The following is a 115,343-nucleotide window of genomic DNA, read 5'->3' as shown; positions in this document are numbered from 1 at the left end:
CGTTGCCGCTCGGCATGCCGGACGGGTTGCCGGACGGACAGGCCTGCTGCTGGCCGGAGTTGCCGCTGTTCGAGGTGGACGACGAGTCGTCCGAACCACCGCAGGCCGTGAGCAGCAGCGGCGAGAGAGCCAGCAGGGCCACGGCGGGGACGAGGCGCGCACGCTTCATGAGAAACAGCTCCAAGAACGATGAGGGAGTCCTGAGGCGGGCACTCAATCAACGGCTCTTAGGGCTTCCTTGGGGCTGCCCTGTCCACGGCCTGTCAACCAGGCAAAGCAGATGCCAACGCACCGCGCTGACCTGCGACTTCGTATCGATCCTCGACTTGACTGCTGGTACAGCCCCGTGACAGAAGCGTCATGAAAGCCGCACGCGCGCCAACTGACGTGACTGGGCGACCAGTCGGTCCGCGCTGTCCCAGACCTCGGCGTCCTCCTCCAGGAAGCCGCCGGCGAGGTTGCGTGTGGTGATGGAGACCCGCAGCGGGCCCGGGGCGGGGCGGCAGCGGACGTGGACGGTCAGTTCGACCGTCGGGACCCAGCCGCTGAGGCCGATCTCGAAGGCGGTCGGGGGCAGCGCGTCCACCGCGAGGAGCAGCGAGAAGGGGTCGTGGTCCCGGCCGTCGGCGAGCCCGAACCAGGCCCGCATCTCGCCCTTGCCCGACGGGGATCCGAGCGCCCAGCCCAGGGTCGACGGGTCGAGCTTCAGCATCAGCCGGTCGGCGATCGCGGAGCTGCCGGAGACCGGGGCAGGCCCGTCCTCGGGGCCGAAGCACTGGCCCATGGGCGGGATCGCGGGCGGCCGGGCCGTCGTACGGACGTCGTCCGGCAGGGAGCCGAGGTCGCCGTAGGAGGCGAGGACGCGGATGCGTTCGACCTCGCGGCCCTCGTCGTCGTACTGGAAGAGCGAGGCCTGACCGGTGGAGAGCGTACGGCCGGTGCGGACGACGTCCGTGCGGACGATCGCCGGGCCGGGCCGGGAGGCGGTGAGGTAGTGCGCGGAGATCGTGAAGGGGTCGCCGTGCGGCAGTGCGTCCGCGAGGGCGCGGCCCAGCACGGCCAGCAGATAGCCGCCGTTGACGGCATTGATGATCGTCCAGCCGGCGGAGAGGTCGATGTCGTAGACGCCGGGTTCGCGCGGGGCGAGCGCGGTGTCCCGGTCGAACTCGCTGTCGCCGATCGTGGCCCGCGTGGCCGGGGCGGAGGCTGCTTCTGGCATGGATGAACGGTACAACAGGTAACTACTAAGCGGTAGCTTTCCCCTGCCCGCCCGCAGTCCTCGGAGGGTGAGGCCCGCACAATTTCTCGGTAAGTGTCCGCACTCGTCCGTAAACCCGAGGCCGTTTCCACCCCTCTGTAGGGACATGAGCCTTACCGGGACCCCGTTCCTCTGCACCCTGATCGTGCTGTCCCTCGTCGCCCTCGCGCTGCCGCTCGCCCTGTGGTCGCGGATCCGCGGCCCCCGGGCCCTGCGCGCCCTCGCCCGGATGCTGATGCTGGTCTTCGCCCAGGGCACGGCCGTCGCGCTCGTCTTCGTGCTGGTCAACAACCAGAACATGCTGTACGACGACTGGGGCGACCTGCTCGGCACGGGCAACCACGTGCAGCAGGCGGCCGACCTCGGCCCGGACGGCACCGGCGGCATCGCGCTCAACGAGTTGCCCCCGGTCCGGCAGACGTTCTCACCCGCCCTCGGGCCGGGCATGAGCGCGGCCGGCGGCGTGCGGGTCACCCGGCTGACGGGCCAGGTCTCGGGCGTGCGCGCCGAGGTCTACGTCTGGCTGCCGCCGCAGTACCACGAGCCCGCCTACCGCCATCACAAGTTCCCGGTGGTGGAGCTGCTGCCGGGCTATCCCGGCTCGGCTCGGGCGTGGTTCAAGACCATGCGCGCGCACGAGCAGTTGCTGCCGCTGATGCGCAGCGGCCGGGTCGCGCCGTTCATCCTGGTGGCGCCGCGCACCACCCTGCTGCCCGGGGTGGACACCGGCTGCGCGAACATCCCGGGCAAGGTGAACGCCGACAGCTGGCTGAGCGTCGACGTGCCGCGGATGGTCATGGCCAACTTCCGTGCCCAGCCCGCACCCAGGGGCTGGGCGGTGGCCGGCTACTCGGCGGGCGGGCACTGCGCCACGAAGCTCGCCGTCGCCCACCCCGACCGCTACCGGGCCGCCGTCAGCCTGTCCGGCTACAACGACCCGATCGCCGAGCACGCCTCGCTCACCTCCAGGTCCCCGGAGCTGCGCGCGGAGAACGATCCGTATCTCCTGCTGCGCAAGGCCCGCACCCCACCCCCGGTCGCGCTCTACCTCTCCGGCCAGCCGCACGACGGGTACGAGGCGGCCATGGCCCTGAAGCAAGCCGCGAAGGCGCCGACCTCCGTGCAGGTGGTGTTCCTGCCGCGCAGTGCGGGCGGCCACACGATGGCGCTGTGGGAGCCGCAGGTGGTCCCGGCCTTCGAATGGCTCAGCCGGCTGGCGGGGACTACTCCTCCCGTACCGTCGACCGTCGGTTCCAGGCGCGCGGCGCTCGCCAGTGGAACCGCATCGCCAGTAGCCGCAGCACGAAGGCCGTGAGGGCCGCGAACCCGCTGGCGAGCGGGGTCAGAGCGTCGTAGCGGATGCACAGCACGACCATCGTGGCGCCGACCATCGCGGGGACGGCGTACAGGTCGCGGTCCCAGCGCAGCAGTGACGGCACCTCGTTGGCGAGGACGTCCCGGAGCACACCGCCGCCGACGGCGGTCGCCAGGCCCAGCGTCGCCGAGGCGGTCAGGTTGAGCCCGTACTCGTACGCCTTCGTCGTTCCCGAGACACAGAACAGGCCGAGGCCCGCCGCGTCGAAGACGTTCACGCCGACCTGGATGCGTTCCACATGCGGGTGCAGGAAGAAGACCAGGAGGGCGGCGAGCAGCGGAGTGAGGAAGTACCCCAGATCCGTGAAGGCCGCGGGCGGTACGGCGCCGATGACCAGGTCGCGGAAGAGCCCGCCGCCGAGCGCGGTGACCTCGGCGAGGACGGCGATGCCGAAGACGTCGAAGTTCTTGCGGACGGCCAGCAGCGCGCCGGAGATGGCGAAGACGAAGATGCCGATCAGGTCGAGCGTGTGCTGGACGGACGGGCTGAAGAGTTGCTGGAGCACCCGAACATTCTGACGCGTCGAGGGGCGTGGACCTTACAAACAAAGGTCCACGCCCCTCGAAGTGCTTCTTGCAGGAGCTACTTGTCCGACGGCTCCGAAGAGTCCGGCCGCTCCTGCGAGTCCGTCGGCTCCGGCGCCTCGGGGGCGTCCGCCGACTCGGTCGCGTCCGTCGACTCCGGCGCCTCCGGTGCCTTCGTGGGCTCGGCCGACACCGCCTTCGCCACCGCCGCGCTGGTCTCCGCCGACTCCGCGAGCACCTCGTCCGCCACCAGCGCCGCAGCCTCCTTGGCCGCGGAGAGCAGAACCGTGTCCTGCGGGGCCTGGTCCTCGAAGTTCTCCGGGTGGTGGCAGGCGACCTGCTGGCCGGGCTTCAGCTCGAGGAGCGGCGGCTCGGTGGTCGTGCAGATCTGCGTCGCCTTCCAGCACCGGGTGTGGAAGCGGCAGCCGCTCGGCGGGGAGATCGGCGAGGGCACGTCGCCCTTGAGCAGGATCCGCTCGCTCTTGGCGTTCTTGCGCCGCGGGTCCGGGATCGGCACCGCCGACATCAGCGCCTTGGTGTACGGGTGCATCGGCGCCCTGTACAGCGACTCGCGGTCGGCGAGCTCGACGATCTTGCCGAGGTACATCACCGCGATCCGGTCCGAGACGTGCCGGACGACCGACAGGTCGTGCGCGATGATCACGTACGTCAGGCCCAGCTCCTGCTGGAGGTCGTCGAGCAGGTTCACCACCTGCGCCTGGATCGACACGTCGAGCGCCGAGACCGGCTCGTCCGCGACGACCAGCTTCGGGTTCAGGGCCAGTGCACGGGCGATGCCGATGCGCTGACGCTGACCGCCGGAGAACTCGTGCGGATAGCGGTTGTAGTGCTCGGGGTTGAGACCGACCACCGACAGCAGCCGCTGCACTTCCTTCTTGATGCCGCCCTCGGGCTTGACGCCCTGGAGCCGGAAGGGGGCGCCGATGATCGTGCCGATGGTGTGGCGCGGGTTCAGCGAGGAGTACGGGTCCTGGAAGATCATCTGCACATCGCGGCGCATCGGGCGCATCCCGCTCACGCCGAGGTGCGTGATGTCCTTGCCCTCGAACTCGACCGTGCCGGCCGTCGGTTCGAGCAGCCGCGTGATCAGCCGGCCCATCGTCGACTTGCCGCAGCCCGACTCGCCGACCACACCGAGGGTTTCGCCGGACTTGACCTCGAAGTCGATGCCGTCGACCGCGCGCACCGCACCGACCTGCCGCTGGAGCAGGCCCTTGCGGATCGGGAAGTGCTTCTGAAGCCCGGTCACCTTCAGCAGGGTCTCGCCGTGGGCGGCGTCGCCCTTGGTGATCACCGTGCCTTGGCTCTGCGCAGGGATGCTCACTTTGTCCTCGCTCACAGCTTCGGCGCAATCTCTTCGGTCCAGATCCGCTCCCGCTGCTCCCTGGACATGTGGCAGGCGGCCCAGTGCTGGCTGCCGACCTCGGTCAGCTCGGGGCGGACCGTGCGGGTGAGGTCGTCCTTGGGGATGTCGGCGTACGGGCAGCGCGGGTTGAAGGCGCAGCCGGACGGGATGTTGATCAGCGACGGCGGGGAGCCCTTGACCGGGATCAGCCGCTCCTGCTGCTCACGGTCCAGACGCGGCATCGATCCGAGCAGACCCCAGGTGTAGGGGTGGCGGGGCTCGTAGAACACCTTCTCGGCCGGGCCGCGCTCCACACAACGGCCGCCGTACATCACCAGGATGTCGTCGGAGAGCTCGGCGACGACGCCCAGGTCGTGGGTGATGATGATGACCGCGGAGCCGAACTCCTTCTGCAGATCGCGGATCAGGTCGAGGATCTGCGCCTGGACGGTCACGTCGAGGGCGGTCGTCGGCTCGTCCGCGATGAGCAGCTCGGGGTTGTTGACCAGCGACATCGCGATCATCGCGCGCTGGCGCATACCGCCGGAGAACTCGTGCGCGTAGCTGTCGACCCGCTTGTCCGGCTGCGGGATGCCCACCCGGTCGAGCATCTCGATCGCGCGCCGCTTGGCGGTCTTCTTGTCGACGTTGTTGTGGATGCGGTACGCCTCCACGATCTGCTGGCCGATCGTGTAGTACGGGTGCAGCGCGGACAGCGGATCCTGGAAGATCATCGCCATCTCGCGGCCGCGCAGCCTGCGTACGTGGTCGGGGTCGGCGGACAGCAGCTCGGTGCCGTCCAGCCAGATCTCGCCGGAGATCTGCGCCTTGCGCTTGCCGTACTGGCCGGCGGTGTGCAGGCCCATGATGCCGAGCGAGGTCACCGACTTGCCGGAGCCCGACTCGCCCACGATGCCGAGGGTCTTGCCCTTCTCCAGCTGGAAGCTGAGCCCGTCGACGGACTTGACCAGGCCGTCGTCGGTCGGGAAGTGCACCTTCAGGTCGCGCACTTCGAGGAAGGCGGTCGGGGCGGGCGAGGCGCCGGTGGGCTCCCCTACTGCCGCGCCGGTCTTGCTCAGTTCGGTCATGCGAGCCTCACTCGGGGGTCGATCACGGCGTACAGGATGTCCACCACGAGGTTGGCGAAGAGCACCGCGAGAGAAGTGATCAGGGTGACACCCAGGATGACGGGCAGGTCCTGATTCCTGATGGCTGTGAGCACGGCCTGGCCCAAGCCGGGAAGGTTGAAGGTGGTCTCGGTCAGGATCGCGCCGCCGATGAGGGCGCCGAGGTCCATGCCGAGCATCGTGAGGATGGGCGTCATCGTCGAGCGCATGGCGTGCTTGCCGATGACGGTCTGCTCCTTGAGGCCCTTGGCGCGGGCCGTGCGGATGTAGTCCTCGCCGAGGATCTCCAGCATGGTCGCGCGGGTGATCCGGGCGTACATCGCCGCGTAGAGGAACGCGAGGGTGATCCACGGCAGGATCATGCCGCCCAGCCAGCCGCTGAAGCTGTCCTCCAGTGGCACATACGACGCGTCGATCCAGTTCAGCCCGTAGGCGAAGATCGCCAGGCTGAGCATGCCGGTGAAGTAGATGGGCAGGGAGACACCGCTGAGGGCGACGACCATCGCGCTGCGGTCCCACAGGGTGCCCCGCTTCAGCGCGGAGAGCACACCCGCCGCCACACCGAAGACCAGCCACAGCACGGCGGCGCCGAGCGCGAGACCCAGGGTCACCGGGAAGCGGTCGGTCAGCACCGGCCAGATGGCCTGCTCGCTGCGGAAGGAGTAGCCGAAGCACGGTGCGGCGCACTCGGTGACGTCGCCGCCGCCCGAGTAGGTGCGGCCGACGAAGATGCCCTTGAAGAACTCCCAGACCTGGGCGTAGACCGGGTCGCCGAGGCCCAGCTTCTGCCGCACCGCCTCGACAGAGGCCGGGTCGGCCTGCTTGCCCACGAAACTCGTGGCGATGTCGACGCCCGCCCACTTGGGGACGAGGAAGAAGATGCTGAAGACCACCAGGATGATGACCACGAGCATCACTACGGCGGCGAACAACCGCCTGATGAGGTAAGCGAGCACAGCTCTCGGCCCGCTGCGGACCGCGGGCCACCGGAGGTCGTCCGGTGGCCCGCGATCACGCTGCGCCGGCCTTCACCTGCCTTTCGTGCCGTTCGGCGGGTGTGCCGGGACTACTTCGGGGACTTCAGACCGAGGTTGACGAAGTCGTACATACCGCTGTAGCCGTCGGTGGTGTACACGTTCGCCAGGTTGCTGGAGCGCCAGTTGATGAACTTCTCGAAGACGAAGGGCAGGTAGTAACCGCCCTCCATCACCTTGTGGTTGATCTCCGTGGACAGCTCGGTCTTCTTCGCGTCGTCCAGCTCGCTGACGTAGTCGTCGAACAGGCCGTCGATCGACTTGTCCTTGATCAGCGCGAAGTTGTTGTTACCGCTCTCCAGGATGTACTTGCTGTCCCACAGCGGCATGCCGTAGCCCTGGACGGTCGGGAAGTCCGGGCCCCAGCCCATGATGATGATGCCGAAGCCCTTCTTCACCACGTTGGAGGGGCTGCCGATGATGCCGCTGGTCTGCGAACCGTCGTACTGCTCGATGTCGGCGGTGATGCCGATCTTCTTCAGCGACGCCTGCAGGGACTGGGCGGTGGCCACCTCGACCGGCTTGTTGTTACGGACGGCGATGGTGGTCTTGAAGCCGTTCGGCTGACCGCAGGCCTTCAGCGCTTCCTTGGCCTTGGCCTCGTTGCCGCTCTTGTTGGCGCCCGCCAGCTCGTACGGGTCGTACTTCTGGCCCTCGGAGCCCGGGACGGACGGCGGCAGCATGTTGGTGCCGATGTCGCCACCGGCGATCGGGCCACCACGCGCGGTCTGGAGCGACACGTGGTCGGCGCCGTAGATGACGGCCTTGCGGCACTCGATGTTGTCGAACGGCTTCACGCTCTGCGGGAAGACCGCGTAACGGATGTAACCGGAGACCGGGTTGTCCAGGTTGGCCTTGTTCTCCTTCAGGGCGGTGGTGCGGCCCTGCGGCGACATGCCGGTCTGGTTGATGTCGAGGTCCAGGTCACCGTTGAGCAGGCGCTGGTCCAGCTGGTTGGCGTCCGAGAAGAACTGGACGGTGATCTTGTCCGGGTACGCCTTGCGGACCGGGTCCGAGGCCTGCTTCCACTCGGTGTTGCGGACCAGGGTGAGGTCCTTGCCCGGGCTGTAGGACTCGAACTTGTACGGGCCGGAGGAGAACGGCTTCAGGCCGTACTTGGACTTGGTGTCCTTGTCCTGGCGGACCGGGGACGCCGAGATCAGGGCCAGCACTTCTTCGAAGTCCGAGTTGGCCTGCGGCAGCTTGAAGACGATCGTCTTGTCGTTGGGCGTCTCGATCGCCTTCAGGCCCAGCTTGTCCTTGGAGGTGTCCTTGTACGGACCCTTGTACGCGCCCTCGGGGTCGAGCATGTCCTTCAGGTAGACCGGACCGCCGGACAGCACATCCTGCGCCCAGACGCGCTCGATGCCGTACTTGATGTCCTTGGACGTGATCGCCTTGCCGTCTTCCCAGGTGATGCCGTCACGCAGGGTGTACGTGTAGGTCTTGCCGTCGTCGGAGACCTTGGCGAGCCCGGTGGCGAGGTCCGGGGTGAGCTCGGCGCCGGCCTTGCCGGGCTCCGCCTTGCCCGTGACGAGCTGGCGGCTGTAGTAGCGCGCGAAGTTCCACATGAAGCCGTAGTAACCGCGCGTGGTGTCCCACGAGTCGGCGTCCTGGGCGCCACCGAACTTCAGCGTGCCGCCCTTCTTGACCAGGTCGGCCTGGGCGACCTTGTTGTTGGCGGCGTCGAAGCCGGCCGCGCCGTTCTTCGAGCCCCCGTCATCGCTGTCGCCACCGCCGCACGCCGCCGTGGTCAGCAGCGCAGCGACCGCGGCGACAGCGGCAAATGCCTGCTTACGCCGCCCTGAGGTGCGTTTGGTAGTCACGATCTCGGATCCTCCGGTTTTGATGAGAGACCCCGTGTCAGTGCCACGGGACGCTTTAGGTACGGCAGTTCAGCGGGAGCCCTTCGGGTCCAGCGCGTCACGCACGCCGTCGCCGAAGAGGTTGAACGCGAGGACAGTGATGAAGATCGCCACACCGGGGACCACCATGTACATGGGGTCCGACTCGTAGTAGTCGATCGCGCTCGAAAGCATCTGCCCCCAGGAGGCCGTGGGCGGCTTGACGCCCACGCCCAGGAAGCTGAGTGCCGCCTCGGTGAGGATGTTGGTGGGGATCATCATCGTCGTGTACACGACGATCGGCGCGACGAGGTTGGGCAGCAGCTCCTTGAACAGGATGTACAGCCGCCCGGCGCCCAGGGAGCGGGCGGCCTCGACGTACTCGCGCTCACGCAACGAGAGCGTCTGGCCGCGCACCACGCGTCCGATGTACGGCCACCCGAAGAAGCCGATGACCAGGATCATCACGAACACGCGCACGCTGGACCCGGTCAGGCCCAGCATGTTGTTCGGCATGACGGAGACCAGCGCGATGATGAAGAGCAGCTGCGGGAAGGCCAGCAGACCGTCCATCACCCGGCTGATGGCGGAGTCGACCCAGCCGCCGAAGAAGCCGGCGAGGATGCCGAGGACGGTACCCAGGATCACGGCCACGACGGCCGACAGGAAGCCGACGAGCAGCGAGATCCGGGCGCCGTAGAGGATCCGGGCGAGGATGTCGCGGCCGTTGACCGGCTCGACGCCCAGCAGGTGGTCGCCGCTGATGCCGCCGAGCGATCCCGTGGGGGTGCCGAACAGCGGGTCGATCAGGTTCTCGTGGTATGCGTCCGGGTCCTGGCCGAGCAGGTCGGTGATGACCGGGGCGAGCAGGGCGATCAACACGAGGACGAGCACCACGACGCCGCCCGTCAGGGCGAGCTTGTCCCGCTTCAGGCGCTCCCAGGCGATCCGGCCCAGGGAGCGACCCTGTACGGCCTTCGCGTCGGTGCCTGCAACCGCCGCTTCCTCGGCCGCGCTGGGGGCCGCCTCGGCGGTCGGCTCGTGCAATGGTGCCGTCATCTGGCAGGGACCCCTCTCAACCGGCGGTAGCCGGCCCGCACTTGCCGCTGTGGCGGCGTGATCAGTCCGTCGTACTGGGGTTTCGAACACCCCTGGTGGGGGAGTCTTCAATGCTTTGGCGACGCGTTGCCAGACTTGGCGGTGAAAGGATGCGTAACCGTGATGCGGCGTCGGGGGTTCCGTTATCCGGACAGCGGGTAACGGGGGCCGGACGAGGACAAGTCGGGGCAACCGGAGCAGGTCAGGGCTTTCCACCTCGGTCTACGCGCGCAGAAGATGCTTCCCCACTGCAACGGAGGGTGCGCGCCGTGTCTCAGTATCCGCCGTGCGCCGGCGGGTATCCGTATCCGGCCACCGGGGCCTGGGCCGGGGCCGCGTGGGCCTCGCGGTCGTAGAAGGGGCGCGCCTGGGCCCGCATCCACATCGCGACCGGGTCGTACTCGTCGGACATGGCGACCGTCGACACCGGCAGTCCGTCCGGGACCGCACCGATCGACTGCTGCATCATCGCCCGCACGGAGTCCACGGCGGCCGGGCTGGTGTCGTACACATCGAGACCGACGGCGAGGTACGGCGCCCCGAGCGCCGGCTGCACCCAGGCGCGGCGCAGGGTGCGGACGGCCGGGGTGCGGTGGGCGTTCTGCGCGAGCAGGGCGTAGAACTGCGGGATCTCGATCCCCGGCTCCGACAGCCGAAGTGGCCCTGCGGGCTGGCGCTCCAGGCCGGTGGCGATGCGGCGCAGATCGAGCCAGGGGATGCCGACACCGCCGCCGGGGGCGTGCGGGTTCAGCCAGAGGCCGTACTGGTCGGGGTAGAGCGTGCGGGCTACGTCGACGCCGTCGACGACCTCGTAGGAGCGGTTCCAGCCGCTGGCCGAGAGCTCCTGGGCGGAGGTGACACAGGGGGCGTAGCCGTGGCCGTCGACCTCCATGTTTCCGTACTGCGCGTCCGGCGAGCCTGCCTGGCCGTGCCAGAGGAGCATCCAGACCTGGCCGGCGGACGGGGTCGCGAGGGCGCGCAGCAGTGCCTCGTAGGCGTCGTAGCGCCCGGGCGTCACCTGGCGCAGCATGTGCTCGACCTGGCCGGCCGCGATGCCGCTGGCGCTCACCTTGTACCGCCCCTTCACTGGAGGTTGCCCCGGATATGAAACCAGCTTAAGCGCCGCGCGGCTTGGTGCCGGGTGCCTACGCGCTCGGGGCCTGGTCGTCGTCGGCGAGTGCGGGTCCGCTGTGGCTTGTCGCGCCCACGCGGCGGAGCCGCATATCGGTACAGCCCCGCGCCCCTGGGTGCGTGCAGTCAGCGTTGGTAGAAGGGGCGGGCCCTGTTGCGCATCCACTCGGCCACCGGGTCTTGTGTTACGTCCAGAAGAACCAGGTTTACCGGCCACTTCACGGGAACCTTGGCCAGGGCACGGCCCAGTGCGTCCAGTGGGAGGGCCCTGATGTCGCCCTCCCACTGGGAGAGTTCGACGCCCACGAACATCACCGGGTCCGCCGTCTCGATCGCCGCCAGGCAGCGGCGGGCCGTCGTCACCACGCCGATCTGCTCGAACTCGGCCGAGGCCGCCGTGAGGAAGTCGACCGGGTCGTCCTGCCAGTCGGGTTCGTAGAGCTTGACCCGGCCGCCTGTCGTGGTGCCGTCCAGGGGGCTGCGGCCCACGCGGCAGAGTTCGGCGACCGCGGGCGGCGGGAGCGGTACGCCGACCATGCCGTCCGGGTTCACGGCGATGCCGACCTGCGGGGGCAGGCCGCGGGCGAACTCCACGGCCGGGGCGATCGTGTACGACATGTGGGAGCCGACGACCTGGCGGAACTGCTCCTCGGAGCTGAACACCGGGACGTAGGCCTGGCCGTCGAGATCCAGCGTGGGCAGGTCCAGCGGGACGCTGTTCGGGCCGCCGCCGTTCGGCAGCGGGACCCAGACGAAGCTGCGGCCGAGGACCTCGATGAGCCGGCCGACGGCCGAGGGGATGTTGAGGGAGGCGGAGAGCACCTCCTCCAACTCGTTGCCGGGCCAGCCCCCGTGCGGGTGGGGGTGTGCTTGTGCCGGGAAGTCCGGGAAGTTCCCTGGGAAGTCCATCTGCTCTTACCGCCTGCCGAGATCACTGCCGTGGCTCAAAGGCTAGCGGGTGCGGCACCGGCGTCAGCCCGTGAAGCCGATCCGGCGCAGAACGTCCGCCGCGTCGCGGTCGAGCAGCACCGCGGAGCCGCAGCCGTCGGGCAGGTCGCCGCGCTCGACGGAGCGCACCAGACGGGCGGCCGCCGAGCGGTGGCGCAGGAAGGCGTACCGCGAGACACCGCGGCCTCGCTCGCGCTGGCCCTCCAGTGCGGTGCCGGGCGCGACGTCGAGCAGGAGCAGGTGCAGCGTGCCGCCCCGGCGGCGGGCCTCGCGGGACAGCCAGCGGCGCACCCAGGACTGCGTACCGCAGTCGTGCACGACGACTCCGGTACCGGTGCGCAGGGCGCGGCGCAGTCCGGTGTAGTGCGCGAGCCGGACCAGGGGGCGGTAGAACCCGTACGGCAGGAAGCGGGACACGCGCGCGTCCCAGCGGTCGCGGGTGTCCTGGGAGTCGATCCGGACGGCCTTCACCGCGCGCTGCATCAGCGTGGACTTTCCGCTTCCGGGCAGGCCGGTGATCACGACGAGGTCCTTGGGACCGAAGAGCAGAGCGTGCGGGCTGCGGCCGGCGCGGTCGCGCAGATCCCGGACGACGGGCGCCCGGAGCGCGCCGCGGGCCTCCCTGGCCGGGGCCGTGTGCTGCTCGGGCAGCGCGAGGGCCGAGCTGGTGGCGTACGCCGTGATCCTGTTCACCGTGATCGTCCTCCCCATGGGGTCGGGAGTTCCCATCCCCGTCGAGTGTAAAGAGAAGGTAATACGCGGCGTCTCCCAATTCCGTCCGCTTCCCGCAACAAGCCTGCTACAGGCGGCTGTGCCCGCCTGTGGACCCTGGGCGGTCCCTGTGTGCGGTCGGGCCTGACAGGTACCCCTGCCACGGCGGACCGATGCGTGCAATGATGTGCGCGCCAACTGCATACCGGCCGCTTGAATCCGCGCGGGAGAGTCCCTGGCAACACTGCTGTCGGGGCGCCGAAGGAGCAAGTCCCTCCCTTGAATCTCTCAGGCCCCGTTACCGCGCGGGCGAGGCACATCTGAAAAGCGGGCCGCTGTCGCAGTGGCTCCACCCAAGGTGCAAGTCGTGACCATCAGTACGTGTGGTCGTGATGAACCTCTCAGGTTCCGATGACAGATGGGGAGGAACGACCTCGCCCGTCATGCCCTGGGAGCAGAACCGATGAGCAGTAGCCCCCTCCGTCTTACCGCGCTCGATGCCCTGCATCGCTCGCTCGGCGCGACGATGACCGACTTCGCCGGCTGGGACATGCCCCTGCGGTACGGCTCCGAGCGCGAGGAGCACCTCGCCGTGCGCACCCGGGCCGGGCTCTTCGACCTCTCGCACATGGGCGAGATCACGGTGACCGGCCCGCAGGCCGCCGCCCTGCTGGACCACGCGCTCGTCGGCAACATCGGCGGCGTCAGGACCGGCCGCGCCCGCTACACCATGATCTGCCGCGAGGACGGCGGCATCCTCGACGACCTGATCGTCTACCGGCTGGCCGAGACCGAGGCCGCTTCCTCCGAATACCTGGTCGTGGCGAACGCCGGCAACGCGCAGATCGTCCTGGACGCGCTGACCGAGCGCTCCGACGGGTACGACGCCGAAGTGCGCGACGACCGCGACGCCTACGCCCTCATCGCCGTCCAGGGTCCCGAGTCCCCCGGCATCCTCGCCTCACTCACCGACGCCGACCTCGACGGTCTGAAGTACTACGCCGGTCTGCCCGGCACCGTCGCCGGCGTCCCGGCCCTCATCGCCCGCACCGGCTACACCGGCGAGGACGGCTTCGAGCTGTTCGTACGGCCGGAGCACGCGGTCGAGCTGTGGCAGGCGCTGACCAAGGCGGGCGAGGGCGCGGGCCTGGTCCCGTGCGGCCTGTCCTGCCGGGACACCCTGCGCCTGGAGGCGGGCATGCCGCTGTACGGGCATGAGCTGTCGACCTCCCTGACGCCCTTCGACGCCGGGCTCGGCCGAGTGGTGAAGTTCGAGAAGGAGGGCGACTTCGTGGGGCGCGCGGCGCTTCAGGAGGCCGCCGAGCGCGCCGCGTCCGAGCCGCCGCGCGTCCTTGTCGGGCTCGTCGCCGAGGGCCGCCGCGTCCCGCGCGCCGGGTACGCCGTCGTCGCCGGCGGCGAGGTGATCGGCGAGGTCACCTCCGGCGCCCCCTCGCCCACGCTGGGCAAGCCGATCGCGATGGCGTACGTCGACGCGGCGCATGCGGCGCCGGGTACCGCCGGGGTCGCGGTGGACATCCGAGGCAGCCACGAGCCGTACGAGGTCGTGGCGCTGCCGTTCTACAAGCGCCAGAAGTAGACACTCCAGTTGTGACGCCGGGCACATTCGCCCTGTTCACACCCCTCTTCCGTAGTCCCCCATTCACCAGCACTCCCCCGCGTACAGGAGAATTCAGGCCATGAGCAATCCCCAGCAGCTGCGCTACAGCAAGGAGCACGAGTGGCTGTCGGCCGCCGAGGACGGCGTCGCGACGGTCGGCATCACGGAGCACGCGGCCAACGCGCTCGGCGATGTCGTCTTCGTGGACCTTCCGGCGGTCGGTGACACCGTGACCGCGGGTGAGACCTGCGGCGAGCTGGAGTCGACCAAGTCCGTCAGCGACCTGTACTCCCCGGTCAGCGGCGAGGTCACCGAGGCGAACGAGGACGTGGTGAACGACCCGTCGCTGGTGAACTCCGCGCCCTTCGAGGGCGGTTGGCTGTTCAAGGTACGAGTCGCGGAGGAGCCGTCCGACCTGCTCTCCGCCGACGAGTACACCGCCTTTTCCGCCGGCTGAGGAGTCGTAGAGCATGTCCGTCCTCAACACCCCCCTGCATGAGCTCGACCCGGATGTCGCCGCCGCCGTCGACGCCGAGCTGCACCGCCAGCAGTCCACGCTGGAGATGATCGCCTCGGAGAACTTCGCGCCGGTCGCGGTCATGGAGGCACAGGGCTCGGTCCTGACCAACAAGTACGCCGAGGGCTACCCGGGCCGCCGCTACTACGGCGGCTGCGAGCACGTCGACGTGGTCGAGCAGATCGCCATCGACCGCATCAAGGAGCTGTTCGGCGCCGAGCACGCCAACGTGCAGCCCCACTCGGGCGCGCAGGCCAACGCCGCCGCGATGTTCGCGCTGCTCAAGCCCGGTGACACGATCATGGGCCTGAACCTCGCGCACGGCGGGCACCTGACCCACGGCATGAAGATCAACTTCTCCGGCAAGCTGTACGACGTCGTCGCCTACCACGTGGACGACTCCGGACTCGTCGACATGGCCGAAGTCGAGCGGCTGGCCAAGGAGTCCAAGCCGAAGCTGATCGTGGCGGGCTGGTCGGCCTACCCGCGGCAGCTGGACTTCGCCGCGTTCCGCCGGATCGCGGACGAGGTCGGCGCGTACCTCATGGTCGACATGGCGCACTTCGCCGGTCTCGTCGCGGCCGGGCTGCACCCGAACCCCGTCCCGCACGCCCACGTCGTCACCACCACGACCCACAAGACGCTGGGCGGCCCCCGCGGCGGCGTGATCCTCTCCACCGCCGAGCTGGCGAAGAAGATCAACTCCGCGGTGTTCCCCGGTCAGCAGGGCGGCCCGCTGGAGCACGTGATCGCCGCCAAGGCGGTCTCCTTCAAGGTCGCCGCCTCGGAGGACTTCAAGGAGCGCCAGCGCCGTACCCTGGAGGGTGCCCGCATCCTCGCCGAGCGTCTGGTGCAGGACGACGTGAAGGCGGTGGGCGTGGACGTGCTCTCCGGCGGCACGGACGTGCATCTGGTCCTGGTCGACCTGCGCGACTCCGAGCTGGACGGCCAGCAGGCCGAGGACCGTCTGCACGAGGTCGGCATCACGGTCAACCGCAACGCCATCCCGAACGACCCGCGTCCGCCGATGGTGACCTCGGGTCTCCGTATCGGCACCCCCGCCCTCGCCACCCGCGGCTTCACCGCCGAGGACTTCGCCGAGGTCGCGGACGTCATCGCCGAGGTGCTCAAGCAGTCGTACGACGCCCAGGCGCTCAAGGCCAGGGTCACCGCACTCGCGGACAAGCACCCGCTGTACCCCGGCCTGAAAAAGTAAGCCCCCGGTGGGGCATCCGGCACCTGGCCTCGATCGCCGGGCACCGGATGCCCCACCACCCCCCGCTTTGAGGAGTCACCGTGGCCATCTCGGTCTTCGACCTGTTCTCGATCGGCATCGGCCCGTCCAGCTCCCACACCGTGGGCCCGATGCGCGCGGCCCGCATGTTCGCCCGCCGGCTGCGCGGCGAAGGCCTCCTGGACTCCACCGGGTCCGTACGCGCCGAGCTCTACGGCTCCCTGGGCGCGACCGGCCACGGCCACGGCACCCCCAAGGCGGTGCTGCTCGGCCTGGAAGGCGCGTCGCCGCGGACGGTGGACGTGGAGGGCGCCGACCAGCGGGTGGAGGACATCAAGTCGGCGGGCCGGCTCCGCCTGCTCGACGAGCGGGAGATCGCCTTCGACTTCGACAAGGACATGGTCCTGCACCGCCGCAAGGCACTGCCGTACCACGCGAACGGCATGACCCTCTGGGCACACGACTCCTCCGGCGCCGAACTCCTGTCGAAGACCTACTACTCCGTGGGCGGCGGCTTCGTCGTCGACGAGGACGCCGTGGGCGCCGACCGCATCAAACTCGACGACACGGTCCTCAAGTACCCTTTCCGCACGGGCGACGAGCTGCTGCGCCGGGCGAAGGAGACCGGCCTGTCGATCTCGTCCCTGATGCTGGAGAACGAACGGGCCTGGCGGACCGAGGAAGAGATCCGCGCGGGCCTGCTGGAGATCTGGCGGGTGATGCAGGCATGCGTGTCCCGGGGGATGTCACGGGAGGGCATCCTCCCCGGCGGCCTGAAGGTACGCCGCCGAGCCGCCGTCACCGCCCGCCAACTCCGCGCGGAGGGCGACCCCTTGGCGCACGCGATGGAGTGGATCACGCTCTACGCGATGGCGGTGAACGAGGAGAACGCCGCCGGCGGCCGCGTGGTCACCGCCCCGACGAACGGCGCGGCCGGCATCATCCCCGCGGTCCTGCACTACTACATCAACTTCGTGCCCGGCGCCGACGAGGACGGCGTGGTCCGCTTCCTGCTGGCCGCCGGCGCCATCGGCATGCTCTTCAAGGAGAACGCCTCCATCTCCGGCGCCGAGGTCGGCTGCCAGGGCGAGGTCGGCTCCGCCTGCTCGATGGCGGCGGGCGCACTGGCCGAGGTCCTCGGCGGCTCCCCCGAACAGGTCGAGAACGCCGCCGAGATCGGCATGGAACACAACCTCGGCCTCACCTGCGACCCGGTCGGCGGCCTCGTCCAGATCCCCTGCATCGAACGCAACGGCATGGCGGCGGTGAAGGCGGTGACCGCTGCCCGCATGGCCATGCGCGGTGACGGTTCCCACAAGGTGTCCCTCGACAAGGTCATCAAGACCATGAAGGACACGGGCGCGGACATGAGCGTGAAGTACAAGGAGACGGCGCGGGGCGGGCTGGCGGTGAACATCATCGAGTGCTGAGGGGACTCAGTGCTCCGTCACCTCCGCGCCGGCGGGCAGCGTGGCCACTCACTTCTCTCCCGCCCGGGTCCGGCGTCGCGGCCGGAGCCGTCCGCGCCCCCCGTCGCGATGGTCGCGGCGATCGCCTGCACCACTCGTGACGGCTCGACCGCGAAGCTTCTGCGGGGCCGATGGCGCCGGGCCCCGGACAACCAACTGGGAGCGGCCGTAGTGGAATGCGGCGATGCGCTCGCCGTGTTGGTTGTTGAGCCGGTGGATCAGGAGAACGCCCACAGCGACGATCGCCAGGAGTACCAGCACGGTCACGAAGGTGTCCATGGCCCTCACACTCCCTTTGCCGGATTCGGCGTCGGCAGAGCGACTGCCGGGATCCGTGGACGTGAGGTCCGACCGCGGGCCTCACGGCCGCTTTCGGCGCCCCAGAAAGCCTCCAGGGCCCGGTCGGTCGCCGCCACGGTGCGCAGACGCGCAGCTTCGTCCATCAACCGGCCCGTGGTCGACGTTCGCAGTGGGTCGCTCGCGGAGTACATCAGCCACGCGGCAGATGAGGGCCGGTTCTCGAGTGCCGGCGCGTACGAAACGGTCGCAGTCATGATGCGAACCCTGCTCCGGACCGGTCGCAACCGGCCCGGCGTCATCAATCGCCGAAAACGACACAAGCATGGAGGCCGGTGCGCGAAATACCCTCGGTACCACCAGCCTACTCCGCCGGCGGCCGCACGGACCGTGCCCGCAGTCGCGCTGACCCGGGACCCGTTTCCGGGGCGATCAGGACTGAACAGGCCCGGCGGACCGTTCCAGGGGCGCGATCCGTGCAACCGTGGGAGGTGGACGGCTCGACGCCGAGCACCCGGATACTGATCGGCTGCCGCGCTCGGCCTCTGTGACAGTGAGGAGCGCGCCATGGGCGCGAACACGGTCGAGGGTGCGTTGCCCGACACCCTTCAGAAGCTCACGGACCACCTGACGGCCTCCTACGCCAACCTGCTGCCGGCCGCGGTCGTGCGGGAGGTGGTGCAGGACTGCTACCAGTCGCTCAGCAACGCTCGTATCGCCAACTACGTGCCGATCCTCGTCGAGCACAACAGCCGCACCAAGCTACGCCAACTCGTCCGACGCCCCGATCCCACGGTCCCCCTGCGCGAGGAGTCCGACGGGCCACGGGGCAATTCCGCCACCACGGCTCTGAAGAGGCTTCGAAGCATGCTCGCCCGCTCGGCATAAGCCCCGCACCCGTTCCGCCGAGGCGGTCGGCGCACCCGTGATCAGCACGACTACGGGTTCCACTCCCCCAGCGTTCCGCGGTCGACCGGATGCCACAGCACCAACAGCTGGGGCCCTCTGGGTTTCGCCGCGACACGCATACGAGGCCGGCGCGTCGGCGGGCGGCGGCTCACGGCCGCCGCCCGGTCCGCCTCAGCTCTCGTCGGGCGTCAGGCGGGGACATTCCCGAAGTCGGCCGAGAAGCGCGCGAAAGCCCATGTGCGAAGTGCTCCCGTATGCCCAGGCTGCTCCGCCCGTCGCCGTCAACGGACAGGGCGCCGCCGGGCGCGCCGGGACACCCGCACGGCGACCACGGTCACATCGGCCACGAGAACCACGATGCCGATGATCAGCAGATAGCCCAGACCATCGGCCGTCGCGCCGATGATTCCCAGGACGACGGCAACGAGGATGAACAGCAGGAAGTACACCACGCCTCGAACACCTCCCTCGGACCGTGTCGTCGCTCAGCGGCGTGCCAGCTGTCGTTCGCCGTTCGCGCCAGGCTGGTACTTCATGCCGTAGTACTGGAAGATCGCTTCCTCCTGCTCGGCGGGCAGAATGTCGTCCGTGCCGATCGAAGGAGCCTTCCGCACCAGGCTCCTGGTGTAGGAGATCTTCACGTAGCCCGGCCCCAGGAGTGCGTCGTCGAGGGGCGCGAAGACCAGGCGCCGACGAGTCGGCGGCCCCGTCCGTACGGTGACCACGGCCGGTTCGTCGGTGGTGGTGTCCACGTAGACCGCTTCGAGCACGCCGATCTTGTGCCCCTTCGGGTCGACGACGTCATGGGTCCGCCACTCACGGATGTCGGCTGCCTGGATCATGGGCTGTCCCTCCTGAGCGGGACACCGGTCGATGCGGGCCGCCGCGTCGGTGAAAGATCGCGGCCTGTCCGGAACCGGCAGTGTCACAACGACTCCGGCGCAACCACGCCGGAGTCGCCCTTCCGGGCGGCTGCACGTGAGCGTGAGCCAACCCACCCTCAATGCTACTGCGGCTGGTGCGGCTCGCACCCCTGACGGATACCCGAGTGCGGTGGATCAATGCCCCGCTCACCTGCACAGTAGCGGGGCGCTCACGTACGTGATCCCGTGCCGGGCGCAGAGATCGCGGATCCGTGGCGCGAGCTCGGCGTAGCGGCTGCTGGGCAGGTCGGCGGGCCAGGCCGGAGTGGATCGCCGGGCCGCCCATCCAGTCCCATTGGCAGTGCAGGATGCTGTGGCCCAGCTCCACGTTCTCCAGGATCTTGGCGGTGGTGAGCATCGCCGTGCCCGCGATCCAGGCGAGCGGACCAGTCGGCCCGCGGTACAGGTGTACCGCGGGTGGACGCTCAACCAGGGCAACCGTGCCGCCGGCCCGGCCGGTTCGGCCCGGAGGAGGAACTCGTCCGGGCCGGGTGCGCTGTGCAGGAGTACGACGTCGGGGGCGGGCCCGGGAAAGCGGCGGTCCGCGAGGGTGCGCAGCATCCCCGCCACCGGCGTGATGCCTGCGCCGACCGGCGCAGGCGACTATCGAGGCCGGTGGGTGCGGTCATTGTGGCCGAGGCCGTCAGGTTGCTCCACCGTGCGCGCCCCGAGGGGAAGTACCAGTAACCGTAGGGGTGTTGGTCCAGGAAGCCGGTGGACCTGGCCTGCCTCCTGCCAACCCCACGCCTCCAGGGCGGCACGGACCGAACGGTCGGACTCGACCACCAAGGTGACACCGAGCGAAGCCTGGTGGTCGGCGAGCAACCGCTCCTGGAGTCGACGGACGAGCCCGCGGGAGCGGGCCTGTTGGTGCGGATGGACGATGGTTTCGAGGATCGCGAAGACATGCCCGGACGCGGTCAGTTGCTCCAGGTTCTGCGGCATCGGCCCGTCGAACCCCTGCCACCAGGAGCCGTCGCGCGGCACCGGGATTCCGAAGACACAGCCGGTCAGGGACCGTGCCTCGGCGACCAGCAGGTCGAATCCCGGCAGCTGTACGTCGTGTTCCAGGCGGCGCAGAAACCCCTGCCGGCCCTCGAACTCCTCGCCGGGCGGAGCGGCGGAGGACTCCACGTACAGATCCGCCAGGTCCTCCCGCAGGTGCTCTGCCTGCCAGCGGTTCAGCCGGCGCAGCCGCACCGTGTCCATGGCGGACGGCGCCGAGCCTTCGGGTTCGTGTGGTTGCCGCGGAGTGCGCATGGGGCGCCTCGGTTCAGGAGACCGGCAGATGTGCGGGAGTGCCATCGTGGCCGATGAGCGGTGCGGCGCCGGGGTCCGGGACGTCTGTTCACCAGCATAGCCCGGGACTGACGCCCCGCCGGGGCCACCGACTTGGACCCGCGTCGACGCGAGACGAGCGCACCTACGTCAGGCCCTGTTCCGCTCCTCCTGTATCTGCTCTACGCTGCGGGAAGGGAAGACGGGACTGCGACCGCATCAGGTACCAGCAAGTCTCCCCACCCAGGCTCCCAGCCCCCGAGTCGGAAACAGGGCCCGGCCGGAGCCGCATCGCCGAAGAGCGCGGTTCCAGCCTCCGTCCTCCCGGCATTTTCCAGACGGGGTGTTCCCACCAGTCCCGCCGCCGCGGAGGACAGCGCGCGAGGACACGGTGGAGGGGGGCCTCCCATCCTCGCGCCACGGACGGCCGCCGCCGCAGGGGCGGCGGCGGCCGTCCGGAGATGCGAACCCGGCGCAGGGCGGCGGTCGGCGGCGCGCCGGCTGTGGCGCGGAGTGGGTCAGGACCCCAGGCCGGGGAGGGGTTCGGTGTCGTCGATGAAGGCGCGGGCCAGTTCGGACAGGCGGCGGTTGTGGGCGCGGGCGTATCCGCGCAGGGTGGTGAAGGCCTGTTCCATGTCGATGCCCTGACGTTCGGCGAGTTTTCCCTTGGCCTGTTCGATCAGTACGCGGCTGTTCAGCGCGGTCTGCAGCTGTTCGTTGAGGGCGGTGCTGCGTTGGGTGGTGCGTTGCTGCAGGAGGCTGATGGTGGCGACGTCGGCGAGGGCCTGGGCGATGGGTGTGGCGGCGGGGTCGAAGGGGCCGGGGGTGATGCGGAAGAGGTTGAGGGCGCCGACGACCTCGTCCCGCAGACGCATCGGCAGCGCCTGGACCGCCCCGAAGCCGCTGCGTCGGGCCGTCACCGCGAAGCGCGGCCAGCGAGCGGTCTCGGTCCTGAGGTCGGAGACCGCCACGGGTGTGCCGGTGCGGAAGCATTCCAGGCAGGGGCCTTCGTCGTTTTGGAGCTGGAAGAGTTCCAGCAGGCGTACCCGTTCGTCGGAGGCGGCCATCACGCGCAGTTCGCCGTCCCGGTCGGCGAGCAGCACGCCTACGGCGCTTACGTCGAGCAGCCCCACGCAGCGGTCGGTGAGCAGGCGCAGGAAGTCGATCAGGTCGAAGTCGGCGACCAGGTTGTCGGCCAGCTCGACGAAGGTCTTGGCCAGGAGCTGCTGATTCATCGTTGGCACCCTCGATTGAGACTAGTCCCGCCGGGAGGGGGCGGGAAGTACAGCCAGTTCGTCGGACGGCGCCGGTCAGTCATGTTTCCTCGTCGGTCGGTTCGGGTTCCGGCTCCGGGGAGAAGCGGAGTCGGTGGGCCACCACGTCGGCGGCCACGTCGGCGAGCCGGCGTCCCTGCCCGTAGGCGTGGGCCCGCAGCCGTACGAAGGCCTCGTCGATGCCGATGCCGAGCTGGACGGTGAGGATGCCGGTGGCCTGGTCGATCTCCGCCCGGTATCCGCCCAGGTCCTCGACGTTCCGGTCGGGCGACCGCCCGCCGGCCGGCGCGTCCGTCTCGTCGATCCGCGCATCGAGCAGGAGCAGGGTGGCGAGATCCGCGAACGCCAGCGCGTCGGCCAGTTCCTCCGCGTCCAGCACCGTCGGCACCCCGGCGTACAGGTCCAGAACTCCCGGGATGATCGCACCTGTCTGCAGCGGGAACGCGAACACCGCGCGTGCTCCCGCTTCCAGCGCCGCATCGGCGAACAGGGTCCAGCGGTCCTGCAGGTCACCGGTGAGCAGATCGGGCGTCAGAACGGGCGAGCCCTGCAGGAAGGCGTCCACACAGGGCCCCTCGCCCAGCATGAGCTGCAGCACCTCCAGTTGCTCGCTGATGTCGTCGGTGCTGCACAGCGGATGGCTCCCCGCAACCCTGGACATCGCCGACACACCGGCTCCACCGACCGGAAGCGCGGCCACGGCCGCGGTGCACACATCCACCACGCCCACCCGGCCACCACGTCGGGCCGCCTGCCCCGCGACCAGCACCTGAATCCGCGCCGACCGGCTGTCGGGCCTCAGCCGGACCACCGAGTCCACACACCGCGAGCGAGTCCCCCCACCCTGGCCGTGGTGGAGTGATCGGTCAGCAACCGTTCGTGCAACCGGCGGGCCACAGACCGGTCCTGCGGGTGGGGCCGGTCCAGGATCTCGGTGATCGCGAAGACGCCGCCGAACCCGGCGAGTTGCCGATCGGCCAGTTCCTCACCGAGGCGCTCCGCCGACCAGCGGTTCACCCGACGCAACCGCACCGTGCCCCCGGCAGACGACTGACCGCCACGGGATTCGTGCTGCCGCCCCCACCCAGGCCGGGCCATCACCGCACATCGCCCGAGACGACAGGCACAAGCGGAACGGACAGGTGCGGCCGGTGGGCCGGGGCTTGAGCGGTCGCGGCCGGGGCGTCCGCGAGAGAAGGCGGCACCTGCCCGAATGGAAGACCGAGGAAAAGGAACCCGCAGCCGGCGAGGCCGACGATCATGGCAACCATCGGTGGCGGGTGGTGCAGTCGCAGGGTCCCGCCGGCCAAGGTGGTCTGCTGCGCGGCGTGCAGAAAGGCATTGAGGCCGCTGCAGTCGCAGAAGGTGACCGGGGTGAGATCGGTCGATCTCGCCGGCCAGGGTGATCAGTGCCCGTTTCCTGCGGTCATGGCGGTACACGGTGAGTTGTGGGAGGGACATGACGCCTCGGTTCTGAGAACCATCCGGCAGCGGACGCGGTGACGCCGGGATATCCGGCCTCCCAGGCGCGCCCCCGGTCGTGGCGTACGTTCGGCGGAGGCGGAGCGAAGGCCGCTCCGCCAGCCTGTGCGACAGGACAGGACAGCCTGTGCGACAGGACAGCGGACCCACCCAGTTCCGTCCAGGGATGCGCCGGGTGGCGGACGACAAGTCCACTTCCCACGCGCGCCATCTGTGTCGAGCAACGACAAGCCGCCGGGGTCTGGGACGTCTGTTCATCAGCATAGACCTCGGTGCGGTCCGGTGGGCCCGGTAACCGCCTGTTCCCAAGGGCTGGGCCCGTGGGCGCGATGTGATGCCGTACGGGCATGTCCGACTTGAGCCGCCCGGTTCAGTCCCGGTAGCCGCCGCCCTCGACCACGTCGTTCGCGAACAGTTGGGCCTTCGCCAGCGCCTCGTCGACCGACTGCCGGCCGGCGATGGCCGCCGAGATCTCCTTGGCCACCCGGCTGCCGAGGCCCGCGTACTCCGGGATGCCGACGTACGAAGTTCCCGTCCACGGCTGCTCGTGCAGGCCGGGCCGAGTGAGGTTCACCGTGTTGAGTGCGTTCAGCGTCGGCTGGAGAAACGCCCTGGCAGCCTTCCGGTACGCCGGAAGCCTGTATGTGGACAGCCGGCTGCCGGGTGGCACTCCGACCCAGCCGAGCCGTTCGCCGTAGAGCTTCAGATACCGCTTCGACGTGGCCCACGAGGCAAAATCCCACGCGGCCTTCGGGTGCTTGGACGTGACGGGGATCGCCAGCGCCCAGGTCCAGAGCCAGCCCGAACCGTCCGTGCGCATCACCGGCGCCGGAGCGTAGCCGAGCTTGCCGACGACCTTGCTGTGCCCGGGTTCCTCGAGCCGGCCGGCAAAGGAGGTGCTGTCGTACAACATGGCCGCCTTGCCCTGCCGCATCGTCGCCTGGCACCGGGCGGGCCCGGCTTCGGAGGCCCGGGGCTCGCCGGAGCTGCGGACCAGGTCCACATAGAACTGCACCGCCCGCTTGGTCTCGGGGGAGGTGAGCCGGGGGTTCCAGTGCTCGTCGAACCAACGGCCCCCGAAGGCAAGGATCACCGTGTTGAGGGGCAGCAGGTCCAGCCAGACGGGACCCCCACGCAGGCAGATTCCGGCGATGCCGTGCCGGGGGTCGTCGAGCTCGGCCGCCAGTTCGGCGACCTGCTGCCACGTGGGGCGTTCCGGCATGGTCAACCCGGCCTCGGCGAAAAGGTCCTTGCGATACATCAGGAAGGACGACTCCCCGTAATACGGCACCGCGTACAGGCCGTTGCGGTACGACAGCGCCGTACGCACCACGGGAATGAAATCCTGTACGTCGTAATCGCCCCGGCTCGCCAGGGAATCGAGCCGGGTGAGCCAACCTCGCGAGGCCCAGATCGGCGCCGCCCACGGGCCGATGGAGACGACATCGTAACGGCCCTCCTCATCGGCGATGTCCGTGGACAGCCGATTCCGCAGCACACTCTCGGGGAGGAACTCGAACTTCACACGGGTATGAGGATGGGTACGCCGAAAGTCATCGACGAGCTTCTCCATATCCCGTGTGAAGTCGACGGACACCACTGTGATCGTCGTGTCCTGCTGCTTCCCTGCGCAGGCGGCAGCGCAGAGCGCGAACGAGACGAGCAGGGCTCCCAGCACACGGCCCCGGGAGAACAGGCTTCCGCCGTTCACTGCGGGAGCTGTTCCGAGTTCGCGAACGAAACGTAGTCAGCCACATTCAGGAGGCAGCCCGGCACGCGTTCCGCACTCGACACTCCGAAGTACGTGGTGATCTGCTCTTTCCCTTCGGGAGGAACTCCCATTCCCTGCGTCAGCGCGACCTGCCAATGCGTCAGTCCGATCGCGTTGCTGTCCTGGAGGGGGTGATCGAGCGCGATGATCAAAGTGATGAACAGGCCGATGAAGAGCGACAGCAGACCGGTCAACGCCACATGGTCGATCGTTCCCACTCCGACAAGCGCCCAGGTGGCCCCGATGGTCACGAACGCGCCGCCGAAGAGGACGAGATACAGCACAGGCAGCAGCCCGAGACTCACCTCCCCCTGCCGTTCGCGGCGAAGGTTGTTGTAGTCGTTGAAGGCTTCGAGTGTGACGGACTGGGCGTTCGACTCCTGCTCGTTCCGAGGCTCATAGAACATCAGCGATTCGAATACGGCGTCCAACCGCCCCTGATCCTCAGCGATTTCACCCCGCCGCTGCTTCGGCCAGACCTCATGGATCACATTCTCGGCGTAGTTCCGCACCTGCGACTGAAGCCTGCATCTACGACTGTTGGGAAACGCCTGACCCGCGCGATACACGGTGGTGAGTTGCGAGGCCTCCTCATTGACGAGCTTCTTCACCTCCACATAGTGCTCGTACGCCCCCACGGCAACCAGCCCGACCAGCAAGGCGTAGAAGGCCCCCACGACTTCGACCAGAAACTTGACGCGGTCGTTGTGCTCGGGATCCTCCCCGAACCATCGGCGAAGACGGGACCGCGCGAGCAGCCCGCTCAGCCCGAAAGCAAGGAATCCCCCGACCAGAAGCAGAGCCTGGGACCAGAATGCCAAATGCGAGAACCAACCAGGCATACGCCGAACTCGCCCCCCTGATCACGGTGGCGCACATCCCCAGCACGATGATCCATACACGCCCGCCGCCCCCACAAGAGCGCGCGAAACCGGCACGACGCAGTCCCCACCCCACGGCACACCCCGCTCCCGCCTGCGCACGCCACCCAGCGCGTCCCGGTACGAAGAACGCCCCGAGGAATCGCAGCGGGGTGTGAGATTCCGCCACACCGCCTGCGCAGGACGGATCACGCGTGCCATGGTGGGTACTACATCAACTCCTGTCCCCCCACCAGCACTTCCGGGAGTCCCCATGCTGCGCGGCATCGACGTGAGCGCCTACCAGTCCTCCTCCTACGACACGGACGGCCTCTCCTTCGTCTTCATCAAGGCGACGGAAGGCCGCTCATACGTCAACCCGAAGCTCGCCGCCCAGACCAAGACCGGCCGCGACGCCGGTCTGATCCTCGGCTTCTACCACTTCCTCTGGCCCGGCAACCTCACGGCCCAGGCGGAGTACTTCGTGAGCCACGCCCCGGAGAAGGGCAGCGACATCCTCGCCGTCGACTGGGAGACCACCGGCGACGGCACGCACGCGAGCAACGCGGAGAAGGACACCTTCATCCGCAAGGTGAAGCAGTTGCGGCCGAACCACCGCGTGATCCTCTACTGCAACCGCAACTTCTGGCTCAACGTCGACACGACGTCGTACGCGGGCGAGGGCCTCTGGATCGCCGACTACGTCTCCGCCGGTGAGCCCCGCATCCAGGCGAAGTGGCGCTTCCACCAGTACACCTCCGACCCGATCGACAAGAACGTCGCCGACTTCGCGAGCAAGGCGGCGCTGCGCGAATGGGCACTGGACGCCTGAACGGCCCGGCCGGGTTCGAGGTGGGGCCGGGCAGCTCGGAGAGAACGTCACCACGCGGGGGTGAGGGGTCGGGCGTCAGGCGCGGAATGCTGCCGGGCGTTCCGGTGATGCCTCCGCCAGTGCCTTCGTCACGCCTTCGACGCCCGCCCGCAGGCCGTAGACCGGGGAGTCGGGCTGCTGGCGCCAGGAGTCGTCGATGCCGCCGGCGTCGACCGTGTCGAAGCCGAGGTCGTCGATCAGGGCGCGGATCTTCCGCTTGGCCGCCTCGTCGTCGCCCGCGACGGGGAGGGCCAGGCGGTCGGGGTCGCCGGCCGGGCGCGGGCGGTCGAGGATGTCCTGGGCGTAGGTGCCGTTGAAGGCCTTGATCACGGGGTGGCCGATGTTCCGTTCCGTCCAGCGGCTCTCGGTGAGGCCCTCGTCCTCGATCGCCGCGATCCTGCCGTCACGCGTGGGGTAGTAGTTGTTGGTGTCGATGACGGCGAGCCCGTCCGCGGCCTCGTCCAGGAGCCCGGCCGGCAGGGCTGACACCGCTCGCGTGGGGACCGTGATCACGACGATCTCCGCATCCCGGGCCGCTTCCTGCACCGTGACGGGCGTGGCTCCCGTCTCCTCCGCCAGTTCGGTGAGCGTCTGCGGTCCGCGGGAGTTGGCGACGGAGACGTCGTGACCCAGGGCGGTGAGCCGCCGGGTGAGGTTGCCGCCGATGTTGCCGGCGCCGATGATCCCGATCTTCATGACAGGCCCCTCTGGGGTGGTTGGTCCTGACAGTTCGTGTGACAGGGATCAATAACCTCGGGGACGAGCCGGCTATTCCGCCGACTACGACAGACGGGGCGCCCCTCCGCTGCCGGAAGGGCGCCCCGTCACACCTGGTTCACTTGCTCAGGTAGGACCAGAACTCGTCGAACGACAGGACCTTGTCGCCGTTGAGGTCGCGGCTGCCGATGATGGCCTCGGCGACCGCCTCGGTGACGTTCCAGTCGCCCTGCTGGGCCAGGGCGGTCTTGAACTCGGCCGCGGTGATGAAGCCGTCACCGTCCGTATCGATCCGCTCAAAGTGCTTGCGTGCTTCGTCGATGTCCGCCACCGATCCGCCCCTTCGTCATGCATGTTCCGTGTGTGCCGAGGTCAGGCTATCGGGCGATTCGTTGACGCAGTGCGGCGACCACCCAGGCGAACTCCTCGCGATGCGCGGGCAACGGCCCCGTCCCCCGCACGAGACCGGTCAGCTCCCGGATCAGGGTCATCTCCTCCGCGGTCGAGCCTCTTCGCGCCACGGTCGACGGCACCGCACGGGTCACCCGCATCCGTGGCCGCGACCGCCGCGACATCCTGCTCGCCGCTGACGACCGTGCGTACGTCGTCCATGCCGAGGCCCAGTTCGCGCAGGGTGCGGATCAGCTCCAGGCGGGCGACGGACCCGTGCGGTGCCGTCTTCGCTCATGTCGGCGAGTCTGGGCCTTCCAGTGGGTGGAGACTCAAGGGGCCCGCGCTCAGTGCCAGGCCCCGTAGTGCGGGTTGCTCTGGCAGTCGCTCATGATCTCGACCTTGGTCGTCTTGTTCACCGGGCAGGCGCCGATGACGTACTTGCGGTCGATGCCGCCCGGGAAGGCCACCTCGACCTGTTCCGCCCACTTGTGGGTGTCGCCGATGGTCTTGTTGACGTCGATGCCGCCGGGGGCGTCGATGTAGTAGTTCCAGCCGGACTTCCACCAGGTCTTGTACAGGTCGTGGTCGTAGGACGTCGACACGTACGGCGAGGGCTGGTTGACCAGGACGTACTTCTCGATGTCGTACTGGCCGCCCACGACGTCCTTGGGCCGGAAGCCCTCCTCGAAGACGACGGAGGGTCCGCGGCCGTCGGCGCGGTACAGCGTGCCGCAGGTCTTGCGCCAGACCGGGTCGGGCGTGATGCGGGAGATGTCGACGCGACGGTCGGCGGCTGCCCTGATCGGGTCGTAGACCTGGGGACAGGCGGGCGCCTTCACGGCGGGCTTCACAGCGGGCGTCGTGGACGGGACCGTGGCGGCCGCCGTGGAGAGGACGGCCGCGAGGGACAGGACGGCGGCAACGGCCCGCCGCCGCAAACGAGTTGTGATCATGTGGGGCACGATCCCGTGTCTGCGGCGGCGGGCTGTGGATCTTCACTCGTACGGCGGCGTGTCCGTTCCCGTGCCTTTACGTCTCAAATGCCGTCGCCTCACCGGAAGATGCCCGTGTGCCCCAGCGAGTAGCGCCCCGGCTGCGGATAGACGGCGAGACCGTGCGGGCCGGACCCGACCGGGATGCGGGCGAGCTGGGTGCCGGTGCGGGTGTCGATGGCGTACACCTCGGCGTCGTACCGCCCGGACAGCCACAGGACCTTGCCGTCGGCCGAGACACCGCCCATGTCGGGGCTGCCGCCGTCGGGGAGGTGCCACTTCTTGGTGAGCTTGTTCTGGACGAAGTCGAAGACGGAGACGGAGCCCTCGCCGCGGTTGGAGACGTACATCTCGCGGGAGTCCCGGCTGACGTACAGCCCGTGGCAGCCCTTGCCGGTGGGCAGGAGGGTGGGCTCGGTGAACCTGTCGCCGTCCAGCACCCACATGCCGTCGGCCATCATGTCGGCGATGTAGAACGTCTTGCCGTCCGGGGAGATCTTCACGTCCTGCGGCATGGCGCCCTCGAAGGGGAGCTTCTGCTGTGCGACGACCTCCATCTTCTCCGTGTCGACCTTCAGCAGCTCACCGCTGAACTCGCAGGAGACGATGAAGTACTTGCCGTCGGCGGAGAAGTCGGCGTGGTTGACGCCGTAGCAGGTGACCGGTTCGGTCTTGACCGTCTCCATGGTGTGCGGGTCGCGGAAGACGAGTTCGCGGTCGAGGGAGGCCATGACGACGGCGTACCTGCCGTTGGGCGTGAAGTAGAGGTTGTACGGGTCGTGGACCTCGACCTCCTTGCCCGCCTTGCCGGTCTTCGGGTCGATGGGCGTGAGGGTGTGACCGCGGTTGTTGTTGACCCAGAGGGTCTTCATGTCCCAGGACGGGACGACGTGCTGAGGCTGGCGGCCGACGGGGATCGTCTCGATGATCTCGTACGTCTTCGGGTCGATGACCGAGACGGTGTCGGACTCGGTGTTGGGGACGTAGACCCGGGACGGGAAGTCCTTGACCACGGGCGAGAGTTGGTTCGGTCTGTCGGCGGCGTAAACGTCCTTCGGGTCGAGGACGGGCGGCATGCCGGGCAGGCCCTGGACGGTCTTCTTCGGTGGCGCGGGTACGGCCGCCTTGGTGTTCAGGGCCTGCGGCGCCCGGTCCTTGGACTCGGTGCCGCAGGCGGCGAGCGCGGCGAGGGCCATGCCCGCGATGAGGGTGCGTTGGACGAGGTTCCGGTGCATCAGCTCAGCAGCTCCGTGGTGGTGACCGCGCGCAGTCCGCGGCGGTCGAGTGCTTCCAGTACGGCGGGGAGCGCGGCGACCGTGTCCGTGTAGCCGAAGTGCAGGCTCACGATCGATCCGCCCTGGATTCCGCCCATGACGTTTCCGGTGACGGCGTCGGGGCCGGGCGAGGTGAAGTCGAGGGAGTCCACGTCGTAGGAGAGGACGTGGGGGTAGCCCGCGGTGCGGGCCAACCGTTCGACGAGCGGGGAGGCGCGCGTGGCACGGGACGGGCGGAACCAGGTGCCGATCGATCCGGTGAGCCGCTTCAGCCGCTCGGCGCAGTCGGTGATCTCGGCGCGGGCCTCGGCCTCGGACATCGCGTTGACATCCAGGTGCCGTTGGGTGTGGTTGCCGAGGTCGTGGCCGCCGTCGAGGACTCGGCGGGCGAGTTCCGGGTGTTCGTCGAGCCAGCTGCCGACGGCGAGCACGGTGACATGGGCGCCGTGCCGTTCGGCCGTGTCGAGCAGGGAACGGGCGGTCGCCGGGTCGCCGGCGCCGTGGAAGGTGAGGGCGACATGAGGGTGGCCGCGGGGGCCGTGGGTGATCTGGGCGGGGTGCCGGGGGAAGCGGCGGGGGCCGGGGGCGGGTGGCTTGGCGGACGGGCGGGGAGGGCGGGTGTGTGGGGTTGCGGCGCCGGTTGCGGCACACCCTGCGGCGAGCGCGCCCGCGGCAACGAGGCCGGCTCCGGCACGTAGCGCCGCCCGTCGGTCGGTGGTGGTCACCGCACCATTTAAGGGGTGTTATGTCCGAAAACTCGCGATTGCCCCGATTGGCGGTGTAGTCACGGCGCCTTTACCTGTCGGCGACCCGCATCTCGAACCATGTGGTCTTCCCGCGCGGCAGCAGATCCACGCCCCACCGGTCGGACAGCTTGTCGACGAGGAACAGCCCCCGCCCGCTCACATCCATCTCCTGGACCGGCATGAGACAGGGCAGCCCCCGGGAGGGGTCCCGGACCTCGACCCGGATCCAGCCCCGGCGGCGGCGCAGCCGCAGTCCGAAGACGCGGGCGCCGGTGTGCCGTACGGCGTTGCCGACGAGTTCCGAAACGAGTAAGACCGCGTCCTCCGTCATCTTCGGGGTGAGCCCCCACTGACGCAGCACGACGACCTGGGTGAGCCGGCGCGCCGTGGCCGCGGACTCGGGGCGGGACGGCAGCGGCACCTCCGCCTCCGTCGGGTTGCCGAACAACTCCAGCGCCTTGAGAGCGTGTTCGTCCTCCACCGCAGGCGACCACCGCGCCGCGGTCGCACGGCCGTCTCCCCGCGGCTGTTCGATACCCTCCAGCCCCGCCATGCCCCCATCATGGCCGCCCTCAGCGCCCTCCGGGGCCGTCTCTGCGGAATGCGCCCCCCGGAATCCTTCATTCCATACAGGCTGATCGGCATATGCCATAGGCAGTTCGGAGCCGGTTACAGCCCCACTGGCCTGCGGCGAAGGCTCGGTTTGGGGCAATCGACAGACTCCCTCGACGAGACAGGCTTAAGGGTGCCTTAAGGCTCCCATAAACCGCCCCATCGAGGGACCCGGATCAGACATCGCGTCAATTGCAAGGCCTTCAGCGGAGTTTGAGAGGGAGATCTCAGAAGGTCTCAGAAGATCACAGCGGTTCTCAGAGGAACTTCGCCTTCCCCGGACCCTCCTCTACGAAGCTGCGCATGCCGCGCTCGCGGTCCTCCGTGGCGAACAGGCCCGCGAACCAGTTCCGTTCGACGGCGAGGCCGGTCTCGATGTCCGTCTCCAGTCCCGTGTCGATGGACTCCTTCGCCGCGCGCAGGGCGATCGCCGGACCCTGAGCCAGCTTCGCCGCCCACGCGTGCGCCGTCTCGTACACCTCGGCGGCCGGGACCACCCGGTCCACCAGGCCCAGCGCCAGCGCCTCGTCGGCCTTGACCTGGCGGCCGGTGAAGATCAGGTCCTTCGCCTTGGACGGACCGACCAGCCGGGCCAGCCGCTGGGTGCCGCCGGCGCCCGGGATCAGACCGAGCAGGATCTCCGGCTGGCCCAGCTTGGCGTTCTCACCGGCGATGCGGTAGTCCGCGCAGAGCGCCAACTCGCAGCCGCCGCCCAGTGCGTAGCCGGTGACGGCGGCGACGACCGGCTTGGGGATACGGGCCACGGCGGTGAAGGAGTCCTGGAGGGCACGGGCGCGCAGGATCATCGCGGCGTGGTCCATGGCCTGCATTTCCTTGATGTCCGCGCCGGCCGCGAACACCTTCTCGCCGCCGTAGATCACCACGGCCCGTACGTCTTCCCTGCGGGTGGCTTCCTCGGCCAGGTCCTTGAGGCGGTCCTGGGTTTCGATGTCCAGGGCGTTCATGGGTGGGCGGTCGAGACGGAGCGTGCCGATGCCTTCGGCGACTTCGAGATTCACGGTCATGCCCCGCAGGTTAACGGTGACTAATGCCGTCGCCACAGTGCAGGTACGTCGTGGCTGGTCGCGCAGTTCCCCGCGCCCCTGAAGGGGCGCGGTATCCCTGTCCCCTACGAAATCCAGTCCTCCCACGACATGTTCCAGCCGTTGAGCCCGTTGTCCGGGTCCACGACCCGGTCGTTGGAGTTCTTGACGACGACCACGTCGCCGACCATCGAGTTGTTGAAGAACCAGGCGGCCGGGACGCCGCTGTCGTAGCCGCCCCGGACGTCGCGCAGACCGATGCAGCCGTGGCTGGCGTTGTAGTTGCCGAAGGCGCCGCCGCCCCAGTAGTTGCCGTGGATGAAGGTGCCGGAGGTGGTGAGGCGCTGGGCGTGCGGGACGTCCTTGATGTCGTACTCGCCGCCGTAGCCGACCGTCTCGCCGTTCATCCGGGTCACCGCGAGCTGCTCGGTGATGACCATCTGGCCGTTCCAGGTGTCGTAGCCGGGCTTGCCGGTGGTGACGGGGATGGTCTTGACGACCTTGCCGTCCCGCATGACCTGCATGGTGTGCTTCTTGGCGTCGACGACCGAGACCTGGTTGCGGCCGATGGTGAAGGAGACGGTCTTGGCCTGCTTGCCGTAGACGCCGTCGCGACCCTCGACGCCGTCGAGGTCGAGTTCGACGGTGACCTTGGTGCCGGTCTTCCAGTACTTCTCGGGGCGGAAGTCGATCCGGTCGTTGCCGAACCAGTGGCCCTCGACGTCGACGGCGGGCTCGGTCTTGATCTTGATGGCCTTCTCGACGTCCTTGGGGGCGGTGATGCCCCGGGTGAAGCGGATCGAGAACGGCATTCCCACGCCGACCTTGGAGCCGTCCTCGGGAGTGAACTCACCGATGAACGTGTTCTGCGGCGTCAGGGTGGTGAAGCTGGAGTCCTCGGCGGCCTTGCGCCCCTCGGCGTCCTCGGCGACCGCGTGGACCGTGTACCTGGTGGACGCGGCGAGGTGGGTGGACGGCGTCCAGCCGGCCCCACCGCCGGTGATCTCCCCGGCTATCTCCTCACCCTTGGCGTCCTTGACCTGGACCTCGGTCAGCTTGCCCTTCGCGGCGCCGACCTTGAGAGCGCCGTTGGTGTCGACGGACTTGGCGCCGTCCTTCGGGGCTATCGTCACGACCGCCTGCGACTGCTTGCTCTCGGCCTGGGTGGAGTCCTCACCCTTGCCGGGTCCGGACTCCGAGTCCGAGCCACCCCCGCCGCACGCGGTGACCGCCAGCAGCAGCCCGCACACCAGTGCCGCCACCTTCCTGCGTCGCACCCGCGCGTCAACCGACGCCCCCGATATCGGCCGCACGTTCAAGTCTTCTCCCCTCGCCGGGTCCGCCCTGCGGACCCTTGCCGGGCCTGGTCGGGCCCGTTCCCCGGCGCGTCCCGCGCGCTCGGCGCATATTAACCACAAGGCCAGGGGCGTCGACGCCTCATGATTGTCACTGTTCCGTACCGACTTCAACAGAATGTCGGTCAACCCGCCCCCCACTTCCATTACTTCACCGCACTGCCCGCCTTCCACGCCTTCCAACCCATATTCCATCCTCCGAGGCCGTTGTCGGGAGCGACCTTTTTGTCATTGCTGCGGACGACCTCCACGACGTCCCCGATCAGGCTGCGGTCGAAGAACCAGCCCGCCGGGGTGTCCGAGCTGCCGCCCTTCGCGTCGCGCAGGCCCACACAGCCATGGCTGACGTTGGTCCGGCCGAAGACGGTGTCCGGCGCCCAGTAGTTGCCGTGCAGGAAGGTGCCGGAGTCGGTGAGGCGCATGGCGTGCGGGACGTCCTTGATGTCGTACTCGCTCTTGCCGTTGGACTTCCTGAAGCCGACGGTGGCGCCGTTCATCCGGGTCAGCTCCAGCATCTCCGTGACGACCATCTTGCCGTTGTACGTCGTGTTCTTGGGGGCGCCGGCGGTGACGGGCACGGTGGTGAGCAGTTCGCCGTCCCGCCGTACCTCCATGGTGTGCTCGCGGGCGTCGACCAGGGAGACCTGGCTGCGGCCGACGGTGAAGGACAGCGTCTTGTACTGGAGTCCGTAGACGCCGGGCGCTCCTTCGACGTCGCGCCAGCGCAGGGCGACGGTGACCTGGGTGCCCGGTTTCCAGTAGTGCTCGGGGCGGAAGTCGAGGCGGCCCCCGCCGAACCAGTGCGGGCGGATCTCGACGGCCGGCTTCGAGGTGATGTGGACGGCGCGTTCGACGGCGGCGCGGTTGACGATCTCCCGGTTGAACTCCAGGGAGACGATCATTCCGGTGCCGACGACGGAGCGGTTCTCCGGGGCGACGTACCCGATGAACCGCTCCTCGGGGACGTACGTGGTGAAGGTCGTGTGCCGCGCCGAGCGCCGTCCCCTGGCGTCCAGGGCCACCGCGTCGATCGTGTACCTGGCGGCCAGCGCGAGCCGCTCGTCGTCGGGCTCCCAGCGCAGGCCGTCCTCGGAGATGTGCCCGGGGACAGGGGTCTCCTGGGCGTCCTGGTCCTTGACGACCTGCACCGATTCCAGGCGCCCGCTGGGCAGCCGTACCCGGAGCTTCGTGTCGGGTGCCACGCCCTTGCTGCCGTCGTCCGGCCAGACGCGGATCACGTCCTCGGGGGCCCGGGCCTTGCCGAACACCTCGTCGACACCGGATCCGTCCGAGCCGTCCGAGGTGCATCCGGCGGCCCCGGCCAGCAGTCCTGCCCATGTCAGTACGGCGGCCAAGGCGGCCTTCGCGCGCCGTGCGCGCCCATGTACGTGCCTCACAACGACCCCAACGACCGGGCCTGCTCCTGGGAAACGTGAGTGCGACCCAAGCTCTGGGCAGAAGAGTGGGGAGGACGACGACACGGGGAGCCGAAGCCGGGACGCTGCACGCTCTTCACTGCGGGTCGTTCCACGAGCCGTGGGAGGCTGTCACGTGTCCAGCGCAGCCGAGCAGGAGGCGGTGGCCGAGGGGCGCGCTGCCGAACAGGAAGCCGTGACCGAGGAGCGCGCCGTGGTGAACGGCGCGCGGCGTTCGGTGCCGCCGGGTGCACCGGTGTGGCCGGGTGCGCCGATGCCGCTGGGGGCCCGCTTCCGGGTCGGTCCGGACGGGGTGGCGGGCACCAACTTCGCGCTCTGGGCGGGCGGGGCCGAGGCGGTCGAGCTGTGTCTGTTCGGACCGGAGGGCAAGGAGACGCGGGTCCGGCTGACCGAGCTGACGCATGAGATCTGGCACGGCTTCGTGCCCGGCGTGATGCCCGGCCAGCGGTACGGCTATCGCGTGCAGGGCCGCTGGGATCCATGGACCGGCGGCCGCTGGAACCCCGCCAAGCTGCTCCTCGACCCGTACGCCCGCGCGGTGGACGGCGACTTCAGCCTGCCGCCCGAGGTGTACGGCCATGTCCGCGACTGGCCCCAGCAGCAGGTCGCGGACACCGTACGCGACGACCGGGACTCGGCGCCGTACGTCCCGAAGGGCGTGGTCGTCCAGGACGACGACGACTGGGCGGACGACCGCCGCCCGAAGACGCCCTGGGCGGACTCGGTCATCTACGAACTGCACGTACGGGGATTCACCAAGCTGCACCCCGGGATACCCGAGGAACTGCGCGGCACCTACGCCGGTCTGGCGCACCCGGCTGCCCTCGACCATCTGGTGCGGCTCGGCGTCACGGCGGTCGAGCTGCTGCCCGTGCACCAGTACGCGCACGAGGACCATCTGCTGCGGCGCGGTCTGAAGAACTACTGGGGCTACAACTCCATCGGCTACTTCGCCCCGCACGCGGCCTACGCGGCGACGGGCACGGCGGGTCAGCAGGTCGGCGAGTTCAAGCGCATGGTGCGGGCGCTGCACTCGGCCGGGATCGAGGTCATCCTCGACGTGGTCTACAACCACACGGCGGAGGCGGGCGAATTGGGCCCGATGCTGTCGTTGAAGGGCATCGACAACCGGGGCTACTACCGCTTGCAGTCGGACGCGCGCAGATACGCCGACTACACCGGCTGCGGCAACACCCTGCACGTCGTCCAGCCGCACGTACTGCGCCTGATCACGGACTCCCTGCGCTACTGGGTGACCGAGATGGGCGTGGACGGCTTCCGCTTCGACCTGGCGGCCGCGCTGGCCCGGTCCATGCACGACGTCGACATGCTCTCCCCCTTCCTGGCCGTCATCGCCCAGGACCCGGTGCTGCGCCGGGTGAAGCTGATCGCCGAGCCCTGGGACGTCGGCTCGGGCGGCTATCAGGTGGGGTCCTTTCCGCCGCTGTGGACGGAGTGGAACGACCGGTACCGCAATGCCGTACGGGACTTCTGGCGGGGGGCGCTGCCGGACGTACGGGACCTGGGGTACCGGCTGTCGGGGTCGAGCGACCTGTACGCGTGGGGCGGGCGGCGCCCGTACGCCTCGGTCAACTTCATCACCGCGCACGACGGTTTCACCCTGCGCGACCTGGTGTCGTACGAGCGCAAGCACAACGAGGCCAACGGCGAGGGCAACCGCGACGGCACGAACGACAACCGCGCGTGGAACTGCGGGGCCGAGGGCGAGACGGACGAGGAGCGGGTACGGGCGCTCAGGCGGCGTCAGTTGCGGAACCTGCTGACGACGCTGCTGCTGTCCACGGGCGTGCCGATGCTGGTCGCGGGCGACGAGCTGGGGCGGACTCAGCGGGGCAACAACAACGCCTACTGCCAGGACAACGAGATCAGCTGGCTGGACTGGGGACTGCTTCAGGACCCGGCGTGGCGAGCGCTGTTCGACCTCACCGCCCGCCTGATCGAGCTACGCCACCGGCATCCCGTCCTCCGCCGCCGTGCCTTCTTCTCCGGCCGGGCCCACTCGGCCGACGGACTGCGTGACCTGGCCTGGTTCACCGCACGGGGCACGGAGATGACGGAACGCGACTGGTACGCACCCGCCGCCACGCTCGGCATGTACCTCTCCGGACGGGACATCCCCGGCCGTGACGAGCGCGGGGCCCCCATCCTCGACGACAGCTTCCTGGCCGTGCTCCACGCCGGCGACCGACCGGTGAACTTCACCCTGCCGGGCCCGCCGTGGGCGGAACGGTACGAGGTCGTCGTCGACACCTCCCGGGAGGACCAGGACGAGGCACCGGGCGTGGAGCATCGGGCGGGGGCGGCGATCACGGTGGGGGCGCGGGCGGTGCTGCTGCTGAGGGTGGTCGGCTGAGGCAACGTTTCAGGAGCGTGAAATCCGCGCCGGATCGCTGGCCAGGGCGCTGGGGCCGCTGATCGACTGGGGCGCATGCCTGAGATATCCCGTCGTGCCTTCGGTGGTCTCGTCGGCGGTGGTGCTGTGACCGCCGTCGCCGGAACGGCCGGTGCAGCCGAGGCCGCTCCCGCCGAACGCCCGTTCAAGGCCCGCTCCGCCGGCTCCGGTGAACGGCCCAACATCCTGGTGATCCTCGGCGACGACCTCGGCTGGGCCGATCTGTCGTCGTACGGGGCGCCGCACATCAAGACGCCGAACCTGGACCGGTTGGCCCGGCAGGGGGTGCGGTTCACCGACGCCTACTCGGGATCGGCGACCTGCTCGCCGACCAGATTCAGTCTGTACACCGGGCGCTACCCGGGCCGTACGCCGGGCGGACTCGCCGAGCCCATCGCGAACAAGACGCAGGGGCTCGACCCGAACCACCCCACGCTCGCCTCACTGCTGAAGAACGCCGGTTACGCCACCGCGCTCATCGGCAAGTGGCACTGCGGCTGGCTGCCCGACTACAGCCCCACCAAGTCCGGCTGGGACGAGTTCTTCGGCAACCACGGGGGCGTGCTGGAGTACTTCTCCAAGCTGGGCCAGCTCGGCGACTACGACCTCTACGAGGGCGACGCGACCTACAAGGACCTGCGCTACTACACGGAGGTCCTGACCGAGCGGGCCGTGGAGTACGTCGGCCGGGACCACGACAGGCCATGGCTGCTGAACCTCAACTTCACCACCCCGCACTGGCCGTGGCTCGCGGAGGACGACGCCGAGACCGGTGCCGAGATCGAGGCGAAGATCCGGGCCGCGAAGACACAGGCCGAGGTCAGCAGGGCGCTCAACCACTACGACGGCGGCTCGGTCGAGAAGTACGCGCAGATGGTGGAGAGCCTGGACTCGGCCGTCGGCGAGGTGCTCAAAGCCCTGCGCCGCTCCGGGCAGGAGGAGAACACGCTGGTGCTGTTCGCCAGCGACAACGGCGGTGAGCGCTACTCCTACAACTGGCCGCTGAGCGGCGAGAAGTTCGTGCTGCTGGAGGGCGGCATCCGGGTGCCGGCGATCCTGCGCTGGCCGGCCCGGATCGACGGCAACCAGGTCAGTCACGAGCCGAACTTCTCCCCCGACTGGACGGCGACCCTGCTGGAGCTGGGCGGCGCCCGGCCCGACCCGGCGTACCCGCTGGACGGCACGAGCCTCGCCGGGTACCTGCTGCGGGGCGAGGAGCTGCCGGAGCGGGAGCTGTTCTGGCGGGTGCGGGCCAACCGGGCGCTCAGGCGCGGGGACTGGAAGTACTACCAGGACGACACCAAGGCCGACCACCTCTACAACCTGGCCGCCGACTCCCGTGAACAGGCCGATCTCGCACCGGACAGGCCCGAGTTGCTGGCCGAGCTCAAGGCCGCCTGGGAGAGGATCGCGGACGGTCTGCTGCCGTACCCCGCCTCCTGATCAGCCCAGGATTCCCCGTTCGTACGCCGTCGCCACCGCCGCCGCCCGGTCCTTGACGCCCAACTTGGCGTACAGGTGGGTGAGATGGGTCTTGACCGTGGCCTCGCTGATGAAGAGGACGCGGGCGATCTCACGGTTGGACGTGCCCTTGGCGACCAGCGTCAGGACCTCGCGCTCGCGGGCGGAGAGGGGTTCGTTGCCGGGGGCCCGGACGGCGGAGACCAGGCGGGAGGCGACCGCCGGGGAGAGGACCGTACGGCCCTCGGCGGCCGCACGGACCGCGGTGAAGAGTTCGTCGCGCGGGGCGTCCTTCAGCAGGTAGCCGGTCGCGCCCGCCTCGATCGCGGGGAGGGTGTCGGAGTCGGTGTCGTACGTGGTGAGGACGAGCACCTTCGCACGGGCGGAGCGGCGCGTCAGCTCCCGGATGGCGTCGACACCCGCGCCGCCCGGCATCCGCAGGTCCATCAGGATCACGTCCGGGTCCAGGGCGGCGGCCTTCTCGACCGCCTCGACACCGCCCGACGCCTCGCCGAGGACGGTGAATCCGGGCGCGGACTCGAACATGCCGCGCAGACCGTCCCGTACGACGGGATGGTCGTCGACGATCAGGAGGGTGATCTCGGCGGCTGCGGTCGCGTCATCGCTCATGGCGTACCAAAGGTACGCGAGCCGACAGGGCGGTGCCGTGGCCCGGTTCCGACTCGACCGTGAGCGTGCCGGCGATGCGTTCCGCCCGCGCGCGCATGCCGTCGAGGCCGAAGCCGCCGGTGTGGGTGCGTTCCCGGAGCGCGAGCGGGTCGAAGCCGCGGCCGTCGTCGCGGATGTCGAGGACCACCTCGTCGCCCATGAAGCTCAGGGTGACGCCGAGACGGGTGGCGTGCGCGTGGCGGGACGCGTTGGACAGGGCCTCCTGGGCGATCCTCAGCAGCGTCGCCGAGACCTCGTCGTGGAGTTGTTCCACGGTGCCGGTGACGGTGAACTCGGCGCGGATTCCCGTCCGCTCACCCCATTCGGCGACCGTGCTCTTCAGGGCCCCCGGCAGGCCGTCGTTCTCCAGGGCCACGGGGGCGAGGTTGTGCACGGAGCGGCGGGCCTCGCCGAGGCTGTGGCGGGCCAGGTCCGAGGCGCGTTCGAGGTGGGTGCGGGCGGTGCCCAGGTCCTGGGCGCTCGCGACGACCTGGAGCTGGGCGATGATGCCGGTCAGGCCCTGGGCGAGGGTGTCGTGGATCTCGGCGGCGAGCCGGCGCCGCTCGTCGGCGACCCCGGCCTCCCGTGCCTGGACGAGGAGCTGGGCGTGGAGGGCGGCGTTCTCGTCGAGGGCCTGCTGCAACGCGGTGTTGGTGCGTTCGAGCTCGGCGATGGTCTCGGCCCGGGCACGGGAGCGTTCCTCCTGCTGCGACGTGAGATGGCCGACCACGGTGAGGATCACGTTGTTGACCACCAGGAGCCCGGCGAACACGGCCCACTGCACCGGCTCCTTGAACGGCAGTCCCCCGGCCTGCGCGCCCGACACGGCGATCGAGCAGGCGAACGGGCCGATCCACCGGAGGTACCGCCCGGGCATCAGCTCGTCGGAGTCGAAGTAGCCGGTGACCGCGTAGAACGCGAAGAACGGATTCAGCCAGGTGAGCGCGAAGCCGATCGCCCAGCGCACGGTGTAGTACACCGTGCCGGTGTTGGACGGACCCGGACGGCTGCGGCTCGCCCGGCCCCACCACACCTGGAGTGCGAAACCCGCGGCGACCAGCACCACGACCGCGTTGCGTTCCGCCGTGCTCGGCATCAGTTCGGCGGTGGCGAACGACAGCAGCGCGGCGACCGCGAGCAGCCCGTACGGCCCCTTGCTGCGGATCAGCGCCCAGCGCCGCTCGATGTCCGTGTCCACCGCGGTCATGCCTCCAGTCTGCACGGCCGGCCACCTACTCCCAGCGGAACCAGCGCGTCGCCGCCACCGACAGCACCACCGTCCACGCCGCCATGACGCCCAGGTGGGACCAGCCGGGCCAGTCGCCCACCATGGCCTCGCCCAGTGCCTGGGCGGCGGCGCCGAACGGTGTGAACCCGACGATGTCGGCCATGACGTCGGGCATGGCCTGCACCGGCAGCCACACGCCCGCGCAGAACAGCATCGGGAAGAACACCACCGTCCCGACGGCGCCCGCGATCTTCACCGTCCGGGACACCGCCGCGATCACCGCCCCCAGGGCGAGCGAGACGAGGACGGCGAGGACGAGCGCGAGCAGGTAGCCGAACGGCTGCTCGGGCAGTCGTACGTCATAGGCGAACCGGCCGACGGCCAGCGCGAGCAGCGCCGTGAGCACCGCGGCCAGGGCGTGCACCAGCATCTGCGCCGACAGCAGCGCCGACGGCTTGACCGGCGTGGTGGACATCCGACGCAGGATGCCGTGCTCCCGGTAGCCGGTGATGCCGGTCGGCATCGACTGGACACCGGCCACGATCATGCCGGCCAGCACGGCCACGGGAACGTACGTGTCGACGACGCGCAGGCCGCCGAGGTCGTCCTGGGTCTCGCGGAACGCCGGGACGGCGCCCAGGATGGCCACCAGCAGGGGCGGGAAGAGCACGATCCAGAAGAGGCTGCCGGGCTCGCGGGCGAGCAGCCGGGCCTCGGTGCGCAGTACGGCGGTGTTCATGGCGTGGTCTCCGTCGCGGTCTTCGTGGTGGTCTTCGTGGTGGTCGTCGTGGTCTTCGTGAGGTCCAGGAACGCGTCGTCCAGCGTGGCGTCGCTGACGCGCAGTTGGTGGGCGGTGATGCGGTGGCGGGCGAGCAGCGAGATCACGGCGTTCACCGTCTCGTCGCTGCCGGCGAGGGTGATCCGGTCGTCCTTGTGCTCGACGGAGGCGAGCGCGGGCAGGGCGCTCAGCTCCCGTTCGTCCAGTGGCGCGGACGGCGTGAAGGTGATCACCGTGGCGCCCGCGGAGCGGCGGATCAGCCCGGCCGGGGTGTCCAGGGCGGCGACCCGCCCCTTGTCGATCACGGCGATCCGGTCGCAGAGCCGCTGCGCCTCCTCCATGAAGTGGGTGACGAGCAGGACGGTGACCCCGCTGTCCCGCACCTCCTCGATGAGCTGCCAGGTGTCCCGGCGGGCGCGCGGATCTAGGCCGGTGGTCAGCTCGTCGAGGACGACGATCCGGGGGTTGCCGATCAGGGCGAGCGCGATGAACAGGCGCTGTTTCTGGCCGCCGGAGAGCTTGCCGAACCGTGTGGTGAGCTTGGCGGTCAGCCCGAGGCGCTCGGCGAGGGGCCGCCAGTCGGCGGGCTCGTCGTAGAACGCGGCGTACAGCTCCAGCGCCTCGCGCACGGTGAGCTTGGCCTGGAGTTCGCTCTCCTGGAGCTGGGCGCCGAGGACGCGGGTGACCCGGTCGTGGTCGGCGACCGGATCCAGCCCGGCGACCCGGACCCGGCCCGCGTCGGGGACCCGCAGGCCCTCGACGCACTCGACGGTGGTGGTCTTGCCGGCGCCGTTCGGGCCGAGGATCCCGAAGATCTCGCCCTCCTCGACGGTGAAGGAGACACCGTCGACGACGGGTCGGCCGCCGTAGGACTTGCGCAGTCCGCTGACTTCGATGACGGGTGTGGATGGCATGTCTCGAGGGTCCCGGCGGGGCGGGGTCCGCCACATCGGCCGTCGCGCTCGAAGGCGCATCAGCCGATCGGTTGATGGCGGCCTACGACCCCGCCGACAACGACCGTACGGTCGGTCGTACACGCAGGTCGTAGGACCAGCGGCCGATTGCGGTCCGGCCAAAACTCGGTGGGCGTTGTCAGTGCCGATCCGTAGGCTCGCAGCTGATGTCCACGACACGTGCAACCACCAAGGAACGCTCTGCCGTAAGGACCCTGCTGCGTCTGTGGCCGTACGTACGGCCGGTGCGGGTGCGGCTGTTCACCGCCGCGTTCGTCGCGGTGCTCGCCTCGTGTGCGGGGCTGGTGATTCCGCTCGTCCTGAAGTGGATGGTGGACGGGCCGGTCGCCGACCGGGATCCGGCGGGGGTGTGGCTCGGGGCGCTGTATCTGTTGCTGCTCGGAGTCGCCGAGGCGTTGCTGTTCGGGCTGCGGCGGTGGCTGGTGGCGCGGCCGCTGTCGCACGTCGAGGCGGAGATGCGGGCGGATCTGTACCGGCATCTCCAGCGGTTGCCGGTGGCGTTCCACGACCGGTGGGCGTCGGGGCAGTTGCTGTCCCGGGGCACGACCGACCTGATGCTGCTGCGTATGTTCCTGGCCTTTCCGCTGACGTTCCTACTGGTCAACGGAGTGACGATCCTCGTCGGCGTGATCATCATGCTGCTCCAGGACTGGACGCTGGGGCTGGTGATCCTCGGTCCCGCCGTGCCCGTGCTGATCACCTGCGTCATCTTCGAGCGGCGCTATGCCGGAGTCGCGCGTCGGGCGCAGGACCAGGTCGGAGATCTGACGACCGTCGTCGAAGAGAGCGTCCTCGGCATCCGGATCATCAAGGGCTTCGGCCGGCACCGCAGTCAGGCACATGCGTTCCGCGAACTGTCCCGGACCCTGCGGGGCACTGAGCTGCGCAAGGCCCGCCTGCTGGCCACGATCTGGGGCGTCATCGTGACGCTCCCGGAGCTGGCGATCGGGGCGGCGCTGGTGCTGGGAGCCGTGCAGGTGGCCGACGGGGCGTTGTCGGCGGGGACGTTGGTGGCGTTCCTGTCGACGGCGTTGGCCCTGCGGTGGCCCGTCGACTCCATCGGCTTCCTGCTGGCGATGAGCCAGGAGGCGGCGACGGCGACGGAGCGGTACTTCGAGGTGATGGATGAAACGCCGGAGGAGGAGACGCCCCATAGGGGCGCGGGGCTGTATCAATATGCGGCTCCGCCGCGGGGCGCGACCAGCCCCCACCCACCCGCAGCCGACAACGGTGGCATCCACTTCTCAGCCGTCACCTTCCGCTACCCCGACGCCCCCGAAGACTCCCCACCCACCCTCGACCGCATAGACCTCCACATACGCCCAGGCGAGTCCATGGCCCTCGTCGGCGCAACCGGAAGCGGCAAGACCACACTCACCGCACTCATCCCCCGCCTCCACGAGGTGACTTCGGGCCGAATCACCCTCGACGGCCAGGACGTCACCGCCCTCCCCAGAGAATCGCTGCGCGAACTCGTCGCCATGGCCTTCGAGGAGCCCACGCTCTTCTCGGCAAGCGTCGGCGACAACGTACTCATGGGCGCGGACGACAACGCCGACACCGACGCACTCCGCCGCGCGCTAACCGTCGCCCAGGCCGACTTCGCGCACGCGCTCCCGCAGGGCACGGACACCCAGGTAGGCGAGCAGGGCCTCAGTCTCTCCGGCGGCCAGCGGCAGCGCCTCGCGCTCGCGCGGGCGGTCGTCGGCGGGCCGCGGTTCCTGGTGCTGGACGATCCGCTGTCCGCCCTCGACGTGCATACGGAGGCCGCGGTGGAGGCCGCCCTGCGGCAGGTCCTCGCGGACACCACCGCCCTGATCGTCGCCCACCGCCCGTCCACCGTGCTGCTCGCCGACCGGGTCGCCCTGCTCTCCGGCGGCCGTATCACCGCCGTGGGCACCCATCCCGAACTGCTGCGCACGAACGCCGAGTACGCCCATCTGATGTCCGGGGACGAGGAGGACGACCGATGACCGCGCCCACGACCTCCGCCCCCGCCACCGACGACGGACAAGAGGCGCCGCACCCGCACGGCACCGGCGACCCCTTCGACCGCGACATCCTGCCCACTCCCCCGGGCGCGACGGCGGCTCTCCTGCGCTCGCTGCTCGCCCCGATGAAGCACCGGGTCGCCCTCACGAGCTTCCTGCTGCTGCTCCAGCAGGCGGCCGTGCAGGCGGGCCCGCTGCTGGTGGCGTACGCCCTCGACAGCGCCGTACCGGCGTTCCGTGCGCACGACAACGGCCCGCTCGTCGCGGTGGCCGTCGGCTATCTGCTGTGCGCGCTGGTGTCCGGCGGGCTCCAGTACTGGTTCATCATCGCCGCGGCCCGCGTCAACCAGGATGTGCTGCTCGACCTGCGCGGCCGTATCTTCCGGCATGCGCAGGCGCTGAGCATCGACTTCCACGAGCGGTACACCTCGGGCCGGCTCATCTCCCGCTCCACGACGGACGTCGAGTCGCTGCGCGAGCTCCTCAACGAGGGGCTTCAGGAGCTGGTGACCGTCGTCCTGTCCTTCGTGTACATCTCGGTGATGCTGCTCTGGCTGGATCTGGAGCTGGGGGCGGTGGCGGTGGCGTCGTTCGTGCCGCTGTATCTCCTCGTACGGGTCTACCAGCGGCGTGCGGTACGCGTGTACCGGATCCGGTCCACCGCCATCGCGGCCGTCATCGTGAAGTTCGTCGAGACGATGAACGGCATCCGTCCGGTGCGTGCCTTCCGCCGCGAGGCCGCGAACGACGCCGACTTCCGCGTGCTGAACACGCGGCACGAGCGTGTCAACGGCAATGCGCTGCTGGAGATGGCCCGCTATGTCGTCGGGTCCCGGCTGGTCGCCAACACGGCGGTCGCGGGCATCGTGCTGTGGGGTGCCTATCGGGTGGCGGGCGGCTCCCTGGCCCTCGGTGTGCTCGCCGCCGCCGTGCTCTATCTGCGGCGGCTGTACGACCCCATCGACCGGCTCGGCATGTTCCTCAACTCCTACCAGTCGGCCGCCGCCTCGCTGGAGAAGATCGCCGGGCTGCTCGCCCAGGCACCGTCCGTGCCCGAGCCGTCGACTCCCCGGCGGCTTCCGGCGCTTGAGACGGAGCACCCCGGTCGCGAGGTCGTCTTCGACGCCGTCAGCTTCGGTTACCGCACCGGCGGCGAGATCCTCCCCCGCTTCGACCTCACCGTCCCCGCCGGGCAGACGATCGCCGTGGTCGGCTCGACCGGCGCGGGCAAGTCGACGCTGGCCAAGCTGCTCGCCCGGTTCTACGACCCCTCAGCCGGGCGGGTCCTGCTGGACGGCGTCGATCTGCGCGACCTCGATGTGCCCGAACTGCGGCGCGGGGTGGTGATGGTGACGCAGGAGTCCTTCCTGTTCTCCGGCACGGTCGCCGAGAACATCGCGATCGGCCGCCCGGACGCCACCCGGGACGACATCGAGGGTGCCGCGAAGGCGATCGGCGCGCACGAGTTCATCGCGGCGCTGCCCGACGGCTACGACACCGACGTACGCAAGCGGGGCGGTCGTATCTCCGCCGGACAGCGCCAACTGGTCGCCTTCGCGCGGGCGTTGCTCGCCGACCCGGCCGTGCTGATCCTCGACGAGGCGACCAGCTCGCTGGACGTGCCGGGCGAACGGGCCGTGCAGCGGGCCATGTCGACGGTGCTGCGCGGCCGTACGGCCGTGGTGATCGCGCACCGGCTGTCCACGGTGGAGATCGCCGACCGGGTGCTGGTGATGGAGCACGGGCGGATCGTCGAGGACGGGACGCCGGGCGAACTCATCGCGGGGACCGGCCGGTTCGCGGATCTGCACCGGGCCTGGCGGGACAGTCTGGCGTGAGCCGCGGTCGCCGTGCGTCAGACCTTCGTCCGCGGCCGGTCCGGCACGGCGACACGGGCCGGGCGGGTCCTGGGGCCGAAGACGGCCAGGACGATCGCGCCCGCAAGCCAGGTTCCGGCGATGAAGTAGAAGACGCTCGCATAGCCGCTGCTCTGGTAGAGGGCCGCGACGATCAATGGTCCGGCGGCGTTCGAGAGGCGGCCGAGGCCGTAGGAGACGCCGGTGCCCAGGGAGCGGGCGCGGGTGTCGAAGAGTTCGGGCGAGTAGGCGTACGCGAGGGCCGTGTAGCCGCGTTCGAAGAGGTTGACCAGGAAGCCGAAGACGACGATGAAGACGGGGTTGAAGGTGATCCCGTACAGCAGACCGCACAGTGCGATGACGGAGCCGAAGGCGACCAGGCACCACTTGCGTTCGAACCGGTCGGTGACCAGGGACGCGAGGAACGAGCCGAGCGGGGCGCCCACGGTGGTCAGCGCGACGTAGAAGACGGACTTCTCGACGCTGAAGCCCTCCTTGGCGAGCAGGGTCGGTGCCCAGCTGGAGAAGCCGAAGAAGCCGATCGTCTGGGTCACCCAGAGCACGGTGAGCAGCAGGGTGGGGTAGAGGTACTTGCGCTGGAGGAGCATGCGCAGCGGGGTCCTGGTCTGCGGCACCTCGTCGACGGGCGGCGCCGGTTCGGCCAGGGGGCCCTTCTCGGCCGCGACCCGCTCCTCTATCTCGCGCAGGACGGCGTCGGCCTCGGCGTGCTCGCCGCGGCTCTCGTGCCAGCGGGGCGACTCCTTGAGGTGCTTGCCGAACAGGAGCAGGAAGATGCCCAGCGAGCCCCAGAGGAAGACCAGCCGCCACGACCAGTCGCTCAGTGGCACGACCACGCTGGCGATGAGGTTGGTGGCCGGGGTGCCGCAGATCCCGATGACGATCGCGTAGGCCTGGTACTTGCCGCGGACGGCGGACGGATACATCTCGTTGACGTAGATGACCGCCACGACGGTCATCGCCGACAGGCCGGCCGAGGTCAGCACCCGGAAGGCGCCCAGCGACACGATGTCCCAGGCGAACGCGGACACCAGCGAGAAGACGCCGAACCACATCGTCGTCCACATCAGGGCCCGCCTGCGCCCGAACCGGTCCGCGATGGTGCCGGCGACGATCGCGCCGAAGAACATGCCGACGAACGACAGCGAGGTGACGTAGGCGATCTGGTCGACCGTCACACCCCACAGGTCGATCAGCTTGGGCGCGGTGGTCGCGAAGGTGTTGATGTCCGCGAACTCGAAGAAATAGGCGAAGGAGACGGCCACGAGGGTCATCTTGTGGAAGCGGGAGACCGGCAGCCTGTCCAGCCGGTTCAGCGCGTTGGAGTGTTGCATGCGGGGACCCCTGGGGAGGTGGGCGGAGAGCGGAAGGGGGAGGGGAGTTCAGGCGGCTTCGCCGGGCCAGTACAGGCGCGTCGGGTTGTCGACGAGGAGCCTGCGCCTGAGGTCGGCGCTGACCGCGACCTGCGGGATGTGGTCGACGAGGAGGCCGTCGTCGGGCATGTGGTCGGTGAGGTTGGGGTGCGGCCAGTCGGTGCCCCACAGGACGCGGTCCCCGAACTCCTCGACGACGCGACGGGCGAAGGGCACCACGTCGGTGTACGGGTGCCGCTCGCCGTCGCGGGCCGCGGGGCCGGTCACGGAGAGGCGCTCGGGGCAGCTCACCTTCACCCAGACGTCCCCCGCGTCCACGAACCGCAGGAAGCGGCTGAACTCGGGGCCGTCCGCCGGCCGGGTCACATCGGGCCTGCCCATGTGGTCCACGACCAGCGGGGTGGGCAAGGACGCGAAGAAGTCGGCCAGTTCGGGCAGGTCGGCGCTCTCGAAGTAGAGGACGACGTGCCAGCCCAGGGGCGCGATCTTCTTGGCGATGGCGCTCAGGTCGTCGTGGGGCGACGCGTCGACGAGTCGTCGTACGAAGTTGAAGCGCACGCCCCGGACTCCGGCGGCGTCGAGGCGCTTCAGCTCGCCCTCGGTGACATCGGGGCGGACGGTCGCGATGCCGCGGGCCCGGCCGCCGGAGGCCCGGACGGCGTCGACCATGGCGGAGTTGTCGGCGCCGTGGCAGGTGGCCTGCACGATGACGTTGCGGGCGATGCCCAGGTGGTCGCGGAGGGCGAACAGCCGGTCCTTGCCGCCGTCGCAGGGGGTGTACTTGCGCTCCGGAGCGAAGGGGAACGCGCGCTGCGGGCCGAAGACATGGCAGTGGGTGTCGACGGCTCCGGGCGGGAGGCGGAAGGCGGGCGTGGACGGGTCGGGGTGCCAGTCCAGCCAGCCGGGGGTTTTGGGGACGGGGGTGCTCATGGAGGTCCTTCGGGCGTCGTCGGCCGAGGCGGTGGTACGGGTCGGGGTGAGCGGCCGGTGTCAGCGGCCCTGGCGCTTGAGCAGCGCGTCCAGGCGGGGGTACACGGCGCGGGCGTTGTGCTCCTGGATCGCGGGGATGTCGTCCGCGGAGAGGCCGGCGGCCGCTTCGACATAGCGGCGTGTGTCGTCGAAGTGGTGGCCGGTGCACGGGTCGACGGAGCGGACGGCGCCGATCATCTCCGAGGCGAAGAGGATGTTCCGGACCGGGATGACGTCACAGAGCAGGTCCAGTCCCGGCTGGTGGTACACGCAGGTGTCGAAGTAGACGTTGCCCAGGACGTGTTCCTCCAGCGGAGGCTTGCCCAGGGCCATCGCGAGGCCCCGGAACCGGCCCCAGTGGTAGGGGACGGCGCCTCCGCCGTGCGGGATGATCAGGCGCAGGGTGGGGAAGTCCCGGAACAGATCGCCCTGGACGAGCTGCATGAAGGCCGTGGTGTCGGCGTTGAGGTAGTGCGCCCCGGTGGTGTGGAAAGCGGGGTTGACGCTGGTGCTGACGTGGACCATGGCCGGGATGTCGTACTCGGTCATCTTCTCGTAGACCGGGTACCAGGACCGGTCGGTGAGTGGTGGTGCGGTCCAGTGACCGCCCGAGGGGTCGGGGTTGAGGTTGAGGGCGACGGCTCCGAACTCCTCGACGCAGCGGATGAGTTCGGGGACGCAGGTGGCGGGGTCGGTGCCGGGCGACTGCGGGAGCATCGCGGCGGGGACGAAGCGCTCCGGGTAGAGGGTGCTGACGCGGAAGCAGAGTTCGTTGCAGAGGGCGGCCCACTCGGCGGACGTCGTGAAGTCCCCGACGTGATGGGCCATGAACGACGCGCGCGGCGAGAAGACCGTCATGTCGATGCCGCGCTCGTCCATCAGCCGCAGCTGGTTGGACTCGATGCTGTGGCGCAGCTCGTCGTCACTGATGCGCAGGTCGGCGCGGGCAGGGGCGATCGAGGGGTCGGCGAGGGAGTCGATCTGCCGGTTGCGCCACGCTGCCAGCGCGGGCGGGGCGGTGGTGTAGTGACCATGGCAGTCGATGATCATGGCGATCCTGTTCGGAGCGAGGGAAACGGGAGCGAGCGAGGGGTACGGGCGCAGCGGAAGACCTCGGCCAAGGTAATGGCCAACCAAATTGTTGACAATGTCTTGGACGAGATCTTTCTTCGGGGAGCGCATGATCGACGCGTATGAGGATCCCGGTGTGCCCGACTGCCGCGGCGGCGGGCGCTATCTGTGGTGGCTGGTGACCCGGCAGCCGGGGCGGTCACTCGCCGGGGCGCTGCTCGGCAGTACCTGGATGGTGCTGCTGGCGGCGGCGCCGTATCTGCTGTCCCGGGCCATCGACGAGGGGCTCGAACCGGGCGACTTCCCGGCCCTGGCGGGCTGGACGGGCGCCCTGTTCGCCGTGGGGGCGTTCAACGCCTGGGTCAGCATCATGCGGCACCGCACGATGACCCGGGTGCGGATGGACGCCAACTTCCGCACGGTGAAGGTCGTCGTCGGACAGGCGATCAGACTGGGGGCGGCGCTGCCACGCCGGGCCGGGGCCGGGGAGGTCGTGACGATCGGGGTCGGCGACGTGCTGACGATCAGCCAGGCCCTGACGATCATCGGCCCCGGCATCGGGTCCGTCATCGCCTATCTCGTGGTCGCCGCGCTGCTGCTGTCGGTGTCGATGCCCATCGCGGTGGTGGTGCTGCTCGGAATGCCGCTGGTCGCCGTCCTCGTCGTACCGCTGCTCGCCCGGCTCCAGGGCACGGAGACCGAGTACCGCGAGCGGCAGGGGGTGCTGACCGCGCGGATCGGCGACCTCGCCGGCGGGCTGCGCGTCCTCAACGGCCTCGGCGGGAAAGGGCTGTTCGCCGACGCCTTCCACCGGGACTCGCGGCGGCTGCTGGCGCAGGGGTACCGGGTCGGGGCGGTGAGCAGCTGGATCCAGGCGTTCGGCACCGGGCTGCCGACGCTGTTCCTCGGCGTGGTGACCTGGCTCGCGGCCCGGCTCGCCGCCCAAGGGGACATCACCATCGGCGAGTTGGTGTCGGTGTACGGCTATGTCGCCGTCCTGGTGGCCCCGGTCGGGTTCCTCGTCGAGTGCGGCTATCAGATCAGCCGGGGCGTGGTGGCGGCCCGCCGGGTCGTACGGTTCCTGCGGCTGGAGCCGGTGCCGGACACCGGGACGCGTCCGGCCCCTTCGGAGCCCGCGGTGCTGCACGATCCCGAGTCGGGGGTACGGGTGCGACCGGGCCGGCTGACCGCGCTGGCCGCCGCCCGCCCCGCCGACGCCGCGGACGTGGTCGACCGACTCGGCCGCTATGTGCCGTCGGCGGCCACCTGGGGCGGGGTGCCGCTGGCCGAGATACCGCTGCCCCAGGTGCGGGAGCGGATCCTGGTCGCCGAGCACGAGGCCGACCTCTTCGCGGGCACCCTGCGCGAGTTGGTGGCCGGCCGCTCAGACCCCGGCGCCGAGGACATCGCACACGCGGTGCACGCCGCCGTGTCCGACGACATCGTGCAGGCCCTGCCCGACGGCCTCGACTCACCCATCGACGCCCAGGCCCGCAACCTCTCCGGCGGCCAACGCCAGCGCATCCGCCTCCTCCGAGCCCTCCTCGCCGCCCCCGAGATCCTCCTCGCCATCGAACCGACCTCCGCACTGGACGCCCACACCGAGGCGAGGGTGGCGGAGCGACTGCACGAAGCGCGCAGAGGCCGTACGACAGTCGTGACGTCCACGTCCCCACTGGTCCTCGACCGAGCGGACACGGTCCACTTTCTGATCGACGGCAAGGTCGCAGCCACGGGCACCCACCAGGAACTCCTGGACGGAGAGCCGGAATACCGGACGTTGGTGGCCCGGGACGAGAACGCCGAGGAGCTCCTGAATTGACGGCCCACCAGCCCACCCAGGGGCGCGGGGAACTGCGCGACAAGCCCCAACGCACCCGCACCCGGCACAGCACCCCAGCCCCCACCCCCGTAGCCGCACACCTCCCCATCGCCGACCCCGCAGTCGTACGCCGAGCCGCCATCCGCCTGATCCAGGCCGACCGCCGCGCCTTCACGATCACGCTCGCCCTGAACTCCCTCGCAGCCGCCGCAGGCCTCGCCGGCCCCTGGCTCCTGGGCCGGATCATCGACGACGTACGGACCGGCGCCGGGGTCCCCGCAGTGGACCGACTGGCACTGGCGATCCTCCTCTGCGCCCTGGCACAGCTGACGCTGGCACGCTGGGCACGCCTCGTCGCCTACCGCTTCGGCGAGCGCACCCTCGCCCGGGTACGCGAGGAGTTCGTCGACAGAACCCTCGCCCTGCCCGCGTCCACGGTGGAACGCGCCGGCACCGGCGACCTCACGGCCCGCGGCACGGCCGACGTCGCGATCGTCGGCACCACCCTGCGGGACGTCGGCCCGATTCTCCTGGTCAGCGGCGTACAGGCACTGTTCCTGATCGGCGCGGTCTTCGTCATCGACCCCCGGCTGGGGGCCTGCGGCCTGCTCGGGCTGATCGGCATCCGGTATGCGCTCCGCTGGTATCTGCGCCGGGCCCGCGACGGCTATCTCGCCGAGGGCGCGGCCACCTCCCAGGTCGCCGAGATCCTCGCCGCGACCGCGTCCGGCGCCCGCACGGTGGAGGCGCTCCGACTGGCGGACCGGCGGACCGGGGCGAGCCGGGACGCCCTGGAGACGGCCAAGCGCACCCGCCTGTACACGCTGTTCCTGCGCAGCGTGTTCTTCCCGGTCGTGGAGATTTCGTACGTCGTGCCGGTCGCGCTGGTGCTGCTGCTCGGCGGCGTGCTGCTGGAGCGGGACGCGCTGAGCCTCGGCGCGGTGGTGACGGCCGCCCTGTATCTGCAACGGCTCGGCCAGCCGCTCGACGAGGTCCTGATGCGGATCGAGCAACTACAGGCGAGCAGCGCCTCGTTCGCCCGGGTGGAAGGGCTGGCGAAGGCACCGCGGGTGACCGACCGGGACTCCCCGGCTCCGGCGGACGACCGGATCGACGTGACCGGAGTGCGGTACGCCTACGACCGCGGCGGCGAGGTGCTGCGCGGTGTCGATCTGACGGTGCGGCCCGGGGAACGGCTGGCGGTGGTCGGGCCGTCCGGCGCCGGGAAGACGACCCTGAGCAGGCTGCTGGCCGGCATCGACGCGCCGACCGAGGGCACGGTGACGGTGGGCGGGGTGCCCGTCGTCGCCCTAGGCCCCGAGCAGCTGCGCCGCCAGGTCGTGCTGGTCACTCAGGAGCACCATGTGTTCATCGGCACGGTCCGCGACAACCTCCTCATCGCCGAACCGGCCGCCACGGACGAGCAGTTGTGGGACGCGCTCACCGCGGTGGGCGCCGACGCCTGGGTCCGGGAGCTGCCGGGCGGCCTCGACACCGCGCTCGGCGAGGGGGGCCGCCGTACGGACGGGCCGCAGGCGCAGCAACTCGCCCTCGCCCGGGTCGTGCTGGCCGACCCGCACACCCTGATCCTCGACGAGGCCACGGCCCTGCTGGATCCGACGACCGCGCGCCACACCGAGCGCGCCCTGGCCGCCGTACTCGAGGGCCGCACGGTCATCGCCATCGCCCACCGTCTGCACACGGCCCACGACGCCGACCGGGTGGCCGTGATGGAGGACGGCCGCCTCAGCGAACTCGGCACGCACGAGGAGCTGGTGACGGCGGACGGCGCGTACGCCCGACTGTGGCGGACGTGGCACGGGGACCGTAAGGCCTGAATCTCGCAAAGGGTTCGTATATCGAACGTGAACTCCCGGTCAACGAACGATTTCCGGCCAAATTCATGACGCGCCCCTGACAGGAACCGCGTTCTGCTGCCACTCTTCCCACGGCCACACCACAGCAACCCCACAGTTCGACCACACCGCTGTGTCCGGCCGATGCTCCCGCACGTGGTTCCGCGTAACGCCCCGTTCTGCCCGGACGGCCCCCCAGCCGACCGGTCTCCCCTGGCCGCGCGATCCGCGGCCGTGCAGAAGGAGTCAGTGTTGAGACGCAGTTCCTCAGACAGACGCACCCCCCACAGACCCGCCTCTCGCCGGGTCGCCGCCGTGGCGCTCGTCGGCGCCGCCGCCCTGATCGCGGCGGCCGTCCAGTCGGGCGCCGCCACCGCAGCCCCGGCGAAGGCACCGTCGGCCGCGGGCAAGGTCATACCGGGCGCCGAGTCCGTCAAGCTCACCCCCGCCCAGCGCGCCGAGCTGATACGCGACGCCAATGCCGCCAAGGCGGACACCGCGAAGGACCTGGGCCTGGGCGCCAAGGAGAAGCTGGTCGTCCGTGACGTCCTCAAGGACGGCAACGGCACGGTCCACACCCGCTACGAGCGGACGTACGACGGCCTCCCCGTCCTCGGCGGCGACCTCGTCGTCGAGACCGCGAAGTCGGGCGCGACCGAGGGCGTCGTCAAGGCGACCCGGGCCGCCGTCAAGCCGGCCACCACGACCGCCGCCGTACCCACGGCCAAGGCCGAGAAGCAGGCGCTGGCCGCCGCGAAGGCCGAGGACGCCAAGAGCCCGGACGTCAACCGCGCGCCCCGCAAGGTGGTCTGGGCGGCGAGCGGCACTCCGGTCCTGGCGTACGAGACGGTCGTCGGCGGCTTCCAGCACGACGGCACCCCGCAGGAACTGCACGTCATCACGGACGCCACCACCGGCGAGAAGCTGTACGAGTGGGAGGCGATCGAGACCGGCACCGGAAACACGGTGTACAGCGGCACGGTCACCCTCACCACCACGCAGTCGGGATCGACGTACAACCTCACCGACGGCGCCCGTGGCGGCCACAAGACGTACAACCTCAACCGCGGCACCTCCGGCACCGGCACGCTCTTCTCCGGGCCCGACGACATCTGGGGCAACGGCACCCCGTCCAACCTGGAGTCGGCGGGCGCGGACGCCCACTACGGGGCCCAGCTGACCTGGGACTACTACAAGAACGTGCACGGACGCTCCGGCATCCGCGGCGACGGCGTGGGCGCCTACTCCCGGGTCCACTACGGCAACAACTACGTCAACGCGTTCTGGTCCGACAGCTGCTTCTGCATGACGTACGGCGACGGCTCGGGCAACGCCAACCCGCTGACGTCCATCGACGTGGCCGCGCACGAGATGACCCACGGGCTCACCTCCAACACCGCGGGCCTCAACTACTCCGGCGAGTCCGGCGGTCTGAACGAAGCCACCTCCGACATCTTCGGCTCGACCGTCGAGTTCTACGCCAACAACTCCTCCGACGTCGGTGACTACCTCATCGGCGAGGAGATCGACATCAACGGCGACGGCACGCCGCTGCGGTACATGGACGAGCCCGACAAGGACGGCTCCTCGTACGACAACTGGTTCTCCGGGATCGGGTCGTCCGACGTGCACTACTCGTCGGGCCCCGCGAACCACTTCTTCTACCTGCTGAGCGAGGGCAGCGGCACCAAGACCATCAACGGTGTCACCTACAACTCGCCCACCGCGGACGGCCTTCCGGTCACCGGCATCGGCCGGGACAAGGCGGAGAAGATCTGGTTCCGTGCGCTGACCACCAAGTTCACCTCGACGACCAACTACGCGGCCGCCCGCACCGGCACGCTCGCGGCCACCGGTGAGCTGTACGGCACGACGAGCCCCGAGTACACGGCGGTGCAGAACGCCTGGGCCGGCATCGCGGTCGGCGCGCGTCCCGGCGGTGGCGGAGGCGGCGGTACGTCCTTCGAGAACGCTGCGGACGTATCGATTCCGGACAACGGGGCGGCCGTGACGTCGCCGATCACCGTGTCCGGGCGGACGGGCAACGCGCCGTCGAACCTCGCGGTCGCGGTGGACATCGTGCACACGTACATCGGTGACCTTCAGGTGCAGCTGGTCGCGCCCGACGGCACGGCGTACACGCTGAAGGCGTACGGCACCGGCGGGAGCGCGGACAACCTCAACACCACGTACACGGTGAACGCCTCCTCCGAAGTCGCCAACGGCACCTGGCAGTTGCGGGTCCAGGACAACGCGGCCGTGGACACGGGTTACATCAGCAGCTGGAAGCTGACGTTCCCGTAGAGCCGTAAGGCCGTACGGCCGCCATACGCAGGCCTCGCATTCAGGGTGCCGTCCCGGAGGTTCAACTCCCCGGGGCGGCACCCGCGTTCACATTCCCGAAACGTTTACCGGACAGTCAAGTTTCAGCCAACATCACTTCGGGGTCCTGACATGTACGCGCCTCGGGTGTCACTCTTCCCCCACCGCCGCACAACAGCTCGAGCAACCCCCCACATAAGGAGCTTGTGTGACCTCCCAGACCCCCCACTACGCGCGTCACAAGCGCACCACTCTGGCCATCGCCACCGCGATCGCGGCCGGAGCCCTCCTCACCACCGGTCTGACCACCGGTGCCTCCGCCCAGCCCGAGCAGTCCGGCACCGACAAGGTCGCCGCCGTCCCCATGAACCTCACCCCGGCCGCCCGCACCGCCCTGATCAAGCAGGCGGACGCGGCCACGACGGAGACGGCCGACGAGATAGGCCTCGGCGCCAAGGAGAAGCTGGTCGTCAGAGACGTCATCAAGGACGCCGACGGCACCGTCCACACCCGCTACGAGCGCACCTACGCCGGCCTGCCGGTCCTCGGCGGCGACCTGGTCGTCCACGAGACCGCGTCGGGCGCGACGAAGGGTGTCACCAAGGCGACGAAGGCGGCCATCAAGGTCACCGACCTGTCCCCCGAGATCACCAAGGCGACCGCCGAGACACAGGCCGTGAAGCTCGCCAAGGCCGCGGGCTCCACCGAGTCGGAGGCCTCGGACGCGCCCCGCAAGGTCATCTGGGCGGCCGACGGCAAGCCGACCCTCGCCTACGAGACGGTCGTCGGCGGCCTCCAGGAGGACGGCACCCCGAACGAACTGCACGTCATCACGGACGCGGCCACCGGCAAGAAGCTCTACGAGTACCAGGGCATCGAGACCGGCACGGGCAAGAGCGTCTACTCGGGCACGGTGACCATCGGCACCACGAAGTCCGGCTCGACGTACAACCTCACCGACGGCACCCGCGGCGGCCACAAGACGTACAACCTCGCCCGCGGCACCTCCGGCACCGGCACGCTGTTCACGGACGCCGACGACACCTGGGGCACCGGCGCGGCCTCCAGCTCCTCCAGCGACCAGAGCGCGGCCGTGGACGCCGCGTACGGCGCGCAGGAGACCTGGGACTTCTACAAGAACACCTTCGGCCGCAACGGCATCAAGAACGACGGCGCCGCGGCCTACTCCCGCGTCCACTACGGCAACGCGTACGTCAACGCCTTCTGGTCCGACGACTGCTTCTGCATGACGTACGGCGACGGCTCGGGCAACGTCAAGCCGCTCACCTCGCTGGACGTGGCCGGCCACGAGATGAGCCACGGCGTCACCTCCAACACCGCCGGCCTGAACTACAGCGGCGAGTCCGGCGGACTGAACGAGGCGACGTCCGACATCTTCGGCACGGCGGTGGAGTTCTACGCCAACAACTCCTCCGACGTCGGTGACTACCTCATCGGCGAGGAGATCGACATCAACGGCGACGGCAGCCCGCTGCGCTACATGGACAAGCCGAGCAAGGACGGCAACTCGGCCGACAACTGGTCGTCCTCGCTGGGCGGCCTGGACGTCCACTACTCCTCGGGCCCGGCGAACCACTTCTTCTTCCTCCTCTCGGAGGGCAGCGGCGCCAAGACGATCAACGGGGTCAGCTACAACTCCCCGACGTCCAACGGCTCCACGGTCACCGGCATCGGCCGGGACAAGGCCGCCCAGATCTGGTACAAGGCCCTGACCGAGTACATGACCTCGACGACCAAGTACGCGGCCGCCCGTACGGCGACCCTGAGCGCGGCCTCCGACCTGTACGGGGCGGACAGTACCGAGTACAAGGCGGTCGCGGCCGCCTGGAGCGCGGTGAACGTCAGCTAGCTGACACGAAGTTGCCAGGCGGCACCCGGAGCGAAGGCATTCCCGGGTGCCGCCCTACCCTTGTCTCCCATGGCCTTCACGTACGACCACGTCGGCGCGACCCGCGACAGCGGCTTCTGCCCGCCCGGGTTCCACCCCCTGCATGTGCGCACCCGCATCGGTGAGGGCGAGCCGGTCTTCCGCCACGCGTCCGAAGCGGTCCTGACCTGGGAGATGCACCGCGCGACGGGCGTGGGCATCGACGCCGGCGCCGACCGCGCGGAACCCGGCGTGGACGTCACCGTCACCCTCGCCGGCCTCATCAAGGCCCCCTGCCGCGTGGTGTGGACGGTGCAGGAACACCGCAGGGTCGGCTGGGCGTACGGCACCCTCACCGGGCACCCGGAGTGCGGCGAGGAGGCGTTCCTCGTCGAACGCACCGGCGACGGCACCGTCTGGCTGACGGTGTCCGCCTTCAGCCGGGGCGCGAAGTGGTACGCGCGAGCAGGCGGACCGGCGACCCGGGGCCTGCAACACGCGTACGCGCGTCGGCTCGGCGCGACACTGCGCCGACTGTGCGCACCTCACGAGGAATTCTGAGGCTCACCTCATCCGCACCCCGGCTCACCGCATCAGCACACCCGCCGCCTCCGCCGCCTCCTCGGAAGGCACCGCCACCAGCCCCAGCTCCGCGCCGGACGCCAGCAGACGATGCGCGGGCAGGATCCGGACCGTGTAGCCGTACGGCCCGGTGCGGTCGAGGGAGAGCGGACCCTCGTACATCCACTGCCCCTCCAGGTCCGGTCCGCCCACCGGCTTCAGCGGCACCGTCGCCGCGTCCGTGATCCGGTCCTCGGGGTCGACGCGCCCCGACACCGCCTGCACCTCCACGTCGTCGGGCGCGAGGTCGCCGAGACCGACGCGGACCCGCAGATTGAGGGTCGTGCCGAGTTCCGCGGTGGCCGAGGCGACCGAGGTCTCCACGTGGTCGACGGTCACCGCATGCCACGCGGAGCGCACCCGCCGCTTCCAGACGGCGAGTTCCCGGGCGGAGGCAGGCGTCATCGCGCGGTGCGCGTGCGCGGCCGGTGTGTAGAGCCGCTCGACGTACTCCCGCACCATGCGCCCGGCCAGCACCTTCGGGCCGAGCAGGGTGATCGTCTGGCGGACCATCTCGATCCACCGGTCGGGCAGCCCGTCCTGGCCGCGTTCGTAGAAGCGCGGTGTCACCCGCTGTTCCAGCAGGTCGTAGAGCGCCGCGGCCTCTATGTCGTCGCGTCGGTCCGGGTCCGTGCCGGTGCCGTCGGCGGTCGGGATGGACCAGCCGAAGTCCGGCTGGAACCATTCGTCCCACCAGCCGTCCAGCACGGACAGGTTGAGACAGCCGTTGAGGGCCGCCTTCATCCCGCTGGTGCCGCACGCCTCCAGCGGCCGCAGCGGGTTGTTCAGCCAGATGTCGCAGCCGGGGTAGAGCTTCTGCGCCATCGCCATGCCGTAGTCGGGCAGGAAGACGATGCGGTGGCGGACCCGCGGGTCGTCCGCGAACCGGACCAGCTCCTGCACCAGGCGCTTTCCGCCGTCGTCCGCCGGGTGCGCCTTGCCCGCCACGACGATCTGGATCGGCCGCTCGGGGTGCAGCAGCAGATCCATCAGCCGGTCGGGCTCGCGCAGCATCAGCGTCAGCCGCTTGTACGACGGGACCCGCCGCGCGAACCCGATCGTCAGCACGTCCGGATCCAGCACGCCGTCGATCCAGCCCAGCTCGGCGCTGCCCGCCCCGCGTTGCCGCCAGGAGGCCCGCAGCCGCCGCCGTACCTCCACGACCAGCTGTTCGCGCAGGACCCGCCGCAGCTCGAAGATGTCCTGGTCCGGGATCTCCCCGACCGCGTCCCAGCGGTCCGAGCCGCCGACCGTCATCGCGTCCTCGGTGCGCTGGACGCCGATCTGCCGGGCACCCAGCCGGAAGACCTCGGGGGCGACCCAGGTCGGCGCGTGCACGCCGTTCGTCACCGAGGTGATCGGCACCTCGTCGGGGTCGAATCCCGGCCACAGCCCGGAGAACATCTCGCGGCTGACATGGCCGTGCAGCAGGGACACGCCGTTGGCGCGCTGGCCCAGACGCAGGCCCATCACGGCCATGTTGAAGAGGTTCGGTTCGCCGCCCGGGTAGGTCTCCATGCCCAGGTGGAGGATGCGTTCGACGTCGATGCGCGGGAGTTCGGCGTCGGGGCCGAAGTGGCGGGCGACCAGCTCGCGGTCGAAGCGGTCGATCCCGGCGGGGACGGGGGTGTGCGTCGTGAAGACGGTGCCGGCCCGCACCGCCTCCAGACCGGCGTCGAAGTCCAGTCCGTCGTCGACGAGTTCCGCGATGCGCTCCAGGCCGAGGAAGCCCGCATGGCCCTCGTTGGTGTGGAAGACCTCGGGCGCGGGGTGGCCGGTCAGCCGGCAGTACGTCCGTACCGCCCGGACACCTCCTATGCCGAGCAGCATCTCCTGGAGCAGCCGGTGCTCGCTGCCGCCGCCGTAGAGCCGGTCGGTCACGCCGCGTTCGCCGAGGTCGTTCTCCTCGACGTCCGAGTCGAGCATCAGGAGGGGGACCCTGCCCACCTGGGCCAGCCAGATGCGGGCGTGCAGCGAGCGGCCGCCGGGGAGGGCGATGGAGACCTGGGCGGGGGTGCCGTCGGGCTCCTTGATGAGGGCGACCGGCAGCTCGTTCGGGTCGAGGACCGGGTAGTGCTCCTGCTGCCAGCCGTCGCGGGAGAGGGACTGGCGGAAGTAGCCGTGTCGGTAGAGGAGTCCCACGCCGATCAGCGGGACGCCCAGGTCGCTGGCCGACTTCAGATGGTCGCCGGCCAGGATGCCGAGGCCGCCGGAGTACTGGGGCAGGGCGGCCGTGATGCCGAACTCCGGGGAGAAGTAGGCGACCGCGGTGGGGAGTTCGGCGGACTGGGTCTGATACCAGCGGTCGCCGGTCACATAGTCGTTCAGGTCGTCGGCGACCGCGGTGAGGCGGCGCACGAAGGTGTCGTCCCCGGCGAGTTCGGAGAGCCTGCCGGGCGGCAGGCTGCCGAGGAGGCGCACCGGGTCACCGTCCGAGGCGGCCCAGCGCTCCGGATCGACGGACTGGAAGAGGTCGCGGGTCTCCGCATGCCAGGACCAGCGGAGATTGCGCGCGAGATCGCTGAGCGGCCGGAGGGGTTCGGGGAGAACGGGTCGGACGGTGAATCGACGGATCGCCTTCACATTCCACCTCAACGCTTTGCCGGATGACGCACGGCGGTGTGCGTCAGCGTCCCCGAAGACGGTACCGGTGAAGGCGCCGCCCTCGCTGGGGGGCATGTACGGGACCGGCCGATCATCTCACCCCAAACTTCACACATGCCCCATGACCGATCTGGCCGATTCCGCCCCTGTGGGCCACCTTGTGGTGCTTCACACCGCACGAGAGGCTGCCCAGTGGAGTTGAGGAGGGGGACTCGGACATGACACGGACGCGAACTCGGCGTCTGCGCTGGGTGGGAGGCCTGGCCGCGGTGACCTGTGCCGCGGCGATTTCGGCCACGCCCCTGCCCGCGCACGCCGCACCAGAGGGGAAGATACTCGGCGCCGGTGCACCCGGCTCCGTGGGAGGAAGTTATCTGGTCACGCTCAAGGGGGGAACAACGGCTCCGTCGGCGGCCGGAAAGAGCCTCGCCGAGAAGTACGGGGCGAAAATAAGCCACACGTACGGCACGGTGCTCAACGGCTATGCCGTGCAGGCGAACGAGAGACAGGCGAGGCTGCTCGCGGCGGACTCCCGCGTCGCCTCGGTCGTCCAGGACACCCGCGTGGCCCTGGACCACAGTCAGAAGAACCCGCCGTCCTGGGGGCTCGACCGCATCGACCAGAAGAGCCTGCCGCTGAACAGGTCCTACACCTGGCCGGAGTCCGCGGGCAGCGGTGTGACCGTGTACGTCATCGACACCGGCATCCGGACCAGCCACAAGGACTTCGGCGGACGGGCGAGCTACGGCTGGGACTTCGTCGGCAACGACAGGTCCGCCGGTGACGGCAACGGCCACGGCACCCATGTCGCCGGCACCGTCGCGGGCAAGGGCTACGGCGTCGCCAAGAAGGCCAAGGTCGTCGCCGTACGCGTCCTCGACAACGCGGGCGCGGGCACCACGGCCCAGGTCATCGCGGGCATCGACTGGGTCACCAAGCACGCGAGGAAGCCCGCGGTCGCCAACCTCAGCCTGGGCGGCAACTACAACGCCCAGCTGGACGCGGCCGTACGCAACTCCATCAGGTCCGGCGTGACGTACACGGTCGCGGCGGGCAACGACGGACTGCCGGCCTCCCTCTACTCCCCCGCGGGCGTACGGGAGGCGATCACGGTCGGTGCGACCGACAAGAAGGACGTGCGGGCGGGCTTCTCGAACTTCGGCTCGGCCCTCGACCTGTTCGCCCCGGGCGTGTCGATCACCTCGGCGGCCATCGCGAGCAACACCGGCAGGGCGACCTACTCCGGTACGTCGATGGCGTCGCCGCACGCCGCGGGCGCGGCCGCGCTGTATCTGGCGGACCACCGGAAGGCAACGCCTTCTCAGGTCGCCAAGGCACTCGTCGCGAGGGCGGCGGCCGGGAAGGTCTCCGGGCGGGGCCTCGGATCGCCGAACAAGCTCCTGCAAGTACCGCGCTGATTGCGACAGATTCCCAGGACCGGCTCCGTTCCTCTCGAACGGAGCCGGACTTGTGTGTAGACATACGCGTGAGTAGTTAACAAAGTGCCGGATTGCCCACCCGAATAGGGTGGGAAGGCTCCTGCGGTACACCCCACAGTCATGCCACAGCAGCACCCTGGAAGACCCCCGCAGGACCCACCTCCCCACCCCCATCCGCCCGCACCCACGTTGACGCGGACAGGAGCGGTCATGCCCGCCACGCACCACTCGTCACCACCCACGACATCCAGCACCGACGCACTTCCCGTGCGTCCCTACGCCGCTGCTCCGGCCCCGGAGCCACCCTCCGCGGGCGGCACGGACGGCGTCGGGCGCATACCCGTCCTCGACGTCCGTCCGGTCGTCCTGCGCGGACACAGGCCCGCGAAGGCCGTCACCGGCGAGCCGTTCGAGGTCTCGGCGACCGTCTTCCGTGAAGGCCATGACGCGGTCGCCGCCAATGTCGTACTGAAGGATCCGGACGGCCGTCCCGGACCATGGACCCCCCTGCGGGAGCTCGCGCCGGGCACCGACCGCTGGGGAGCCGAGGTCGTGGCCGACCGGACCGGTCTGTGGACGTTCACCGTGGAGGCCTGGGGCGATCCGGTCTCCACCTGGCGGCACCACGCCCACATCAAGATCCCGGCCGGGATCGACACCGAGCTCGTCCTGGAGGAGGGGGCCCGGCTCCACGAACGTGCGGTGGCCGGGGTGCCCAGAAGCGGCGGCGGGCGGGAGGCCGTCCGCGCCGCCGTCGCCGCCCTCAGGGACGAGAACCGTCCGGCCTCCTCCCGGCTGGCGGCCGCTCTGACACCCGAGGTCGACGCGGTGTTGGCGCGGTATCCGCTGCGGGAGTCGGTGACGGTGTCGGAGGCGTTGCCGTTGCTGGTGGAGCGGGAGCGGGCGCTGTTCGGGTCCTGGTATGAGTTCTTCCCGCGTTCGGAGGGCACGGTCGAGCAGCCGCACGGGACGTTCCGCACGGCCGCCCGCCGGTTGCCGGCGATCGCCGGCATGGGCTTCGACGTGGTGTATCTGCCGCCGGTCCATCCGATCGGGAGCACGTTCCGCAAGGGCCGCAACAACACCCTCAACCCCACCGCGGAGGATGTCGGGGTGCCGTGGGCGATCGGCTCCCCGGAGGGCGGACACGACGCGATCCACCCCCGGCTGGGCACGTTCGAGGACTTCGACTGGTTTATCGCGCAGGCGCGGGCGCTGGGGATGGAGGTGGCACTGGACTTCGCGTTGCAGTGTTCGCCGGATCATCCCTGGGTGGAGAAGCACCCGGAGTGGTTCCACCACCGCCCCGACGGGACGATCGCGTACGCCGAGAACCCGCCGAAGAAGTACCAGGACATCTATCCGCTCGCGTTCGACGCGGATATGGACGGGCTGGTCGCGGAGACGCTGCGGGTGCTCAGGCTGTGGATGGACCACGGGGTGCGGATCTTCCGGGTGGACAATCCGCACACCAAGCCGGTGAACTTCTGGCAGCGGGTCCTGGCCGACATTCAGCGCAGCGATCCGGATGTGCTGTTCCTGGCGGAGGCGTTCACCCGGCCGGCGATGATGCACACCCTGGCGCAGATCGGTTTCCAGCAGTCGTACACCTATTTCACCTGGCGCAACGACAGGCAGGAGCTGACGGAGTATCTGACGGAGCTGTCGGGTGAGGCCGCCTCGTACATGCGGCCGAACTTCTTCGTCAACACCCCCGACATCCTGCACGCGTATCTCCAAGACGGCGGACGGCCCGCGTTCGAGGTCCGGGCGGTCCTCGCGGCCACCCTGTCGCCGACCTGGGGCGTCTACAGCGGCTACGAACTCTGCGAGAACGTGCCCCTGCGCGAGGGCAGCGAGGAATACCTCGACTCGGAGAAGTACCAGCTCAAGCCCCGTGACTGGGCGGCAGCCGAAGCAGCGGGACACACCATCACCCCGCTCATCACCCGACTCAACACGATCCGCCGAGCGAATCCGGCACTGCGGCAGCTGCGCGATCTCCATTTCCACCACGCGGACCAGGACTCGGTGATCGCGTACTCGAAACGGAGCGGATCGAACACGGTTCTGGTGGTCGCCAACCTCGATCCGCACCACACCCAGGAGGCCACGGTCTCGTTGGACATGCCGCAACTCGGCCTGGACTGGCACGAGTCGGTGCCGGTGCGCGACGAGCTCACCGGCGAGACCTATCACTGGGGCAGGGCCAACTATGTGCGCCTCGAGCCGGGCAGGAGGCCCGCGCACATCCTGACCGTCCTGCGACCGTCCACCCCGCAGATCGGAGGGTCACCCACATAATGATCGTCAACGAGCCCGTCCCGGACACCTTCGAGGACACACCGGCCAGGGATCGCGACCCGGACTGGTTCAAACGAGCCGTCTTCTACGAGGTCCTCGTCCGCTCCTTCCAGGACAGCAACGGCGACGGCGTCGGTGACCTCAAGGGCATCACGGCCAAACTGGACTATCTCCAGTGGCTGGGCGTGGACTGCCTGTGGCTGCCGCCGTTCTTCAAGTCACCGCTCAGGGACGGCGGCTACGACGTCTCCGACTACACGGCCGTCCTGCCCGAGTTCGGCGACCTCGCCGACTTCGTGGAGTTCGTCGACGCCGCCCACCAGCGCGGCATGCGCGTCATCATCGACTTCGTCATGAACCACACCAGCGACCAGCACCCGTGGTTCCAGGAGTCGCGCGCCAACCCCGACGGCCCCTACGGCGACTACTACGTCTGGGCCGACGACGACAAGCAGTTCCAGGACGCCCGGATCATCTTCGTCGACACCGAGGCCTCCAACTGGACCTTCGACCCGGTGCGCAAGCAGTACTACTGGCACCGCTTCTTCTCCCACCAGCCGGACCTCAACTACGAGAACCCCAATGTGCAGGAGGAGATGATCTCCGCACTGCGGTTCTGGCTGGACCTGGGCATCGACGGATTCCGGCTGGACGCGGTGCCGTATCTGTACCAGCAGGAGGGCACCAACTGCGAGAACCTTCCGGCGACCCATGAATTCCTCCGGCGGGTACGGAAGGAAATCGACGCCTCCTACCCGGACACGGTGCTGCTGGCGGAGGCGAACCAGTGGCCGGAGGATGTCGTCGACTACTTCGGCGACTACTCCTCGGGCGGCGACGAATGCCATATGGCGTTCCACTTCCCGGTGATGCCGCGGATCTTCATGGCCGTACGACGGGAATCCCGCTACCCGGTCTCGGAAATCCTCGCCAAGACCCCCGCGATCCCCTCCAACTGCCAGTGGGGCATCTTCCTGCGCAACCACGACGAGCTGACCCTGGAAATGGTCACCGACGAGGAGCGCGACTACATGTGGGCCGAATACGCGAAAGACCCGCGTATGCGCGCCAACATCGGCATCCGCCGCCGCCTCGCACCGCTCCTCGACAACGACCGCAACCAGATCGAGCTGTTCACGGCTCTGCTGCTGTCCCTCCCGGGCTCGCCGATCCTGTACTACGGCGACGAGATCGGCATGGGCGACAACATCTGGCTGGGCGACCGCGACGCGGTGCGGACGCCGATGCAGTGGACCCCGGACCGCAACGCGGGCTTCTCCTCCTGCGACCCGGGCCGTCTGTTCCTGCCGACGATCATGGACCCGGTCTACGGCTACCAGGTCACGAACGTCGAGGCGTCGATGTCGTCCCCGTCGTCGCTGCTGCACTGGACGCGCCGGATGATCGAGATCCGCAAGCAGAACCCGGCCTTCGGACTCGGCTCGTACACCGAACTCCAGTCGTCCAACCCGGCAGTCATCGCGTTCCTGCGCGAGTACGAGGACGATCTCGTACTGTGCGTGAACAACTTCTCCCGGTTCGCGCAGCCCACCGAGCTGGACCTGCGACGCTTCAAGGGGCGTCACCCGGTCGAGCTGTTCGGCGGGGTGCGGTTCCCGGCCGTCGGTGACCTGCCGTATCTGCTGACCCTCGGAGGCCACGGCTTCTACTGGTTCAGGCTCCGCAAGGACGCCCAGTAGGCACGGCCGAACAACCCGGGCGGGGCGGTTTCCCCCGTCCCGCCCGGGGCACGCATCAGTAACACCCCGCCCACCCGGGGAAAGGACGCGCCATGTCGGAAGCCGTCACCCGTTCCGTCACGACCGAGCCAGGTCTTCTTGCGTCACTGGACCCCCTGCTCAGGGAGTGGCTGCCACGGCAGCGCTGGTTCGCGGGCAAGGGGCGTCCGGTCACCGGGTTCTCGTCGGTGGCGGCCACCGAGCTGCTGCCGGCCGGCGGAAAACTGGGCCTGCACCATCTGCTGGTCCGCGCCCACCAGCCGCTCACACTGGGCGCCCCGCCCCACCCCGGGGACTGCTACCAGCTGCTGATAGGCGTGCGCGAGGCGCTTCCGCCGCGGCTTGCGCCCGCGCTGATCGGGCACGTGACACAGGGCCCGCTCGCCGGACGGACGGTGTACGACGCCCTGTACGACCCCCGGCCCTCCGAAGTCCTCCTGGAGGCGCTGCGCACCCGGGCCCGTTTCGGCGGGCTGCGCTTCGAACGCGACCTGGACCAGGAGATCCGCTCCGGTCTGGTGCCCCGGCTGGTGACCGCAGAGCAGTCCAACTCGTCGGTCGTCTACGGAGATACGTTCATCCTGAAGCTGCTGCGCCGGATCGTGCCCGGCGTCAATCCCGACCTGGAACTGCCGCTGGCGCTGGCCCGCGAGGGCAGCACCCGGGTACCCGCGCCCACGGCGTGGATGCTGGCTGACCTCGCCGACCAGACGTATGTGCTGGGTGTGCTCCAGCCGTTCATACAGGGCGCGACGGACGGCTGGGAACTGGCGCTGCGCGAGCTGGCCAAGGGCGAGGACTTCGCCGCCGAGGCACGCGCGCTGGGACGCGCCACGGCCGAGGTGCACACCGCGCTGGCCCGTGCCTTGCCCACGGTGACCATGGGCCATACGCAGATGCAGCTGCTGGTCGACGGCATGGTCGAGCGGCTCGACGCGGCCGCGCAGGCGGTGCCCGGCCTGCGTCCGTACGCGCCCGGGCTGCACTCCGCGTTCGAGGCGCTGGCCGACCTGGCCGCGGAGGGTCGCACCTGGACCGCCCAGCGCATCCACGGCGATCTTCATCTCGGCCAGTGCCTGCGTTCGCCCGCCGGTCGTTGGTCGCTGATCGACTTCGAGGGCGAACCGTCCAAGCCGCTCGCGGAACGGCGGATGCCGCAGCCGCCGGTGCGGGACATCGCGGGGATGCTCCGCTCCTTCGACTACGCGGCCCACTCGGCCGATCCGCCCGCACCGCACTGGGCGCAGACATGCCGGGCCGCATACTGCTCGGGGTACGCCGAGGCCGCCGGCCTCGATCCGCGGACCGACCCGGTGCTGCTGCGCGCCTACGAGACGGACAAGGCGATCTACGAAGTCGTCTACGAGGCCCGGCACCGCCCCGACTGGCTCCCGGTACCGCTCTCCGCGGTGCGCCGCCTCGCCGCGTCCGACTGAACCGACGAGACCAGACCCACCGGACCCACCAGACATACCTCACCTGACCTTCGCCGAGGAGGCGCCGCCCGTGACCCCCCGCACCCCGTCCGACGGTTCGAAGAAGACGGCAGAGGAGAACAGCGCCGCGAAGGAGACGAAGGCGGCGAAGAGTGTGAAGAAGGCCGCGGCCGAGAAGACGGCAGCCAAGAAGACGGCGACCAAGAAAGCCGCCGCCAAGAAGACTTCGGCGAAGAAGGCGGCCGCCAAGAAGACCACCGCGAAGTCCGTCGCCGCCAAGGCCACGGCGAAGAAGGTCACGGCGAAGAAGGACACAGCCAAGAAGGCCGCGCCCAAGAAAGCCGCGCCCAAGCAGGCGGCCGTCAAGAAGCTCGCCGCGAAGAAGGCGGCGCAGTCGGCTCCGGTCCATGCGGAGCCCGCGGCCCCCGCCGCTGTCTCCCACTCCGTCTCGCCCGCCGTCGACGCCGCCGATCGCGAGCGGCTGCTCAGCGGTGCGCATCACTCCCCGCACTCCGTGCTCGGCGCCCATCCGGTCCCCGGCGGGGTCGCCTTCCGCGCCTTCCGGCCGTACGCGCTGTCCGTGACGATCGTCGCCGGTGATCTGCGGGCCGAACTGCACGACGACGGGGACGGGTTCTTCTCGGGACTGCTGCCGCTGCGGGAGGTGCCGGAGTACCGGCTGTTCGTGGCGTACGAAGGGTCGGCCCAGGACACCGAGGACGCGTACCGCTTCCTGCCCGCGCTGGGCGATCTCGATCTGTATCTGATCGGCGAGGGCCGGCACGAGCAGCTGTGGACGGCGCTCGGCGCACAGCCGATGACACACCAGGGTGTGGCCGGAACCCGCTTCACCGTCTGGGCGCCGAACGCCCAGGGCGTCAGTCTGGCCGGCACCTTCAACTTCTGGGACGGCACCGGGTACCCCATGCGCTCCCTGGGCTCGTCCGGCGTCTGGGAGCTGTTCGTGCCCGGCATAGGAGAGGGTGAGCTGTACAAGTTCGAGATCACCCGCCCCGACGGTTCCAGAACCCTGCGCGCCGACCCGCTGGCCCGCCGTACCGAGGTCCCGCCGAACACGTCCTCGATCGTGGACGCCTCGCATCACGAGTGGGGGGACGGGGAGTGGCTGGCCGGGCGCGGGCAGGTCCCCGCGCACGAGGCGCCCTTCTCCGTGTACGAGGTCCATCTCGGGTCCTGGCGACCGGGACTGACGTACCGTCAACTGGCCGAGCAGCTGCCGGCGTACGTCAAGGACCTCGGCTTCACCCATGTCGAGTTGATGCCGGTCGCCGAGCACCCCTTCGGCGGCTCGTGGGGCTACCAGGTCACCGGCTTCTACGCACCCACCGCCCGGCTGGGCACGCCCGACGACTTCAAGTACCTGGTGGATGCGCTGCACCAGGCCGGTGTCGGCGTCCTGATGGACTGGGTACCGGCGCACTTCCCGCGCGACGACTGGGCGCTGGCCGAGTTCGACGGCCGCCCGCTGTACGAACACGAGGATCCGCTGCGCGCCGCCCACCCCGACTGGGGCACCCTCGAGTTCGACTACGGCCGTCGAGAGGTGCGCAACTTCCTTGTCGCCAACGCCATTTACTGGTGCGAGGAGTTCCACATCGACGGGCTGCGGGTGGACGCCGTCGCCTCCATGCTCTACCTCGACTACTCACGCGAGCCGGGCCAGTGGACGCCGAACGAGCACGGCGGCCGGGAGAACCTGGACGCGGTCGGCTTCCTCCAGGAGATGAACGCGACGGTCTACCGGCGGGTGCCGGGCGTGGTGACGATCGCGGAGGAGTCGACGGCCTGGGACGGCGTCACCCGGGCGACGCACCACATGGGCCCGGGCGGCTTCGGGGGCCTTGGCTTCGGGCTGAAGTGGAACATGGGCTGGATGCACGACTCGCTGGGCTATGTCTCCCATGAGCCGGTCCACCGCAAGTACCACCACCATGAAATGACCTTCTCGATGGTCTACGCGTACAGCGAGAACTACGTCCTGCCGATCTCCCACGACGAGGTCGTGCACGGCAAGCGCGCACTGGTGTCGAAGATGCCCGGCGACTGGTGGCAGCAGCGCGCCAACCACCGCGCCTACCTCGGCTTCATGTGGGCCCACCCCGGCAAACAACTCCTCTTCATGGGCCAGGAGTTCGCCCAGGGCGCCGAATGGTCCGAGGCACACGGACCCGACTGGTGGCTGCTGGATCCCGCCTACGGCGCCGAGGCCGACCACCGCGGGGTACGGGACCTGGTCCGCGACCTCAACACCGTCTACCGGCACACCCCGTCCCTGTGGCAGCGGGACACCGAGCCGTCCGGCTTCCAGTGGGTCGTAGGCGACGCGACCGAGGACAACGTCTTCGCCTTCCTCAGGTACGACGCGGAGGGCGTCCCGCTGCTCGCGGTCTCCAACTTCTCCCCCGTCGTCCGCCACGGCTATCGCCTGGGTGTCCCCGACGACATCCCCGCCTGGCACGAATCGCTCAACACGGACGCGGCGAAATACGGCGGCGGCGACGTCACCAACCCCGATCCGATCAAGCCGGAGCCGCAGGGGTGGCACGGCCGCGCGGCGAGCATCCGCGTGACGTTGCCGCCCCTGGCGACGGTGTGGCTGCGCCCGGCGTAGGGAGGACGCTCACCCCGACGCGGCCAGCCCCTTCGGCAGCGGACCCGTGTGCAGCACCCCCAGCCTCTGCGTCGCCCGGGTCAGGGCCACGTACAGGTCACTCGTCCCGTACCGCCCCGGTTCCACCACCAGCACCGAGTCGAACTCCAGCCCCTTCGACTGGCGCGGGTCCAGCAGCACGACCGACTGCGTGAGGTCGGGCTCCGCGCCGGCGGTGACGCCGTCCAGCCGCGCGGCCAGCGCCCGGTGCAGCTCCGTCGGCGCGATCACCGCCAGTCGGCCCTCGGCGGGGGTGAGTTCCTCGACCGCCTTGGCCACCGCGCCGGGGAGGTCGTCCGTGGCGCGTACCCAGGGTCGTACGCCCGTGGACCGTACCGAGCTCGGCGGTTCGAAGTCCGGGTGCTCCGCCCGGACGACGGCCGCCGCGAGGTCCATGATCTCGGAGGGGGTGCGGTAGTTGACGCCGAGGCGGGTGTGCTCCCAGCGGTCCTCGACATACGGCTGGAGGATCTTCGACCAGGAACCCACGCCCGCCGCCTCCGCCGTCTGCGCCGGATCGCCGACCAGTGTCATGGAGCGGGTCGGGGTGCGCCGCATCAGCAGTCGCCACGCCATCGGCGACAGCTCCTGCGCCTCGTCGACGATGATGTGCCCGAAGGCCCAGGTCCGGTCGGCCGCCGCACGCTCGGCGGCGCTGCGGTGGTCGTCCTGCTCCTGGCGTTCGGCGAACCGCTCGGCGTCGATGATGTCGTGCGCGGACAGAACCTCGGAGTCGTCGTCGCCCTTGTCGTCGAACTCGTAGGTACGGGAGGCGTACGACACGTCCAGCACCCCTTGTGCGTACGACACCTGCCGCTCGCGTTCCCGTTCCGCTCGCGCCCGCCTCAAACGGTCGTCCTCGCCCAGCAGTTCGGCCGCCTCGTCGAGCAGCGGTACGTCCGCCACCGTCCACGCGCGCGTGACCGGGCGCCGGACGGCCGCCGCGTCGGCGTCGGACAGATACCCCTCGGGTTCGGCCAGGAAGTCCGCGAGCAGGCGTCGCGGGGTGATCCTCGGCCACAGCTGGTCGATGGCGGACCAGACGTCGGGGTTCTCGGCGAGCTCGTCGCGGATCTGGGTGATGTCGCTGGGGTCGAGGAGACTCGTACCGTCGAAGGGGTCGGTGCCGACGCGTTCGGCGTACAGCTCGGTGAGCGTGTTGAGGATGTGGCCCTCGAAGTACTCGCGGGCCGCGTTGTGCGGGAGCTCGGCGGCGCGGGTGCGCTCGCGGGCGACGCCGACCAGGCCGTCGTCGAGCATCAGGATCTCGCGGTCGTGCTCGATCGTGATCACGGGGTCGGGCAGCGCCTGCCGGTCCCGTACGACCCGGGCCAGGACGTCGGCCATCTCCGCGCGGCCCTTCACCGCCGCCGCCTCGGGCTTGTCCCGCGCCGTCGCCTTCACGCCGGGGAACAGCTCGCCGACCGTCGCCAGGAGCACTCCGGTCTCGCCGAGCGAGGGCAGCACCTCGCCGATGTAGCCGAGGAAGGCGGGGTTGGGTCCGACGATCAGGACGGCACGCTTGGCGAGCAGTTCGCGGTGTTCGTAGAGCAGATAGGCGGCCCGGTGCAGGGCCACCGCCGTCTTGCCGGTACCCGGGCCGCCCTCCACCACCAGCACCCCTCGGTGCGGTGCGCGGATGATCTCGTCCTGCTCGGCCTGGATGGTCTGCACGATGTCGGTCATCCGGCCGGTGCGCGCGGAGTTCAGCGCGGCGAGCAGCACGGCGTCACCGGCCGGGTCCTCGTGGCCCGTGCGGGTGGCGTCGCCGACGTCGACGAACTCGTCGTGCAGGGCGGTGACGCGGCGGCCGTCGGTGGTGATGTGCCGGCGGCGGCGCAGGCCCATCGGGGTGTGACCGGTGGCCAGGTAGAAGGGACGGGCGACGTCGGCACGCCAGTCGATCAGGACCGGGGTGCGTTCGGCGTCGTCGGTGCGCAGGCCGATCCGGCCGATGTGGTGGCTGACGCCGGAGGTGAGGTCGATCCGGCCGAAGCAGAGCGAGCCGTCCACCGCGTTCAGCGCGGCGAGCAGGCCTGAGCGTTCGGCGACCAGGATGTCCCGCTCCAGGCGGGCCTGCATGGGCGTGTTGCCCTGGCCGAGCGCGTCCGTGACGGAGTCCTCGGTGTCGCCGCGCAGCGCGTCCACGCGCGTGTACAGGCCGTCGATGAATTCCTGCTCACGACGCATTTCATCGTCTGGAAATTCGCTGTTTGACAATTCCGCTCCCGCCCGGATATACTGTGCTCATTGAACTTCCTCGCGACTTAATCGTCTTGAAGTCGCGAACCATTAAATATACGCAAGGAAATCCCCCGAGCGCAATTGCTCGGGGGATTTCCTTGTATTGCGTCGGGTCAGAGCACGTCGGACAGTTCCTCGATCAGCCGCCGCTTGGGCCGGGCCCCCACCATCGCCTTCACGGGCTCGCCACCCCGGAAGACCATGAAGGTCGGCATCGACAGCACCTTGTACGCGTTCGTGGTCTCCGGGTTGGTGTCCACGTCCAGCTGCACCACCTTGAGCCGGTCGCCCTCCTCCGCGGCGAGCGCGCTGAGCACCGGCCCCATCTGCCGGCAGGGCGGACACCAGTCGGCGGTGAACTCGACCAGTACCGGCAGGTCCGCCCCGATCACCTCCGCCGCGAAGTCCGCGTCCGTCACCTCGGCCACACCCGCTGCCTTGATCACAGCTCCTGTCCTCCCAGTTCGCACAACGGTGAAACGCCCTCGGCCACGGCCAACCGCATGCCGATCTTCGCCCGCACGGCCTGCAACTCGCCGATCAACGCGTCCAGCTCGTCCAGCTTCCGCCGGTAGACCGCCATGGAGGCAGGGCACTCGTCCCCCTCGGTGTGCCCGGCCCGCAGACACTCCACGAAGGGCCGGGTCTCCTCCAGGTCGAAACCGAAGTCCTGGAGCGTCCTGATCTGCCCGAGCAGCTTCAGGTCGTCCTCGTCGTACGTCCGGTATCCGTTGCCGCCCCGCCGCGCGGGCAGCAGACCCCGCGACTCGTAGTACCGCAGCGTCCGCGTCGTGGTCCCGGCCCGTGCGGCCAGCTCGCCGATTCGCATGTCCTCGAACGTAGTCCTTGACGCCGACGTCAAGGCAACAGCGGCTTCCGCCGGACAGGCCCTACGGCAGGTCCGGCGCCCGCCCCGGTCGTGGGCCCAGCAGCCGGGGCCCCCGGTAGGGCTCCTCCGGGCCCTCCGGGTCCTCCGTGTCCTCCCAGTCCTCCTCCCCGACGCCCCCTACGCCGAGCAGGCGGCGGGTCAGCTCGTCGCGGTCGGAGAGGAGTTCGTCCAGGGCGGACCGGACGTCCTCGGGATCGGTGGACGCCGATTCCCGCTCGGCCGCGATCAGCACGGAGCGTCGTACCAGCTCCTTGGTGAAGGAGGCGGTCGTGCCCTCGGTGCGGGCCACCACCTCGTCGGCGATCTCCTTGCCGAGATCCAGTCCGGAGCCGTACAGATCGAGGAGGCGGGCGCGGCCCGCGGCGTCCGGGAGGGGGATCTCGACGGCCAGGTCGACGCGGCCGGGGCGCTGGACGAGGGCCGGTTCGAGGAGGTCGGCGCGGTTGGTGGTGAGGAGGAAGGCGACATCGGCGTCGTCGCCCAGGCCGTCCATCTCGTTCAGCACCTGGAAGAGCAGGGGCTGGTCCCCGTGGGCGTAGTCGCGGGCCTCGGCGATCAGGTCGCAGTCCTCCAGGACGACGAGGGCCGGCTGGAGCATCCGGGCCAGTGAGCAGGCCGGGCCGATCGCGTCGATGCTGGTGCCGGAGAGGACCACGACCGTGAACTCCGGCAGGTGGGAGAGGAGATAGCGGATCGTGTGGGTCTTGCCGGTGCCGGGCGGGCCGTACAGGAGCAGTCCGCGGCGCAGGTGCTGGCCGGCCGCGCGGAGCTGTTCGCGGCGCCGGGCGACGCCCACGACCTGGCGTTCCACGCGCTCCAGGAGGCCGTCGGGCAGCACGATGTCGTCGCGGGTGAGGCCGGGGCGGCGGTGGAAGCGGAACGGGCCGAGGCCGTGTCCGAACTCGGAGCCCTCGAAGGAGAGGACCTGGCCGCGGAAGACGTTGTGGGCGCGGACCAGTTCGTCGATCTCTTCGAGCAGCCGGTTGGCGAACTCCGTGCGCTGGGCGAGGACCTCGATCTCGACCTTGTTGCGCCCGTACTCGTCGCGCGGGCCGCGCAGCAGCACCGCGAACCGCTCGTCGCCCTCCTGACCGAGGTAGAACCCGCAGGAGACGCAGGCGAGTTCCCGGTCGGGCGACACGGGCAGATGGGCGTAGTCGACGGCGCCGAGCACGAACCGGTCGTAGCGGTCGGCCGAGTCGAGGATGTCGCCGAGGGTGAGGTCGCCGTGGTGCTGGCCGCCGCGCATGCCCACCAGTTCGTACGAGCGGCCGTCGGCGGCGAACCAGCGCTCCAGGGCGAGATGGACGTTGGGCAGGTCGAAGGCCGCGTAGGCCGCCTTGACCACCGGGCGGTCGGTGGGCGGCGAGCCGAGGTGCTCACGCAGTCGCTTGCTGAGGTCGCGGTCGCCGACCCCGCCCTTGCCGCGTGGCCGGGCCACGGCCATCAGGAACTCGGTGAACAGCTCGTTGACCTGGTCCAGGGAGAGGGGCGACGCCTCCCGCCCCGCTCCGTACCGGTCCTTGTACTCGTCCGAGCTGACGATCTCCACCTCGTGCGACTCCCCCATGCCAGCCTCCATGCGTCCGACCGTCGAGGCCTCCCAGCGTGGGCCGGAAACACAGACAGGTCAAAGGAATTGGGGTGACTTCACAAGAGGAGGGGAGCCGAACAAACGGACCGAGCGGCCAGGCTACGGGGGAGTACCTGGCCGCTCGGGGTATGTGGGGCTGTGGGGCTTGGCTACGCCTTTGCCAGCTCCTTCTCGCCGCCCTGCTCCGGCACGTCCTCGGCGTCACCGTGGCCGTCGTCCAGCAGGGTCTTCTCGTCGAACGGGACCTGTCCGGAGAGGACCTGATCGACCCGCTCCCGGTCGATCTCCTTGGTCCAGGTACCGATCAGCACGGTCGCGACCGCGTTGCCGGCGAAGTTCGTCAGGGCGCGGGCCTCGCTCATGAAGCGGTCGATACCGACGATGAGACCGATACCGTCGACGAGCGCGGGCTTGTGGGACTGGAGTCCGCCCGCCAGCGTCGCGAGCCCGGCTCCCGTGACTCCCGCCGCGCCCTTGGAGGCGACGAAGAGGAAGAGCAGCAGCGGGATCTGCTCGCCGATCGACATCGGCGTTCCCATGGCGTCGGCGATGAACAGCGAGGCCATGGTCATGTAGATCATGGTGCCGTCGAGGTTGAAGGAGTAGCCGGTCGGGATGGTGATGCCGACCACCGGCTTGCTGACGCCCAGGTGCTCCATCTTCGCGATGACCCGCGGCAGCGCGGACTCGGAGGAGGAGGTCGACAGGATCAGCAGGAACTCACGGCTCAGGTACTTGAAGAGCGTGAGGATGTTCATGCCCGCGACGATCCTCAGCAGCGATGCGAGGACGATGAAGACGAACAGGAAACAGGTGGCGTAGAAGCCGAGCATCAGGACGGCGAGGCTCTTGAGGGCATCGAGACCCGCGGAGCCGACCACCGCGGCCATGGCGCCGAAGGCGCCGACCGGGGCGGCCCACATGACCATGGCGAGGATGCGGAAGACGAGGCGCTGGATGTGCTCGACGCCGCGCAGGATCGGCTGGCCGGACGAGCCCATGGCCTGGAGCGCGAAGCCGGCGAGGAGCGCGACCAGCAGGGTCTGGAGCACCTCGCCGCCGGTGAAGGCGGAGACGATGGTCGTCGGGATGATGCCGAGCAGGAACTCGGTGGTGTCCTTGGCCTCCGCGTCGACCTGCGCGTGCCCGGCGTCCTTGATCGCGTCGGTGACGGCGAGGCCGGTGCCCGGCTCCAGGATGTTGCCGACGACCAGGCCGATGCCCAGGGCGACCAGCGACATGACCGTGAAGTAGGCGAGTGCGATACCGCCGACGGCACCGACCTTCGCGGCCTTCCGCACCGAGCCGATACCCAGCACGATCGTGCAGAAGATGATCGGGGAGATCATCATCTTGATCAGGTTGACGAAGCCCGTGCCGATCGGCTTGAGCTCCACCGCGAAGTCGGGGGCGATCAGACCGACGGCGATTCCGACGGCGACCGCGGCGATCACAGCGATGTACAGGTAATGGGTACGGTCCCGTTTGGCTCGGGGTGCGGCAGGTGCCGTATCGGCTGCGCTGGTCACGGCGGCCCTCCTTGACGTCGTCGTCGGCATCACCGGCGTGCGGCTCACGTCCGGGAGATTGCGGAGATTTAAGGGGATTTTGTCTAGATCGTCCCGGGTGTGTCGCTTCCGGGATGCCGTGACTATCTCCCGCCGTGTGAGGGCGGTCACCCTTCCGTTCATTTAGTTCATGCTTAACGTGGGGGGCACACTGACGACATGCACGTGCGCCTCCCTAGACCCCGCAGCCTGGCCGGCCAGCTCTTCGCCGTGCAGGCCGTGCTGCTCACGGTCGTGGTCCTCGGGTATGCGCTGTTCACCTACGTCAGCGACCGCGACCAGGCCGAGGACGCGGCGCGGCGCCAGGCCATGGGCGTGGCCCGCTCGGTCGCCGACTCCCCCTCCGTACGGGAGGCGATCCGCACCTCCGACCCGAGCGCCCGGCTCCAGCCGTACGCGCTGCGGGTCATCGAGGACGCCGACGTCGACTTCGTCACGATCATGAACCCGCAGGGCATCCGCTGGACCCACCCCGACCCCGACCAGATCGGCCAGCCCTTCCTCGGCCACATCGAGCGGGCGCTGAGGGGCGAGTCCTTCACCGAGACCTACACGGGCACACTCGGCCCGTCGGTCCGGGCGGTCACCCCGGTCGAGGACGGCGGGAAGGTCGTCGGCCTGGTCAGCGCCGGCATCAAGGTCGAGGCGATCAGCGAGCGGGCGCAGGGCCAGCTGACCGCGCTCATCGGCGTCGCGGCCGGGGCTCTCGCCCTCGGCGCGATCGGCACCTACGTCGTCAATGCCCGACTGCGCCGCCACACCCACGGCATGAACGCCGCCGAGCTCAGCAACATGCACGACTACCACCAGGCCGCCCTGCACGCCGTACGCGAGGGACTGCTGATGCTCGACGGGCAGTACCGCGTGGCGCTGATCAACGACGGGGCGCGGGAGCTGCTCGGGGTGAGCGAGGAGGCCGTCGGCCGCTCGGTCGCGGACCTGGGACTGCCCGCCCCGCTCACCGGCGCGCTGCTCGCGTCGGAGCCGCGGGTGGACGAGGTGCATCTGACGGCGGACCGGGTGCTCGTGGTGAACACCTCACCGGTGTCGGGCGGCGAGCGGAAGGGCACGGTCGTCACCCTGCGCGATGTGACCGAACTCCAGTCCCTCATGGGCGAGTTGAACTCCGAACGCGGCTTCACCCAGGCGCTGCGCTCACAGGCGCACGAGGCGGCGAACCGCCTCCACACGGTGGTCTCGCTGATCGAGCTGGGCCGCGCGCAGGAGGCCGTGGACTTCGCGACGGCCGAACTGGAACTGGCCCAGGCGCTGACCGACCAGGTGGTGGCCGCGGTGAGCGAACCAGTCCTCGCGGCCCTGCTGCTCGGCAAGACGGCCCAGGCGAACGAGCGGGGCGTGGAGCTGGTGGTCTCGGACGAGAGCAGCCTGGACGACGGTCTGCTGCCGCCGTCATTGCCCGCCCGGGACCTGGTGACCATCCTGGGCAACCTCATCGACAACGCCGTGGACGCGGCGCAGGGCAGCGCGCGAGGGCGGGTGACTGTGACGGCGTACACGGAAGGCGGCTGCGAGCTGGTGCTGAAGGTGGCGGACACGGGTGCGGGCGTCGATCCCGCGCACGCCGAGGCGGTCTTCCAGCGCGGCTTCTCGACCAAGCCGGCGGGACCGGGCGGGCGGGGGCTCGGGCTGGCGCTGGTCCGACAGGCGGTGGTGCGGCACGAGGGCGCCCTGACGGTGGCGGAGGCCGCCGGGGGTGGCGCCCAGTTCGAGGTACGGCTGCCGTTGGACAGCCCGGTGTCCGAGCATGCGGTGTCCGGGGGTGGCGTATGACGGCGGCCGAGCAGCCCATCCGGGTCCTGGTCGTCGAGGACGACCCGGTGGCCGCGGACGCCCATGTGATGTACGTCGGCCGGGTCCCCGGTTTCGTCGCGGTCGGCAAGGCCCACACGGGCGCGGAGGCGCGGCGCGCGCTGGACCGTACGCCGGTGGATCTGCTGCTGCTGGACCTGCACCTGCCCGATGTGCACGGATTGCAGTTGGCGCGGTCGCTGCGGGCCGCGGGCCATCACGCCGACGTGATAGCGGTGACGTCCGCGCGGGATCTGACGGTCGTGCGGGAGGGTGTCTCGCTGGGCGTCGTGCAGTACGTACTGAAGCCGTTCACCTTCGCGACCCTGCGGGACCGGCTCGTCCGGTACGCCGAGTTCCACGCGGCGGCGGGCGAGGCGAGCGGACAGGACGAGGTGGATCGGGCCCTGGCCGCGCTCCGGGCGCCCGGACCGGCGGAGCTGCCGAAGGGGCTGAGCGGGCCGACGTTGGAGATCGTCACGGGGGCGCTGCGGGAGGCCGAGGAGGGGCTCACCGCGGCGGGGGTCGCGGAGGCCGTGGGGATTTCCCGGATCACGGCTCGGCGGTATCTGGAGCATTTGGTGGAGGCGGGGCGGGCTGGGCGGAGTCCGTTGTATGGGCAGGTGGGGAGGCCGGAGTTGGTTTATCGGTGGGTTAAGGGGGTGGAGAGGGGGCGTTAGGGGGTGGGGGTGGGGTTGTTGAGGGTGGCGGCTCGGGTGCGGGCTTGGCTTGCTTTGGTGGGGGCGTTGCCGCGGGTGTAGGCATCGGCGGCCAGAAGCCAGTAGGCGCGGGCGTCGGCGGGGCGGTTGGCCTCCTCGTGAGCGAGAGCCAAGTTTTGGAGGGACGTGCCGGCCCGATACCAGTCCTCGAACTCCTCAAGGATCGCCAGGGCCGTGCCGTACGCCTCGATCGCTTCCTCCACTCGGCCCGCCTCCTGCAGGGCGATGCCGAGGTTGTTCCATGCCGTGGCCTCGCCGTGACGGTCCCCGGCGGCCCGGTGCGGACCACGGGCTCGGGTGTGAGCGTCGATCGCCTCCTCCACCCTGCCCGCGTTCCGCAAGGCGAGGCCGAGGTTGTTCCAAGCCATAGCCTCGCCGTGACGGTCCCCAGCGGCCCGGCACAGGTCGCGGGCGCTGGTGAGGGTGTCGATCGCCTCCTCCATCCGGCCCGCCTCCTGGAGGGCGATGCCGAGGTTGTTGCACGCACTGGCCTCACCGCGACGGTCCCCGGCAGCCTGGCGCAGGTCGCGGCCGCGGGTATGCGCGTCGATCGCTTCCTCCACCCGGCCCGCGTTCCGCAAGGCTAGACCGAGGTTGTTCCACGCCCCAGCCTCCCCCTTGCGGTCCCCGGCTCGGTCCGCGGCCTCCAGCGCGGCACGCCCGACAGTGACCCCGTCGTCGAAGTGGCGCCGCCAGCGGAGATACACCGACAGGCACGACGCCAGCCGCACCACCGTGTCCGCGTACCGCTCCTCCCGCCCCCACAACACCGCCGCCACCAGCCCAGCCCGCTCCCCGTCGAACCACGCCAACGCCTGCCCCCGGTCCGCAAACCGCTCCGGCTCCACCATCCCCGGCAACCACCGCAACCGGTCATCAGCCGCATCCGCCCACCGGTGATAGAACTCCAGCACCCGGCCCCGCGCCACCCCTCCCTCTTCCTGCAACCCCGCATCCGCGGCAACCACCCCCACCCCAAACACCCGCACCAGGTCGTGCAATCGCCACCACCCGCTCGCACTCCCCCGCTCGACGAGATGCGCACGAGCCAGCGCCCTCAGGTCCCGCAGCGGAGGCACCTCGTCCCCGACCAGCGCGGCTGCGACCTCGCTGCTCACCTCTGCCCCCGGTGCGACGGCGAGCAACCTCAACAGCCCAGCCTGCCCGGCGGGCAGCCGTCGATACGAGAGGTCGAAGGCGGCACGGACACTGCGCTCGCCGTCGTCGAGGTCGTCAAGACGGTCATGCGACGCGGCGAGTTCATCGACGAGTTCCGCGAGCGGCTTGTCCGGATCCTCGACCAACAGCGCGGCCGCGATCTGGAGGGCCAGCGGCAAGTGGCCGCACAGGACGGCAAGCTGCCGAGCCCCGTCAGTGTCGTCCATGACCCGGCTGTCATCCGGGTCGGCGATCCTCAGGGCGAGGTCGAGCAGTTCATACGCGTCTTCGGGCGTGAGCTGGTCCAACCGCACCAGCCGGGCCCCGAGTTGGGGCAGACGATCACGGGACGTGACCAGTACCCGATGACGTGTATCCCCCGGAAGGAGCGGACGAACCTGGTCCGGCGACGACGCGTTGTCGGCCAGAAGCAGCACCGGACCCCGTTCCTGCGCACGCCCTGCCAGCACGGAGCGGTACAGAACCGCACGGTCGTCGGCCCGACCGGGAATGTGCTCCGGCGCAACCCCGAGCGCCCGCAGCAGGGACTGCAACGCCTGATCAGCGGTGACCGGCTCCTCGTCGTACCCGTGCAGGTCGACGAAGAGCACCCCGCCCGGGAACCAGCCCTTCTCGCACGCCAGATGCGCCGTCTCCACGGCGAGCGCGGTCTTGCCGACGCCACCGAGCCCGGAGACCGCAGCCGCGAGCACGACGGCGCCACCCGGTGACGGAGGCTCGGCGGCCGGGTCCAGCGCACGCAGCAGGTCGGCCATCTCCTCGTCGCGCCCGGTGAATCCGCCGGGCCTCGGCGGCAGGGAAGACAGGGCCTCCGGCGCGGCGGCGGCCCCGCCCTGCTGGATGACGACCTGCACGCCGACCACCTCGCGCAGAAACACCCCGCCCCGGAAGTCGGTGTGGTCGCCGCCGTACCAGTCCGTCCCACTGCCCGGCGCTTGCCGCTCCATGGCCGCCGCCACGCCTCCCGCGACCAGCGGATCGGCACCGAGCAGCTCCACGACCCGGTCACCCCAGGCCTGCACCGCTTCTCGCCGGTCCGGCCGACCCGCCGCTTCGGCCAGCGCCTGCACCGACGCACCCGCGTCCAGCCCCAGTGCGCTCGTCAGTTCCCCGACCGCCCGGCGCCCCGCTTCCCCGCCCGCGCCTTCGGCCAAGGCGGTCAGCAACGCCGTTCTCATGCGCCTGTTCCGTCCCCCGGTCCATGCCACCGCAGTCAACGGTACGGCGTCAGGCGGGAGTTCGCGCGGCTCTCGCGTACAGCACGACCTGCGTGCCGAGGCCGGCCACCGCGAGGGCCTCCACCACCGACAGAACGACCAGCAACGCACCGCTCGTGCCGCCGGCCCAGAACACGACCAGCGCCGCGAACGGCACCGCACAGAACGCCGTGAGGTCGACCGCCAGCTGGATCGCCTTGCGGGACCTGCGTCGCGGGTCCCCGCGGTGCCCGGTCTCCCAGGCGAACGCCTGGAACACTCCCCCGGGTTCGGCCAGCGCCGCGAGCCGGGGTCCGAGGTCCTCACGGACGTAGGCGCCGATCGCCGAGATCTTGTCGTCGTTCACCAGGTACGTCCACCCGAGCACGACGCACACCGGCGGCAGCGCCAGCAGCATCGACGCCTGCTCGGCCTGCGCGGCCGCGGCGATGACGGCGGCCACGACGGCCAAGGTCACATAGAGCAGGTTGTCCCGGAACCCGATGCGCGCCTTCTGCTCGTCCTTGACGCTCTGGTACTCGGCGAGCAGCAACTGCCCCACGGTGACGTCCTGTTCGGCCACTCCAACCGCCCTCTCCCCCGACCGACCTGGCAGTACCTTAGACAGATGTCCGCGAACCAGCCCACCGCCGTCATTCTCACGGCGCTCCCGGTGGAGTACGACGCCGTACGTGCCCACCTGACGGGCGAGACCGAGGAACTGGAACACGACGACGGAACCCGCGTGGAGCTGGGCCGGCTCGACGGCACGTCCTGGAACCTCGCCATCGCGGAACTGGGCGAGGGCGCCATGAACGCCGCCGCGCTCACCACACAGATCGTCGGCTGGCTCCGGCCGCAGGTGCTGCTCTTCGTCGGGGTCGCGGGCGGGCTCAAGGACGACATCGAGATCGGTGACGTCGTGGTCGGGACGAAGGTGTACGCCGTCCACGGCGGCAAGCAGACCCCGGACGGCTTCCAGGCCCGCCCCGAGGCCTGGCGCGGCTCGCACCGGCTGTTGCAGTCCGCCCGCTCCGCGCTGCGGGGCATGGAGGACGTTCGGGGTCATCTCAAGCCGATCGCGTGCGGTGACGTCGTTCTGGCCGACGACAAGTCCGCGTTCGCCGACTACATCCGGCGGACCTTCAACGACGCCTGCGCCATCGAGATGGAGGGCTCGGGCGCCGCCCACGCCGCCCATCTGAACGGCCAGTTGGACGCCCTCGTGATCCGGGGCATCAGCGACCGCGCCAACGCGAGGAAGCACAAGGCCGACGCCTCCGGTTCCCAGACGCGGGCCGCCGAGCGGGCGGCCTCGGTCGCGGTGGCCGTCCTGCGCAAGCAACGGCCGCGCGACGCCTCGTCCGGCCCCGAGGAGGGTCCCCATCCGCGCCGCGAAGCCGGAGACAGAGACAGAGCCACAGCCACATACGGCGGCGATCACATCGACTTCCGGGGCGGCACCTTTCACGGCCCCGTCATCGGCAAGAGACTCGGACCGGACGACTGAGGAAGGCAAGAGCACGACCGGCCTCCACGGCCCGGTCCCCGTCGCGACCACCACGCCCCCACCGATGCCGCCCAAGCCCGCGCATCCGCCGAATCCCTCAAATAGCACCAGCCAGAGGTCCGCAGCCTCAAGAACGACACCGCACATACATTGACCTGACTAGACCACTCCTCCTAGGTTCACCTGGCAACCACCCTGGCCACAACGTCGTGAGCCCGCAGGAGGTCATGCCCGTGCGCCCCACCGCCGCAGTCCCCGCCCTTGTCGCCGTCGCCCTCACCGCCACCGCCCTCACCGCCTGCGGCGGCGGATCCGGCAGCGACCCCGACACCGTGAAGGTCTCCTTCAAGCAGTCCACGGACAACAACATCAAGGTGATGGACACGTTCCTCGCCGACATCAAGAAGCAGTTCGAGAAGGCGAACCCCGGCAAGAAGGTCGAGCTCGTCCCGATCAAGGCCCCGGACTCGGAGTACTACACCAAGGTCCAGCAGATGCTCCGCTCCCCGAAGACGGCCCCGGACCTGGTCTACGAGGACACCTTCCTCATCAACTCCGACATCACCAGCGGATACTTGAAGCCGCTGGACGACTACCTCGCCAAGTGGCCGGACTGGAACCAGTTCATCGACACGGCGAAGGCGGCGGCCAAGGGCGAGGACGGGAAGACGTACGGCGTCCCGGACGGTACGGACACCCGCGGGCTCTGGTTCGACAAGGCGATATTCGCGAAGGCCGGTCTGCCGGCCGACTGGCAGCCGAAGACGTGGGACGACGTCCTCGAAGCGGCTCGCACGATCAAGGAGAAGGTGCCCGGCGTCACGCCGCTCAACGTCTACACCGGCAAGCCCGTCGGCGAGGGCGCCACCATGCAGGGCTTCCAGATGCTGCTCTACGGCACGAACGACGGCAATACCGATCCGCTCTACGACCACGCGTCGAAGAAGTGGATCGCGGGCGGTCAGGGCTTCAAGGACTCGCTCCAGTTCGTCGAGACGGTCTACAAGGAGAAGCTCGGCCCGGACGTCTCCGACGCCCTCGACCCCAACTTCGGCACCCGGGTCCGCGGCGAACTGCTCCCCGAGGGCAAGCTGGGCATCAACCTCGACGGCTCCTGGCTCCCGCAGGACTGGCTGAAGGGCAGCGGTCATGAGTGGCCCGAGTGGTCGGAGAAGCTCGGACTCGCCGCGATGCCCACGCAGAACGGGCAGGCCCCCGGCAAGGTGAGCATGTCCGGCGGCTGGACGTGGTCCATCCCGGACAAGGCGGGCAACCCCGACCTGGCCTTCAAGTTCATCGAGACGATGCAGACGAAGGCGAACGCCCAGAAGTGGTACATCGCCAACTCCGGAATCGCCGTGCGCAAGGACGTGGCCGCCGATCCCGCGTACATCCAGGCGCAGCCCGGCATCAAGTTCTTCACCGATCTGGTCAGCAGTACGCACTACCGGCCCGCCTACCCCGCGTATCCGAAGGTCTCCACCGCCATCCAGGAGGCGATGGAGGGCGTGACGACGGGCGACATGTCGGTGGCGGAGGCGGCGAGCGGCTACGACGAGGCGCTCAAGGCGGCGACCGACGACCAGGTCGTCGAGAAGTGAACGGCGGCGACCGTACATGACCGCAGCCGCACCGCACGCGGGCCCGGAGACCGCCAAGGTCCCTCCGGGCCCGCCGGGTCCGCCCCCCGTGCCGCGGAAGAACCAGTTCCACCGGGCCCTGACCCGCGTCCTCCCCGTCTCCCCCGCCCTCGTCCTGCTGCTCCTCTTCCTCGCGGGCCCGATCGCCTACTGCGCCTACATCGCCTTCACCGACCTCCAGCTCACCGGACAGGCCGAGTCGTCGTTCGTCGGATTCGACAACTTCCGTACGGCGTTCCAGGACAAGGCCTTCCTGAACGCCGTATGGCTGACGCTGGTGTTCACGGTGCTGTCGGCGCTGGTCGGCCAGAACACGCTGGGGCTGGCGCTGGCGGCAATGATGCAGCGGGCGTCGAAGCCGGTGCGCACACTCACCGGTGGCATCGTTGTCACGGCGTGGGTGCTGCCGGAGGTGGTCGCGGGCTTCCTCCTGTACGCGTTCTTCCGCCGTGAGGGCACCCTGAACGCCATCCTGGACTGGCTCCATCTCCCGTCCCAGAACTGGCTGTTCACGCTCCCGATCCTCGCGGTGTCCTTCGCGAACGTCTGGCGCGGCACGGCCTTCTCGATGCTGGTCTACTCGGCCGCGCTGAACGAGATCCCCAAGGAGATCACCGAGGCCGCCGAGGTGGACGGCGCGAGCGGCTGGCGCCGGATGTGGCACATCACGCTGCCGATGATCCGCCGTTCGATCGGCACCAACCTGATGCTCAACACCCTCCAGACGCTGTCCGTCTTCGGTCTGATCTGGGTGATGACACGGGGCGGGCCGGGCGGCAAGAGCCAGACGCTTCCGCTGTTCATGTACGAACAGGCCTTCCAGAACAGCATGATCGGCTACGGCACGGCGGTCGCGCTGCTGCTGTTGCTGGTCGGCTCCGTCTTCTCCCTCGTGTACATGCGCCTGCTGCGGACGGAGGTCTGACGCCATGGCACTCACGCTCACGTCACGCCGGAGGCGTCACAAACTGGCCGCCGACGCGGGGCTGTTGGTGGTCGCCGCGGCCTTCTGTCTGCCGCTGGCGTGGGTGGTTCTGTCCGCCCTGGACCCGGACGCGGACCTTCGGGTGAAGGCCCCCGACGGGCTCACCTTCGACAACTTCGACGCGATCCTGACCCAGGACATCATCTTCACACCGCTGCTGAACAGCCTGATCCTGTGCGGCGGCGCGACCCTGCTGACCGTGGTCTGCGCGGCCCTCGCGGCCTACCCGCTGTCACGCTTCCGCTCCCGTCTGAACCGTCCGTTCCTGCTGTCGATCCTCTTCGCGACGAGCCTGCCGATCACGGCGATCATGGTGCCGGTGTACGCGCTGTTCGTGCAGGTCGATCTCATCGACACGATGCAGGGCACGATCTTCTTCTTCGCCGCCTCTCAACTCCCGTTCGCCATCTGGCTGATGAAGAACTTCATGGACGGGGTGCCGAAGGAGCTGGAGGAGGCTGCGTGGACGGACGGCGCGTCGTCCCTTCAGTCACTCGTCAGGATCGTGCTGCCGCTCATGGGTCCGGGCGTGGCGGTCGTGACGGTGTTCTCGTTCGTGATGATGTGGGGGAACTTCTTCGTCCCCTTCATGCTGCTGCTGACGCCGGACCAGATGCCGGCGGCGGTGAGCATCAACGAGTTCTTCGGGAACCGGGGCACGGTGGTGTACGGGCAGCTGGCGGCTTTCTCGATCGTCTACTCGACACCGGTGATCCTGCTCTATGTGCTGGTCGCCCGGCGGCTGGGCGGCGGGTTCGCGCTGGGCGGGGCGGTCAAGGGCTGACCCCGCTCACGCCTCGGACAGCACCCCCGGACGGAACGGCTCCACTCCCACCACCCTCCGCACCCGCACCGGCTCGATCAGCAGCATCACGCGCCGCTCCCCCGGCAGCAGCCAGGGGTACCGGTCCTGACCGATGTACTTCCGGGTGAGCCGGTCCATCGACCGCTCGGCTTCCTCGCCCTCCACGAACCGTACGACCCTGCCCCGGATCTCCACCCGGTCATAGGGGTTGTCGGGGTCGTGGTGGGAGAGGGAGACGTTCGGATTGCGCCGCAGGTTTTCTTCCTTCACACGTCCGATTGCCGTGTTGATCATGACGAACTCGCCTTCGACATCCGCCCACATGGGCGAGATCTGCGGCGTCCCGTCCGGGCCGACCGTCGCGAGGTGCCAGAAGTTGGGCGCCAGCAACCGCTCGCGAATATGCCCCTCTACCTTGCCATTCACTTCGTACACGATCGTCACACTCCTCCCGGGCGCCCGCCCGGGCGTCCGTGAGCCATCCTCACCATCGCCCGCGCGCCACCGACAGATGATCTCCGGACACCCGAACCCGTGGCCGAAACCGTACGTTCCTACAATCCGTGATCCTGGCTGAACTGACCGTAGTCAACCCACTCCCGCGCCCCTAGCTTGTGGCGCGTGCGCCGACCCCAAGCTCTGTCGAACCAGCCAGGTCCCCCCTTCAACGCCCCCGCCGCCCGCAGACTCCGTGCCGCTCTCGGCATGGGGCCCGAACATGTCGCCCACGACATGCGCGCCTCGTACGGACTGCCGTACGTCAGTCCGGATCTCGTCGTCGCCTGGGAACGCGGCGCCCTCACCCCGACCAGCCCCGAACTCACCGCGCTGGCCGGTGTGTTGTGGTGCTCGCCGGGCGAACTGATCGGGCAGCCGCGGACCTTGCGCGAGCACCGCATCGCCCGTGGGCTGGCGCCCGAGGACGTCGCCCGTACCGTAGGGCTCGAACTCCTGGCGTATATGCGCATGGAGGAGACCGACGACTGGCGCGGGACCGACCGGCAGTCCTCCGCGCTGGCCGGACTGCTCGATCTGTCGCTCCCCGACTTCGTCACCGTCACCGGGCGCAATCCGAAGCTGGCCGAGCTGCTGCGCGGCGCCGTGACGACGCGCTGGCAGGCGTACGTCCGGCCGGTCGGGAAGATGCTGCCCCTGGACCGGCGCCTCCTGGAGGACACCCTCCAGGAGCTGCACCAGGACTACCAGGGGCGGATGGTCGCCACGCTGAGCTGGGGTGGCGGCGGGGAGGGCTCGGACGCGTCCGGCCGTGACTTCCTCGACCGGATCCTGGACCTGTTCTGGATCCGGGTCAGTGATCGTTCTCCAGATGGAGTTTGAGCAGGTCCACGCCGTAGTCGCCGGCGTTCGGGGTGCGGATGATGGTGTGGATGTGCTGCTGGGTCGGCGTCCCGTTCGGGCCGCCCATGCCGCCGCCGCTGTCCTTGTTGCCGTAGGCCAGCGGGGACTGGGCGTCGTACTCGATGAGGACGACCGGGCTGTGCACGCGGTAATAGAAGGCCGAGCTGTCCTTGGTCTCGCCGATCCAGTAGAAGTACGTGTCGTCGAGGTGGTCCTCGACCTCCGTCATCCTGACCTCGGCGTGCCCCTCGTTCATGTAGCCGACGTACACGCCCACCAGGTCGAGCAGCTTCTGCCGCTGCGCGGAGGTGAGGTCGGCGCACTTCAGGCCCTCGTAGGCGAGCTCCAGATTGTCGGCGCCCGCGCCCGCCTTCATGTCGGCGCCGCTCTTCTCCGCCGTGCTGGAGATCGCCTCGGCCTGCTGGGCCTTGGTCAGGGAGCGGAGCATCGCCAGGCCCGCCGTGGTCTCCTTCTTGAAGGTGACGATCTTCTCGCCCTGGTAGGTCGCCGAGGTCGGCTCGGAGCCCATGAAGGTCGGCGTCATGACGACCTGGTCGCCCAGGACGAAGTAGTTGATGGCGACGTGATGGCCCTCGTACTGGAAGCCCCACGGCTTCGTGGTCGACGGGGTGCCCATGACGGTGAAGTAGTAGTGGCCCTCGGTGAGGGTCTCCTTGCCGCCGCCGTTGTAGTAGCCCAGGAACGCGTTGAGCTTCATGATGTTGCGGGTCTGCGTGAGCCCGTCGGCGGACAGGGCCTTGCCGAGCAGCGCGTACCCGAGGTTGCGCTGCTTCTCGGTGAGGTCGCCCATGCGGACGCCCTCGCGCTCGTAGCCGTCGACGTTGCTCCAGGCCAGCCATTCGTCGGCCTGGATGTCGAACAGGGTGGCCTTCGCCTGCGTCTTGGAGAGCCCGTCCAGGAAGGTCTGCGCGGCCTTGACGATCCCGTCGGTGGAGACGTCGGTGGAGTGGATCGAGTACAGGTCGTCGACGATCGTGCCGTCGGTGGTGAGGCCCTTGAAGTCGGCGTACTTGACCTCGGAGGCGCCGGGGCCCATGCCCCCGCCGCCGGGCGCGCCGGAGGGCATGCCGCTCGGGGCGGCGGAGGACGACGAGGACGTGCTCGCCGAGTCGGAGGAGCCGTTGGAACAGCCGGTCATCGTCGCCACCGCGGCGACGCCGCCGGCGAGCAGCGCCTTGTTCATGAACCAGCGGCGGCTGCGATCGGCTTCAGGGGTGCGTGGTCGGTGTCCGTGCATGCCGACCAAGGTCTTGGGTGAACCTGAAGCGCCCCTGAATCCGACCTGTGAGAACCCAGTGGACCCGCGGGGTCGACAACGGCGTCTAGAACACCGACTCCGCCTCGTCCATACGGTCCTTCGGCACCGTCTTCAGCTCGGTGACCGCCTCCGCCAGCGGCACCATCACGATGTCCGTGCCTCGCAGGGCGGTCATCTTGCCGAACTCGCCCTGGTGCGCGGCCTCCACCGCGTGCCAGCCGAAGCGGGTGGCGAGGACACGGTCGTACGCGGTCGGGGAGCCGCCGCGCTGGACGTGGCCGAGGATGACCGGCTTGGCCTCCTTGCCGAGCCGCCGCTCCAGCTCGAACGCCAGGGCCGTACCGATGCCCTGGAAGCGCTCGTGGCCGAACTGGTCGATCTCGCCCTTGCCGTAGTCCATGGAGCCCTCGGCGGGGTGGGCGCCCTCGGCGACGCAGACGACGGCGAACTTCTTGCCGCGGGCGAAGCGCTCCTCGACCATCTTGACCAGGTCGGCGGGGTCGAAGGGGCGCTCGGGCAGGCAGATGCCGTGGGCGCCGGCCGCCATGCCGGACTCGAGCGCGATCCAGCCCGCGTGCCTGCCCATGACCTCGACGACCATCACGCGCTGGTGGGACTCGGCGGTGGTCTTCAGCCGGTCCATGGCCTCGGTGGCCACCCCGACCGCCGTGTCGAAGCCGAAGGTCCGGTCCGTGGAGGAGATGTCGTTGTCGATCGTCTTCGGGACGCCCACGACGGGCAGGCCCGCGTCGCTCAGCATGCGCGCCGCCGTGAGGGTGCCCTCGCCGCCGATCGGGATCAGCGCGTCGATGCCGAAGTCACGGGCGATGTCGGGCGCGTTGTCGCAGGCCTCGCGGAGCCGGTCGCGCTCCAGCCGGGAGGAGCCGAGGATGGTGCCGCCGCGGGCGAGGATGCCGCTGACGGCGTCCAGGTCGAGGGTGCGGTAGTGGCCGTCGAGCAGACCCGCGTACCCGTCCTCGAAGCCGATCACCTCGTCGCCGTACTGCGCGACCGCTCGGTGCACGACCGACCGGATCACGGCGTTCAGGCCGGGGCAGTCGCCGCCTGCGGTGAGAACTCCGATACGCATCGTGCTGTGTCTCCTGCTCGCTGTTGATACCGGTGAGCCAGTCCGATTGTTTCACGTCGCTCAGGGTGAGGCCGTTCCCTCGAAGCTGACGGGCGCCTTATCCACCGGCAAGGGTATTGTCAAGAGGGTTCTGCTCACCCTGGTGGGCGATTTTCAGAGCCCCGAAACGTCCCCGTTGCCACGCACGAAGTTGCCACGCACGAACTTGCTACGGACGAAGCTGCTACAGACGAAGCTGCTACAGACGAAACGGAGAGCATGCGTGACGCGCAGCGTGTACGTGACCGGTATCGACCGCGGCGACGGCCGCCAGGTCGTCGAGCTGGGGGTCATGGAACTCCTGACCCGGCAGGTCGACCGGGTGGGCGTCTTCCGCCCCCTCGTCCACGACGGGCCGGACCGGCTGTTCGAGCTGCTGCGCTCCCGGTACCGCCTCTCCCAGGACCCGGCGACGGTCTACGGCATGGACTACCACGAGGCGTCCGCCCTCCAGGCCGAGCGGGGAGCGGACGAGCTGGTCTCCACCCTCGTCGACCGCTTCCATCTCGTCGCCCGGGACTACGACGTCGTCCTGGTCCTCGGCACCGACTACGCCGACACCCAGTTCCCGGACGAGCTGTCCCTCAACGCACGGCTGGCGAACGAGTTCGGCGCGTCCGTGATCCCGGTGGTCGGCGGCCGGGGGCAGACCACCGAGTCGGTCCTCGCCGAGACCCGCAACGCCTACCGCGCCTACGACGGCCTCGGCTGCGACGTCCTCGCCATGGTCACCAACCGGGTCGCCCGCGAGGACCGCGACCGGATCGCCGAGCGGCTCACCGACCGGCTGCCGGTGCCCTGCTACGTCGTGCCCGACGATCCCGCCCTCGCCGCGCCCACCGTGGCCCAGATCCGCCACGCCCTCGGCGCCAGGGTGCTGCTCGGCGACGACTCCGGGCTCGCCCGTGACGCGCTCGACTTCGTCTTCGGCGGCGCGATGCTGCCGAGCTTCCTGCCCGCGCTGACCCCGGGCTGCCTGGTCGTCACCCCGGGCGACCGCGCCGACCTGGTCGTCGGCGCGCTCGCCGCGCACAGCGCCGGCACCCCGCCGATAGCGGGCGTACTGCTCACGCTCGACGAGGTGCCCAGCGACGACGTCCTCACCCTCGCCGCCCGCCTCGCCCCCGGCACCCCGGTCCTCTCGGTGCCCGGCAACAGCTTCCCCACCGCCGCCGAACTCTTCGGCCTGGAGGGGAAGTTGAACGCGGCCACGCCGCGCAAGGCGGAGACCGCGCTCGGCCTGTTCGAGCGGTACGCCGACACCGGCGATCTACTGAAGCGGGTCAGCGCCCCCAGCAGTGACCGCGTCACGCCGATGATGTTCGAGCACAAGCTCCTGGAGCAGGCCCGCTCGGACCTGCGCCGGGTCGTCCTGCCGGAGGGCACCGAGCCCCGCGTCCTGCACGCCGCCGAGGTGCTGCTGCGCCGCGGCGTCTGCGACCTCACCCTCCTCGGCCCGGTCGACCAGATCCGCAAGAAGGCCGCCGACCTCGGTATCGACCTCGGCGACGCCCAGCTGATCGACCCGGCCACCAGCGGGCTGCGCGACGGCTTCGCCGAGAAGTACGCGGCCCTGCGCGCCCACAAGGGCGTGACGGTGGAGCTGGCGTACGACGTGGTCTCCGACGTGAACTACTTCGGCACGCTGATGGTGCAGGAGGGCCTCGCCGACGGCATGGTGTCGGGGTCCGTCCATTCCACGGCGGCGACGATCCGCCCCGCCTTCGAGATCATCAAGACCAAGCCGGACGCCGACATCGTCTCCTCCGTCTTCTTCATGTGCCTCGCCGACAAGGTGCTCGTCTACGGCGACTGCGCGGTCAATCCCGACCCGAACGCCGAGCAGCTCGCCGACATCGCCATCCAGTCCGCCGCCACCGCCGAGCAGTTCGGCGTGGAGCCGCGGATCGCGATGCTGTCGTACTCGACCGGTACGTCCGGCTCGGGCGCCGATGTCGACAAGGTGCGCGAGGCGACCGAGCTGGTACGGCTGCGGCGGCCCGATCTCAAGATCGAGGGGCCGATCCAGTACGACGCCGCCGTCGAGCCGACCGTCGCCCGCACCAAGCTGCCGGAGTCCGAAGTCGCCGGACAGGCCAGCGTGTTGATCTTCCCCGACCTCAACACCGGCAACAACACCTACAAGGCCGTGCAGCGTTCGGCCGGCGCGATCGCCGTCGGCCCCGTCCTCCAGGGGCTGCGCAAGCCGGTCAACGACCTGTCCCGCGGCGCCCTCGTCCAGGACATCGTCAACACCGTGGCCATCACCGCGATCCAGGCCCAGACCCCGAGCGAGAAGGCACCCCGGCTGTGAGCCCCACCCGCGTCCGCGTCCTCGTCCTCAACTCCGGCTCCTCGTCGGTGAAGTACCAGCTGCTCGACATGAGCGACGCCAGCCGGCTCGCGGTGGGCCTCGTCGAGCGCATCGGCGAGGAGACCTCGCGGCTCAAGCACACGCCGATGGGCGGCGGGGCCCGCGAGTGGACCGGCGCGATCGCCGATCACGAGGCGGCCCTGAAGGCCATGTCGGAGGAGCTGGCCAAGGACGGACTGGGCCTGGACTCGCCCGAGCTGGCCGCGATCGGCCACCGGGTCGTGCACGGCGGCAAGTTCTTCACCGAGCCGACCGTCATCGACGACGCCGTCCTCGCCGAGATCGAGCGGCTCATACCGGTCGCGCCACTGCACAACCCGGCCAACCTCACCGGCATCCGCACCGCACAGGCGCTGCGCCCCGACCTGCCCCAGGTCGCCGTCTTCGACACCGCGTTCCACACGACGATGCCGGAGTCGGCCGCGCGCTACGCGATCGACGTGAAGACCGCCGACGAGTACCGGATCCGCCGCTACGGCTTCCACGGGACCTCGCACGCGTACGTCTCCCGGGCGACCGCGGAGCTGCTGGGCAGGTCGCCGAAGGAGGTGAACGTCATCGTGCTGCACCTCGGAAACGGTGCGTCGGCTTCGGCGGTCAGGGGCGGTCGATGTGTCGACACCTCCATGGGGCTGACGCCACTGGAGGGGCTGGTCATGGGAACACGCTCCGGCGACATGGACCCTGCCGTCATCTTCCATTTGATGCGCGTTGGCGGAATGTCCACGGACGAGATCGACACTCTTCTCAACAAGAAGAGTGGTCTGATCGGTCTGTGCGGCGACAACGACATGCGGGAGATCCGCCGCCGGATCGACGAGGGTGACGAACAGGCGCGACTGGCCTTCGAGATCTACATTCACCGCCTGAAGAAGTACATCGGCGCCTATTACGCGGTACTCGGAAGGGTGGATGCGGTCGCGTTCACGGCGGGAGTCGGAGAAAACGCGAGCGCGGTGCGGGAGGCTGCCGTGGCAGGCCTGGAGGGACTGGGCCTGACGGTCGACGGCGAGCTGAACGCCGTACGGAGTGACGAGCCGCGGCTGATCTCGCCGGAGTCCGCGCGGGTTGCCGTCGCCGTGGTGCCGACCGATGAGGAACTGGAGATTGCGACACAGACGTACGCGCTCGTAAATGGTTCTCGGAATCTCACCTGAGCGGCATCCCGCCCTTTTGTACTTTCCGCCAGACGGAATATTCCGCAGCGAAACAAACCGATAGGATCGCCCCCATGCGCCGTTCGAAAATCGTCTGTACTCTCGGCCCCGCGGTCGACTCCCACGAACAGCTCGTGTCGCTGATCGACGCCGGCATGAATGTGGCCCGTTTCAACTTCAGCCACGGCACGCACGCCGAGCACCAGGGGCGGTACGACCGTGTCCGCGCCGCCTCCAAGGAGACCGGCCGCGCCATCGGCGTCCTCGCCGACCTACAGGGCCCCAAGATCCGCCTGGAGACCTTCGCCGAAGGCCCCGTCGAGCTGGAGCGCGGTGACGAGTTCGTCATCACCACCGAGGACGTCCCGGGCGACAAGCAGATCTGCGGGACGACCTACAAGGGCCTGCCCGGTGACGTCTCCCGCGGCGACCAGATCCTGATCAACGACGGCAACGTCGAGCTGAAGGTCCTGGACGTCGAGGGCCCCCGCGTCAGGACGATCGTCATCGAGGGCGGTGTCGTCTCCGACCACAAGGGCATCAACCTGCCCGGCACGGCCGTCAACGTCCCGGCCCTGTCCGAGAAGGACATCGAGGACCTCCGGTTCGCCCTCCGAATGGGCTGCGACATGGTCGCCCTGTCCTTCGTGCGGGACGCCAAGGACGTCGACGACGTCCACCGGGTGATGGACGAGGAGGGCCGCCGGGTCCCCGTCATCGCCAAGGTGGAGAAGCCGCAGGCGGTGGAGAACATGGAGGGCGTCGTGATGGCCTTCGACGCCGTCATGGTGGCCCGCGGTGACCTGGCCGTCGAGTACCCGCTCGAGAAGGTCCCCATGGTGCAGAAGCGCCTCATCGAGCTGTGCCGACGCAACGCCAAGCCGGTGATCGTGGCGACCCAGATGATGGAGTCGATGATCACCAACTCCCGCCCGACCCGCGCCGAGGCCTCCGACGTGGCCAACGCGATCCTGGACGGCGCGGACGCGGTGATGCTGTCGGCCGAATCCTCGGTCGGCGCCTACCCGATCGAGACCGTCAAGACGATGTCGAAGATCGTCGTCGCGGCCGAGCAGGAGCTGATGTCGAAGGGCCTCCAGCCCCTCGTCCCCGGCAAGAAGCCGCGCACCCAGGGCGGTTCGGTCGCCCGCGCCGCCTGCGAGATCGCCGACTTCCTCGGCGGCAAGGGCCTGATCGCCTTCACCCAGTCCGGCGACACCGCCCGCCGCCTGAGCCGCTACCGGGCCTCCCAGCCGATCCTCGCCTTCACGACGGACGAGTCCACCCGCAACCAGCTCACCCTCAGCTGGGGCGTCGAGTCCCACGTCGTCCCCTTCGTCAACAGCACCGACGAAATGGTCGACCTGGTCGACGGCGAAGTCCTCAAGCTCGGCCGCTTCAACGCCGGCGACACCCTCATCATCACGGCGGGGTCGCCTCCTGGGGTGCCGGGGACGACGAACATGGTGCGGGTGCACCACCTCGGTGGCGTCGACGGCAAGTAAGCCGTGTGTAGAGGCTGTTCTACGACACCGAGGGCGCCCCCTTTGGCAGGGGCGCCCTCGGCCGTATTCGACGGAACTACGGCAGGTCGCCGACCAGCCGCTCCCACTCCTGGAACTCATCCCAACGGGGGTGATCCGCGAGGAACGGGGCGAGCGGCCGTACCGGAGCGAGCAGCCGCCGGATCATCCGGAGCGCCATGATCTGCTCGCGGTCCAGCTCCCGCCAGTGCGGGGCAGACCAGGCGGCCTCCCGCGGGGACAGGGGCATGGCAGTCAGCGCGCGTTCCAGCACGGCCTCCGGATCGAGCAGGGCGACACCCGCGCGCGGCCCCACCCGCTCCAGCAGCCAGGACCGCAGGCGCAGATCCCGCAGCAGCCACTCATTCCGCTGAGGTCCGGTCGCCCGCTCGGCGCCCGCAAGCAGCGCCATCCACGCCTGCCCGACCGCGCGCCACCGTTCGTCGCTCAGCCCGGTCGGATCGTCCTGGAGCCGGGCGGCGAACTGCTGGGCCGCGGCGATCCACTGACTCGGGTCCCCGCCGGCCGGACCCACCTGCGGCGCCGACCAGCGCCGCACATGGCCGTCCAGGTCGAGCCGGTCAAGGCCGTCGAAGCACCCGGTCACCCGAACATCACCCCGGCCGCCTCGAACATCTCCCTGCCGAGCTGTTCCGCTCCGCCGCTGACAGCCCAGAACGGGTCGCCCGACTTGAAGAAGTGACCGCTGTGGGCGTTGATCTCCAGTCCGAAGTACTGGCCGCCGCCGCCCGCGATCTGTGCCTCACCGGCGGCCCGCACCGCGGCACCGCCGCTCAGCACGGGGTGCGAGAGTTCCTGCCCCTGCACAATCTTCGGCATGATCACCAGCTGTCCGTCCTCCAGCACGGCCCACTTGATCGGCTCGCCGTCCATGTCGATGTATCTCTCCCAGTCCGCCGAACCAGGCTTCGCCGGACGGACGCCCATCCGCTCGGCTAGGGCGAGTTCCCGTTCGAGGGTGGCCGCCATGTTGTTCGGCCAGATCCGACAGGCATTGTGCACCAGCACCTTCGACGTACCGACGAAGTAGGTGTGGTCGCCCTCAACCTCGAAGTTGAACACCTGGACCGGGCCCCGCTTCTTGGTCACCGATTCGACCCGCGCGCCCTCGCCGTCCAGGGTGGTCAGCCGGTCGCCGGGGCGCAGCGCCTCGGCACCCGTCCAGCCCTTGCCCCATACCCAGAAAGGATGCTCGGTGGTGGCCCTGAGTGTCTCCGCGCCGATGTCGACGGAGACCAGAGCGTCGGCGGTGCGCTGCATCACCCCGGCCACCGTGCGCAGCCGGCGCTCGCCCGTCTCCGGGTCCTGCGCCCAGACCCGGTCGCCGGCCCGGATCTCCTCGATCCACTTGGTGCCGTGTTCGGTGGCGACCTTCGTACCGGCAGGGAAGCACATGGAGTTCAGGGCCTGCCGACCGAGGCTCTCCAGTCTGGCCGCCGCGGACGCGGACAATCCCGAGCCGCGCAGGCCCCAGATGGCACGGCCGATCCCGGCCCCGCCGCGCATAGCCGTCCGGACCGCGAACGCCGCCTCCGCCGCCTTCATCAGCAGGCTCGGCAGGATGATGCTGCCCGCCAGCCACGCGCAGCTGCTCAGCTTGCCCTTCCAGCAGCCGACGATGTCGGCGACTGCGCCGGTGGCGATGGCCTTGAGGACGGACGCGGTGAGCTGGAGGCCGTCGACGTGGACGTTGTCCTCGCGGAAGGTGACGTCCAGGGGCGAGCTGGTGAGGTAGTCGCGCTGGAGGGCACTGCCGCACTTCGAGCGGTCCACACCGGGCAGTGGGCAGGACTCGATGTAGAAGTCCATCTCGCCGTAGATGTGGAACTCAAGGTCGATCTCGCAGCCGATGTTGCTGCCGCTGCCGGTGCCCACGCAGTCGCTCAGCGGGTTGATGTCGACCTTCGTGTCGCCGCTGGGCTTCATCACGACACCGTCCATGCCGGTGCCGCCGCCGTCGGCGGTGCGTTCCTGCTCCTTACGGTCCTCGAAGTCGACCTGTTGGGTGCGGATGGCAGCCTCGGCGGCCTCGACGGCGAGGTTGCGCGCGTTGGCTGCGGCGGCCTCGGCGACGGTCGCGTCCGCTTCCGCCTTGTCGGCGACGGACCGCGCGGTGGAGGCGTCGGCCTCGGCCGCGTCGGCCGCGCTGCGGGCACTGGCCGCGTCCCGCTCGGCCTCGTCGGCGGAGGCGTCGGCCTGGGTGGCGTAGCCGTCGGCCGCGGTGGCCGCCGTCTGCGCGGCAGCAGCGTCCTCGATGGCCTGCCGGTTGTACTCGACGGTGTTGGCTTCGGACTTCTTCGCCGCCTTGGCGGACGCGGCCGCCGCGTCGGAGGAGGCCTGCGCAGCCGCCGCGGACTCGCTGGCCTGCGCGGCCCACTCCGCCGCGTTCGCCGCCGCCTCGGCAGCCGCCTTCGCGTCGGCGTCCGCCCTGGCCGCGAGCGCCTTGGCCTCGACGGCCGCCTTCTTGGCCTGCGCCGCCTTGGCGTTGGCGACCGCGACCTGCTGCTGGGCGGCCGTCTTCGACGCCTGCCCGGTCAGGACCGCGAGGCCCGCCGATGCATCGGTCTCTGCATACGGGGAGCCCAGCTCGATGGCGTCGTTGGCCGGCTTGACGACCTGCGCCGCCGAGTCCCGGGCGGCCGCGGCGGCTTGGCCGGTGGCGTAGGCGTGCCCGGCGGTGCGGATCGCGTCGGCACCGGCGAGGGTGGCCTCGGAACGGGCGACGACGGCGTCGCCGCGCGCCTTGTCGGCGGCCTTTCGCGCAGTCTCGGCCTCGGCCTTCGCGGCGATGGCGTTCCACTTGGCGGCCTGGGACGCGGCGATCGCGTCGGCGGCGGCCGAGTGAGCCTTCTTCACCGCGGCCCCGGTGATCGCGACATCGCGTTGCGCGGCGTCCGCGGCGGCCTGGGCACGCTTGGCTGCGCCCTGTGCCCTGGTGGCCGCCTCGCGGGCATTGGTGGCCGCTTCGGTGGCCTCGTTCGCCGCCTGGCGGGCCGCCGTGGCCGCGGCAGTGGCGTCGTCGGCCGCTGAACGGGCCTTGGTGGCGGCCTGCCGGGCCTCGATGGCAGCAGCGGTGCCGTCCACAGCGGCGACCAGCGCCTCCGCGGCCTCCGCCTTGGCGACCAGGGTGTCCCGGCGGTCCTCGGCAGCGAGGGCACCGTTGCGGGAGTTCCTCGCCCGGGTCTCGGCGGCGAGCGCGGCGTCCTTCTTCTGGGCTGCCGTCGTGCCCGCCGCCTGCGCATCGGACAGCTTGCCGGCCGCGACCTGCCGCTGGGTCTGGGCGCGGCCCTCGGCATCGTGCGCCTTCTGCCGCTCGGCCGCGGCGAGGTCCGCCTGCGACTTGGCGTAGTCCCGCTCGGCCTCAGCCTTCTGCCGCCTGGCCTTGGCGTCGGCCGCCGCGTTCTTGGCGGTCTGCTCGGCTGCCTTCGCCTTGTTCTCCGCGACCTTGGCCTCGGCGGCGTGCTTGGCCGCCTCCTGGGCCTGGGCGGCGGCGCCCTCGGCGGCGGCCTTGGCCTGGGCCTCGGCCTCCTGGGCGGCGATGCGCCGGAACTCGGCCTTCGCGGCGTGGGCCTGTGTGGTGGCGAGGGAGTTGAGTGTCTTGCTGTCGGCGGCCGAGGCGCGAGTGGCGTTGAACGCCGTCTCTGTAGCCTTCGCCGCCGCCTGCGCGGCTGCCGCGGACGCCTTGGTCACCTGCGCGGCCTGCTGCGCGTACATCAGACCCCGGCCGCGCGGCAGTCCCGCCGTGTCGGCGATGGCGTACGCCTCGGTCTGGGCCTTGCCTACATTCGTCGCCTGAGTTTTTGCGGACAACGCAGCACGGGAGGCCACGAAGAGGCGGCCCGAGGCTCGGCCCTGGGCGTTCGCGATCCACTTCTTGACTTCGGCGAACTCGGCTGCGGTCGGGTAGAAGTTGGGGTGATCGTCTGGCTTCTGCTTGGTCCAGTACGCCTGCCATTCGGTCAGCCGGCTCGCGATCAGCGACTGCGCGAGGGCCTCACCGAGCGCCTGGGAGGCCGTCGCCAGATCGGCGTTGGCCTGCTTCTCGGCTCGGATGATGGTGTCCCGCTGGGTCTTCTGGCCCGCGAGTTCGTTCTGCCATTCGGTGGCCGCCACGGCCAGTTCCGTGCCCAACACGTCATGCGGGTCCTGCGGGTTGGTGAACGCGCAGGACGCGAACCGCGCCTTGAGGTTCTCGACGTCGATCCGGAACTCCATTGAGTCCGGGTCGGGCGCGGTGGTCGGGAACCCGCCGTACTGGAGGAAGAGGCGCGCGTCGTCGGCGTAGAGGTCATGCATGAACTGCATGGACTCCCATGCCTGGCGGTCCTCGTAGTCCGCATGGTCGTCCTCGTCATAACGAGCCTTGTAGACGGCCGTGGCAGCGTCGACCGACTCCTTGCTCGCCAGGGGATGGGGATCGGTGTAGAGGTCGTCCTCAGCCTTCCAGAACTGGGCGGCGACCCAGCCGCTCAGCTTGATGGCGCGGAAGGGATTGACGTCGTCTTCCACCCACTGGAAGCCTGTGACCGTGTAGCCCGGCGGTGTGGTCATGGACGGAACCGAGAGGGACTCCTGCCATACGTACGGGCGGCCGGCCAGCTCATCCATCTTGGCGTCGGCCGCCGACCGGTCCGTCCCGAACGCCTCGGAGAGCGGCGTGTCGGTCCAGTAGTCCGGGTTGGCAGCCGTGTGCAGCTGCTCCTCCGTGCCGATGAGCCCAGCCCTTGCGACTTCCTTGGACGCCGGTCCGCCCTTGCGCAGAGCGCTGTTGAGGAGACACTGCTCCTCTCGGATCCGTGCGGCGCCTGCGAGGTCGAAGGGCGTCGTGCTGGTGGGCTCGTCGGCGACGGTCGCGGTCTGTTGCTGAGGGGGACTGGGGAGTTGACCGCCGGTCACGGCGATCGCGGTGGCGGTGGCCCAGGCGGTGGCGGTCATGAACCGCGACCATCTGCCCTTGGCCCGGATGATGGTCCGGCGTCTGCGCGCGTCTGTACGCATCGGGAATTGTCAGCCGTTCTGCTGAGAGATGAAGACGATGGGGGCTTGCGGGACCGGGACCGCTCAGAAGAGCAGGTTGTACGCGGTCCAACCGCTGGTGCCGATCTGCGTACGGGCGCCGAAGGGAGCCGTCGCGCTGCCGGTGCCCTTGAACAGCCACAGCGCGCCCGCGCTGTCCACTCCGAGCAGATCGGGCTTACCGTCGCCGTCGTTGTCGCCCACGGAGACGAGCGCGGTGTAGTCCTTCCACGCGAGACCGGTGTTGGCGGGGACCGTGTAGCGCGTGTTGGCGAACACCGCCTCAGCCGTGGCGGTGCCGCTGCCGGGGTAGACGTACAGGACGCCGGCAGTGGAACGGGCGATGACGTCGGCTTTGCCGTCGCCGGTGTAGTCACCGCGACCGGTGACCTCGTCCATGCCGTTCCAACCGGAGGTGCGCACCGCCACCCTGGCGGCCAGCGTGCCGTCGGCCTTGCCCTGGTAGAGCCAGAGCGCCCCGCCCGTGTCGCGGGCGAGCAGGTCTGGGTGAGCCGTGCCGCCCATGTTGCCTACGGAGGCGAGCAGGGTGTACTTGTCCCAGCCTGTGCCGAGCACCTTGGTGTCGTTGCCGCGCTCGGCCGTGTAGTAGAGCGTGCCGTCAAGGACGACGTACAGGTCGGTGCCAGTCTGATTGTTCGAGATGTTGGCCTGCGCGAGCAGAGTCGAGCCGGAATAGCCACCGCCCAGGTCGAACTTGGCGGCGAACCCGCCCGTGCCCTTGGGCTCGTGGTCGTAGAGCCGGCCATCCTTGTTCCGCCCGATGAGCGGGAAGAGGCCGGTGCCGTTTGCTGCCGCCTCCTGGATCAGCGGCGCCTGGTCGGTGCGCGCCGCCTGGGTGGAGTCCGGTTGGGCGGGCGAGATTGGTGCGAACTTCGCTGTCGTCACCGCGAGTACGGCGGCCACGGCGAGTGCGCCGGTGACCGCAGCCGCCCGGCACAGCGGACGGCGGAGAAAGGTGAACATGGCGTGTGAGGTCCCCCCTCGTGGTCGTCGACGAGGGAAGTCGCAGACGCGCACGACGAGGGCAACGCGCGTGGTCGCGGTTACCCGGCACCTCCCCCGCGCCGTGGCTGGTCATGCTCACGGCAAGCGCACCCTATGTGGAGGATGTGAAAGTTGTAAACACTTTTCAAAGGTCTCACGCGGCACTGTGGCCCGGTCCCCGCGCATTGCGGGGACCGGGCCACAGCTCTGTGCGCGGCTCCCGGAGAGGATTGAGAGGGTGGCGCTCAGTCCTGCCAGCTGTGCAGCCCCGGCACGGTCAGGTCGCCGCCGAACTGGCCTGCCTGTACGACCTTCACGTTGGTGAAGTAGATCAGCGGGATGTTCAGCGGCGGCGGGCTCTCAGGGCTGAACGTGATCGGGACCAGACCGAACAGGTTCCCGGAGATGGACTCCGTGTACATGATCGTGTCGCCGTTGCGGATCGTGGACGTCGTGCCCTCGCCCGCCTGGACGTGGTACGTCTTACCGGACAGCTTGTCCTTGACCGTCTGGTGCAGGTCGCCGATGTCGGTGCCGTCGGAGATGACGTACTTCAGCACCTTCTTCTTGGTGCCGTTGGCGGTCTTCACCTCGACCACGCCCTGGTAGTCCGCGCCCTTCAGCAGCAGCGAACTGGCGTCCAGGTACCAGGGGTCGTCCGGCAGCGGCATCGCGTTGTCGACGCCGCCCTCCTCGTCGGTGGCGACCGGGCAGTCGTCGGCGTTCGTCGTGGAACTCGCGGACGGGCTCGGAGTCGCCGACTCGGTGGCCTCTTCTGCTGCCTTCGCCGCCTCTTCGACTGCCTTCTGAGTGTCCTCGGCCGACTTCGACGCCGTGTCGGTCGTGTCCTTCACGGTCTTCTCGACCGTCTCAGTGACCTTGTCGGTGGTCTCCTTGACGGCGTCGCCCGACGAGGCCGTCGCGCTCTCGGAGGCGGAGACCGACGGGGAGGCGGACGGCGTGGGGCTCGCGCTCGCCGACGCGGTTTCACCGCCGGTGAAGATCCCCGATATCGCGTCGCCGATGTCCTCCAGCAGGCCGCCACCGCTCTCGGACGGCGAGGGAGTCGCCGTGGCGGTGTCGTCGCCGGACTCCGAGCCACCGGACCCGGTCGCCGTGGCGGACGGCGTCGGCTCGGCACCGTCGTCGGAACCTGAATCCGACGAAGAGTCCTTGCCGTCCGAGGAGTTGCCCTGCGTGGCGTCCGAGGCATCCCCGGTCGAGGACTCCGACGGAGACGGCTCCGCCTCCTCGGCGGACTCGCTCGCCGAGGCCGACGGCGACGGGCTGGCACTGGCCGAAGCCTTGTCCTCCAGCGCCGCGACACAGTCCTTGTACTCGTCGGCCTTCTGGCTGTTCGACAACGGCTGGTCGTCGGCGAGCGCCAGCTTCGGCGTGAACCCCATCCCCATGAGGACCGCCGTCGGCATCGCCGCGAGAGCTATCGCCTTGCCGGCAGGCACGTGGAACCTGGTGAACAGCGGCTTCTTGGGTGCCGCGTGGCGCGGCCCGGTTCTCACACGGGACTCGTCCACATCAGCCCCGTGGGTCACCTCGTCAGCCGGCACTGTGCCTCCCGTTCGCCCCGTTCGCCGGGCTCGTTCCTGACAGGTCGTTCGGCCCACCCATCCCGTCCACCACAGGCTTGAGGATCGTGGTGTCCGGGTCCATGGCCATGGGCGCGTCGCCGCCTCCCGGGGTGCCCTCCGTCGGCTCCGCCTCGGGCGGCACGCCCGGCGCCCACGACACGGCCATCGCGCCGCCCAGGAGGGCGAACAGGAAGCCGACGACGAAGCCGCCGAAGTTGGACACAGGGAGGGACACCAGCGCCAGCAGGATCGCCGCGACACCCGCGAAGGTACGGATGTGCTTCTGGAACCAGAGGCTGACGCCCAGTACGACGAGCAGCACACCGATGATCAGCGAACCGGCGCCCGCCGTCGTGGACATGGCCAGCGTCAGATGACCGAGCTGGAGGTGCGCATACGGGAAGTACATGATCGGAAAGCCGCCGAGCAGGACGAACAGGCCGGCCCAGAACGGGCGATTGCCCCGCCAGGCGCGGAACTGCAACCTCCGGCGAGTGAACTGACCGGACGCGGCAGGAGTCTCGGCGCTCATGGAAAACAGCTCCCTGGTGCGGCGTTTCTGTGGTGATGACTTGTGGTGCTCGTGAAGGCCTGGCCTTCAGAGAGGACGGGCGGGGGCGCCTTGCAGCTCCCCCGCCCGTCACCGAGTGCCTAGTAGCACGGGTTGGATCCCTTGGACAGCTTCATGCTGAGTCCGGGAAGCGTGAACGTGCCGGCAGTGGTCGCCCACGCCGTCTGCTTCACGCCATACAGCTCCACCTTGTCCGCCTGCTGGGCAAAGCCGTTGGGGTTGGCCTGCTCGTCGCCACCCTTCATGCCGGGGCCCTTGGACGCCTTACCGGCTGCCACACCGATGTCGATGCCGTGGAACACGGCCTTCGTGGAACCGAGGTCCTCGACGTCGATGAACAGGTTCGAGGCTGAGACCTGCTTGTCCTCGTCCCCGCTGTTACCCGCCGTCAGCCTCAGGGTGACGTTCCCGAGCAGCGGGATCGGCGTGATCACCGACTGGCACATGTTCTGGATGCGGGCATCCGAGAACGCCGACACCGCAACCGGGTGGTGTTCCGTCGACTTACCGTCGAGGCTCTTACCCGTGTCAATCGCGCCGTACTGCGTGAACCCCGTACCTTCCAGGTAGTCCGCGCTGACCTTGAACGACTGACCCGACACACTGAACGAAGCGGCGAGAGCACCCTGCGCGAGGGCGACACCTATTGCAGCCGTGGCGGCGACGCTGGGCACCATCACCACAGCGAACCGCTTCCATCTCGTCCCGCCACGCACCTGGGACTCCATATTTCCTCCTTCTCGGACGTACATCTCCGGCCCTGACTGCCGCTGTCGACTCGACGGCTCAGTCGGGCAGGGATGGGAGAAGTGCTACGTCCTCGGGAAGGGGAGCGCCCGCGCCCGGAAGCGCGAAACGCGCCTCGATCACCGGCGATCACCCCCGAGCGACAACCACTGGTCGCGCCTGACACGCATCACGCACAACCTTGCTGGACAGGCTTCGCCGGTAGGCGAAGACCCCCCTGCCCAAGAGCCGGCGCCACTGCCGCCGGCTCTACTCGGTGGGGACCCTGGACTCCCGTCGACCCAACCGGCTGTCGGGGTACGGGAATGGACCGAGCGTCGCCGATCGTGGTGCATTCTCGCCGCCCGCACAAGGGGGTTCGTTACTGGCTAGTAACGGCCGGATAACCGAACAACGACCCTCGGGTCTCGGGTGGCAACGCTGGGTGGCAACCAGGGGGTGGACAAAGCTGTTGATCGCTGGACAGATTCCGACAGATCAACGCGTCCGACTTACTCGGAGTAACAGCGGCCGCGATTACCAAGATTTGGTAAAGCGCGGCCGCACTGGCACCCCATCGGCAAATCTTTCACTCGGGCATCACATGCCCCAGCGTTTAGCGACTGGTCAGAACCGGGCCCTCTCCCCGATCAGAACAGGGCGCGCGCCAGCGCCCTGCGCGCCGCGACGACGCGCGGGTCGTCGGCGCCGACCACCTCGAAGAGTTCGAGCAGCCGCACCCGTACGGCCTCCCGGTTGTCGCCCGCCGTGCGCTGCACGGTCTCGATGAGCCGCCCGAACGCGTCCTCGACATGCCCGCCCACCAGATCCAGGTCGGCGGCGACGATCTGCGCCTCGACATCACCGGGCTTCTCGGCGGCGTCCTTGCGCACCTGCGCCGGGTCGAGACCCTGCACCCGCTGGAGCAACTGGGCCTGGGCGAGACCGAGTTTGGCCTCCATGTTGCCCGGGTCGTCGCTCAGCACGTTCTTGTACGCCTGGACGGCACCGCCGAAGTCCCCCGCGTCCAGGGCGTGCACGGCGGCTTCGAGCAGTGCGTCGTACGGTCCCGTCGGCTCCGTGGGCGCCTCCTGGACGGCGCCGGGCTCGGCCTCGGGGTCGACGGTCAGACCGGTGAGCCCGAAGCGCTGCTCGGCGACCTGGACGAGCTGATCGAGCGTCTGTCGGATCTGCGCCTCGCCGGCGGCCCCCTGGAAGAGCGGCAGCGCCTGTCCGGCGACGACCGCGAACACGGCGGGAATCCCCTGGATCCCGAACTGCTGCATCAGCATCTGATTGGCGTCGACGTCGATCTTGGCAAGGACGAAGCGTCCGTTGTACTCGACGGCGAGCCGCTCCAGGACCGGGCTCAACTGCTTACAGGGCTCACACCACTCGGCCCAGAAGTCGATGACGACCGGCACCTCGGTGGACCGCTGGAGTACATCGCTCTCAAATCCGGCCTCGTCGACATCGATGACGAGGTCGGCCGGCGAGACGCCCCCTCCCCCGCCGCCCTGCCGGGCCGCTTCGGCGCGCGCCTGCTCCGCCTTCGCCTTGGCCTCCTGGGCCGCCTTCACCGCGGCGAGGTCGACGACTCCGCTCATGGACATGTTCCGTGGCTGCATGCGTCTATCCTCCCCCGTTCTCGCGCGTGTGTGAAAAGCGTTGTGAAAGCCGGTCGTGCGGTGTTCGTCTCGGCGCCGGGTCCCCACCCCACACCAGCGGTTTCGCTACGACCCGTAGCGTAATGGCACCGGGCGCCTCCGGGACACCACCCCCCGGTGATCTCCCTCACGGCCCCACAGGAACCGCCGGTTATGGTCATGGGATGCAGAGCCGCACTTCCGCCCCACGCCTCACAGGACGCCCCCGCAGCGCCGCAGCGGACAAAGCGATCCTCGCGGCCACGCGGGAGGCCCTGGTGGAGCTGGGCTGGTCGAAGCTCACACTGGGAGACGTGGCAACGCGGGCCGGGGTTGCAAAGACGACGCTCTATCGCCGCTGGGCGGGCAAGAACGAACTCGTGGTCGACGCGGTCGCCGAACTCTTCGATGAACTCGAACTCCCCGACCGCGGCAGCCTCGCGGCCGACATCGAGGGCGTGGTGCTGCAATTCGCCACGATCCTGGACCGCCCGGAGGCGAGGAGCGGACTCATGGCGGTGGTCGCCGAGTCCACGAGGGACGACGCCCTGCGCGAACGCATCCGCACCTCCATCGTCGACCGCCAGAAGCGATTGGTCCTGGAGGGCCGCGCACGGGCTCAGACCCGCGGCGAGCTGCCGACGGAGTCCAGCCCCGAAGAAGCGGCCCGCACAGTGGACCTGATCTTCGACGTGGTGGCAGGAGCGGTCGTGCACCGCTGTCTGGTGAGCGCGGAGCCGGCTGACGAGGAGTGGGTGCGGAGCTTCACCCGCGTCCTCCTTCTGGGGCTGGCATCAGCCGACGAGGCCCAGAAGGAGGTCCAGAAGGAGGTCTGGAAGGAGAAGGGGGTCTAGAAGCCCGCCGGCTCCGTATACGTCCCCCACTCATCCCGCAGCACCCCGCAGATCTCCCCCAGCGTCGCCTCCGCGCGCACCGCGTCCAGCATCGGCTCGATCATGTTCGCGCCGTTGCGGGCGGCCGCGATCATCGTGTCCAGGGCGGTGCGCACCGCGGTGTCGTCCCGGGCGGACTTGCGGCCGCCCAGCGCGCGGACCTGCTCCCGCTCAACCTCGTGGCTGACGCGCAGGATCTCCAGGTCGCCGGTGACCGATCCGTGGTGGACGTTCACGCCGACGACCCTCTTGTCGCCCTTCTCCAGGGACTTCTGGTACTGGAAGGCGGACTCCGCGATCTCCCCGGTGAACCAGCCGTCCTCGATTCCGCGCAGGATTCCGGAGGTGATCGGCCCGATCGGGTGCCGTCCGTCGGGGTGGGCCCTGAGGCCTCGCTCCTTGATCTGGTCGAAGATCTTCTCCGCGTCGGCCTCGATCCGGTCGGTGAGCTGCTCGACGTACCACGAACCGCCCAGCGGGTCCGCGACGTTGGCGACGCCGGTCTCCTCCATGAGTACCTGCTGCGTGCGCAGGGCGATCTCAGCGGCCTGCTCGGAGGGGAGCGCGAGGGTCTCGTCCAGGGCGTTGGTGTGGAGGGAGTTCGTGCCGCCCAGTACCGCCGCCAGCGCCTCCACGGCCGTACGCACGACGTTGTTGTACGGCTGTTGGGCCGTCAGGGAGACGCCGGCGGTCTGGGTGTGGAAGCGGAGCCACTGGGCCTTCTCGGACTGCGCGCCGTACACGTCCCGCATCCAGCGGGCCCAGATCCGGCGTGCGGCGCGGAACTTGGCGATCTCCTCGAAGAAATCGACATGGGCGTCGAAGAAGAAGGACAGGCCGGGGGCGAAGACATCCACGTCCAGGCCGCGGGACAGGCCCAGTTCCACGTAGCCGAAGCCGTCCGCGAGCGTGTACGCCAACTCCTGCGCGGCCGTCGATCCGGCCTCGCGGATGTGGTAGCCGGAGACGGACAGCGGCTTGTAGGCGGGGATGCCGGACGCGCAGTACTCCATGAGGTCGCCGATGAGGCGGAGGTGCGGCTCGGGCTGGAAGAGCCACTCCTTCTGGGCGATGTACTCCTTGAAGATGTCCGTCTGGAGCGTGCCGTTGAGGACGGAGGGGTCGATGCCCTGCCGTTCGGCCGCCACCAGGTACATGCAGAAGACCGGGACGGCCGGGCCGCTGATGGTCATCGAGGTCGTGACGTCACCCAGCGGGATGTCCTGGAACAGGACCTCCATGTCCGCCGCCGAGTCGATCGCCACCCCGCAGTGCCCGACCTCACCGAGCGAGCGCGGGTCGTCGGAGTCGCGGCCCATGAGCGTCGGCATGTCGAAGGCCACGGACAGGCCCCCACCGCCGTTGGCCAGGATCATCTTGTAGCGCTCGTTCGTCTGCTCGGCGTTCCCGAAGCCGGCGAACTGCCTGATGGTCCAGGTCCGGCCGCGGTAGCCGGTCGGGTAGAGGCCGCGGGTGAAGGGGTACTCGCCGGGCCAGCCGATCCGCTCGAAGCCCTCGTACGTGTCCCCGGGCCGGGGCCCGTACGCCGGCTCCACGGGGTCTCCGGAGAGCGTGGTGAAGTCCGCGTCGCGCTTGCGCGAAGCGTCGTAGCGAGCCTGCCAGCGACGGCGGCCTTCCTCGATGGCGTCAGCGTCCATACCATCAATTTACTAGGACGTCCTAGTAAATGTCGATGGTTTAGTAGGACGTCCTAGTAATAGGTGAGCGAAACACCACCGCACGAACATGTTCGTACGGTGGTGGCGGTTAAGCCTTCACAGGCGCGGGCGACCCGTCCGCGACCTTGGCCTCGAGCTCGTGCGAGATCTTCCGCTCCACGAAGAAGGCGGCCGTCGGAACGGTCCCCGCGAGCAGCACCCACAGCTGCTTGCCGACCGGCCACTTCGCCTTGGAACCCAGGTCGAAGGCGAAGACCAGGTAGAGGACGTACAGCCAGCCGTGCGCGATGGCGACCACACGCGTGAAGTCGGCGGCGCCGTCGACGTCGAGGCCGTACTTGGCGATCATGCTGAGGCACAGCAGGACGAGCAGCACACCGGTGACGTAGGCCAGGACGCGGTAGCGGGTCAGCACGCTCTTTTTCATGCCGTCGAGCGTAACCGCCCGTTCCGGGCGATCTTCCCGCGGGTCGGCCCTCGCCGAAGCGGGTCAGTCCTCGTCGAAGTCGGACGCGGCCACCCGCAGCGGCCGCAGCATCGCGAAGATCTCGGCGCACTCCTCGGCGTCGTACACCCCGAGTCCGAAGTCCATCGCCATCAGGTCACGGGTGGCGGCCTCGACGACCTCGCGGCCCTTGCCGGTGATGGTGGCGAGGGTGCCGCGCCCGTCGTTCGGATTGGGCCGCCGTTCCACCAGGCCCGACTTCACCAGCCGGTCCACGGTGTTCGTCACGGAGGTCGGGTGCACCATGAGCCGCTCGCCGATCTTGGACATCGGCAGCTCGCCGGCCTTGGAGAAGGTGAGCAGCACCAGCGCCTCGTAGCGCGCGAACGTCAGCTCGTACGGCTTGACCACCGCGTCGACCTCGGCGAGCAGGATCTGCTGTGCGCGCATGATCGAGGTGATCGCGGCCATCGACGGTACGTTTCCCCAGCGCTGCTTCCAGTGTTCGTCGGCGCGGGCGATGGGGTCGAAGGGAAGGCTGAGCGGCTTCGGCACGCACCAGACCTTACCGGCCGGTCATATGGCGGTCAGCCCCGTCTCGCCCTTCGGTCCGCCGGGCTTCCCGGCATTGCGATGCCGGTCGAACACTGTCCGCTATGCAACGATTGCTTATGAGTTGTCACTGAACGTCACCTTCGCCCTAGGGAGCAGCATGTCCCGGCTGATCCACGCCCTCGCGGCCCTCGCGGTGCTCGGGCTCGCGGCAGGCTGTACGTCCGCGCCCGACATCGACGAGGCCTCCGTCGCCGGCGCCGCCTCCGGGAGGGCGGACCTCGGCTCCGCCTCGCCGTTCTGGGTCGACCCGGAGAGCCCCGCCGCCCAGCAGATCGAGTCATGGCAGGAGGAGGGCCGTACCGAGGACGCCGAACTGCTCAAGCGCATCGCCGAGCGGCCCGCCGCGCTGTGGCCGGCCGGAGAGACCGACCCGACCGTGCCGGTCACCGAGGCCGCCACGGCCGCGCTCCGGGAAGGGCGGACGGCGGTGTTCGCGGCGTACAACATCCCGCACCGGGACTGCGGGCAGCACTCGGCGGGCGGGGCCGCGGACGCGGACACCTACCGTGCGTGGATCGGGAAGTTCGCGGCCGCGCTGGGCAAGGCCAAGGCCGTGGTCGTCCTGGAGCCCGACGCGGTCGCGCACATCGTGGACGGCTGCACGCCCGGCATCCACCACGGCGAGCGCGAGACGCTGCTGGGCGAGGCGATCGACCGGCTGAAGCGGCAGCCGAACACGAAGGTGTACCTGGACGCCGGGAACCCGGCCTGGATCAAGGAACCCCAGAGGCTGGCCGTGCTGGTCCAGCGCCTGTACCGGGCGGGCGTCGCACGCGCCGACGGCTTCGCCCTCAACGTCTCCAACTTCCAGACCGACGAGGTCACCAAGGAGTACGGGCTCCGGCTCTCCGAGGACCTCGACGGCAAGCACTTCGTCATCGACACCAGCCGCAACGGCAACGGACCGCTGCCCGGCGCCTGGTGCAACCCACCGGACCGGGCCCTGGGCACCCCTCCCACCTTCGACACCGGCGAGCCCGCCCTGGACGCCTATCTGTGGGTCAAGCGGCCCGGTGAGTCGGACGGGACGTGCGAGGGAGGACCGAACGCCGGGCAGTGGTGGCCGGAGTACGCGCTGGAGTTGGCACGCAACGCCAAGGAGTAGGCGGCCGGCTCACGGCTGCCCGACCTGGATCCACTTCGCCTCCGACGACGTGCCCTGCGCGTCCGTCACGAACAGCATGTACCAGCCGGGCGGGACCAGGGTCGGGTCGTTCGGTATGTCGACGGTGACCGAGTTGCCCTTCTTGGTGAGGCCCAGTGCGATCGAGCGCTGTTCCACGTCCGTGGTGTGCGTGACCGCGCTCGGGCGCATCAGACGGGCCGTGGTGATGCGTTCGGGGTGGGCGGTGGTGAAGGTCGCGCGGCGGTCGCCGTCGAGTCGCCGCGGTCCGTCGCCGAGGACGGGACGGTTCTTGCCGTTCTTGTGCAGGGTGGGCGGCGTGAAGATCTCCATACGCTGCTCGAAGTGGCCCAGCTTGGTGTTCTGCTGGTCGTCGAAGAGCGGGTCGGAGCCGAAGGTGGCGACCCGGCCGTCGGGCAGCAGCAGCGCCTCGGAGTGGTAGTTGCGGCCGACCATCGGCGATGCGGCCTCGCGGAAGACGTTGCCCTTCGGGTCGTAGAACTGCGCCTTGAGGATGTTGCTGGCGCTGCGGCCCCGGTAGTCCTCGGAGCCGTTCGAGGTGAAGACGGTGTCGTCGGGCATGATCACGCTGTTCAGATAGCGGGTGCCCTGGGGGAGGTCGGGGCCGTCCTCGAAGACGGGGTTGTCCTTCTTGAGGTCCACCACGGCCGTGCGCGGGGTCGACTTCTTGGACTCGCCGACGCCTCCGCCGCCGAGGAGCATGATCTTCTGGTCCTGGGCGGGCGGCAGGAGGAGCGAGGACGACGTCTCGGTCTCGTCGGCGTCGCGCAGGCCCGGGACGTACTGGAAGGTGTTGGTCTTCAGATCCCACAGGCCCGGCTCGCGGCCCCTGTCGGCGGGGCCGTAACCGGCGTTCGAGGCCGGGTAGAAGAGCTTGCCGCCCTTGGTGAGGAACAGGGCGGGGTACGTCGGGAAGTACCGCTTGGGGCCCGGTGACCACTTCTTGGTCCTCGGGTCGTAGATCTCGTTGTCACCGGGGTCGATCTTGCCGAGGTCGTCCAGGCCCGAGACCGCGAGGACCCGGCCGTCCTCCAGGCCGACGAGGGTCGGGTACCAGCGGGCCTTGTCCATCGGGTCGACCGTGATGTACCGCTCGGCCTTCGGATCGAACTCGTAGGCGGCGCGGATGCCCTGGAAGTCCTGCTTGTCGAAGCTGATCCGCTCCGAGAGACCGTATGTGTTGTTCGCGTCCTTGCCGGTGAGGCCGACGATCTCGTACTGGGCCTGGTTCTCGGTGATCGACAGCGGGCCCTTCTCGGCGGCCTCCACGAAGACACGGACCTCGCTCGCGGTGACACTGGTCCGTGCCGTGCGGCCGTCGGTGACCGCCTTGGCCTTCGGGACCGTGACGTCGAACCGGGAGACGTACTCGACTCCGGCGGGCGAGCGGAAGACGGTGCCCTTCTTCAGGAACACCGCCTTGTTCGGGCTCTCGTTCTTCACGCGCATACCGCCGGCGGCGCGGTCGACCTCGCCGTCGAGGAGTTCGTAGCGGGCGGTTCCGCCGGCCACCAGCAGGCGGCCGTCGGGGAGTTGGGCGTGACCGGCGCAGAAGAAGTCGTCGGGGGTGGGGATCTTCTTGAAGGTGTTCGCCTTCGGGTCCCAGAGGACGGTGTCGAACGAGCCCTTGTTGAACTTCCGTTGTTCGTTGCCCGAGCCCGCGACGATCAGCACCTTGCCGGTGTGCAGAAGCGCCGCGTGGATGGCATTGGTGCGGTACTCCTCGGGAATGTCGATCTGGGTCCAACTGCCGTACCGGGCTTGGTACGAGGGCTGCGCGATCTTGTACGCGTGGTACTGATCGCCCGCGAAGTCCAGCGCGGCCGGGGCGTTGAGGCCGAGCAGGACGACGATGCCGCCGATGCCGAAGACGGTCTTCTTGGTCTTCTGAGAGGGGCTGTAGGCCATGGCCTAGTTACCTCCTGTCGTGGAGCTGGAGACCGTGGTGCCCGCGCTGTTGCCGGCGAGAGCGGGTTCGGCGCTGTCGCCTCTGCGCGGGGGTGCGTGCAGTACGTGGAGGGGCGGCCGTTCCCTGCGCTCCTTCAGCAGGGTCGAGCACCATACGGCCACCGGGGCGAGGGAGATCGCCATGGCCAGGAACGCCCAAGTGCGCATCGCCGCATGGGTGTTGTCGAGGAGCGCCGACGCGGCGAGGGAGGTCGCCAGGACGGCCGCCCAGAAGAGGTGGATACGGAACGTCAGCAGACGGTCGGGGCTGGCGTCGTCGCCCTTCGGTGTCACGACGAACCGGCTCGGGCGGCGCAGAAGTGCCTCGCCGAACGACTTGAGGTAGATGGGGGCCGACAGGGCCGACATCGCCATGCCCGCCAGGCCGCCGGAGCCCTGCGGTTCGTGCGGGGACACGTTGTGGCGCCTGTTCCAGAGGTAGAGGCCTATCTGGAGCGCGGCCGCGTCGCTGTAGAGCATCAGCCAGACCGAGGCGGCCACTTGGGTTCCGGACGCGCCGAACCAGAGGAAGAGTATGCAGCTGAGGATGCCGAGGAACCAGTTGACCGCCGTCATCGGGTAGTAGACCAGCATGAGCGTGTACGAGAGGAAGCGGCCCGGGGGCATCTTGCCGGGGGCCCTCCAGTACTGCTTGATCAGCGTCTCGTAGGTGCCGCGCGACCAGCGCATCTGCTGGGTGAAGAAGTCGGTCCAGGAGGCCGGGCCCTCGCCGACGGCGAGCACGTCCGGGGTGTAGACGCTGCGCCAGTGGTTCCGGGTTCCGGGGTTGCGGGTGCGGTGGAGTTCGAAGCCGGTGGCCATGTCCTCGGTGATCGAGTCGTAGAGGCCGCCTATTTGTTTTACGGCCGAGATCCGTACGACGTTGTTCGTCCCTACGAACATGGGGGCCCGGTAGCGGTTGCCCGCGCGCTGTATCAGCGCGTGGAACAGGAACTGCTGGGACTCGGCCGCTTTGGTGACGGGGTTGTGGTAGTTCCCGTACACCTGGGGGCCTACGACGAAGGCGACGTCCGGGTCGCGGAAGTAACCCATCATCCGCTCCAGGAAGTTGGGGAGCGGGACGTGGTCGGTGTCGACGGAGGCGAAGAAGTCGTACTCGTCGCCGTGCATCGCGATCCAGGCGTTGTAGTTGCCGTGCTTGGTGCGGGCCTTGTGGACGCCTTCGGGTCTGTTCCACTCGGGGACGCCTCGGCGGGTGAAGTGGTGTACGCCGAGTTCGGCGCAGAGGGCCTTCGCCTGGTCGTCGTCGCCCTCGTCGAGGAGCCAGATGTCCCGCGGGCCGGTGTGGTGGATGCGGGTCGCGCCTTCGAGGGTGGCGCGGACCATGTCGAGGGGTTCCTTGCCCGGGACGTATGTGGTGAGGAAGGCGACGCGGGTGCCGGGTTCGGGGACCACCGGGACGGGATCGCGGGCGACCATCGTGGCGTGGGCCACGGAAGCGACGTTGACGACCATGAAGAGCTCGATGAGCCCGATGCATATCAGCATGGTGACGTCGAGAACGGTCAGCCATTCGTCGGCGCCCTCGCGTTCCACCCAGTGGCTGGGCCAGACGAGGTAGACGAGGAGGACGCCGGTGAATATCGGCGCGAGGGTCATGAGCAGGATCGCGCGTATTCGGTGCGGTTCGCATGCGAGGAGCGATGTGTACTGCACCCGGTACGCCTTGTCCGACGGTTCCGTGAGCGGTCCCGCCAGTCGGCTGTGGGTGTCGTAGTCGTAGCCCTCCGGCTGCCGCACAGCGTCCTCCAGTTGTGTGGGGTGATCGAACGAGTCGATACCCATACAAAAGTGGAGATTTGGGGGCGTGTCGAACTGGGTGCGTCCAGGTGGGTGCCGGGTGCGGTGACGCCTGCCGGCGGGGAGCTCGGGGCTGTCGGTGTGGTGCCGGGTGCCTCCCGGCGGGGAGCTCGGGTGGGTGGGGGTGCTCGTGGCGCTGTGCGGGTGGTGGGGGGTCGGGGGCGCGGGCGGGGGGGGGGGGGGGCCGGCCCCCCCCCCCCCGCCCCCGGGGGGGGGGGGGGGGGGGGGCCGCCCCCCCCCCCCGCGCCGCCCCCCCCCCCCCCCCCCCCCCCCCCC

93 protein-coding genes, 1 pseudogene and 1 riboswitch (1 of these 95 running past the window's edge) are annotated in these 115,343 nt (G+C 69.6%); of the genes and pseudogenes, 33 read left to right on the top strand and 61 right to left on the bottom strand.

The features are described 5' to 3' along the window. On the bottom strand, nt 1-169 hold the 5' portion of the coding sequence (locus ACIHFB_RS30235) for a hypothetical protein (protein ID WP_365286953.1). The gene continues 239 nt to the left of window position 1, outside the view; the window shows 169 of its 408 coding nt (coding positions 1-169); its start codon is at nt 167-169; its stop codon lies beyond the left edge, outside the window. A 189-nt stretch (nt 170-358) separates the two neighbouring features. Further along, complete coding sequence (locus tag ACIHFB_RS30230; protein ID WP_400128635.1) at nt 359-1,219, bottom strand: thioesterase family protein; 861 nt, start codon at nt 1,217-1,219, stop codon at nt 359-361. A gap of 145 nt (nt 1,220-1,364) precedes the next feature. On the opposite strand from ACIHFB_RS30230, the gene ACIHFB_RS30225 reads away from it, so the two are divergent. Then, nucleotides 1,365-2,573, top strand: a complete 1,209-nt coding sequence (locus ACIHFB_RS30225) for an alpha/beta hydrolase (protein ID WP_400128634.1) — start codon at nt 1,365-1,367, stop codon at nt 2,571-2,573. On the opposite strand, the gene ACIHFB_RS30220 is transcribed toward ACIHFB_RS30225, so the two are convergent. The 9 genes from ACIHFB_RS30220 to ACIHFB_RS30180 form a co-directional block, all read right to left on the bottom strand. Then, nucleotides 2,482-3,138 (bottom strand): trimeric intracellular cation channel family protein, encoded by a 657-nt coding sequence (locus tag ACIHFB_RS30220; protein ID WP_400128633.1) that lies wholly within the window; start codon nt 3,136-3,138, stop codon nt 2,482-2,484. The genes ACIHFB_RS30225 and ACIHFB_RS30220 overlap by 92 nt on opposite strands. 77 nt (nt 3,139-3,215) lie before the next feature. Beyond that, a complete protein-coding gene (locus ACIHFB_RS30215) occupies nt 3,216-4,502 on the bottom strand; it encodes an ABC transporter ATP-binding protein (RefSeq protein ID WP_400128632.1) in 1,287 nt (428 codons plus the stop codon). Between the two features lie 11 nt (nt 4,503-4,513). Next, nucleotides 4,514-5,611, bottom strand: a complete 1,098-nt coding sequence (locus ACIHFB_RS30210; protein ID WP_365286943.1) for an ABC transporter ATP-binding protein — start codon at nt 5,609-5,611, stop codon at nt 4,514-4,516. Beyond that, complete coding sequence (locus ACIHFB_RS30205) at nt 5,608-6,606, bottom strand: ABC transporter permease (protein WP_365286941.1); 999 nt, start codon at nt 6,604-6,606, stop codon at nt 5,608-5,610. The genes ACIHFB_RS30210 and ACIHFB_RS30205 overlap by 4 nt, the downstream gene beginning before the upstream one ends. 110 nt (nt 6,607-6,716) lie before the next feature. After that, nucleotides 6,717-8,510 (bottom strand): ABC transporter substrate-binding protein, encoded by a 1,794-nt coding sequence (locus ACIHFB_RS30200; protein ID WP_365286939.1) that lies wholly within the window; start codon nt 8,508-8,510, stop codon nt 6,717-6,719. Between the two features lie 69 nt (nt 8,511-8,579). Next, complete coding sequence (locus ACIHFB_RS30195; RefSeq protein WP_365286937.1) at nt 8,580-9,587, bottom strand: ABC transporter permease; 1,008 nt, start codon at nt 9,585-9,587, stop codon at nt 8,580-8,582. A 313-nt stretch (nt 9,588-9,900) separates the two neighbouring features. Then, nucleotides 9,901-10,695, bottom strand: coding sequence for an enhanced serine sensitivity protein SseB C-terminal domain-containing protein (locus ACIHFB_RS30190; protein ID WP_365286935.1), 795 nt, complete (start codon nt 10,693-10,695; stop codon nt 9,901-9,903). 188 nt (nt 10,696-10,883) lie between these two features. Continuing rightward, nucleotides 10,884-11,666: an enhanced serine sensitivity protein SseB gene (locus ACIHFB_RS30185; protein ID WP_365286933.1), complete on the bottom strand. Its 783-nt coding sequence runs from the start codon at nt 11,664-11,666 to the stop codon at nt 10,884-10,886. A 63-nt stretch (nt 11,667-11,729) separates the two neighbouring features. Next, nucleotides 11,730-12,434, bottom strand: a complete 705-nt coding sequence (locus ACIHFB_RS30180; RefSeq protein ID WP_400128631.1) for an AAA family ATPase — start codon at nt 12,432-12,434, stop codon at nt 11,730-11,732. Nucleotides 12,435-12,630: 196 nt separating this feature from the next. After that, nucleotides 12,631-12,730, top strand: a riboswitch (glycine riboswitch). 149 nt (nt 12,731-12,879) lie between these two features. Here ACIHFB_RS30180 and gcvT point away from each other — a divergent pair. From gcvT to ACIHFB_RS30160, 4 genes are all read left to right on the top strand, one after another. Continuing rightward, nucleotides 12,880-14,013: a glycine cleavage system aminomethyltransferase GcvT gene (gene gcvT, locus ACIHFB_RS30175; RefSeq protein WP_365286929.1), complete on the top strand. Its 1,134-nt coding sequence runs from the start codon at nt 12,880-12,882 to the stop codon at nt 14,011-14,013. A gap of 100 nt (nt 14,014-14,113) precedes the next feature. Next, entirely contained in the window at nt 14,114-14,491 is a 378-nt protein-coding gene (gene gcvH, locus ACIHFB_RS30170; RefSeq protein WP_210587982.1) for a glycine cleavage system protein GcvH, read from the top strand. Nucleotides 14,492-14,504: 13 nt separating this feature from the next. Next, nucleotides 14,505-15,767 (top strand): serine hydroxymethyltransferase, encoded by a 1,263-nt coding sequence (gene glyA, locus ACIHFB_RS30165; protein WP_365286926.1) that lies wholly within the window; start codon nt 14,505-14,507, stop codon nt 15,765-15,767. An 80-nt stretch (nt 15,768-15,847) separates the two neighbouring features. Beyond that, entirely contained in the window at nt 15,848-17,215 is a 1,368-nt protein-coding gene (locus ACIHFB_RS30160; protein ID WP_400128630.1) for an L-serine ammonia-lyase, read from the top strand. A 48-nt stretch (nt 17,216-17,263) separates the two neighbouring features. Here the strand turns inward: ACIHFB_RS30160 and ACIHFB_RS30155 are convergent, their stop codons facing one another. Next, a complete protein-coding gene (locus ACIHFB_RS30155; RefSeq protein ID WP_400128629.1) occupies nt 17,264-17,533 on the bottom strand; it encodes a hypothetical protein in 270 nt (89 codons plus the stop codon). A 585-nt stretch (nt 17,534-18,118) separates the two neighbouring features. On the opposite strand from ACIHFB_RS30155, the gene ACIHFB_RS30150 reads away from it, so the two are divergent. Beyond that, nucleotides 18,119-18,439: a three-helix bundle dimerization domain-containing protein gene (locus ACIHFB_RS30150; RefSeq protein WP_365286922.1), complete on the top strand. Its 321-nt coding sequence runs from the start codon at nt 18,119-18,121 to the stop codon at nt 18,437-18,439. Nucleotides 18,440-18,741: 302 nt separating this feature from the next. On the opposite strand, the gene ACIHFB_RS30145 is transcribed toward ACIHFB_RS30150, so the two are convergent. From ACIHFB_RS30145 to ACIHFB_RS30105, 9 genes are all read right to left on the bottom strand, one after another. Beyond that, a complete protein-coding gene (locus tag ACIHFB_RS30145; protein ID WP_365286920.1) occupies nt 18,742-18,912 on the bottom strand; it encodes a hypothetical protein in 171 nt (56 codons plus the stop codon). Between the two features lie 33 nt (nt 18,913-18,945). Then, entirely contained in the window at nt 18,946-19,302 is a 357-nt protein-coding gene (locus ACIHFB_RS30140) for a PRC-barrel domain-containing protein (RefSeq protein WP_365286918.1), read from the bottom strand. Nucleotides 19,303-19,986: 684 nt separating this feature from the next. Continuing rightward, complete coding sequence (locus tag ACIHFB_RS30135) at nt 19,987-20,643, bottom strand: hypothetical protein (RefSeq protein ID WP_365286916.1); 657 nt, start codon at nt 20,641-20,643, stop codon at nt 19,987-19,989. 536 nt (nt 20,644-21,179) lie between these two features. Next, the gene (locus ACIHFB_RS30130; protein WP_400127924.1) at nt 21,180-21,896 is read right to left on the bottom strand and encodes an ANTAR domain-containing protein; all 717 of its coding nucleotides are present in this window, start codon (nt 21,894-21,896) and stop codon (nt 21,180-21,182) included. Between the two features lie 79 nt (nt 21,897-21,975). After that, nucleotides 21,976-22,755 carry a GAF and ANTAR domain-containing protein gene (locus ACIHFB_RS30125; RefSeq protein WP_400128628.1) on the bottom strand — a complete coding sequence of 260 codons (780 nt, stop codon included), beginning with the start codon at nt 22,753-22,755 and terminating at the stop codon, nt 21,976-21,978. Further along, nucleotides 22,734-22,952, bottom strand: a complete 219-nt coding sequence (locus ACIHFB_RS30120) for a hypothetical protein (RefSeq protein WP_365283524.1) — start codon at nt 22,950-22,952, stop codon at nt 22,734-22,736. Before ACIHFB_RS30120 ends, ACIHFB_RS30125 begins: the two co-directional genes overlap by 22 nt. 80 nt (nt 22,953-23,032) lie before the next feature. Then, nucleotides 23,033-23,269 carry a hypothetical protein gene (locus tag ACIHFB_RS30115; RefSeq protein ID WP_400128722.1) on the bottom strand — a complete coding sequence of 79 codons (237 nt, stop codon included), beginning with the start codon at nt 23,267-23,269 and terminating at the stop codon, nt 23,033-23,035. Nucleotides 23,270-23,787: 518 nt separating this feature from the next. Then, a complete protein-coding gene (locus tag ACIHFB_RS30110) occupies nt 23,788-25,128 on the bottom strand; it encodes an ABC transporter substrate-binding protein (RefSeq protein ID WP_400128627.1) in 1,341 nt (446 codons plus the stop codon). Further along, nucleotides 25,125-26,030, bottom strand: coding sequence for a DUF4239 domain-containing protein (locus ACIHFB_RS30105; RefSeq protein ID WP_365283528.1), 906 nt, complete (start codon nt 26,028-26,030; stop codon nt 25,125-25,127). Before ACIHFB_RS30105 ends, ACIHFB_RS30110 begins: the two co-directional genes overlap by 4 nt. A 292-nt stretch (nt 26,031-26,322) precedes the next feature. Here ACIHFB_RS30105 and ACIHFB_RS30100 point away from each other — a divergent pair, with 292 nt between their 5' ends. Further along, nucleotides 26,323-26,880: a glycoside hydrolase family 25 protein gene (locus ACIHFB_RS30100; RefSeq protein ID WP_365283530.1), complete on the top strand. Its 558-nt coding sequence runs from the start codon at nt 26,323-26,325 to the stop codon at nt 26,878-26,880. Nucleotides 26,881-26,955: 75 nt separating this feature from the next. Here the strand turns inward: ACIHFB_RS30100 and ACIHFB_RS30095 are convergent, their stop codons facing one another. The 10 genes and pseudogenes from ACIHFB_RS30095 to ACIHFB_RS30050 form a co-directional block, all read right to left on the bottom strand. Further along, nucleotides 26,956-27,615: an NAD(P)-binding domain-containing protein gene (locus tag ACIHFB_RS30095; protein WP_365283532.1), complete on the bottom strand. Its 660-nt coding sequence runs from the start codon at nt 27,613-27,615 to the stop codon at nt 26,956-26,958. A gap of 139 nt (nt 27,616-27,754) precedes the next feature. Beyond that, nucleotides 27,755-27,967: an EF-hand domain-containing protein gene (locus ACIHFB_RS30090; RefSeq protein WP_210587966.1), complete on the bottom strand. Its 213-nt coding sequence runs from the start codon at nt 27,965-27,967 to the stop codon at nt 27,755-27,757. A 130-nt stretch (nt 27,968-28,097) separates the two neighbouring features. Further along, a pseudogene (locus tag ACIHFB_RS30085) lies at nt 28,098-28,299 on the bottom strand (MerR family transcriptional regulator); the annotation flags it as partial. 74 nt (nt 28,300-28,373) lie between these two features. Continuing rightward, a complete protein-coding gene (locus ACIHFB_RS30080) occupies nt 28,374-28,982 on the bottom strand; it encodes an ADP-ribosyltransferase (protein WP_365283535.1) in 609 nt (202 codons plus the stop codon). Between the two features lie 98 nt (nt 28,983-29,080). After that, entirely contained in the window at nt 29,081-30,256 is a 1,176-nt protein-coding gene (locus ACIHFB_RS30075; RefSeq protein ID WP_365283537.1) for a YncE family protein, read from the bottom strand. Further along, nucleotides 30,256-31,020 carry a polysaccharide deacetylase family protein gene (locus tag ACIHFB_RS30070; protein WP_365283539.1) on the bottom strand — a complete coding sequence of 255 codons (765 nt, stop codon included), beginning with the start codon at nt 31,018-31,020 and terminating at the stop codon, nt 30,256-30,258. Before ACIHFB_RS30070 ends, ACIHFB_RS30075 begins: the two co-directional genes overlap by 1 nt. Before the next feature lie 70 nt (nt 31,021-31,090). Next, nucleotides 31,091-31,594: an ATP-binding protein gene (locus ACIHFB_RS30065; protein WP_365283541.1), complete on the bottom strand. Its 504-nt coding sequence runs from the start codon at nt 31,592-31,594 to the stop codon at nt 31,091-31,093. Between the two features lie 316 nt (nt 31,595-31,910). Then, complete coding sequence (locus ACIHFB_RS30060) at nt 31,911-32,678, bottom strand: enoyl-CoA hydratase-related protein (RefSeq protein ID WP_365283543.1); 768 nt, start codon at nt 32,676-32,678, stop codon at nt 31,911-31,913. 104 nt (nt 32,679-32,782) lie between these two features. Beyond that, on the bottom strand, nt 32,783-34,015 hold the full coding sequence (locus ACIHFB_RS30055) for an Ig-like domain-containing protein (protein ID WP_400128626.1): 1,233 nt from the start codon (nt 34,013-34,015) through the stop codon (nt 32,783-32,785). Nucleotides 34,016-34,197: 182 nt separating this feature from the next. After that, entirely contained in the window at nt 34,198-35,448 is a 1,251-nt protein-coding gene (locus tag ACIHFB_RS30050; RefSeq protein WP_365283547.1) for an Ig-like domain-containing protein, read from the bottom strand. A 154-nt stretch (nt 35,449-35,602) separates the two neighbouring features. Here ACIHFB_RS30050 and glgX point away from each other — a divergent pair, with 154 nt between their 5' ends. Together glgX and ACIHFB_RS30040 are read left to right on the top strand one after the other, a co-directional pair. Continuing rightward, the gene (gene glgX, locus ACIHFB_RS30045; protein ID WP_400128625.1) at nt 35,603-37,861 is read left to right on the top strand and encodes a glycogen debranching protein GlgX; all 2,259 of its coding nucleotides are present in this window, start codon (nt 35,603-35,605) and stop codon (nt 37,859-37,861) included. Between the two features lie 75 nt (nt 37,862-37,936). Further along, nucleotides 37,937-39,343, top strand: a complete 1,407-nt coding sequence (locus ACIHFB_RS30040; protein ID WP_365283551.1) for a sulfatase-like hydrolase/transferase — start codon at nt 37,937-37,939, stop codon at nt 39,341-39,343. On the opposite strand, the gene ACIHFB_RS30035 is transcribed toward ACIHFB_RS30040, so the two are convergent. The 4 genes from ACIHFB_RS30035 to ACIHFB_RS30020 are packed head-to-tail and all read right to left on the bottom strand — an operon-like array spanning nt 39,344 to nt 42,950. Continuing rightward, entirely contained in the window at nt 39,344-39,991 is a 648-nt protein-coding gene (locus tag ACIHFB_RS30035) for a response regulator transcription factor (protein ID WP_365283553.1), read from the bottom strand. Then, complete coding sequence (locus ACIHFB_RS30030; protein WP_365283555.1) at nt 39,981-41,237, bottom strand: sensor histidine kinase; 1,257 nt, start codon at nt 41,235-41,237, stop codon at nt 39,981-39,983. The genes ACIHFB_RS30035 and ACIHFB_RS30030 overlap by 11 nt, the downstream gene beginning before the upstream one ends. Nucleotides 41,238-41,262: 25 nt before the next feature. Next, nucleotides 41,263-41,997 (bottom strand): ABC transporter permease, encoded by a 735-nt coding sequence (locus ACIHFB_RS30025; RefSeq protein WP_400128624.1) that lies wholly within the window; start codon nt 41,995-41,997, stop codon nt 41,263-41,265. Then, the gene (locus tag ACIHFB_RS30020; protein ID WP_400128623.1) at nt 41,994-42,950 is read right to left on the bottom strand and encodes an ATP-binding cassette domain-containing protein; all 957 of its coding nucleotides are present in this window, start codon (nt 42,948-42,950) and stop codon (nt 41,994-41,996) included. Before ACIHFB_RS30020 ends, ACIHFB_RS30025 begins: the two co-directional genes overlap by 4 nt. Before the next feature lie 206 nt (nt 42,951-43,156). Between ACIHFB_RS30020 and ACIHFB_RS30015 the strand changes: the two genes are divergently transcribed. Together ACIHFB_RS30015 and ACIHFB_RS30010 are read left to right on the top strand one after the other, a co-directional pair. Further along, nucleotides 43,157-44,983 carry an ABC transporter ATP-binding protein gene (locus tag ACIHFB_RS30015; protein WP_400128622.1) on the top strand — a complete coding sequence of 609 codons (1,827 nt, stop codon included), beginning with the start codon at nt 43,157-43,159 and terminating at the stop codon, nt 44,981-44,983. Beyond that, nucleotides 44,980-46,839: an ABC transporter ATP-binding protein gene (locus ACIHFB_RS30010; RefSeq protein WP_400128621.1), complete on the top strand. Its 1,860-nt coding sequence runs from the start codon at nt 44,980-44,982 to the stop codon at nt 46,837-46,839. Before ACIHFB_RS30015 ends, ACIHFB_RS30010 begins: the two co-directional genes overlap by 4 nt. A gap of 17 nt (nt 46,840-46,856) precedes the next feature. On the opposite strand, the gene ACIHFB_RS30005 is transcribed toward ACIHFB_RS30010, so the two are convergent. Genes ACIHFB_RS30005 through ACIHFB_RS29995 form a run of 3 tightly spaced genes read right to left on the bottom strand, consistent with a single transcriptional unit; the run spans nt 46,857 to nt 50,267 of the window. Continuing rightward, nucleotides 46,857-48,209 carry an MFS transporter gene (locus tag ACIHFB_RS30005; RefSeq protein WP_365283565.1) on the bottom strand — a complete coding sequence of 451 codons (1,353 nt, stop codon included), beginning with the start codon at nt 48,207-48,209 and terminating at the stop codon, nt 46,857-46,859. A gap of 48 nt (nt 48,210-48,257) precedes the next feature. Beyond that, entirely contained in the window at nt 48,258-49,178 is a 921-nt protein-coding gene (locus ACIHFB_RS30000; protein ID WP_400128620.1) for an amidohydrolase family protein, read from the bottom strand. Nucleotides 49,179-49,238: 60 nt separating this feature from the next. After that, entirely contained in the window at nt 49,239-50,267 is a 1,029-nt protein-coding gene (locus ACIHFB_RS29995; RefSeq protein WP_400128619.1) for an amidohydrolase family protein, read from the bottom strand. A gap of 130 nt (nt 50,268-50,397) precedes the next feature. On the opposite strand from ACIHFB_RS29995, the gene ACIHFB_RS29990 reads away from it, so the two are divergent. From ACIHFB_RS29990 to ACIHFB_RS29970, 5 genes are all read left to right on the top strand, one after another. Further along, a complete protein-coding gene (locus ACIHFB_RS29990) occupies nt 50,398-52,110 on the top strand; it encodes an ABC transporter transmembrane domain-containing protein (protein ID WP_400128618.1) in 1,713 nt (570 codons plus the stop codon). Nucleotides 52,111-52,217: 107 nt separating this feature from the next. Next, nucleotides 52,218-53,948 carry an ABC transporter ATP-binding protein gene (locus tag ACIHFB_RS29985; protein WP_400128721.1) on the top strand — a complete coding sequence of 577 codons (1,731 nt, stop codon included), beginning with the start codon at nt 52,218-52,220 and terminating at the stop codon, nt 53,946-53,948. Nucleotides 53,949-54,218: 270 nt separating this feature from the next. Then, nucleotides 54,219-56,270 (top strand): M4 family metallopeptidase, encoded by a 2,052-nt coding sequence (locus ACIHFB_RS29980; protein WP_400128617.1) that lies wholly within the window; start codon nt 54,219-54,221, stop codon nt 56,268-56,270. A gap of 226 nt (nt 56,271-56,496) precedes the next feature. Continuing rightward, entirely contained in the window at nt 56,497-58,158 is a 1,662-nt protein-coding gene (locus ACIHFB_RS29975; RefSeq protein ID WP_365283575.1) for a M4 family metallopeptidase, read from the top strand. Between the two features lie 69 nt (nt 58,159-58,227). After that, nucleotides 58,228-58,737, top strand: coding sequence for a DUF1990 domain-containing protein (locus ACIHFB_RS29970; protein WP_365283577.1), 510 nt, complete (start codon nt 58,228-58,230; stop codon nt 58,735-58,737). Between the two features lie 24 nt (nt 58,738-58,761). Here ACIHFB_RS29970 and ACIHFB_RS29965 read toward each other — a convergent pair whose 3' ends face one another. Further along, on the bottom strand, nt 58,762-61,380 hold the full coding sequence (locus tag ACIHFB_RS29965) for a glycosyltransferase family 1 protein (RefSeq protein ID WP_365283579.1): 2,619 nt from the start codon (nt 61,378-61,380) through the stop codon (nt 58,762-58,764). Between the two features lie 239 nt (nt 61,381-61,619). Here ACIHFB_RS29965 and ACIHFB_RS29960 point away from each other — a divergent pair, with 239 nt between their 5' ends. The 5 genes from ACIHFB_RS29960 to glgB all read left to right on the top strand — a co-directional run bounded on the left by ACIHFB_RS29960 (nt 61,620) and on the right by glgB (nt 70,951). Further along, nucleotides 61,620-62,819 carry a S8 family peptidase gene (locus ACIHFB_RS29960; RefSeq protein WP_400128616.1) on the top strand — a complete coding sequence of 400 codons (1,200 nt, stop codon included), beginning with the start codon at nt 61,620-61,622 and terminating at the stop codon, nt 62,817-62,819. A 231-nt stretch (nt 62,820-63,050) separates the two neighbouring features. Then, complete coding sequence (locus tag ACIHFB_RS29955; protein ID WP_400128615.1) at nt 63,051-65,144, top strand: alpha-1,4-glucan--maltose-1-phosphate maltosyltransferase; 2,094 nt, start codon at nt 63,051-63,053, stop codon at nt 65,142-65,144. Further along, nucleotides 65,144-66,844, top strand: coding sequence for a maltose alpha-D-glucosyltransferase (treS, locus tag ACIHFB_RS29950; RefSeq protein WP_365283585.1), 1,701 nt, complete (start codon nt 65,144-65,146; stop codon nt 66,842-66,844). The genes ACIHFB_RS29955 and treS overlap by 1 nt, the downstream gene beginning before the upstream one ends. 92 nt (nt 66,845-66,936) lie before the next feature. Beyond that, entirely contained in the window at nt 66,937-68,319 is a 1,383-nt protein-coding gene (locus tag ACIHFB_RS29945) for a maltokinase (protein ID WP_400128614.1), read from the top strand. Nucleotides 68,320-68,389: 70 nt separating this feature from the next. Beyond that, entirely contained in the window at nt 68,390-70,951 is a 2,562-nt protein-coding gene (gene glgB / locus ACIHFB_RS29940) for a 1,4-alpha-glucan branching enzyme (RefSeq protein WP_400128613.1), read from the top strand. A 9-nt stretch (nt 70,952-70,960) separates the two neighbouring features. On the opposite strand, the gene ACIHFB_RS29935 is transcribed toward glgB, so the two are convergent. The 5 genes from ACIHFB_RS29935 to ACIHFB_RS29915 all read right to left on the bottom strand — a co-directional run bounded on the left by ACIHFB_RS29935 (nt 70,961) and on the right by ACIHFB_RS29915 (nt 77,276). Then, nucleotides 70,961-73,180 carry a HelD family protein gene (locus ACIHFB_RS29935; protein WP_400128612.1) on the bottom strand — a complete coding sequence of 740 codons (2,220 nt, stop codon included), beginning with the start codon at nt 73,178-73,180 and terminating at the stop codon, nt 70,961-70,963. Between the two features lie 167 nt (nt 73,181-73,347). Continuing rightward, nucleotides 73,348-73,662, bottom strand: a complete 315-nt coding sequence (locus ACIHFB_RS29930) for a thioredoxin domain-containing protein (protein ID WP_365284036.1) — start codon at nt 73,660-73,662, stop codon at nt 73,348-73,350. Between the two features lie 14 nt (nt 73,663-73,676). Beyond that, nucleotides 73,677-74,063 carry a MerR family transcriptional regulator gene (locus ACIHFB_RS29925; RefSeq protein ID WP_365283593.1) on the bottom strand — a complete coding sequence of 129 codons (387 nt, stop codon included), beginning with the start codon at nt 74,061-74,063 and terminating at the stop codon, nt 73,677-73,679. Between the two features lie 61 nt (nt 74,064-74,124). Continuing rightward, nucleotides 74,125-75,693, bottom strand: a complete 1,569-nt coding sequence (locus tag ACIHFB_RS29920; protein ID WP_400128611.1) for an AAA family ATPase — start codon at nt 75,691-75,693, stop codon at nt 74,125-74,127. 173 nt (nt 75,694-75,866) lie between these two features. Continuing rightward, nucleotides 75,867-77,276 (bottom strand): cation:dicarboxylate symporter family transporter, encoded by a 1,410-nt coding sequence (locus ACIHFB_RS29915; RefSeq protein WP_400128720.1) that lies wholly within the window; start codon nt 77,274-77,276, stop codon nt 75,867-75,869. 168 nt (nt 77,277-77,444) lie between these two features. Between ACIHFB_RS29915 and ACIHFB_RS29910 the strand changes: the two genes are divergently transcribed. Beyond that, nucleotides 77,445-79,076: an ATP-binding protein gene (locus tag ACIHFB_RS29910; RefSeq protein ID WP_400128610.1), complete on the top strand. Its 1,632-nt coding sequence runs from the start codon at nt 77,445-77,447 to the stop codon at nt 79,074-79,076. Then, entirely contained in the window at nt 79,073-79,774 is a 702-nt protein-coding gene (locus ACIHFB_RS29905; RefSeq protein ID WP_365283602.1) for a response regulator, read from the top strand. Before ACIHFB_RS29910 ends, ACIHFB_RS29905 begins: the two co-directional genes overlap by 4 nt. Here ACIHFB_RS29905 and ACIHFB_RS29900 read toward each other — a convergent pair. Together ACIHFB_RS29900 and ACIHFB_RS29895 are read right to left on the bottom strand one after the other, a co-directional pair. Then, entirely contained in the window at nt 79,771-82,170 is a 2,400-nt protein-coding gene (locus ACIHFB_RS29900; protein WP_400128609.1) for an ATP-binding protein, read from the bottom strand. The genes ACIHFB_RS29905 and ACIHFB_RS29900 overlap by 4 nt on opposite strands. 49 nt (nt 82,171-82,219) lie before the next feature. Then, a complete protein-coding gene (locus ACIHFB_RS29895) occupies nt 82,220-82,771 on the bottom strand; it encodes a hypothetical protein (protein WP_400128608.1) in 552 nt (183 codons plus the stop codon). A gap of 45 nt (nt 82,772-82,816) precedes the next feature. Here ACIHFB_RS29895 and ACIHFB_RS29890 point away from each other — a divergent pair, with 45 nt between their 5' ends. From ACIHFB_RS29890 to ACIHFB_RS29875, 4 genes are all read left to right on the top strand, one after another. Beyond that, nucleotides 82,817-83,698, top strand: coding sequence for a nucleosidase (locus tag ACIHFB_RS29890; RefSeq protein ID WP_400128607.1), 882 nt, complete (start codon nt 82,817-82,819; stop codon nt 83,696-83,698). Between the two features lie 227 nt (nt 83,699-83,925). Next, nucleotides 83,926-85,299: an extracellular solute-binding protein gene (locus ACIHFB_RS29885; RefSeq protein WP_400128605.1), complete on the top strand. Its 1,374-nt coding sequence runs from the start codon at nt 83,926-83,928 to the stop codon at nt 85,297-85,299. Nucleotides 85,300-85,315: 16 nt separating this feature from the next. After that, nucleotides 85,316-86,263 carry a sugar ABC transporter permease gene (locus ACIHFB_RS29880; RefSeq protein ID WP_365283612.1) on the top strand — a complete coding sequence of 316 codons (948 nt, stop codon included), beginning with the start codon at nt 85,316-85,318 and terminating at the stop codon, nt 86,261-86,263. A 4-nt stretch (nt 86,264-86,267) separates the two neighbouring features. Then, entirely contained in the window at nt 86,268-87,107 is an 840-nt protein-coding gene (locus tag ACIHFB_RS29875; protein WP_365283614.1) for a carbohydrate ABC transporter permease, read from the top strand. Nucleotides 87,108-87,113: 6 nt separating this feature from the next. Here ACIHFB_RS29875 and ACIHFB_RS29870 read toward each other — a convergent pair whose 3' ends face one another. Continuing rightward, nucleotides 87,114-87,572: a PPOX class F420-dependent oxidoreductase gene (locus tag ACIHFB_RS29870; protein ID WP_400128604.1), complete on the bottom strand. Its 459-nt coding sequence runs from the start codon at nt 87,570-87,572 to the stop codon at nt 87,114-87,116. Between the two features lie 168 nt (nt 87,573-87,740). Here ACIHFB_RS29870 and ACIHFB_RS29865 point away from each other — a divergent pair, with 168 nt between their 5' ends. After that, nucleotides 87,741-88,466, top strand: a complete 726-nt coding sequence (locus ACIHFB_RS29865) for an XRE family transcriptional regulator (protein WP_400128603.1) — start codon at nt 87,741-87,743, stop codon at nt 88,464-88,466. On the opposite strand, the gene ACIHFB_RS29860 is transcribed toward ACIHFB_RS29865, so the two are convergent. Together ACIHFB_RS29860 and ACIHFB_RS29855 are read right to left on the bottom strand one after the other, a co-directional pair. Beyond that, a complete protein-coding gene (locus ACIHFB_RS29860) occupies nt 88,438-89,745 on the bottom strand; it encodes a DUF3500 domain-containing protein (RefSeq protein ID WP_400128602.1) in 1,308 nt (435 codons plus the stop codon). The two genes, ACIHFB_RS29865 and ACIHFB_RS29860, sit on opposite strands and share 29 nt — an antisense overlap. 85 nt (nt 89,746-89,830) lie before the next feature. After that, nucleotides 89,831-90,856, bottom strand: coding sequence for an ATP-dependent 6-phosphofructokinase (locus ACIHFB_RS29855; protein WP_365283622.1), 1,026 nt, complete (start codon nt 90,854-90,856; stop codon nt 89,831-89,833). A gap of 262 nt (nt 90,857-91,118) precedes the next feature. On the opposite strand from ACIHFB_RS29855, the gene pta reads away from it, so the two are divergent. The 3 genes from pta (at nt 91,119) to pyk (ending at nt 95,931) form a co-directional block, all read left to right on the top strand. Beyond that, nucleotides 91,119-93,209 (top strand): phosphate acetyltransferase, encoded by a 2,091-nt coding sequence (gene pta, locus ACIHFB_RS29850; RefSeq protein ID WP_365283624.1) that lies wholly within the window; start codon nt 91,119-91,121, stop codon nt 93,207-93,209. Beyond that, on the top strand, nt 93,206-94,426 hold the full coding sequence (locus ACIHFB_RS29845) for an acetate kinase (RefSeq protein WP_400128601.1): 1,221 nt from the start codon (nt 93,206-93,208) through the stop codon (nt 94,424-94,426). The genes pta and ACIHFB_RS29845 overlap by 4 nt, the downstream gene beginning before the upstream one ends. A gap of 74 nt (nt 94,427-94,500) precedes the next feature. After that, nucleotides 94,501-95,931: a pyruvate kinase gene (gene pyk / locus ACIHFB_RS29840; RefSeq protein WP_400128600.1), complete on the top strand. Its 1,431-nt coding sequence runs from the start codon at nt 94,501-94,503 to the stop codon at nt 95,929-95,931. A gap of 76 nt (nt 95,932-96,007) precedes the next feature. On the opposite strand, the gene ACIHFB_RS29835 is transcribed toward pyk, so the two are convergent. The 7 genes from ACIHFB_RS29835 to ACIHFB_RS29805 all read right to left on the bottom strand — a co-directional run bounded on the left by ACIHFB_RS29835 (nt 96,008) and on the right by ACIHFB_RS29805 (nt 106,505). Continuing rightward, nucleotides 96,008-96,556, bottom strand: coding sequence for a hypothetical protein (locus tag ACIHFB_RS29835; protein WP_400128599.1), 549 nt, complete (start codon nt 96,554-96,556; stop codon nt 96,008-96,010). Next, a complete protein-coding gene (locus tag ACIHFB_RS29830) occupies nt 96,553-100,905 on the bottom strand; it encodes a polymorphic toxin-type HINT domain-containing protein (protein WP_400128598.1) in 4,353 nt (1,450 codons plus the stop codon). Before ACIHFB_RS29830 ends, ACIHFB_RS29835 begins: the two co-directional genes overlap by 4 nt. 126 nt (nt 100,906-101,031) lie before the next feature. Further along, complete coding sequence (locus ACIHFB_RS29825) at nt 101,032-101,970, bottom strand: FG-GAP repeat domain-containing protein (RefSeq protein WP_400128597.1); 939 nt, start codon at nt 101,968-101,970, stop codon at nt 101,032-101,034. A 266-nt stretch (nt 101,971-102,236) separates the two neighbouring features. Next, nucleotides 102,237-103,559: a hypothetical protein gene (locus ACIHFB_RS29820; RefSeq protein ID WP_400128596.1), complete on the bottom strand. Its 1,323-nt coding sequence runs from the start codon at nt 103,557-103,559 to the stop codon at nt 102,237-102,239. Then, nucleotides 103,549-104,112 carry a DUF6114 domain-containing protein gene (locus tag ACIHFB_RS29815; RefSeq protein WP_365283634.1) on the bottom strand — a complete coding sequence of 188 codons (564 nt, stop codon included), beginning with the start codon at nt 104,110-104,112 and terminating at the stop codon, nt 103,549-103,551. Before ACIHFB_RS29815 ends, ACIHFB_RS29820 begins: the two co-directional genes overlap by 11 nt. Nucleotides 104,113-104,231: 119 nt before the next feature. Next, a complete protein-coding gene (locus ACIHFB_RS29810; RefSeq protein WP_365283636.1) occupies nt 104,232-104,879 on the bottom strand; it encodes a DUF6230 family protein in 648 nt (215 codons plus the stop codon). 648 nt (nt 104,880-105,527) lie between these two features. Next, nucleotides 105,528-106,505 carry a tetratricopeptide repeat protein gene (locus tag ACIHFB_RS29805; protein WP_365283638.1) on the bottom strand — a complete coding sequence of 326 codons (978 nt, stop codon included), beginning with the start codon at nt 106,503-106,505 and terminating at the stop codon, nt 105,528-105,530. A 203-nt stretch (nt 106,506-106,708) separates the two neighbouring features. On the opposite strand from ACIHFB_RS29805, the gene ACIHFB_RS29800 reads away from it, so the two are divergent. Beyond that, nucleotides 106,709-107,377 (top strand): TetR/AcrR family transcriptional regulator, encoded by a 669-nt coding sequence (locus ACIHFB_RS29800; protein WP_400128595.1) that lies wholly within the window; start codon nt 106,709-106,711, stop codon nt 107,375-107,377. Here ACIHFB_RS29800 and ACIHFB_RS29795 read toward each other — a convergent pair. The 3 genes from ACIHFB_RS29795 to ACIHFB_RS29785 all read right to left on the bottom strand — a co-directional run bounded on the left by ACIHFB_RS29795 (nt 107,374) and on the right by ACIHFB_RS29785 (nt 110,095). After that, nucleotides 107,374-109,074 (bottom strand): methylmalonyl-CoA mutase, encoded by a 1,701-nt coding sequence (locus ACIHFB_RS29795; RefSeq protein WP_400128594.1) that lies wholly within the window; start codon nt 109,072-109,074, stop codon nt 107,374-107,376. The two genes, ACIHFB_RS29800 and ACIHFB_RS29795, sit on opposite strands and share 4 nt — an antisense overlap. Nucleotides 109,075-109,183: 109 nt before the next feature. Continuing rightward, entirely contained in the window at nt 109,184-109,522 is a 339-nt protein-coding gene (locus tag ACIHFB_RS29790) for a DUF3817 domain-containing protein (RefSeq protein ID WP_365283645.1), read from the bottom strand. A 63-nt stretch (nt 109,523-109,585) separates the two neighbouring features. Next, on the bottom strand, nt 109,586-110,095 hold the full coding sequence (locus ACIHFB_RS29785; protein ID WP_365283647.1) for a MarR family transcriptional regulator: 510 nt from the start codon (nt 110,093-110,095) through the stop codon (nt 109,586-109,588). Between the two features lie 157 nt (nt 110,096-110,252). Between ACIHFB_RS29785 and ACIHFB_RS29780 the strand changes: the two genes are divergently transcribed. Beyond that, nucleotides 110,253-111,260 carry a glycoside hydrolase family 6 protein gene (locus tag ACIHFB_RS29780; RefSeq protein ID WP_365283649.1) on the top strand — a complete coding sequence of 336 codons (1,008 nt, stop codon included), beginning with the start codon at nt 110,253-110,255 and terminating at the stop codon, nt 111,258-111,260. Between the two features lie 9 nt (nt 111,261-111,269). Here the strand turns inward: ACIHFB_RS29780 and ACIHFB_RS29775 are convergent, their stop codons facing one another. Together ACIHFB_RS29775 and ACIHFB_RS29770 are read right to left on the bottom strand one after the other, a co-directional pair. Further along, a complete protein-coding gene (locus tag ACIHFB_RS29775; RefSeq protein WP_400128593.1) occupies nt 111,270-113,207 on the bottom strand; it encodes a galactose oxidase-like domain-containing protein in 1,938 nt (645 codons plus the stop codon). Nucleotides 113,208-113,210: 3 nt separating this feature from the next. Beyond that, nucleotides 113,211-115,052 (bottom strand): glycosyltransferase family 2 protein, encoded by a 1,842-nt coding sequence (locus ACIHFB_RS29770; RefSeq protein ID WP_400128592.1) that lies wholly within the window; start codon nt 115,050-115,052, stop codon nt 113,211-113,213. Nucleotides 115,053-115,343: the final 291 nt, after the last annotated feature.

Origin of the sequence: Streptomyces sp. NPDC051963 (assembly GCF_044593495.1) — a bacterium.
In the GTDB taxonomy this organism is placed as follows: Bacteria; Actinomycetota; Actinomycetes; order Streptomycetales; family Streptomycetaceae; genus Streptomyces.
Note: the sequence above shows the minus strand (reverse complement) of the source record. Positions and strands in the feature narration are given on the sequence as shown.

What these genes read in the sequence shown, in the direction of transcription:
- ACIHFB_RS30010 (WP_400128621.1), top strand. Translation starts at nt 44,980, where the DNA reads ATGACCGCGCCCACGACCTCCGCCCCCGCCACCGACGACGGACAAGAG.
- ACIHFB_RS29910 (WP_400128610.1), top strand. Translation starts at nt 77,445, where the DNA reads ATGCACGTGCGCCTCCCTAGACCCCGCAGCCTGGCCGGCCAGCTCTTC.
- ACIHFB_RS29780 (WP_365283649.1), top strand. Translation starts at nt 110,253, where the DNA reads ATGTCCCGGCTGATCCACGCCCTCGCGGCCCTCGCGGTGCTCGGGCTC.
- ACIHFB_RS30075 (WP_365283537.1), bottom strand. Translation starts at nt 30,256, where the DNA reads ATGCACCGGAACCTCGTCCAACGCACCCTCATCGCGGGCATGGCCCTC.
- ACIHFB_RS29770 (WP_400128592.1), bottom strand. Translation starts at nt 115,052, where the DNA reads ATGGGTATCGACTCGTTCGATCACCCCACACAACTGGAGGACGCTGTG.
- ACIHFB_RS29905 (WP_365283602.1), top strand. Translation starts at nt 79,073, where the DNA reads ATGACGGCGGCCGAGCAGCCCATCCGGGTCCTGGTCGTCGAGGACGAC.
- ACIHFB_RS30195 (WP_365286937.1), bottom strand. Translation starts at nt 9,587, where the DNA reads ATGACGGCACCATTGCACGAGCCGACCGCCGAGGCGGCCCCCAGCGCG.
- ACIHFB_RS29775 (WP_400128593.1), bottom strand. Translation starts at nt 113,207, where the DNA reads ATGGCCTACAGCCCCTCTCAGAAGACCAAGAAGACCGTCTTCGGCATC.
- ACIHFB_RS30035 (WP_365283553.1), bottom strand. Translation starts at nt 39,991, where the DNA reads ATGAGCGATGACGCGACCGCAGCCGCCGAGATCACCCTCCTGATCGTC.
- ACIHFB_RS30015 (WP_400128622.1), top strand. Translation starts at nt 43,157, where the DNA reads ATGTCCACGACACGTGCAACCACCAAGGAACGCTCTGCCGTAAGGACC.
- ACIHFB_RS29815 (WP_365283634.1), bottom strand. Translation starts at nt 104,112, where the DNA reads ATGAGCGCCGAGACTCCTGCCGCGTCCGGTCAGTTCACTCGCCGGAGG.
- ACIHFB_RS29955 (WP_400128615.1), top strand. Translation starts at nt 63,051, where the DNA reads ATGCCCGCCACGCACCACTCGTCACCACCCACGACATCCAGCACCGAC.
- ACIHFB_RS29970 (WP_365283577.1), top strand. Translation starts at nt 58,228, where the DNA reads ATGGCCTTCACGTACGACCACGTCGGCGCGACCCGCGACAGCGGCTTC.
- ACIHFB_RS30040 (WP_365283551.1), top strand. Translation starts at nt 37,937, where the DNA reads ATGCCTGAGATATCCCGTCGTGCCTTCGGTGGTCTCGTCGGCGGTGGT.
- ACIHFB_RS30060 (WP_365283543.1), bottom strand. Translation starts at nt 32,678, where the DNA reads ATGACCGTGAATCTCGAAGTCGCCGAAGGCATCGGCACGCTCCGTCTC.
- ACIHFB_RS29935 (WP_400128612.1), bottom strand. Translation starts at nt 73,180, where the DNA reads ATGCGTCGTGAGCAGGAATTCATCGACGGCCTGTACACGCGCGTGGAC.
- ACIHFB_RS29945 (WP_400128614.1), top strand. Translation starts at nt 66,937, where the DNA reads ATGTCGGAAGCCGTCACCCGTTCCGTCACGACCGAGCCAGGTCTTCTT.
- ACIHFB_RS29925 (WP_365283593.1), bottom strand. Translation starts at nt 74,063, where the DNA reads ATGCGAATCGGCGAGCTGGCCGCACGGGCCGGGACCACGACGCGGACG.
- ACIHFB_RS29790 (WP_365283645.1), bottom strand. Translation starts at nt 109,522, where the DNA reads ATGAAAAAGAGCGTGCTGACCCGCTACCGCGTCCTGGCCTACGTCACC.
- ACIHFB_RS30130 (WP_400127924.1), bottom strand. Translation starts at nt 21,896, where the DNA reads ATGAATCAGCAGCTCCTGGCCAAGACCTTCGTCGAGCTGGCCGACAAC.
- ACIHFB_RS30105 (WP_365283528.1), bottom strand. Translation starts at nt 26,030, where the DNA reads ATGCCTGGTTGGTTCTCGCATTTGGCATTCTGGTCCCAGGCTCTGCTT.
- ACIHFB_RS30185 (WP_365286933.1), bottom strand. Translation starts at nt 11,666, where the DNA reads ATGGACTTCCCAGGGAACTTCCCGGACTTCCCGGCACAAGCACACCCC.
- ACIHFB_RS29920 (WP_400128611.1), bottom strand. Translation starts at nt 75,693, where the DNA reads ATGGGGGAGTCGCACGAGGTGGAGATCGTCAGCTCGGACGAGTACAAG.
- ACIHFB_RS29800 (WP_400128595.1), top strand. Translation starts at nt 106,709, where the DNA reads ATGCAGAGCCGCACTTCCGCCCCACGCCTCACAGGACGCCCCCGCAGC.
- ACIHFB_RS29885 (WP_400128605.1), top strand. Translation starts at nt 83,926, where the DNA reads ATGCCCGTGCGCCCCACCGCCGCAGTCCCCGCCCTTGTCGCCGTCGCC.
- ACIHFB_RS30005 (WP_365283565.1), bottom strand. Translation starts at nt 48,209, where the DNA reads ATGCAACACTCCAACGCGCTGAACCGGCTGGACAGGCTGCCGGTCTCC.
- ACIHFB_RS29810 (WP_365283636.1), bottom strand. Translation starts at nt 104,879, where the DNA reads ATGGAGTCCCAGGTGCGTGGCGGGACGAGATGGAAGCGGTTCGCTGTG.
- ACIHFB_RS30020 (WP_400128623.1), bottom strand. Translation starts at nt 42,950, where the DNA reads ATGCCATCCACACCCGTCATCGAAGTCAGCGGACTGCGCAAGTCCTAC.
- ACIHFB_RS29825 (WP_400128597.1), bottom strand. Translation starts at nt 101,970, where the DNA reads ATGTTCACCTTTCTCCGCCGTCCGCTGTGCCGGGCGGCTGCGGTCACC.
- ACIHFB_RS29855 (WP_365283622.1), bottom strand. Translation starts at nt 90,856, where the DNA reads ATGCGTATCGGAGTTCTCACCGCAGGCGGCGACTGCCCCGGCCTGAAC.
- ACIHFB_RS30025 (WP_400128624.1), bottom strand. Translation starts at nt 41,997, where the DNA reads ATGAACACCGCCGTACTGCGCACCGAGGCCCGGCTGCTCGCCCGCGAG.
- ACIHFB_RS29900 (WP_400128609.1), bottom strand. Translation starts at nt 82,170, where the DNA reads ATGAGAACGGCGTTGCTGACCGCCTTGGCCGAAGGCGCGGGCGGGGAA.
- ACIHFB_RS29890 (WP_400128607.1), top strand. Translation starts at nt 82,817, where the DNA reads ATGTCCGCGAACCAGCCCACCGCCGTCATTCTCACGGCGCTCCCGGTG.
- ACIHFB_RS30065 (WP_365283541.1), bottom strand. Translation starts at nt 31,594, where the DNA reads ATGGCGGGGCTGGAGGGTATCGAACAGCCGCGGGGAGACGGCCGTGCG.
- ACIHFB_RS29875 (WP_365283614.1), top strand. Translation starts at nt 86,268, where the DNA reads ATGGCACTCACGCTCACGTCACGCCGGAGGCGTCACAAACTGGCCGCC.
- ACIHFB_RS29860 (WP_400128602.1), bottom strand. Translation starts at nt 89,745, where the DNA reads ATGCACGGACACCGACCACGCACCCCTGAAGCCGATCGCAGCCGCCGC.
- ACIHFB_RS30030 (WP_365283555.1), bottom strand. Translation starts at nt 41,237, where the DNA reads ATGACCGCGGTGGACACGGACATCGAGCGGCGCTGGGCGCTGATCCGC.
- ACIHFB_RS29805 (WP_365283638.1), bottom strand. Translation starts at nt 106,505, where the DNA reads ATGCAGCCACGGAACATGTCCATGAGCGGAGTCGTCGACCTCGCCGCG.
- ACIHFB_RS29960 (WP_400128616.1), top strand. Translation starts at nt 61,620, where the DNA reads ATGACACGGACGCGAACTCGGCGTCTGCGCTGGGTGGGAGGCCTGGCC.
- treS (WP_365283585.1), top strand. Translation starts at nt 65,144, where the DNA reads ATGATCGTCAACGAGCCCGTCCCGGACACCTTCGAGGACACACCGGCC.
- ACIHFB_RS30225 (WP_400128634.1), top strand. Translation starts at nt 1,365, where the DNA reads ATGAGCCTTACCGGGACCCCGTTCCTCTGCACCCTGATCGTGCTGTCC.
- ACIHFB_RS29990 (WP_400128618.1), top strand. Translation starts at nt 50,398, where the DNA reads ATGATCGACGCGTATGAGGATCCCGGTGTGCCCGACTGCCGCGGCGGC.
- ACIHFB_RS30080 (WP_365283535.1), bottom strand. Translation starts at nt 28,982, where the DNA reads ATGATCACAACTCGTTTGCGGCGGCGGGCCGTTGCCGCCGTCCTGTCC.
- ACIHFB_RS30000 (WP_400128620.1), bottom strand. Translation starts at nt 49,178, where the DNA reads ATGAGCACCCCCGTCCCCAAAACCCCCGGCTGGCTGGACTGGCACCCC.
- ACIHFB_RS29795 (WP_400128594.1), bottom strand. Translation starts at nt 109,074, where the DNA reads ATGGACGCTGACGCCATCGAGGAAGGCCGCCGTCGCTGGCAGGCTCGC.
- ACIHFB_RS29915 (WP_400128720.1), bottom strand. Translation starts at nt 77,276, where the DNA reads ATGCCGACGACGACGTCAAGGAGGGCCGCCGTGACCAGCGCAGCCGAT.
- ACIHFB_RS29995 (WP_400128619.1), bottom strand. Translation starts at nt 50,267, where the DNA reads ATGATCATCGACTGCCATGGTCACTACACCACCGCCCCGCCCGCGCTG.
- ACIHFB_RS30100 (WP_365283530.1), top strand. Translation starts at nt 26,323, where the DNA reads ATGCTGCGCGGCATCGACGTGAGCGCCTACCAGTCCTCCTCCTACGAC.
- ACIHFB_RS30135 (WP_365286916.1), bottom strand. Translation starts at nt 20,643, where the DNA reads ATGCGCACTCCGCGGCAACCACACGAACCCGAAGGCTCGGCGCCGTCC.
- gcvT (WP_365286929.1), top strand. Translation starts at nt 12,880, where the DNA reads ATGAGCAGTAGCCCCCTCCGTCTTACCGCGCTCGATGCCCTGCATCGC.
- ACIHFB_RS29880 (WP_365283612.1), top strand. Translation starts at nt 85,316, where the DNA reads ATGACCGCAGCCGCACCGCACGCGGGCCCGGAGACCGCCAAGGTCCCT.
- ACIHFB_RS29830 (WP_400128598.1), bottom strand. Translation starts at nt 100,905, where the DNA reads ATGACCGCCACCGCCTGGGCCACCGCCACCGCGATCGCCGTGACCGGC.
- ACIHFB_RS30140 (WP_365286918.1), bottom strand. Translation starts at nt 19,302, where the DNA reads ATGATCCAGGCAGCCGACATCCGTGAGTGGCGGACCCATGACGTCGTC.
- ACIHFB_RS30150 (WP_365286922.1), top strand. Translation starts at nt 18,119, where the DNA reads ATGGGCGCGAACACGGTCGAGGGTGCGTTGCCCGACACCCTTCAGAAG.
- gcvH (WP_210587982.1), top strand. Translation starts at nt 14,114, where the DNA reads ATGAGCAATCCCCAGCAGCTGCGCTACAGCAAGGAGCACGAGTGGCTG.
- ACIHFB_RS30210 (WP_365286943.1), bottom strand. Translation starts at nt 5,611, where the DNA reads ATGACCGAACTGAGCAAGACCGGCGCGGCAGTAGGGGAGCCCACCGGC.
- ACIHFB_RS30180 (WP_400128631.1), bottom strand. Translation starts at nt 12,434, where the DNA reads ATGGGAACTCCCGACCCCATGGGGAGGACGATCACGGTGAACAGGATC.
- ACIHFB_RS30155 (WP_400128629.1), bottom strand. Translation starts at nt 17,533, where the DNA reads ATGGACACCTTCGTGACCGTGCTGGTACTCCTGGCGATCGTCGCTGTG.
- ACIHFB_RS30230 (WP_400128635.1), bottom strand. Translation starts at nt 1,219, where the DNA reads ATGCCAGAAGCAGCCTCCGCCCCGGCCACGCGGGCCACGATCGGCGAC.
- pyk (WP_400128600.1), top strand. Translation starts at nt 94,501, where the DNA reads ATGCGCCGTTCGAAAATCGTCTGTACTCTCGGCCCCGCGGTCGACTCC.
- glyA (WP_365286926.1), top strand. Translation starts at nt 14,505, where the DNA reads ATGTCCGTCCTCAACACCCCCCTGCATGAGCTCGACCCGGATGTCGCC.
- ACIHFB_RS30095 (WP_365283532.1), bottom strand. Translation starts at nt 27,615, where the DNA reads ATGAAGATCGGGATCATCGGCGCCGGCAACATCGGCGGCAACCTCACC.